The organism is Acinetobacter sp. WU_MDCI_Abxe161 (genome assembly GCF_025514355.1).
GTDB lineage: Bacteria > Pseudomonadota > Gammaproteobacteria > Pseudomonadales > Moraxellaceae > Acinetobacter > Acinetobacter pittii_E.
Window position 1 is genome coordinate 1 of the sequence record NZ_JAHPTU010000010.1, and the last position, 115,343, is coordinate 115,343.

The 115,343-nt window shown below is 39.1% G+C and carries 104 protein-coding genes, 2 tRNA genes and 1 riboswitch (1 of these 107 running past the window's edge); of the genes, 47 read left to right on the top strand and 59 right to left on the bottom strand.

Going from position 1 to position 115,343, the window contains the following annotated elements:
* From KTI78_RS12110 to KTI78_RS12120, 3 genes are all read right to left on the bottom strand, one after another.
* Positions 1 to 73, bottom strand: a tRNA-Val gene (locus KTI78_RS12110).
* Between the two features lie 206 nt (positions 74 to 279).
* Positions 280 to 783, bottom strand: coding sequence for a cell wall-recycling L,D-carboxypeptidase ElsL (gene elsL / locus KTI78_RS12115; protein WP_262446220.1), 504 nt, complete (start codon positions 781 to 783; stop codon positions 280 to 282).
* A gap of 100 nt (positions 784 to 883) precedes the next feature.
* Positions 884 to 1,261: a YbaN family protein gene (locus KTI78_RS12120; RefSeq protein WP_262446221.1), complete on the bottom strand. Its 378-nt coding sequence runs from the start codon at positions 1,259 to 1,261 to the stop codon at positions 884 to 886.
* A 103-nt stretch (positions 1,262 to 1,364) separates the two neighbouring features.
* On the opposite strand from KTI78_RS12120, the gene KTI78_RS12125 reads away from it, so the two are divergent.
* The 3 genes from KTI78_RS12125 to dapE all read left to right on the top strand — a co-directional run bounded on the left by KTI78_RS12125 (position 1,365) and on the right by dapE (position 3,787).
* Entirely contained in the window at positions 1,365 to 2,237 is an 873-nt protein-coding gene (locus KTI78_RS12125) for a DUF1853 family protein (RefSeq protein WP_262446222.1), read from the top strand.
* A 143-nt stretch (positions 2,238 to 2,380) separates the two neighbouring features.
* On the top strand, positions 2,381 to 2,524 hold the full coding sequence (locus KTI78_RS12130; protein ID WP_003655297.1) for an entericidin A/B family lipoprotein: 144 nt from the start codon (positions 2,381 to 2,383) through the stop codon (positions 2,522 to 2,524).
* A gap of 126 nt (positions 2,525 to 2,650) precedes the next feature.
* The gene (dapE, locus tag KTI78_RS12135; RefSeq protein WP_262446223.1) at positions 2,651 to 3,787 is read left to right on the top strand and encodes a succinyl-diaminopimelate desuccinylase; all 1,137 of its coding nucleotides are present in this window, start codon (positions 2,651 to 2,653) and stop codon (positions 3,785 to 3,787) included.
* A gap of 34 nt (positions 3,788 to 3,821) precedes the next feature.
* On the opposite strand, the gene KTI78_RS12140 is transcribed toward dapE, so the two are convergent.
* From KTI78_RS12140 to pilG, 6 genes are all read right to left on the bottom strand, one after another.
* Positions 3,822 to 4,289, bottom strand: a complete 468-nt coding sequence (locus tag KTI78_RS12140; protein WP_262446224.1) for a hypothetical protein — start codon at positions 4,287 to 4,289, stop codon at positions 3,822 to 3,824.
* Entirely contained in the window at positions 4,289 to 8,800 is a 4,512-nt protein-coding gene (locus KTI78_RS12145; RefSeq protein ID WP_262446225.1) for a hybrid sensor histidine kinase/response regulator, read from the bottom strand. The genes KTI78_RS12140 and KTI78_RS12145 overlap by 1 nt, the downstream gene beginning before the upstream one ends.
* A 148-nt stretch (positions 8,801 to 8,948) precedes the next feature.
* A complete protein-coding gene (locus KTI78_RS12150) occupies positions 8,949 to 11,027 on the bottom strand; it encodes a methyl-accepting chemotaxis protein (RefSeq protein ID WP_262446226.1) in 2,079 nt (692 codons plus the stop codon).
* Between the two features lie 42 nt (positions 11,028 to 11,069).
* Positions 11,070 to 11,606 (bottom strand): chemotaxis protein CheW, encoded by a 537-nt coding sequence (locus KTI78_RS12155; protein ID WP_087087309.1) that lies wholly within the window; start codon positions 11,604 to 11,606, stop codon positions 11,070 to 11,072.
* Between the two features lie 60 nt (positions 11,607 to 11,666).
* Positions 11,667 to 12,029: a PleD family two-component system response regulator gene (locus tag KTI78_RS12160; protein ID WP_000101096.1), complete on the bottom strand. Its 363-nt coding sequence runs from the start codon at positions 12,027 to 12,029 to the stop codon at positions 11,667 to 11,669.
* 22 nt (positions 12,030 to 12,051) lie between these two features.
* Positions 12,052 to 12,435 carry a twitching motility response regulator PilG gene (pilG, locus tag KTI78_RS12165; protein ID WP_000389061.1) on the bottom strand — a complete coding sequence of 128 codons (384 nt, stop codon included), beginning with the start codon at positions 12,433 to 12,435 and terminating at the stop codon, positions 12,052 to 12,054.
* Positions 12,436 to 12,719: 284 nt separating this feature from the next.
* Here pilG and KTI78_RS12170 point away from each other — a divergent pair, with 284 nt between their 5' ends.
* The 4 genes from KTI78_RS12170 (at position 12,720) to KTI78_RS12185 (ending at position 19,424) form a co-directional block, all read left to right on the top strand.
* Positions 12,720 to 13,358 carry a hypothetical protein gene (locus KTI78_RS12170; RefSeq protein WP_262446228.1) on the top strand — a complete coding sequence of 213 codons (639 nt, stop codon included), beginning with the start codon at positions 12,720 to 12,722 and terminating at the stop codon, positions 13,356 to 13,358.
* Positions 13,359 to 13,426: 68 nt separating this feature from the next.
* Complete coding sequence (locus KTI78_RS12175; protein WP_262446290.1) at positions 13,427 to 14,536, top strand: efflux RND transporter periplasmic adaptor subunit; 1,110 nt, start codon at positions 13,427 to 13,429, stop codon at positions 14,534 to 14,536.
* A gap of 15 nt (positions 14,537 to 14,551) precedes the next feature.
* On the top strand, positions 14,552 to 17,650 hold the full coding sequence (locus KTI78_RS12180) for an efflux RND transporter permease subunit (protein ID WP_262446229.1): 3,099 nt from the start codon (positions 14,552 to 14,554) through the stop codon (positions 17,648 to 17,650).
* A 58-nt stretch (positions 17,651 to 17,708) separates the two neighbouring features.
* The gene (locus tag KTI78_RS12185; RefSeq protein WP_262446230.1) at positions 17,709 to 19,424 is read left to right on the top strand and encodes a proline--tRNA ligase; all 1,716 of its coding nucleotides are present in this window, start codon (positions 17,709 to 17,711) and stop codon (positions 19,422 to 19,424) included.
* Between the two features lie 52 nt (positions 19,425 to 19,476).
* Here the strand turns inward: KTI78_RS12185 and KTI78_RS12190 are convergent, their stop codons facing one another.
* From KTI78_RS12190 to KTI78_RS12205, 4 genes are all read right to left on the bottom strand, one after another.
* A complete protein-coding gene (locus KTI78_RS12190) occupies positions 19,477 to 19,818 on the bottom strand; it encodes a YegP family protein (protein ID WP_002116533.1) in 342 nt (113 codons plus the stop codon).
* Positions 19,819 to 20,029: 211 nt separating this feature from the next.
* Positions 20,030 to 20,374 (bottom strand): zinc ribbon domain-containing protein YjdM, encoded by a 345-nt coding sequence (locus tag KTI78_RS12195; protein ID WP_004789255.1) that lies wholly within the window; start codon positions 20,372 to 20,374, stop codon positions 20,030 to 20,032.
* Between the two features lie 91 nt (positions 20,375 to 20,465).
* Positions 20,466 to 20,822, bottom strand: coding sequence for a DUF488 domain-containing protein (locus KTI78_RS12200; protein ID WP_239975415.1), 357 nt, complete (start codon positions 20,820 to 20,822; stop codon positions 20,466 to 20,468).
* 137 nt (positions 20,823 to 20,959) lie between these two features.
* Positions 20,960 to 21,409, bottom strand: a complete 450-nt coding sequence (locus tag KTI78_RS12205; RefSeq protein WP_262446231.1) for an SRPBCC family protein — start codon at positions 21,407 to 21,409, stop codon at positions 20,960 to 20,962.
* Between the two features lie 41 nt (positions 21,410 to 21,450).
* Between KTI78_RS12205 and KTI78_RS12210 the strand changes: the two genes are divergently transcribed.
* The 4 genes from KTI78_RS12210 (at position 21,451) to KTI78_RS12225 (ending at position 24,214) form a co-directional block, all read left to right on the top strand.
* Positions 21,451 to 21,567: a hypothetical protein gene (locus KTI78_RS12210; RefSeq protein ID WP_239975478.1), complete on the top strand. Its 117-nt coding sequence runs from the start codon at positions 21,451 to 21,453 to the stop codon at positions 21,565 to 21,567.
* Positions 21,568 to 21,626: 59 nt separating this feature from the next.
* Complete coding sequence (locus KTI78_RS12215) at positions 21,627 to 22,349, top strand: YgfZ/GcvT domain-containing protein (RefSeq protein WP_262446232.1); 723 nt, start codon at positions 21,627 to 21,629, stop codon at positions 22,347 to 22,349.
* 146 nt (positions 22,350 to 22,495) lie between these two features.
* On the top strand, positions 22,496 to 23,206 hold the full coding sequence (locus KTI78_RS12220; RefSeq protein WP_262446233.1) for a DsbC family protein: 711 nt from the start codon (positions 22,496 to 22,498) through the stop codon (positions 23,204 to 23,206).
* A 183-nt stretch (positions 23,207 to 23,389) separates the two neighbouring features.
* Entirely contained in the window at positions 23,390 to 24,214 is an 825-nt protein-coding gene (locus tag KTI78_RS12225; RefSeq protein ID WP_262446234.1) for a tetratricopeptide repeat protein, read from the top strand.
* Positions 24,215 to 24,246: 32 nt separating this feature from the next.
* Here the strand turns inward: KTI78_RS12225 and KTI78_RS12230 are convergent, their stop codons facing one another.
* From KTI78_RS12230 to KTI78_RS12245, 4 genes are all read right to left on the bottom strand, one after another.
* Positions 24,247 to 25,170, bottom strand: coding sequence for an AEC family transporter (locus KTI78_RS12230; RefSeq protein ID WP_239967323.1), 924 nt, complete (start codon positions 25,168 to 25,170; stop codon positions 24,247 to 24,249).
* A 56-nt stretch (positions 25,171 to 25,226) separates the two neighbouring features.
* Positions 25,227 to 26,336, bottom strand: coding sequence for an NADH:flavin oxidoreductase/NADH oxidase (locus tag KTI78_RS12235; protein WP_087087293.1), 1,110 nt, complete (start codon positions 26,334 to 26,336; stop codon positions 25,227 to 25,229).
* Positions 26,337 to 26,345: 9 nt separating this feature from the next.
* Positions 26,346 to 28,475, bottom strand: a complete 2,130-nt coding sequence (locus KTI78_RS12240; RefSeq protein WP_262446235.1) for a TonB-dependent receptor family protein — start codon at positions 28,473 to 28,475, stop codon at positions 26,346 to 26,348.
* 133 nt (positions 28,476 to 28,608) lie between these two features.
* The gene (locus KTI78_RS12245; protein ID WP_224992772.1) at positions 28,609 to 29,175 is read right to left on the bottom strand and encodes a DNA-3-methyladenine glycosylase; all 567 of its coding nucleotides are present in this window, start codon (positions 29,173 to 29,175) and stop codon (positions 28,609 to 28,611) included.
* Between the two features lie 75 nt (positions 29,176 to 29,250).
* On the opposite strand from KTI78_RS12245, the gene mutM reads away from it, so the two are divergent.
* Complete coding sequence (gene mutM, locus KTI78_RS12250; RefSeq protein ID WP_016143115.1) at positions 29,251 to 30,075, top strand: bifunctional DNA-formamidopyrimidine glycosylase/DNA-(apurinic or apyrimidinic site) lyase; 825 nt, start codon at positions 29,251 to 29,253, stop codon at positions 30,073 to 30,075.
* A gap of 19 nt (positions 30,076 to 30,094) precedes the next feature.
* Positions 30,095 to 30,385 (top strand): peptidylprolyl isomerase, encoded by a 291-nt coding sequence (locus KTI78_RS12255; protein WP_002051379.1) that lies wholly within the window; start codon positions 30,095 to 30,097, stop codon positions 30,383 to 30,385.
* A 99-nt stretch (positions 30,386 to 30,484) separates the two neighbouring features.
* On the opposite strand, the gene KTI78_RS12260 is transcribed toward KTI78_RS12255, so the two are convergent.
* The 4 genes from KTI78_RS12260 to typA all read right to left on the bottom strand — a co-directional run bounded on the left by KTI78_RS12260 (position 30,485) and on the right by typA (position 34,866).
* Positions 30,485 to 31,666 carry a maltoporin gene (locus tag KTI78_RS12260; RefSeq protein WP_262446236.1) on the bottom strand — a complete coding sequence of 394 codons (1,182 nt, stop codon included), beginning with the start codon at positions 31,664 to 31,666 and terminating at the stop codon, positions 30,485 to 30,487.
* A 199-nt stretch (positions 31,667 to 31,865) separates the two neighbouring features.
* Positions 31,866 to 32,207 carry a gamma-glutamylcyclotransferase family protein gene (locus KTI78_RS12265; protein ID WP_262446237.1) on the bottom strand — a complete coding sequence of 114 codons (342 nt, stop codon included), beginning with the start codon at positions 32,205 to 32,207 and terminating at the stop codon, positions 31,866 to 31,868.
* A gap of 137 nt (positions 32,208 to 32,344) precedes the next feature.
* Positions 32,345 to 32,776, bottom strand: coding sequence for a large conductance mechanosensitive channel protein MscL (gene mscL, locus KTI78_RS12270; RefSeq protein ID WP_016143112.1), 432 nt, complete (start codon positions 32,774 to 32,776; stop codon positions 32,345 to 32,347).
* A 254-nt stretch (positions 32,777 to 33,030) separates the two neighbouring features.
* Positions 33,031 to 34,866 (bottom strand): translational GTPase TypA, encoded by a 1,836-nt coding sequence (typA, locus tag KTI78_RS12275; protein ID WP_002116501.1) that lies wholly within the window; start codon positions 34,864 to 34,866, stop codon positions 33,031 to 33,033.
* 178 nt (positions 34,867 to 35,044) lie between these two features.
* On the opposite strand from typA, the gene KTI78_RS12280 reads away from it, so the two are divergent.
* From KTI78_RS12280 to KTI78_RS12300, 5 genes are all read left to right on the top strand, one after another.
* Positions 35,045 to 36,403 (top strand): uracil-xanthine permease family protein, encoded by a 1,359-nt coding sequence (locus KTI78_RS12280; protein WP_016143111.1) that lies wholly within the window; start codon positions 35,045 to 35,047, stop codon positions 36,401 to 36,403.
* A 63-nt stretch (positions 36,404 to 36,466) separates the two neighbouring features.
* A complete protein-coding gene (locus KTI78_RS12285) occupies positions 36,467 to 37,480 on the top strand; it encodes a methyltransferase (protein ID WP_224992767.1) in 1,014 nt (337 codons plus the stop codon).
* Positions 37,481 to 37,501: 21 nt separating this feature from the next.
* The gene (locus KTI78_RS12290; protein ID WP_262446238.1) at positions 37,502 to 38,962 is read left to right on the top strand and encodes an amino acid permease; all 1,461 of its coding nucleotides are present in this window, start codon (positions 37,502 to 37,504) and stop codon (positions 38,960 to 38,962) included.
* A gap of 267 nt (positions 38,963 to 39,229) precedes the next feature.
* Positions 39,230 to 40,435 (top strand): RtcB family protein, encoded by a 1,206-nt coding sequence (locus KTI78_RS12295; protein WP_262446292.1) that lies wholly within the window; start codon positions 39,230 to 39,232, stop codon positions 40,433 to 40,435.
* Positions 40,436 to 40,438: 3 nt separating this feature from the next.
* Complete coding sequence (locus KTI78_RS12300; RefSeq protein ID WP_262446239.1) at positions 40,439 to 40,597, top strand: hypothetical protein; 159 nt, start codon at positions 40,439 to 40,441, stop codon at positions 40,595 to 40,597.
* Between the two features lie 119 nt (positions 40,598 to 40,716).
* Here the strand turns inward: KTI78_RS12300 and omp38 are convergent, their stop codons facing one another.
* The gene (gene omp38, locus KTI78_RS12305) at positions 40,717 to 41,760 is read right to left on the bottom strand and encodes an outer membrane protein Omp38 (RefSeq protein WP_014207589.1); all 1,044 of its coding nucleotides are present in this window, start codon (positions 41,758 to 41,760) and stop codon (positions 40,717 to 40,719) included.
* A 379-nt stretch (positions 41,761 to 42,139) separates the two neighbouring features.
* Here omp38 and KTI78_RS12310 point away from each other — a divergent pair, with 379 nt between their 5' ends.
* The 3 genes from KTI78_RS12310 (at position 42,140) to KTI78_RS12320 (ending at position 44,513) form a co-directional block, all read left to right on the top strand.
* Positions 42,140 to 42,655 (top strand): GspH/FimT family pseudopilin, encoded by a 516-nt coding sequence (locus tag KTI78_RS12310; protein ID WP_262446240.1) that lies wholly within the window; start codon positions 42,140 to 42,142, stop codon positions 42,653 to 42,655.
* 108 nt (positions 42,656 to 42,763) lie between these two features.
* Positions 42,764 to 43,939, top strand: coding sequence for a thiolase family protein (locus KTI78_RS12315; protein WP_016143105.1), 1,176 nt, complete (start codon positions 42,764 to 42,766; stop codon positions 43,937 to 43,939).
* Between the two features lie 130 nt (positions 43,940 to 44,069).
* The gene (locus KTI78_RS12320) at positions 44,070 to 44,513 is read left to right on the top strand and encodes a VOC family protein (RefSeq protein WP_224992754.1); all 444 of its coding nucleotides are present in this window, start codon (positions 44,070 to 44,072) and stop codon (positions 44,511 to 44,513) included.
* A gap of 51 nt (positions 44,514 to 44,564) precedes the next feature.
* Here the strand turns inward: KTI78_RS12320 and KTI78_RS12325 are convergent, their stop codons facing one another.
* From KTI78_RS12325 to KTI78_RS12350, 6 genes are all read right to left on the bottom strand, one after another.
* Positions 44,565 to 44,918, bottom strand: coding sequence for a DMT family transporter (locus tag KTI78_RS12325; RefSeq protein ID WP_224992752.1), 354 nt, complete (start codon positions 44,916 to 44,918; stop codon positions 44,565 to 44,567).
* 81 nt (positions 44,919 to 44,999) lie between these two features.
* Entirely contained in the window at positions 45,000 to 45,485 is a 486-nt protein-coding gene (locus KTI78_RS12330) for a DUF934 domain-containing protein (protein WP_224992750.1), read from the bottom strand.
* Positions 45,478 to 47,121, bottom strand: a complete 1,644-nt coding sequence (locus KTI78_RS12335) for a nitrite/sulfite reductase (RefSeq protein WP_262446243.1) — start codon at positions 47,119 to 47,121, stop codon at positions 45,478 to 45,480. The genes KTI78_RS12330 and KTI78_RS12335 overlap by 8 nt, the downstream gene beginning before the upstream one ends.
* Positions 47,122 to 47,286: 165 nt before the next feature.
* Entirely contained in the window at positions 47,287 to 49,692 is a 2,406-nt protein-coding gene (locus KTI78_RS12340; RefSeq protein ID WP_016143100.1) for a glucose/quinate/shikimate family membrane-bound PQQ-dependent dehydrogenase, read from the bottom strand.
* A gap of 177 nt (positions 49,693 to 49,869) precedes the next feature.
* Positions 49,870 to 51,102, bottom strand: coding sequence for a carbohydrate porin (locus tag KTI78_RS12345; protein ID WP_262446293.1), 1,233 nt, complete (start codon positions 51,100 to 51,102; stop codon positions 49,870 to 49,872).
* 155 nt (positions 51,103 to 51,257) lie between these two features.
* Complete coding sequence (locus KTI78_RS12350; RefSeq protein ID WP_262446244.1) at positions 51,258 to 52,376, bottom strand: CaiB/BaiF CoA transferase family protein; 1,119 nt, start codon at positions 52,374 to 52,376, stop codon at positions 51,258 to 51,260.
* Between the two features lie 210 nt (positions 52,377 to 52,586).
* Here KTI78_RS12350 and KTI78_RS12355 point away from each other — a divergent pair, with 210 nt between their 5' ends.
* The 5 genes from KTI78_RS12355 (at position 52,587) to KTI78_RS12375 (ending at position 58,422) form a co-directional block, all read left to right on the top strand.
* Entirely contained in the window at positions 52,587 to 53,597 is a 1,011-nt protein-coding gene (locus tag KTI78_RS12355; RefSeq protein ID WP_002116561.1) for an AraC family transcriptional regulator, read from the top strand.
* Between the two features lie 169 nt (positions 53,598 to 53,766).
* Entirely contained in the window at positions 53,767 to 54,972 is a 1,206-nt protein-coding gene (locus KTI78_RS12360; protein WP_239967355.1) for an acetyl-CoA C-acetyltransferase, read from the top strand.
* An 18-nt stretch (positions 54,973 to 54,990) separates the two neighbouring features.
* Positions 54,991 to 57,126, top strand: a complete 2,136-nt coding sequence (locus KTI78_RS12365; RefSeq protein WP_262446245.1) for a 3-hydroxyacyl-CoA dehydrogenase NAD-binding domain-containing protein — start codon at positions 54,991 to 54,993, stop codon at positions 57,124 to 57,126.
* 162 nt (positions 57,127 to 57,288) lie between these two features.
* Positions 57,289 to 57,546 carry a hypothetical protein gene (locus KTI78_RS12370; protein ID WP_001280981.1) on the top strand — a complete coding sequence of 86 codons (258 nt, stop codon included), beginning with the start codon at positions 57,289 to 57,291 and terminating at the stop codon, positions 57,544 to 57,546.
* Positions 57,547 to 57,561: 15 nt separating this feature from the next.
* Entirely contained in the window at positions 57,562 to 58,422 is an 861-nt protein-coding gene (locus tag KTI78_RS12375) for a patatin family protein (RefSeq protein ID WP_262446246.1), read from the top strand.
* Between the two features lie 29 nt (positions 58,423 to 58,451).
* Here the strand turns inward: KTI78_RS12375 and KTI78_RS12380 are convergent, their stop codons facing one another.
* Positions 58,452 to 58,871 (bottom strand): GNAT family N-acetyltransferase, encoded by a 420-nt coding sequence (locus KTI78_RS12380; protein ID WP_262446247.1) that lies wholly within the window; start codon positions 58,869 to 58,871, stop codon positions 58,452 to 58,454.
* A 12-nt stretch (positions 58,872 to 58,883) separates the two neighbouring features.
* A complete protein-coding gene (locus KTI78_RS12385) occupies positions 58,884 to 60,095 on the bottom strand; it encodes a class I SAM-dependent methyltransferase (protein ID WP_262446248.1) in 1,212 nt (403 codons plus the stop codon).
* A gap of 127 nt (positions 60,096 to 60,222) precedes the next feature.
* Between KTI78_RS12385 and trhA the strand changes: the two genes are divergently transcribed.
* A complete protein-coding gene (trhA, locus tag KTI78_RS12390; RefSeq protein WP_262446250.1) occupies positions 60,223 to 60,864 on the top strand; it encodes a PAQR family membrane homeostasis protein TrhA in 642 nt (213 codons plus the stop codon).
* A gap of 132 nt (positions 60,865 to 60,996) precedes the next feature.
* The gene (locus KTI78_RS12395; RefSeq protein ID WP_224992732.1) at positions 60,997 to 62,307 is read left to right on the top strand and encodes an MFS transporter; all 1,311 of its coding nucleotides are present in this window, start codon (positions 60,997 to 60,999) and stop codon (positions 62,305 to 62,307) included.
* 67 nt (positions 62,308 to 62,374) lie between these two features.
* Here KTI78_RS12395 and KTI78_RS12400 read toward each other — a convergent pair whose 3' ends face one another.
* Positions 62,375 to 62,818 (bottom strand): hypothetical protein, encoded by a 444-nt coding sequence (locus KTI78_RS12400; RefSeq protein ID WP_224992730.1) that lies wholly within the window; start codon positions 62,816 to 62,818, stop codon positions 62,375 to 62,377.
* 132 nt (positions 62,819 to 62,950) lie between these two features.
* A complete protein-coding gene (gene secA / locus KTI78_RS12405) occupies positions 62,951 to 65,671 on the bottom strand; it encodes a preprotein translocase subunit SecA (protein WP_262446252.1) in 2,721 nt (906 codons plus the stop codon).
* A 406-nt stretch (positions 65,672 to 66,077) separates the two neighbouring features.
* Between secA and KTI78_RS12410 the strand changes: the two genes are divergently transcribed.
* The 3 genes from KTI78_RS12410 (at position 66,078) to KTI78_RS12420 (ending at position 68,333) form a co-directional block, all read left to right on the top strand.
* Positions 66,078 to 66,728, top strand: a complete 651-nt coding sequence (locus KTI78_RS12410) for a peroxiredoxin (protein WP_005050084.1) — start codon at positions 66,078 to 66,080, stop codon at positions 66,726 to 66,728.
* A gap of 214 nt (positions 66,729 to 66,942) precedes the next feature.
* Positions 66,943 to 67,755 (top strand): MBL fold metallo-hydrolase, encoded by an 813-nt coding sequence (locus KTI78_RS12415; protein WP_262446294.1) that lies wholly within the window; start codon positions 66,943 to 66,945, stop codon positions 67,753 to 67,755.
* Complete coding sequence (locus tag KTI78_RS12420) at positions 67,752 to 68,333, top strand: dual specificity protein phosphatase family protein (protein ID WP_262446253.1); 582 nt, start codon at positions 67,752 to 67,754, stop codon at positions 68,331 to 68,333. The genes KTI78_RS12415 and KTI78_RS12420 overlap by 4 nt, the downstream gene beginning before the upstream one ends.
* A gap of 145 nt (positions 68,334 to 68,478) precedes the next feature.
* On the opposite strand, the gene KTI78_RS12425 is transcribed toward KTI78_RS12420, so the two are convergent.
* The 6 genes from KTI78_RS12425 to KTI78_RS12450 form a co-directional block, all read right to left on the bottom strand.
* Entirely contained in the window at positions 68,479 to 69,408 is a 930-nt protein-coding gene (locus tag KTI78_RS12425; RefSeq protein ID WP_262446254.1) for a DUF6929 family protein, read from the bottom strand.
* 87 nt (positions 69,409 to 69,495) lie between these two features.
* The gene (locus KTI78_RS12430; RefSeq protein WP_016143452.1) at positions 69,496 to 70,593 is read right to left on the bottom strand and encodes an SPOR domain-containing protein; all 1,098 of its coding nucleotides are present in this window, start codon (positions 70,591 to 70,593) and stop codon (positions 69,496 to 69,498) included.
* Positions 70,584 to 71,870, bottom strand: coding sequence for a bifunctional tetrahydrofolate synthase/dihydrofolate synthase (gene folC, locus KTI78_RS12435; RefSeq protein ID WP_262446255.1), 1,287 nt, complete (start codon positions 71,868 to 71,870; stop codon positions 70,584 to 70,586). Before folC ends, KTI78_RS12430 begins: the two co-directional genes overlap by 10 nt.
* Entirely contained in the window at positions 71,867 to 72,763 is an 897-nt protein-coding gene (gene accD / locus KTI78_RS12440) for an acetyl-CoA carboxylase, carboxyltransferase subunit beta (RefSeq protein ID WP_016143083.1), read from the bottom strand. Before accD ends, folC begins: the two co-directional genes overlap by 4 nt.
* Positions 72,760 to 73,563 carry a tryptophan synthase subunit alpha gene (trpA, locus tag KTI78_RS12445; RefSeq protein WP_239975436.1) on the bottom strand — a complete coding sequence of 268 codons (804 nt, stop codon included), beginning with the start codon at positions 73,561 to 73,563 and terminating at the stop codon, positions 72,760 to 72,762. The genes accD and trpA overlap by 4 nt, the downstream gene beginning before the upstream one ends.
* Before the next feature lie 246 nt (positions 73,564 to 73,809).
* Positions 73,810 to 74,859, bottom strand: coding sequence for an AraC family transcriptional regulator (locus tag KTI78_RS12450; RefSeq protein WP_262446256.1), 1,050 nt, complete (start codon positions 74,857 to 74,859; stop codon positions 73,810 to 73,812).
* A 121-nt stretch (positions 74,860 to 74,980) separates the two neighbouring features.
* Here KTI78_RS12450 and KTI78_RS12455 point away from each other — a divergent pair, with 121 nt between their 5' ends.
* Positions 74,981 to 75,856, top strand: a complete 876-nt coding sequence (locus KTI78_RS12455; protein WP_262446258.1) for a metal-dependent hydrolase — start codon at positions 74,981 to 74,983, stop codon at positions 75,854 to 75,856.
* An 8-nt stretch (positions 75,857 to 75,864) separates the two neighbouring features.
* Here the strand turns inward: KTI78_RS12455 and KTI78_RS12460 are convergent, their stop codons facing one another.
* From KTI78_RS12460 to KTI78_RS12475, 4 genes are read right to left on the bottom strand one after another with little or no spacing between them, the layout of a single operon-like run.
* Positions 75,865 to 76,860, bottom strand: coding sequence for a DUF2804 domain-containing protein (locus KTI78_RS12460; protein ID WP_262446259.1), 996 nt, complete (start codon positions 76,858 to 76,860; stop codon positions 75,865 to 75,867).
* Between the two features lie 37 nt (positions 76,861 to 76,897).
* A complete protein-coding gene (locus tag KTI78_RS12465; protein WP_262446260.1) occupies positions 76,898 to 77,410 on the bottom strand; it encodes a DUF1543 domain-containing protein in 513 nt (170 codons plus the stop codon).
* Between the two features lie 10 nt (positions 77,411 to 77,420).
* Positions 77,421 to 78,650 (bottom strand): tryptophan synthase subunit beta, encoded by a 1,230-nt coding sequence (gene trpB / locus KTI78_RS12470; protein WP_002116129.1) that lies wholly within the window; start codon positions 78,648 to 78,650, stop codon positions 77,421 to 77,423.
* Positions 78,625 to 79,293, bottom strand: a complete 669-nt coding sequence (locus tag KTI78_RS12475; protein ID WP_262446261.1) for a phosphoribosylanthranilate isomerase — start codon at positions 79,291 to 79,293, stop codon at positions 78,625 to 78,627. The genes trpB and KTI78_RS12475 overlap by 26 nt, the downstream gene beginning before the upstream one ends.
* Before the next feature lie 126 nt (positions 79,294 to 79,419).
* Positions 79,420 to 79,627, top strand: a riboswitch (cobalamin riboswitch).
* A 23-nt stretch (positions 79,628 to 79,650) separates the two neighbouring features.
* Between KTI78_RS12475 and KTI78_RS12480 the strand changes: the two genes are divergently transcribed.
* The 3 genes from KTI78_RS12480 (at position 79,651) to KTI78_RS12490 (ending at position 82,965) form a co-directional block, all read left to right on the top strand.
* Positions 79,651 to 81,501, top strand: a complete 1,851-nt coding sequence (locus KTI78_RS12480; RefSeq protein ID WP_262446262.1) for a TonB-dependent receptor plug domain-containing protein — start codon at positions 79,651 to 79,653, stop codon at positions 81,499 to 81,501.
* Between the two features lie 97 nt (positions 81,502 to 81,598).
* Positions 81,599 to 82,177: a cob(I)yrinic acid a,c-diamide adenosyltransferase gene (locus KTI78_RS12485; RefSeq protein ID WP_262446263.1), complete on the top strand. Its 579-nt coding sequence runs from the start codon at positions 81,599 to 81,601 to the stop codon at positions 82,175 to 82,177.
* A gap of 74 nt (positions 82,178 to 82,251) precedes the next feature.
* Positions 82,252 to 82,965, top strand: a complete 714-nt coding sequence (locus KTI78_RS12490; RefSeq protein WP_262446264.1) for a glycerophosphodiester phosphodiesterase — start codon at positions 82,252 to 82,254, stop codon at positions 82,963 to 82,965.
* 28 nt (positions 82,966 to 82,993) lie between these two features.
* On the opposite strand, the gene KTI78_RS12495 is transcribed toward KTI78_RS12490, so the two are convergent.
* Positions 82,994 to 83,527, bottom strand: a complete 534-nt coding sequence (locus KTI78_RS12495; protein WP_262446265.1) for an META domain-containing protein — start codon at positions 83,525 to 83,527, stop codon at positions 82,994 to 82,996.
* 208 nt (positions 83,528 to 83,735) lie between these two features.
* On the opposite strand from KTI78_RS12495, the gene KTI78_RS12500 reads away from it, so the two are divergent.
* Together KTI78_RS12500 and KTI78_RS12505 are read left to right on the top strand one after the other, a co-directional pair.
* Positions 83,736 to 84,908, top strand: coding sequence for an acyl-CoA desaturase (locus tag KTI78_RS12500; protein WP_016143072.1), 1,173 nt, complete (start codon positions 83,736 to 83,738; stop codon positions 84,906 to 84,908).
* A 99-nt stretch (positions 84,909 to 85,007) separates the two neighbouring features.
* Positions 85,008 to 86,450, top strand: coding sequence for a protein adenylyltransferase SelO (locus KTI78_RS12505; RefSeq protein ID WP_262446266.1), 1,443 nt, complete (start codon positions 85,008 to 85,010; stop codon positions 86,448 to 86,450).
* A gap of 64 nt (positions 86,451 to 86,514) precedes the next feature.
* On the opposite strand, the gene KTI78_RS12510 is transcribed toward KTI78_RS12505, so the two are convergent.
* Positions 86,515 to 87,201: a response regulator gene (locus KTI78_RS12510; RefSeq protein WP_002116101.1), complete on the bottom strand. Its 687-nt coding sequence runs from the start codon at positions 87,199 to 87,201 to the stop codon at positions 86,515 to 86,517.
* A gap of 21 nt (positions 87,202 to 87,222) precedes the next feature.
* Complete coding sequence (baeS, locus tag KTI78_RS12515; RefSeq protein WP_016143070.1) at positions 87,223 to 88,881, bottom strand: sensor histidine kinase efflux regulator BaeS; 1,659 nt, start codon at positions 88,879 to 88,881, stop codon at positions 87,223 to 87,225.
* Between the two features lie 132 nt (positions 88,882 to 89,013).
* Between baeS and KTI78_RS12520 the strand changes: the two genes are divergently transcribed.
* From KTI78_RS12520 to KTI78_RS12535, 4 genes are all read left to right on the top strand, one after another.
* Positions 89,014 to 89,391 (top strand): hypothetical protein, encoded by a 378-nt coding sequence (locus KTI78_RS12520; RefSeq protein WP_016143069.1) that lies wholly within the window; start codon positions 89,014 to 89,016, stop codon positions 89,389 to 89,391.
* Between the two features lie 289 nt (positions 89,392 to 89,680).
* Positions 89,681 to 91,483: an acyl-CoA dehydrogenase C-terminal domain-containing protein gene (locus KTI78_RS12525; protein WP_206239236.1), complete on the top strand. Its 1,803-nt coding sequence runs from the start codon at positions 89,681 to 89,683 to the stop codon at positions 91,481 to 91,483.
* Between the two features lie 167 nt (positions 91,484 to 91,650).
* Positions 91,651 to 93,432 (top strand): acyl-CoA dehydrogenase C-terminal domain-containing protein, encoded by a 1,782-nt coding sequence (locus KTI78_RS12530; protein ID WP_239975449.1) that lies wholly within the window; start codon positions 91,651 to 91,653, stop codon positions 93,430 to 93,432.
* A gap of 119 nt (positions 93,433 to 93,551) precedes the next feature.
* Complete coding sequence (locus KTI78_RS12535) at positions 93,552 to 94,034, top strand: phosphate-starvation-inducible protein PsiE (protein WP_262446268.1); 483 nt, start codon at positions 93,552 to 93,554, stop codon at positions 94,032 to 94,034.
* Between the two features lie 37 nt (positions 94,035 to 94,071).
* On the opposite strand, the gene KTI78_RS12540 is transcribed toward KTI78_RS12535, so the two are convergent.
* Positions 94,072 to 94,455 carry an RcnB family protein gene (locus KTI78_RS12540; RefSeq protein ID WP_016143065.1) on the bottom strand — a complete coding sequence of 128 codons (384 nt, stop codon included), beginning with the start codon at positions 94,453 to 94,455 and terminating at the stop codon, positions 94,072 to 94,074.
* Positions 94,456 to 94,620: 165 nt separating this feature from the next.
* Here KTI78_RS12540 and KTI78_RS12545 point away from each other — a divergent pair, with 165 nt between their 5' ends.
* Positions 94,621 to 95,067, top strand: a complete 447-nt coding sequence (locus KTI78_RS12545) for a hypothetical protein (protein ID WP_002116392.1) — start codon at positions 94,621 to 94,623, stop codon at positions 95,065 to 95,067.
* Between the two features lie 197 nt (positions 95,068 to 95,264).
* On the opposite strand, the gene KTI78_RS12550 is transcribed toward KTI78_RS12545, so the two are convergent.
* On the bottom strand, positions 95,265 to 96,728 hold the full coding sequence (locus KTI78_RS12550) for a phospholipase D family protein (protein ID WP_262446269.1): 1,464 nt from the start codon (positions 96,726 to 96,728) through the stop codon (positions 95,265 to 95,267).
* 75 nt (positions 96,729 to 96,803) lie between these two features.
* Positions 96,804 to 98,885 (bottom strand): zinc piracy TonB-dependent receptor ZnuD, encoded by a 2,082-nt coding sequence (gene znuD / locus KTI78_RS12555; RefSeq protein ID WP_262446270.1) that lies wholly within the window; start codon positions 98,883 to 98,885, stop codon positions 96,804 to 96,806.
* A gap of 136 nt (positions 98,886 to 99,021) precedes the next feature.
* Here znuD and KTI78_RS12560 point away from each other — a divergent pair, with 136 nt between their 5' ends.
* From KTI78_RS12560 to KTI78_RS12570, 3 genes are all read left to right on the top strand, one after another.
* Positions 99,022 to 99,786 carry a DUF4184 family protein gene (locus KTI78_RS12560; RefSeq protein WP_262446271.1) on the top strand — a complete coding sequence of 255 codons (765 nt, stop codon included), beginning with the start codon at positions 99,022 to 99,024 and terminating at the stop codon, positions 99,784 to 99,786.
* Between the two features lie 170 nt (positions 99,787 to 99,956).
* Positions 99,957 to 101,741 carry an aspartate--tRNA ligase gene (gene aspS, locus KTI78_RS12565; protein ID WP_262446272.1) on the top strand — a complete coding sequence of 595 codons (1,785 nt, stop codon included), beginning with the start codon at positions 99,957 to 99,959 and terminating at the stop codon, positions 101,739 to 101,741.
* Positions 101,742 to 101,888: 147 nt separating this feature from the next.
* Positions 101,889 to 102,107 (top strand): hypothetical protein, encoded by a 219-nt coding sequence (locus KTI78_RS12570; protein WP_009389608.1) that lies wholly within the window; start codon positions 101,889 to 101,891, stop codon positions 102,105 to 102,107.
* 37 nt (positions 102,108 to 102,144) lie between these two features.
* Here the strand turns inward: KTI78_RS12570 and KTI78_RS12575 are convergent, their stop codons facing one another.
* A complete protein-coding gene (locus KTI78_RS12575; RefSeq protein ID WP_262446273.1) occupies positions 102,145 to 103,074 on the bottom strand; it encodes a lipooligosaccharide outer core biosynthesis glycosyltransferase GtrOC6 in 930 nt (309 codons plus the stop codon).
* 28 nt (positions 103,075 to 103,102) lie between these two features.
* The gene (locus KTI78_RS12580; protein ID WP_262446274.1) at positions 103,103 to 103,858 is read right to left on the bottom strand and encodes a glycosyltransferase family 25 protein; all 756 of its coding nucleotides are present in this window, start codon (positions 103,856 to 103,858) and stop codon (positions 103,103 to 103,105) included.
* Positions 103,859 to 103,926: 68 nt separating this feature from the next.
* On the opposite strand from KTI78_RS12580, the gene ghy reads away from it, so the two are divergent.
* Positions 103,927 to 104,817 (top strand): glycosyl hydrolase Ghy, encoded by an 891-nt coding sequence (gene ghy, locus KTI78_RS12585; protein WP_224992686.1) that lies wholly within the window; start codon positions 103,927 to 103,929, stop codon positions 104,815 to 104,817.
* On the opposite strand, the gene KTI78_RS12590 is transcribed toward ghy, so the two are convergent.
* The 9 genes from KTI78_RS12590 to KTI78_RS12630 all read right to left on the bottom strand — a co-directional run bounded on the left by KTI78_RS12590 (position 104,814) and on the right by KTI78_RS12630 (position 115,025).
* Positions 104,814 to 105,848 (bottom strand): glycosyltransferase, encoded by a 1,035-nt coding sequence (locus KTI78_RS12590; RefSeq protein WP_262446275.1) that lies wholly within the window; start codon positions 105,846 to 105,848, stop codon positions 104,814 to 104,816. The genes ghy and KTI78_RS12590 overlap by 4 nt on opposite strands.
* An 11-nt stretch (positions 105,849 to 105,859) precedes the next feature.
* Positions 105,860 to 106,624: a glycosyltransferase family 2 protein gene (locus KTI78_RS12595; protein WP_262446276.1), complete on the bottom strand. Its 765-nt coding sequence runs from the start codon at positions 106,622 to 106,624 to the stop codon at positions 105,860 to 105,862.
* Positions 106,621 to 107,376 carry a polysaccharide deacetylase family protein gene (locus tag KTI78_RS12600; protein WP_262446277.1) on the bottom strand — a complete coding sequence of 252 codons (756 nt, stop codon included), beginning with the start codon at positions 107,374 to 107,376 and terminating at the stop codon, positions 106,621 to 106,623. The genes KTI78_RS12595 and KTI78_RS12600 overlap by 4 nt, the downstream gene beginning before the upstream one ends.
* Positions 107,373 to 108,401 carry a glycosyltransferase gene (locus KTI78_RS12605; RefSeq protein WP_262446278.1) on the bottom strand — a complete coding sequence of 343 codons (1,029 nt, stop codon included), beginning with the start codon at positions 108,399 to 108,401 and terminating at the stop codon, positions 107,373 to 107,375. Before KTI78_RS12605 ends, KTI78_RS12600 begins: the two co-directional genes overlap by 4 nt.
* A gap of 22 nt (positions 108,402 to 108,423) precedes the next feature.
* Positions 108,424 to 109,314: a mitochondrial fission ELM1 family protein gene (locus KTI78_RS12610; protein WP_262446279.1), complete on the bottom strand. Its 891-nt coding sequence runs from the start codon at positions 109,312 to 109,314 to the stop codon at positions 108,424 to 108,426.
* Positions 109,315 to 109,384: 70 nt separating this feature from the next.
* Positions 109,385 to 110,311 carry a branched-chain amino acid transaminase gene (locus tag KTI78_RS12615; protein WP_016143051.1) on the bottom strand — a complete coding sequence of 309 codons (927 nt, stop codon included), beginning with the start codon at positions 110,309 to 110,311 and terminating at the stop codon, positions 109,385 to 109,387.
* 24 nt (positions 110,312 to 110,335) lie between these two features.
* Positions 110,336 to 113,086 carry a bifunctional [glutamate--ammonia ligase]-adenylyl-L-tyrosine phosphorylase/[glutamate--ammonia-ligase] adenylyltransferase gene (gene glnE / locus KTI78_RS12620; RefSeq protein WP_262446280.1) on the bottom strand — a complete coding sequence of 917 codons (2,751 nt, stop codon included), beginning with the start codon at positions 113,084 to 113,086 and terminating at the stop codon, positions 110,336 to 110,338.
* 67 nt (positions 113,087 to 113,153) lie between these two features.
* Positions 113,154 to 114,425 carry a sensor histidine kinase gene (locus KTI78_RS12625; protein WP_016143049.1) on the bottom strand — a complete coding sequence of 424 codons (1,272 nt, stop codon included), beginning with the start codon at positions 114,423 to 114,425 and terminating at the stop codon, positions 113,154 to 113,156.
* Between the two features lie 513 nt (positions 114,426 to 114,938).
* A tRNA-Leu gene (locus KTI78_RS12630) sits at positions 114,939 to 115,025 on the bottom strand.
* Between the two features lie 182 nt (positions 115,026 to 115,207).
* On the opposite strand from KTI78_RS12630, the gene queA reads away from it, so the two are divergent.
* Positions 115,208 to 115,343 carry the 5' end (the start) of a tRNA preQ1(34) S-adenosylmethionine ribosyltransferase-isomerase QueA gene (gene queA, locus KTI78_RS12635; protein ID WP_016143048.1) on the top strand. 902 nt of this gene lie beyond the right edge of the window, so only the first 136 of its 1,038 coding nucleotides appear in the window; it begins with the start codon at positions 115,208 to 115,210; its stop codon lies beyond the right edge, outside the window.

Consider the following 115,343-nt stretch of genomic DNA (forward strand, 5'->3'; position numbering starts at 1 on the left):
TGGGCGCTGACGGGATCGAACCGCCGACATTCTGCTTGTAAGGCAGACGCTCTACCAACTGAGCTAAGCGCCCTTAACGTCTTCATCGTTTGTGAGGTGCATTATAGAGAATCTTTAACAGGTGTCAAACGCTTTTCGATAACTTTTCAAAAAAATGCGAATGAATGATTAAAAATAAGTCATTATTAAGTAAAAAACAATTTTTTGTATTTTATTTAAACACTTATTTCATTTTTTTCGACATTTGCATAGCTAATCAATAATAGATAAAACTCGCTTTCAGGTTAAAGATTGCTCAGATAAATAAACCAATGCATCTTCAGCCACTAAATCAAATAACTCAATGATTTCTTCATTACGCATTCGGACACAGCCATGCGACATTGGCACACCCATTGGTTGAGTGTCTGGAGTCCCATGAATATAGATGTAACGCTGCATGGTGTCGTGGCCTTCGCCTTTATTAAAGCCTTCTTCTAAGCCGTCTAACCAAAGAATGCGGGACAGTATCCAATCTCGCTCAGGGAATTGTGCTGCTAGTTCAGCGTTATAAACCTCCCCTGTTGGCTTACGCGCAATAAAAACTGCATTTTGAGGAGATTCGGCACCAATTTTTTTTGCAACTCTATGCCATCCACGTGGAGTTTTACCCGTGTTTTCTTGCTCACCAATTCCGTTCTTTCCAGTAGAGATGACATAAAACTTATTATGTTTAGGCAAAGTTAAGGTTTGGTTTGCCAAATCGATGAGGACATCGGCATCTTCGAGCTTAAATTGAGACATTGAACTTACTCTCTTATATCAACTCAAATATTTGAGTTTAAGTAAAAATTTATAGGAAGAGGTTGTCTTGCACCAAAAATAAAAGGTTCCCAATCTTCTTTTATCTACGCGCAGTTTCACTTTTTGGCTCAGGTCGTAACCATAACCAAACTGCAACGATGAACATGGTAGTATCAGTAAAAACCTTGACCCAAAGCGGTGCTGAAGTAAATAGCATTAACAGGCCACTGATTGCCATCATTATGCTTGCAATCCACTTCGCTTTACGTGGCACTGTACCATTGGCTCGCCAATCACGTAATGTTGGGCCATATTTAGGATGATTTAATAACCAAGCATCCATTTGTGGCCATCCTTTTGAAGCCGCCCAAGCAGCCAGAATCAAAAACACTGTTGTTGGCATACCTGGTAAAATTGCTCCAATAATGCCTAGCGTGATAAAAATCACGACCAAAGAGCGCCAGAACAATGTTCGCATATATAAACCTTAACCTGCTGTTAGCGTTAGTATAAAGTGTTTTTCTTATATTGTTTGTTGATCCCTTATGAAATTAGGATGAATTACTTCGAGTATTGAATATATGAATATTGCCTCAGTTAAAACTTCCTATTTCGAACCATGGCTTCAATTTCAACATCCTATAGTGCGGCAGTTGGCTTTTTGTATCGCTAGCCCCAATTTACTTTGCAAATTACCAAGAAGTTTTTCTATACAACACGACTTTAAATTGCATCCAAGCGAAGTATGGGAAAGACACTTTCAAAATTATTTACCACGTTTAAAAGAACTTGATCAGTCCCCAGAACCATTAATCCAGTTTTTATCTCAACTTAAAAGTACGCGCTTAGGTTTACGCTTTGAAAATTTACTTTGGTTCTGGCTGCAAGAAGATGGTTATCATCCGTATCAATTATTGGGCCATAGTATTCAAAAAATTGAAGGAGCAATAACTTTAGGCGAGTTAGATTTCTTAATTTTAAATAAAGAAACTCAACAAGTTGAACATTGGGAAGTCGCGCTAAAATACTATTTAGGTGAAGCAGATTTATATTTAGAACAATGGATTGGGTTGAATCGTCAGGATACTCTGAGCAAAAAGCTTTATCATTTTACTAACAAACAATTTCAGTTTACTGAAGCATTAGATTTTAAGATCGAACAACGTTTTGCCGTTCTAAAAGGACAGCTCTATCTTCCTTTACAGTTAAATTTGCAACAATCATTGCCAGACTGGATAAATTTAAAGCGTCGATTAGGATATTGGGGTACTACCATTCCACACTCTTGCTTTTATCGATTAGAAAGGCACGAATGGTTGTGTCCAAATCAAAAACCTAGTTCGGTTTCAGCGCATTGGTGGACAGATGGTTTATATTGTAAAAGTAGTGAAGAGGTCATGTTTTATATGTATAGATGCCCTGCATACTTAAACTTTAAGTCAAACCCATACTAATTGGTAAAAATTAAAAGAATTAACAATAACTTTTTAAGCTTCTAGAAACATTTAATAACGTTTTTACTATTAAACAGTCATGTTTCTTTTTCCGTTTGTTTTTTAATCTAAATTTACTTCATTATTAAATTTAAACGGAGAAAATGATGAAAAAAGTTTTAGCTGCTTCTGTAATGATTGCTGTTGTTTTAACAGGCTGTAATACGTTTAAAGGTTTTGGTAAAGATGTTTCTAAAGCAGGTGATGCTGTAACGAATACTGCTGAAAAAACACAAGATAAAATGTAAGTTAGAGTCATCACTTAAAAAACCTTATCTTCCCGATAAGGTTTTTTTATTTTTACATACCCATCCCGTAGAGATTCCCCTATTATATCGGACTATATTTCACCTGATCAGCACGCAATTTTCGGTATGAACCATTCAGATACTCTCTCGCTTAGCTTAGAACTGTTACAACAACCTTCTGTTACTCCTATTGATCACACCTGCCAAACCATCATGGCCGACCGTTTAGCTAAAATCGGTTTCCATATTGAACCAATGCGTTTTGGTGAAGTTGATAATCTCTGGGCACGCCGCGGAACTGAAAAACCCGTATTCTGCTTTGCGGGTCATACTGATGTAGTACCGACAGGTAAATTAGAAGCATGGAATTCAGATCCATTTGCACCGGAAATCCGCGATGGCAAATTATATGGTCGTGGTTCCGCCGATATGAAAACAGCTCTTGCAGCGATGGTCGTCGCATCTGAACGTTTTGTAGCAAAGCATCCTGATCACAAAGGTTCAATTGCCTTTTTAATTACTTCTGATGAAGAAGGCCCTGCTGTTAATGGTACGGTTAAAGTTATTGAGACGCTTGAAAAACGTAATGAAAAAATGACGTGGTGTTTGGTTGGTGAACCTTCAAGTACTCATAAACTGGGTGATATTGTTAAGAATGGCCGTCGTGGCTCACTTAATGCCGTATTAAAGGTTCAAGGTAAGCAAGGACATGTAGCTTATCCACATTTAGCGCGTAATCCAATTCATGAAGCGTCACCAGCTTTGGAAGAACTATGCGAAACGGTTTGGGACAATGGAAATGAATATTTTCCTGCAACCTCATTTCAGATTTCAAATATCCATGCAGGAACTGGCGCAACAAATGTTATTCCTGGAACATTAGAAGTTACTTTTAACTTCCGTTATTCAACAGAAGTGACAGCAGAGCAACTTAAACAACGTGTACACGAAATTTTAGATAAACATGGTTTACAGTATGAAATCGTGTGGAATCTTTCTGGTTTACCGTTCCTAACACCAGTCGGTGAACTCGTTAATGCAGCACAAACAGCTATTTTGAACGTAACAGGTACTGAAACTGAGCTTTCAACAAGCGGTGGTACCTCTGATGGCCGTTTTATTGCTCCAACAGGCGCACAGGTATTAGAATTAGGTGTCCTTAACGCAACAATTCATCAAATTAATGAACATGTTGACGTACATGACCTTGATCCATTAACTGATATTTATGAGCAAATTTTAGAAAATTTATTAGCTAAGTAAAAATTTAAAAGGAACTCAAAATGAGTTCCTTTTTTTATAAATGAAGAGAATTTTGAATATATTGCAGGTTAGGCACATGGTAGCGTTGATTGTCCATACGTACATATTTAAATACAGTTGAATGCTTCAAAGACTCTTGTATATCTTCATTCTCATCTACGACTTCAGAAATACGCAAACGGACTGAAACTGGCATTGATTTACACATCAATGCAAAACGCTGGCTAATATCTTCACTTTCAATGACTAGTGCTACTGCTCGCGAATCAATTTCATTGTGAACCGAATAAACAGGGAGTTTTACATCATGCCATTCAATGTGCTTTATGCCATTTTTAACATCCATAGCAGATAACACTATATTTTGTGGCAATAGCATCGGCACTTGCTGATGACACTCGATAATATATGCATCAATAAAACCAGTTGAGACAGTAATTAAATGCTGGAGCTCTTGCTGGTCCATTTCATTAATTAAGGATGTACTTATATTACTTTTCATTAGGCAAGTCCCCCTTCAAATGCCATGAATAACGCATCAATATTATGAAGTAAGTCTTCTTCTTGGAAAGGTTTACCCATGTACTGATTAACCCCTAAAGCAAATGCTCGTTCACGGTGTTTTTCGCCAGTTCTTGAGGTAATCATGATAACTGGCATATCTTGATGTAGATCATGATGACGAACAAGATTGAGAACCTCAAAGCCATCCATTCGTGGCATTTCAATATCAAGCAGCATCAGATCTGGTTTAATATTTTCCAATTGCTCAATTGCATCGACCCCATCTTTAGCGGTGATTACATCATAGCCCTGACGTTCAAGTAATCGAGACGTGACCTTACGCACAGTTACCGAGTCATCTACAATCATGATGAGACGGCGTTCATCAGACTCACGTTGTCTATAGATAGCTTCATTAAGCGACTTATGCCGTTGGGTAGATTGAATTTGGCGAGCAATATTTTGTCCATCTAAAATTAGACAAACTTGGCCATCACCTAAAATAGTTGCTCCCGCAATTGCCCCAATACTAGAGAATTGCTGTCCGACTGGTTTAACTACAATCTGCGCACGTGAGCCAATCAGTTGGTCGACTAATAATGCAACAGTTTGTCCATTATTTGCTTTAATCATTAATACTGGTAATGAATACATCATTCCACTTAAACGCGGAATGGGTTGATTACCAACAAATTCAGATAAATAACGTAATAGATAGCGCTTATTTTCAAATTCAAAGAACTCTTGTGCACTTCCGAAATATTGTTCTAATGAGGCTGGTGAAACCCGCACAATTCGATCAATTTGAGCCAATGGGATTGCAAATTGCTGATCAGCAACTTTAACCATTAAGGCATCACTAACAGCTACCGTAGTTGGAACACGTATGGTAAAGACAGTGCCCTGCCCATAGACAGAGTCGACACTCACGTGGCCACCTAAGGCCTTAATATCACTTTGTACTACATCTAGTCCTACACCACGACCTGAAATCTGAGTGACTTGATCGGCTGTACTTAAACCAGGATGGAAAATCAGCTGTAAAATATCTTGATGTTCTAATACTTGTTCCGAGTTAATCAAACCAGACACTAATGCCTTTTGACGAACCTTCTCGATATCAATACCTTGTCCATCGTCCTTAAATGTAACGACAACCTCTGTACCTTGACGATGAATATTCAGTTCAATGCGTCCAGTTTCTGGTTTTTGCGCTTGCTCACGTTGCGCACGGTCTTCTAAACCATGGTCAATTGCATTTCTAAGCATGTGCTCAAGTGGTGTGACCAAACGCTCTAACATTGTCCGGTCCAACTCACCTTCAGTATTATTCACGAAAAGCTCTGCTGGTCGATTTAACGCAGTAGAAGTCTGTCTCACAATTCTTTGTAAACGAGGCAGCAACCGAGAGAATGGTACTAAGCGTGTTCGCATGAGACCTTCTTGAATCTCAGCCTGAATACGTGATTGTTGAACCAATAAACCTTCAGTGTCTCTGATCTTTTCCGACAATGTATTTTTAAAATCCACTAAATCTGATGCAGATTCGGCAAGAGATTTTGACAACTGATTTAATGAAGAATATTGATCCATCTCTAAAGGGTCAAATTCCGTATACCGAGAGTTTTCAATACCGTGTTTTGCAATAATTTGAGTTTCTAACTCACCTTCCATTCGGCGCAACTGATCTGCAAGTCGTTGAATAGCCAATTCCATTTCTGCAAGCGTATGGCCAAATTGGCTTAAATCCATTTCAATTCGCGAACGGTTAATTGAATTTTCGCCAGACAGGTCAATCATTTTTTCAATTAAATCTGCCGAGACTCGAATCATCTCATTATTTTGATCAAGACGTTGTGTTTGTTCCCACGCACCCATCATTGCCGGTGGCTCTGTACCGTCACCTTGCACAAAACTTATGACAGGTTCTGTGCTGAATAGATCAGTTCGAGTTAACTTATTAGGAATTTGAATTGCTGTTTCAATGAACTGAATATTTTCCAGACTTTGTTGTAAACCATCGAAGTGTTGATAATTTTGTTTAAAAATTGCCTCTTTTAACCAGAAAATAGCACTCTCTAATAAGTTGTCATAAATATTTGAGCTGAAATGATGAAGTGCAAATTGTTCAAAAGCATTCTCAAGCTGATAAGCAATCGCTTGCACGGTTTCAAGTCCCAGCATACGGGAACCGCCTTTCAAGCTATGCACAGCCCTTTGTAGCTGAAGCAAGATACTACGGTTAGTACGCTGCTCGAACCATTGTTTTAATAGATGATCGGCCGTTTCTAATAGTTCAGCCGCTTCCTCCATGAATGTCTGCTCAACAACAGAGCTAATATCCTGATCTTGAAGATTTTCCGTATAGCCTTGGTCAGCATTGAGAACTTGTAAGTCGGTTTGCTCAACAAGTTGATTATTAGACTCAGCAATCTGCTCAGACTCAGAAGTTAACTCACTGAAGATTAACGCTGTATTATTTATCGTTTCTTGTGGTAATTCTGCAAAATTTACTTCAGGTATAACATAGGTTTCAGATTCTGCTTGCACTTCTTTAATACGAGAATCAAATACTTGGCCTGCATTTTTAAGCGCTTGAATAGTATGAGAAGCAGCATAATCTAGATGCTGTTCACGTACTATTTGAAGACGGTCAGCCAAGTCATCTTGAACTAGTCGAATAACATCAATGAGAGCAGACGAAGCTATCAACTGTTTTTGAATTAAGCGCTCATAAATACTTTCTAACTCATGTGCAATTAAACCAATATAGCTTGCCTGAATCATATTTGCCCCACCTTTTAAGGTATGCAAATAACGCATCAGATTATTAAGAGCTGCAAAGTTTTCTTGATCATTAACCCAAATATTAAGATCTGTATCCATTCCTTCAAGCAACTCATCAGCTTCTTCAAGAAAAATATCTAATAGATCTGGATCAAAATTACGGTTTACCTGTTCAGTCGAAATGAACTGTCGATCTAATTGTACACTTTGACTTATTAAGATCTGATCAGTGAATACATTTTCTGCTGATACTAGAGGTTCATTCGTTGTTTGTTCAACTTCAGTATTAAAGGTTGATTCAATAATTTCCTGATGAGTTTCTAATGGTTCAACATTAAGACTCGGAATATGTTGAGTATATAGTTTTAGTTCTTCCAAGACATTTTGATGTTGCTCAATAATACTTACTCTTTGTCCCGCAGCTAAGGCATCAAATAACTGAATTAATTGTTGGTGTGCTTTTTGATAAATTTCAAAAACATAATCCAATTGCAATAAATCAGGTCGTTCAAGCAATACCTTATAGCTGTCTTTGAGCTGGTTAGTATATTCATATAAACCCACCATTGCCTGCGACTGAGTATGTTGCAACAACACATCTGCTTGTTCACTTAAGCGTTCAAGATAATGAGGAAACTCGGTTCGTATTCCCTTCTCAAAATCTAATTCTGCATCAAGCAATTCTGAAACATCTAACTGCAATAGCTGAGACACTAAACCATGTGGAGGCATGAGCGGGCTTGGATGCTCACCATGCTGCTCCATATAAGCATCCCAAATCTGATTAAATTTTTGTAGATCAGATTCCAATTGCTCAGTAGAACAATGGCTAGCCAATGAATCTAAACAATTTCGAATAAACTCGCGGTAATCGCGAAGTAATGAAATTTCTTCTGAATGAGAAGAAAGCTCTTCTTGTAATAGTATTTTAAATAAATGCTCAACTTTGGTACTGGCATCAAATATTGGTTCTACATGAGCCATAGCAGAGCTGCCACGTAACGTATGTAGCGCACGTATTAAAGCATTATAACTTTCATGCTGATGTATTTCTTGTTCTAAAAATTGGTCAATCGTCGCTAAGTGCTCTTCTGCCTCTTCCATAAATAAAATTAAGGTTTCAGCAAGAGTCTGTTCAGTTTCTATAACACTCTCTGGAGTGGCAATAGTTAAAACATTAGTTGACTCTGGTTCGAAGTCATTCGTTTCTAAACCAGTTTGAGTTTCAGCAGTAAGAGTATCTGATAATAATAAAAGTTCATCTAATGCGGGTTCTATACTTTGCTGTTGTTGTAATTGTTGTCCTAATAAAATAAGAGGCCTAAAGTCTAAGGTATGATCTTTTTTAGATTTAAAGTCATCTACTAACTTAAAGAAATAGAACTTAAATACCAACTGAACATATTGTTGGATGTTAGGAGTTAATCCGAGACTCTGATTGATTACGCGATTCAGCGTATCTTCTACAGTCCAAGCAAGCTCAGCAGATGATTTTGCACCAATCATCCGGCCAGAACCTTTCAATGTATGAAAATAACGGCGGATTTCGGTAAGCGTAGCAATATTTTCAGATTGCATCCATTCGTCAATCAAAGATTGTAATTCAACAAAAATTTCCTCAATCTCTTCGACAAAAATTTCAAGGAATTCATCATCTTGTTGAGAATAGCTATCTTCCGGTAGCATCATTGCTTCAGTTAAAGTTTTTAATATTTCTTTCATAGCAAAGGCTTCTTTTGCTTGTCTCCAAAATGGAGAAAAACGACAGAGTCAACACCAGAAAAATAGCTGTTTTCCCCAATATTTATCTGGTGTTGTAATACTTTTTAGAAGAATAGCGATTATAGGAACAGCTATTCTCATCCCCAATTTAATCAGGTAATTTAAAGTCCGTTACCGATTCACGTAATGACTCTGCCATGTTTGCTAATTCAGAAACAGAGCGCGCTGTATCGAAAGTTGCAGTGGTCGTTTGTGAAGTAATTTCTTGTACGACTGTCATGGTGGTGGCAATGTGGCTGGCAGATGCAGATTGAAGTTTTGCTGCATCAGAAATGCTAGCAATTAAGTTAGCCAAGTCGCCCGATACTTTTTGAATTTCATCCAAAGCAATACCCGCATCTTTTGCCAAGTTCGCTCCACGCACAACCTCAGTAGTGGTTTGTTCCATCGAAATAACAGCTTCATTTGTATCTGTCTGAATCGTTTTAACCAGTGTTTCGATCTGTTTTGTTGCGGAAGCTGAACGTTCTGCAAGACGCTGTACTTCGTCGGCAACCACGGCGAAACCACGGCCTGCTTCACCCGCCATAGATGCTTGAATTGCTGCGTTTAATGCAAGAATGTTTGTTTGGTCGGCAATGTCGTTAATGAGCGATACAATGTTACCAATTTCTTGTGACGACTCACCTAATCGCTTAATACGTTTAGACGTTTCTTGAATCTGTTCACGGATTGTATCCATACCTTCAATTGAACGGTTTACCACTTGCGCACCATTAGAGGCAATTTGTACCGAACGTTCTGCTACCTCAGCAGATTCAGATGCATTTGAAGATACTTGGTCAATCGATTGCGCCATTTCATTCATTGCTGTTGATGCACCAGCAATTTCTTGAGCCTGATGTTCAGACGCTTCTGCCAATTGGTTAGTAATACTTTGCGTATCTTGCGTATAGCGAGCAACCTCTTGAGAGGTTTCATGAATACGAGATACAAGGTCACGTAGTTGGTCAATCGCGAAGTTAATCGAGTCGGCAATCGCTCCCGTAAAATCCTCAGATACGGTTGCATATGAACGTAAGTCACCATCTGCAAGATCGGCGATTTCATCAAGTAAACGTAAAATCGCGTTTTGGTTACGGTCATATTCGTCTTGTAATCGAGTAACACGTTGTTTATCCATCACACTACGTAATGTGATCAATTTAAATACAGAGAAGATTAAGCCTGCTAAAGAACTGATTAGCACCGCGCCTAACAATAAAGTAAGCCAGTTCTTTCTTGCTACATCAGATAAATGCCCCAAGTTATCTAACATCACATCTGATTTAGAGAAGATCTGAGAAGATGCCTGACGAACATTGACAATCTGGTTACCATTTTTTAATACCGTGGCAGCAGCAGATTTTAAGACTTTGTCATATTCAGATTTAATACTTTCTAATGATTCACGTAAAGCCGGATCTGCAATACGATCAACACCCAATTCAGCATTACCATTAAGTTCAGCATTTAGATACGTACCAAACGTATCAATGTCTACACCAAAATCGCTAGTCGATACATTACCATCAGTACCACTTAATACCGAGTTAATAGAACGTAAAATACGTTCAGCGATAAATACCTGGTTTTTAGCAATAATTACCTGACTACTTGGCAAACCTTGACGCGCCATTTGGTCAACCATCAAGTTATATTCTGCCTGAATCTCAGGAACGGTTTCGCTAATAGAGATGTTGGTGTCATATAGCTGGTTAAGGACTTTTTGATGTGCTGAAATCAAATCGATGTTTTTTGAAAGTTCAGTCCACATAACTTGAACTTTTTGATATTCATCAGTCGACTTACCGTGAATATTTTCAATCTCAAGTAAGTTTTCGTTAAAGTCTTTTTGAGACTGCTGTAGCTTGGTGATTGCCTCTTGAGAGCCAGACTCAGTTGCTTCAGTTGCTTGCTTAGAAATCGTTTGAGATAACAAACGTAACTCCCCAAGACTTCGAATTAACTGGTTATGACGTGGAACGTTATAGAACAAATAGGCTAGAGAAACTAATGCAAGAACAAAACATAAAATTGCTGCATATAGGATTGGCTTGGACTTTTCACTTTCCCCAAATAAACCGGCAAACTGCTCAATTCTTGACTGGATTGTTGCAATAAAATTAACATCCGATTTTTCGGACGCAACCCGACTGCTGCCTTTCTTTTTAAGCTTAAAGCCCATAGCTTTTCCCCAGAAAAATACTCTGTTTTCACAGCGTAAAAATTAGTTTATAAATTTTGTCGATGCATTCATGTAATGCGGGTTTTGCAATAAACGACTAAATAAAAAAACATGCCAGTGTTGGTTATGTTGATGAAAATAACCTTGGCAATATTCTTTTAGATTTTCCTCTAAGTCTAAACTTTGAGAAAAAAAGCTTTTTTTATTAAAGTGCTGAATCCCCAAAACCTGATCTACGACCAACCCCACATACTGGTCGCGATGGCTAATACACAATACTTTTTGAGTTGACGAAAATGAACTTCGTTGCCCTAAAATAAAATGCGCCAAATCAGACACTGAAAGTAATCTGCCCCGAATATTTGCCAATCCCCTTACCCAACTTTGGGTATTTGGAACCGGTGTATATTTTGGTGGATAGATAACTTCTGACACTTCCCCAAGTGGTGCGACGAAGTATTGCCCTCTCATTTCAAAAGCAATTCCTGACCATCGCTGTGCTTCATTTTGAACTGAAGCGTAATTCTTATTACCCCGTTTAGACAAACGAAGTAACTCGATAAATCCATTCGCTGCCATACTCGATCCTATAAAACGGGTACAAAATGCCCGTTATTTATGTTTTTATGGATGGATGAGTTAATTTAGAAATTGTTTAATTACATCAATCAATTGCTTTTCTTCGATTGGTTTAATCAAATAGTCGATTGCACCTTGACGCTTGCCCCATACACGGTCAGTTGCCTGATCTTTAGTACTGACAATAACAACAGGAATATGCTTAGTGTCTTCATCACGGGTAATCTGACGTGTTGCCTGAAAGCCATTTACACCCGGCATAACAACATCCATCAATACAAGATCTGGTTGCTCTGCTTTTGCAAGAGTTACACCATCTGCCCCATTTGATGCTTCAAGTACGTCATAACCATGTTTTGTTAGGATTTCTTTAAAACGAAAAGTTTCTGTTGGTGAGTCATCTACAATGAGAATACGTGCCATTTTTTTGCCCTCAAATTACTGGTTATGAACTTACATGATTACGAATCGCGTTTAACAATTCATCTTTGCTAAAAGGTTTCGTCAAGTATTCATCTGAACCTACCACACGCCCTTTTGCCTGATCAAATAAACCATCTTTACTAGAGAGCATAATAACGGGAATGTTCTGATAATTTTGAGAGTTTTTTATCAAAGCACAAGTTTGATAACCATCTAAACGAGGCATCATGATATCGACAAAAACAATATCCGGATTTGCTTCTGCTATTTTGGACAAAGCTTCAAATCCATCCACAGCAGTAATGACTTCACAGCCTTCGCGCTGCAATAAAGTTTCTGCTGTACGGCGAATGGTTTTTGAGTCATCAATAACCATTACTTTCAGATTTTGGAACGCATCTTCCATTTAATCTTCCATCCCCATAAATATAAAATATAAATGCAATTTAACTTAAATTTGTTTTTACACATTTATACGCATTTTTAACATATCTCACCTTCTATTTTCAACGAGGCATTTTTGTCTACTTTCTCATTTATAAACAATAACTTTTAACCCCATCACACTTTAATTAAAATTATCATTTTTTTTATAATGACTATATTTTTATTCAACTAAATAATAATTAATATAATGAAGATTAAATATTTAAAAATAAGTGACTTAGCTATCTTTTTTGGGGATTTTCAATGAATGTTAGGATGAAATATGCCTTTTATAGGAACTGCTTGTCTGTATCTATAGGCATTATTTCCTTCGGATCACTTTTTTTCTTAGCTTCTACACTTGCTATTGCCGATACGCCTAAAGCGGTTTGGTATCGTTATTATGATCAACATGGTATTGCCAATATTAGTACATCAGTTACTCCAGCCCATATTCGTTATGGTTATGAAGCGCTTGATCGCAATATGCAAGTGATAAAAAGAAACCATTCTTATAATGCTGAAGCCGATTTAAATCAATCGAGTCAACGAGCATTATTGGCACGACATAAAGAACAAGATATTAAATTAAAAAAAGCTTATAGCAATAGTAAGATAGCGTTGATTAAAAGAGATCAGGCATTAGTGTCTATAAAAAAACAAATTAATTATCAGCAGGAACAACTTAATCAATTACAACAAGACAAAATTTTATTTAAACGTCAGGAAATGGAGTATTTCAGAAAAGGAGAAATAACTCCTGAGCACCATAAGGCATTGATTGAAAACAATCTAAATAATATTAATCGGGTTAAACAAACGCTTCAAACACTTTCCAAGACCTATAACCGAACCAACAGTGAGTATGAAAATATTATCGAACGTTTAAAAAAGCTTGAATAACTGCAAAGGTTTATCAAGAATAGGGGCAAAATAAAATTTGAATTATAGGATGATGCTGTATGCACACAATGCATCCCACCCCTTCTACTTTTTTTAAACTGAGTATTATTAGTTTATGTTTAATTTTAGCTGCATGTAATCAGCAAGAAACAACCAAAACCACTGTATCAACTCCTGCCAAAATTGAGCTTATTCCTCAAGATCTTATTGCAGTTAAACAAGGAGCACTTGACTCTCAAACTGCATTTACAGGAACTGTTCGTGCGGTTCAGCAAAGTTCCATTCAGGCACAAGTGAGTGCAACGGCGACAAATGTCACTGCAAATGTCGGCCAACAGGTACAAAAAGGTCAAGTTCTGGTGAGATTGAATAATCAGGACAATGTTGCACGATTAGCGCAAGCACGCGCCAACCTCGCATCGGCTCAATCACAAGCTGAACTTGCACGTAATTTGATGAACCGAAAACAAAGATTATTCAATCAAGGTTTTATTGCTCGTGTCGAGTTTGAACAAAGTCAGGTGGACTATAAAGGGCAACTTGAAAGTGTAAAAGCACAACAAGCCAATGTTGATATTGCAAAAAAAGCGGATCAGGATGGAATTATTACCAGTCCAATTTCAGGTGTGATTACTAAACGGCAAGTTGAACCCGGTCAAACCGTATCAGTTGGACAGACACTATTTGAAATCGTAAATCCAGATCAACTTGAAATACAGGCGAAGTTACCCATTGAACAGCAATCTGCGCTTAAGGTAGGTAGCAACATCCAATATCAGATTCAAGGTAATTCTAAACAATTAAATGCAACGCTTACTCGCATTTCACCTGTCGCCGATCAAGACAGTCGACAAATTGAGTTCTTTGCTGCTCCTAAAGAAAAAATTGATTCGTTAAGTATCGGAGCTTTCATTAATGGAAACATTTTGCGCAATGACACTCATCAAGGCCAAACTATTCCTTTAGATAGTATTCAAAATATGCAACATGACCCATTTGTATGGGTGATACGCAATCACACCATTCAAAAAGTTAAAATTCGGGTGATTGAACAGCGCTATAACGAGAATATTGCTTTAGTCGAAGGTTTACAAAGCTCAGATCTGGTCAGCCGTATTCAATTTGAAGATTCCGACATTAATAAAAAAGTGACGGTTACAACCGACAAAAATAAATAAGGTAGCAAATAGCGTATGTGGTTTACTCGAATCAGTGTGAAATACCCCGTTTTTACCATTATGATGATGCTCAGCTTAATGGTACTCGGGTTAGCTTCTTGGAAACGCATGACTGTCGAAGAGTTTCCAAATATAGATTTCCCATTCGTAGTGGTCACTACGCAATATGCGGGTGCGTCGCCTGAAGCGGTTGAATCAGATATTACAAAAAAACTTGAAGATCAAATCAATACAATTTCAGGAATTAAACAAATTACTTCACGCTCAAGTGAAGGCTTTTCGATGGTGATTGCTGAGTTTAATCTCGATACATCTTCAGCAATTGCAGCTCAAGATGTTCGTGACAAAATTGCACCTGTCACAGCACAGTTCCGTGATGAAATTGATACACCGATTGTACAACGCTATGACCCCTCCTCTAGCCCAATCATGTCGGTTGTATTTGAATCAAACAGCATGAGTCTGGCGCAATTAAGTTCGTATGTAGATAAAAAAATTGTGCCTCAACTTAAAACTGTTTCAGGTGTCGGTAATGTAAATTTATTGGGTGATGCAAAGCGGCAAATTCGAATAAAAGTTATTCCTGCACAATTACAAAGCTACGGCATTGGTATTGATCAGGTCATTAACACCTTAAAAAATGAAAATATTGAAGTCCCTGCCGGAACCTTACAACAAAACAATTCTGAACTGGTCGTACAGATTCAATCGAAAGTTATCCATCCCCTTGCATTTGGCGATTTGGTGATTGCCAATAAAAATGGTTCGCCCATTTTTTTAAAGCAAGTGGCAACTGTTGAAGACACACAAGCCGAACTACAATCGAGTGCCTTTTATAATGGAAGAACCGCTGTCTCTGTCGATATTTTAAAAAGCTCCGATGCCAATGTCATTAAAGTTGTCGATCAGACTTATGAAATGTTAGAGAAATTAAAAGATCAAATGCCTGCGGGCTTAAATTACAAAGTGGTAGCTGATAGCTCTAAAGGTATTCGTGCCTCAATTAAAGATGTCGCTCGAACCATTATTGAAGGTGCGGCCTTAGCAGTTCTCATTGTTTTACTCTTTTTAGGCTCTTTCCGTTCTACCGTTATTACAGGTTTAACCTTACCGATTACTTTGCTCGGAACCTTAACTTTCATTTGGGCTTTTGGTTTCAGCATTAACATGATGACACTGTTAGCGCTATCGCTCAGTATTGGTTTACTTATTGATGATGCAATTGTAGTGCGGGAAAACATTGTCAGACATACTGAACTTGGCAAAGACCACGTAACTGCAGCTCTTGAAGGGACAAAAGAAATTGGTTTAGCCGTACTCGCAACTACACTTACCATTGTGGCAGTATTTCTACCTGTAGCCTTCATGGGTGGTCTGATTGGACGTTTCTTTTATCAATTTGGTGTAACGGTCAGTACCGCTGTTTTAATTTCAATGTTTATTAGTTTTACACTCGATCCAATGCTATCAGCTCACTGGAAAGATCCTGTAAAGAAAAAAGATAATTGGCTACAACGGTTTTTTGACCATATTTCTAATTTGCTAGATCGGCTTGCTCATGTTTATGAAAAGCTATTAAAACTTGCTCTACGCTTCCGTTTCATTACAGTCATTATTGCAATCGCCTCATTATTTGCTGCATTAGGACTATCTAAACTGATTGGGACCGAATTTGTACCTACACCAGATAAAGGTGAAGTGCGTATCCAGTTCGAAACTCCTGTAGATGCTTCTTTGGAATATACTCAAGCAAAATTACATCAGGTCGATCAAATTATTAGACAATTCCCCGATGTGGTTTCTACTTACGGCGTAGTCAACAGTGAAGTAGACTCTGGTAAAAACCATGCAGGTTTAGGGGTGACCTTAAAACCAAAACAAGAACGTAGCTCAGATCTTAATACACTCAACAACGAGTTCCGTGATCGTTTGCAAACAGTAGCAGGTATTCGAGTAACTTCTATTGCCGCAGCACAAGACTCTGTCTCTGGCGGCCAAAAGCCAATCATGATTTCTATTAAAGGATCTGACCTAAATGAACTACAGAAAATTTCAGATCGCTTTATTGCTGAAATGGAAAAAATTCAAGGCGTAGTTGATTTAGAAAGTTCATTGAAAGAACCTAAACCGACTTTGGGTGTCCATATTAATCGTGTATTGGCAAGTGATTTAGGTTTATCTGTATCCCAAATTGCGAATGCCATTCGACCATTAATTGCGGGTGACAATGTCACCACGTGGGAAGATCGTGACGGCGAAACTTATGATGTAAATTTACGTTTAAATGAAAATAAACGTATGCTTCCACAAGATGTGCAAAATTTATATATCAACTCTAATAAAACCAATGCAGCTGGACAAAACATATTAGTTCCATTGAGTGCCGTTGCAACGACCGAAGAAAAGCTCGGCGCTTCACAAATTAACCGGCGTGATCTTGAGCGCGAGGTTCTGATTGAGGCAAATACTTCAGGACGTCCTAGTGGCGATATTGGTCAAGACATCGATAAAATGCAAAAGGCGTTTAAGCTGCCTGCGGGCTATACATTTGATACTCAAGGTGCCAATGCCGATATGGCTGAATCTGCAGGGTACGCATTAACAGCCATTACCCTATCGATTGTATTTATCTATATTGTGTTAGGTTCTCAGTTCAATAGCTTTATTCATCCAGCGGCTATTATGGCGTCTTTACCTTTATCATTAATTGGTGTTTTTCTTGCCTTATTCTTATTCCAAAGCACCCTAAATCTGTTTTCGATTATTGGTATTATCATGCTGATGGGGCTTGTCACTAAAAATGCGATTTTGCTGATCGATTTTATTAAGAAAGCGATGGATCAGGGCGTCAGCCGTTATGATGCTATTTTACAAGCGGGGAAAACCCGTTTACGTCCAATCTTAATGACCACAAGTGCTATGGTGATGGGGATGGTCCCTTTAGCTTTGGGTCTTGGCGAAGGCGGTGAGCAAAGTGCACCAATGGCTCATGCTGTGATTGGTGGTGTAGTTACCTCTACCCTGTTGACACTTGTAGTTGTACCCGTCATTTTCACTTATCTGGATGACTTGAAAAACTTTATGCTGCGTCAAACTCGACGATTCATGTCATAATGCAGCGATTATCGTATAATCTGCGTTTTTATAACGCTTAACTTTTAGGACTTTTTCCATGCGCGCAAGCCGCTTTTTATTTGCAACGTTGAGAGAAACCCCAAATGATGCTGAAGTGATTTCACACCAGCTCATGTTACGTGCGGGGATGATTCGTAAATTGGCATCTGGTTTATATACATGGCTGCCGATGGGAACACGTGTGCTTAAAAAAGTAGATGCGATTGTTCGTGAAGAAATGAACCGTTCAGGCGCTATGGAAGTATTCATGCCCGTGACTCAACCCGCAAGTCTTTGGGAAGAATCAGGTCGATATGAACAATACGGTCCTGAATTATTACGTTTTAAAGATCGTCATACGAACCCATTTGTACTTGGGCCAACGCATGAAGAAGTTATTACGGATATGGCGCGTAACGAATTAAAAAGTTATAAGCAGCTTCCTGTAAACTTCTATCAAATTCAAACTAAATTCCGTGATGAAATCCGTCCACGTTTTGGTGTAATGCGTTCACGTGAGTTCATCATGAAAGATGCTTATTCTTTCCATGCAAATCAAGAATCATTACAAGAAACTTATGACGTAATGTACGACACTTATAGCCGTATTTTTACTCGCTTAGGTTTAGATTTCCGTCCAGTTCAAGCTGATACAGGCTCTATTGGTGGTTCAGCTTCACACGAATTCCACGTATTGGCTGCTAGTGGTGAAGATGACATCGCATTTTCAACTGAATCTGATTATGCAGCAAACGTTGAAATGGCTGAGGCTGTTTTAGTTGGTGAACGTGCAGCACCGACACAAGAACTAAAATTGGTTGAAACACCAAACCAAAAAACAATTGATGATGTTTGCCAATTCTTAAATGCTGATCCAAAGCAATCTGTTAAAGCATTATTGGTTCAAGGTGTTGCAGACGAGAAAGGGAATGTTCCTGTCGTTGCTCTATTTATACGTGGCGACCACGAACTGAATGAGATTAAAGCTGAGAAGCATCCTTTAGTTGCGGCTCCTCTTACTTTTGCAACTGAAGAACAACTTCAAGCATTTGGTTTAACTGCTGGCTTTACTGGTCCACAAGGTTTAGTCGAAAAAGGCTTAACTGTCATTGTTGACCGTTCTGCATCTGTTCTTTCAGACTTCGTTGCTGGTGCAAACGAAGCAGACAAACATGCAGTTGGCGTAAACTGGGAACGTGATGCGCAAATTAGCGAAGTTTTTGATTTACGTAATGTGGTTGAAGGCGATCCATCTCCAGATGGCAAAGGCACATTACAAATTAAACGTGGTATTGAAGTAGGTCATATTTTCCAGCTTGGTACTAAATACTCTGAAGCTTTAGGCTGTAAAGTTCTAGGTGAAGATGGCAAACCATTTACAGTAACCATGGGATGTTACGGTATTGGTGTAACACGTGTTGTTGCAGCTGCAATTGAACAAAACTACGATGACAAAGGTATTATCTGGCCTCAAGCCATTGCACCTTTTGAAATTGCCATTGTTCCAATGAATGCGCACAAATCACCACGTACTCTTGAAGCAGCAGAATCACTTTATGCAGAACTTCAAGCTCAAGGTTTCGACGTATTACTTGACGATCGTAATGAACGCCCAGGCGTTAAATTCTCTGACCTTGAATTAATGGGTATTCCACACCGTATTGTGATTGGTGAAAAAGGTCTTGATGCGGGTACTTTTGAATATAAAGGCCGCCGAGATGCTGAAGCGAGCAATTTAACGAAAGAAGAGCTTTTAGCTAAGTTAGCGCGTTAATAAATACTAAATAAAAAAGCAGCTTTTAGAAGCTGCTTTTTTTAACTCAACTTTATGCCTGCACCGTTAAGTCTTTGATATTGGTTGATGAACCATTGTTTTTAACCGACTCAATTCCTTTATCTCGTGAAGCTTCACTTGCATAGAACTGACTCGTGCCAATAATTTGATGATTTGCAGCTTTTAAATTGAAGTAAGGTTTCCCATTCTTTGCAGTTAAACGCTCATATCGGGCATCATCACCACTATTTTTCTGAATTGATTCAATACCATTTACAGCAGAGGCTTTTGCCTTATATAGCTCGCTATTTAAAATAGGTTCACCATTACCTGCCTTTAGGATAAAGCGATATTGTCCATCACTCGCTTGTGAAATTTCGTACCATCCTGCCATAAAAACCTCATTTTTTTGTTGGTGTGGGTATGACTTTCGTTATTATTCTGGACGAAAGTTTTTTGTTATTAATAACAATATAAAGCCGCAAACATTGCTTGAATAGCCCATTTTTTATACTTTTTCGTAATAAAATTAGAATGATGTTAGAAATTTAAAAAGCAGAGATATAAACATCTATCTCTGCTGAAATGTAATAATAATTAACAGTTTAAGCTTTTTTTACAAATTCAGATTTTAATTTCATCTGACCAATGCCATCAATTTTGCAATCAATATTATGGCCATCACTTGCATCTGGAACTAAACGAATCGTTTTTACCTTTGTACCGACTTTAACGACTGAAGATGAACCTTTAATTTTTAAGTCTTTAATTACAGTGACGCTGTCGCCATCAGCTAATACATTTCCATTCGCATCTTTAATAATTTCTTGTTCTTCGGTAAGTGATGCTTCCCCTTCTTTCCACTCATGTGAACATTCAGGACAAATCAATAAGTCGCCATCTTGGTAAGTATATTCTGATTGGCATTTTGGGCAGTTTGGCAAAGACATGAAAAAAATCTCAAAAAGTATATTATGCGAGATACAACTCATTTTTTAAAGTTTTAAATAAAAGACTTTTACCAAAAAAAAATTTATATATTCATTTTAAGTTTTTACTTAATAAATATTCTTTCAAAATAATTGCATGGTTATTTTCAACATCTTTTGCTGAATATAAAAGCGTAACTGTATGCTCAGCTACAATCTTTTGCAGTTCTTCAACTGCGGAGTTGGTTTCAAGCTCTTTTAAATAACGCTGCTTAAATTCTTCCCAATGATCTGGCGTAGCAGCATGGAACCACTTTCTCAGTTCAGTTGAAGGAGCCACTTCTTTTAGCCACAAATCTAAATGAGCATTCTCTTTACTAATTCCCCTGCTCCATAAGCGATCAACCAAAATTCGCTTACCGTCACTAGGGTCGGCCTTTTCATAAATTCTTTTAATATGTATATCCATCGTTTTTCTCTGCATATTGTTCATATTTTAAAGTTATAAAATTATTCTATATTTTATTCATTTAGAATAAAGCTCAAAATGAAAAGTGAGCAGAAATAAATCTACTCACTTTTCTATGCGGCTCTAAAAATAACTTTTTATTGATCTGGAATTTCAGCTTCAACTAATAATGTGAGTAAAGATAGTGATTCTTGCCATCCTAAATAGCAGGCTTCGACAGGAATAACTTCAGGTATTCCTTCTTGTGTAATGTGCACTTCTGTACCCACCATTACCGTTTTTAATGTAATGGTGACTTGCATAGTTCCTGGTAAATTTGGATCATCGAATTGATCGTTGTAGCGAATTAATTCATTTGGAATTAATTCCACATATGTTCCACCAAAAGCATGTGTTGAACCTGTTGAAAAATTGGTAAAGCTCATTTTGTATGAGCCACCAACATTTGCATCAAAACTATGAACCTTGGCAGTAAAACCGTGAGGTGGCAACCACTTTACTAAAGCATCTGGATCTAAAAATGCACGATAGACTCGCTCGACTGGAGCCTTAAACACACGATGAAATTTTACTGTTCCTGTTGTCATCGTATTCTCCTTATTTTAATTTTCCTAAAATTATTGAAATTATCGTTATTAGCTTAAACCTTCCAATTTATCCAAACGTATATTTTTGGTGTTTTTTTAAACTAAAAACCGATATGCAGAACAAAATCAAATTACGAAAACTATGGCTGATTTTTTAGTAAAAATGGAGCAAAATAGTCAGCAATCATAAAGAAACATATTGAATTTGAGATTAATCATGAGTCTGCTCGCTTTCTCCTCATATGCTTTAAACGGTGTAGATGCACAAAAGTTTTTACAAGGCCAAGTTACTGTAGATACTGAACGTTTAGCTGAAAATACAACTCGCTATACAGCTATTTGTGATCTTAAAGGTCGTATTCACTTTGGCTTATGGCTAAAGAAGATTAATGCTGAAAGTTTTGAAATTGTAGTTACTCAAGATCAAGCTGAAGAGTTTGCCAAGCACATTAAAAAATATGGCACCTTTTCAAAAATGACCTTAAGTGAACAAGGCATTGTGTTCCCAAAAGTAGTGAATCATCAAACTGAGTTCACTACTGCTGAAACTGATATTTCTGAATGGCAAAAACAAGCCATTATGACTGGTCAAGCTTGGATTACACAGACAACTGAACATGAATTCCAACCACAGGAATTACGTTTACATCAACGTGAAGGCGTCAATTATGACAAGGGCTGTTACTTAGGCCAGGAAATTGTGGCACGCCTTTGGTTTAAAGCAAAACCAAAACACTGGTTACATCTTGTGCAAGGTACAGGTGAAGCACCAGCTTCAGCAACTCAATTAAATAACGATGTAGAAGTCGTTAATAGTATTGCAAATGATGAAGGCTATCTTGCTTTAGTTGTAGCTAAACCTGCTGCTCTTCAAGAGTTAGGGCTTCAAGTTCTTGAGTTACCAGAAGCTTTAAGTGGCGACGTAGCAAGACCACAATAATAACTTTTATTAGTTCAAACTGCCCACTGCTAAATTAGTGGGCTTTTTTATAGATACAAAACACTAATGATTTCATTATATTAGAACGTCAATTTTTTAAGCTTTATATGCCATCATTAGCCCTGTTGTAATTCAAGAGAAAAAAGATGAAAACTAAACTTGCTACACTCATGTTGGGTCTGGCTATTTTCGGTTCTGCTCACGCTGATGTTAAAACACTTGAACAAAATCTTAAGACGAATTATCCCGATTTACCTGTAAAAGGTGTTTATCAATCTCCTGTACAAGGCATTTATGAAGTGTATACAAGTGGCCGCATTGTCTATACAAACCAAGATGCGAAGTACTTCTTTGTTGGTAATTTAGTCGACATCAAACAACAAAAAAATATGACTGAAGAACGAATTGCCGAATTGGGTAAGATTGACGTTAAAAGTTTGCCATTAAATCAGGCTATTAAATATGTAAAAGGTAAAGGCGAACGTACGATCTATATCTTTAGTGACCCTGATTGCCCATATTGCCAGCGTCTAGAACAAAATATGGCTAGGGTTGATAATGTAACGGTATATGTATTCCTTTATCCTCTCACCAGTTTGCATCCAAATGCTGAAAAAGTTTCAAATCAAATCTGGTGTTCAAAAAATCCGGCAGAAGCTTGGACAAACTACATGCTTAATCGCAAATTGCCGACTAGTAGCAAGAGTTGCTCAAGCCCAATTCAGAAAAATATCGCTTTAGGTCAAAAATTAAATATCGATGGAACACCTACTCTGTTCTTGCAAGATGGCCAAAGACTCTCTGGTGTACCAACTGATGCCAAGCAAATTGAAGCATTACTTCAGTCAGCAAAATAACAATATTACCCACTCCATTTTATGAATGTGGGTGGGTATTTTTCTCCACAATTTGCCCAAAGTGCAGTGCTTTATATACAAATCGGCTGTTTACTTTCATCAATCAATATTTATGATGAGAAATTGAAACTCTTTAATGCATCAATGGATTGATGTAGCTACGAAGTAAAAGGTTAAAAAGAAATGAAGAAATTACTAATCGCAAGCCTAATCACCCTTTCAAGTGCATCAATTTTTGCAGCTGATAACACAGCGACTGCTGCGAAAACCGATGTTTTCAAACAAGCTGAACAACTCTATGCAGCAAAAAATTATTCTGCTGCATTTCAGGAAATGCAACGCTTAGCCCAATCAGGTAATGCCCAAGCTATCTATAACTTAGGCTATATGACTCAAATGGGCCAAGGTACAGCAAAAGATTCTTCTAAAGCTCTTAAATACTATGAAGACGCTTCAAATAAAGGCTATGCCCAAGCAAGTTATACGCTTGCACAAATTTATGAGACTGGTGAATTAGGCGTTGCTAAAGATAGCAATAAATTCAGTCAATATGTTCAAAAGGCATCGGCTCAAGGTTCTGATGATGCAACTGTGAAAATTGCAACGATTTTATTTGCTCAGAAAAAACCGCAGTCACATCAAATTGCCCTGCAAAAATTGGCACCTTTAATTCGAAAAGGCAACTACCCTGCGATTCAGGTCAAAGCACTTTACGATATTAGCCAAGGGGTTGAAAATAAAAATCCTTTAATGAAACGCCAAGGCATTGAGGCTTTACAATCAATTGCACAAAAAGGTTATGCACCTGCTTCTATGGCTTTAGCAACCATGATGGCAAATGGCAATATCATTCCGCAAAATCTACCGCAAGCAAAAAAGATTTTTACTGAACTTGCCAATCAAAATGTTCCAAATGCTAAAGAATCGTTAGCTTCGGTTGATAAGATTATTGCAGAAAAGAGCAAACAGGCTGCCAATGCTCCAACACAGCCAGCACTGAAAAAATAATGAATGATGAGCCCCTCATGGGGGCTTTTCTTTTACCACCACAAAGCAATCAGCCCGCTAACACCAATAAAACCAACAATCGTACTAATCATAAGCGGTGTTAATGCTTTTTCATTTAAGCCATAGGCTTGTCCAAAAATTCCAAAAGCAATCGGCATTGGTAAAGCAGCAATTAATGTTCCTGCATAAAGCATTTCACGACTTACATTAGGAGTGATCAAAAAGAGTGAAAAAATCACAGATGGCATGAGGATAACTTTCAATATCGCCAACAAAACACTTTCTGTATTTACTGTTGTAATTCCAATACCGACTAGACTTCCGCCAATGGCAAACAAAGCCAAAGGTGAAGCTGTACGCCCAAGTAACTCTAGTGATTGATCAAGCGTTGTAGGAAGGTTAACATCTAAAAGAATGCATCCCATCCCAACCAAAATAGCAATAATTACAGGATTCTTGAGTAAATTTAAAAAAGTTTGTTTTAGAAGCGGTAAAAGATTTTGTTGTTGATGTAAACCCGCTTCGGCCAAAATCAGCATGAGCGCCACAATCAATAAATTTTCAATAATAAGTGTTAAAGAAATATAGATCGCAGCATGATTACCTATCAGCATGGTCAAAATAGCCGTTCCCATAAATCCAGTATTGGACATAGATGCGCCCATCGAGATGACAGCGCTGTGGGTTAAGCTATTTTTAAAATATTTTCGATAGAGAACAAAAGCTAAGAAAAATAAAATTAAGGACCCTCCGCCATAAGCAATAAAATAAGCGGGATGCCAAATATCTTGTAAATTTTTATTCGCCAATGAGTGAATTAAAAATGCGGGTAAGGAGATTTTAATTACGAATGCGCTAAGTGCCCTGATTTGTTCAGGTGTTACCAATTTGATGAGAACACAAACATAGCCCATCAATAGCAATATCAAGATAGGTAAAATAACCTGAAAAACCACTGACCGTCCTCACTTAGCGAAAGAAAAATGGGCAAAGATGACTTTGCCCAATACAATTAAAAAGAGTTAAAAAGCTGTTTTAATCCATGAGGTTGGCAACGCAAATACTGAGGTGCAATTTTAACTTCTGCACCTAAAGCGGCTGCTGCATGCCAAGGCCATCTTGGGTCATATAACATTGCACGGGCAAGGCCAATGGCATCGGCTTGCTGGTTTTCTAAAATTTGTTCAGCGTGCTCTGGCTCAGTAATTAGCCCTACAGCAATGACTGGAATAGACACATGCTTTTTAACCTGTTCAGCAAAAGGAACTTGATAACCCGCCCCAATCGTAATTGATTGATGTTCGTGCAAACCACCACTAGACACATGCACGTAGGCTGCGCCCAATTGCTCTAAAGCTTTTGATAAACCCACTGTAGATTCAATATCCCAGTGCTCAATACTTTCTAACCAATCGGTCGCAGATAATCTAACACCCACAGGATAGCCTTCTGGTACAGCGAGTTTAATTGCCTGAAGAACCTCAAGGGTCATGCGCATGCGGTTTTCTAAAGAACCGCCGTATTCATCAGTTCGCTGATTCGCAATTGGCGATAAGAATTGGTGTAGTAAGTAACCATGCGCAGCATGAATTTCAATCAATTCAAAGCCAGCTTCTACCGCACGTTTTGCAGCTGCTGCAAAGTCTTGTTGAACTTGTTTAATCTCAGCAATGGTCAAAGCATGAGGGGCTGCATCATGCACTGAAAAGGTACTTTCACTTGGAGCAACCGTTTGCCAACCATGAGGCTGATCTTTTGCGATCTGACCTTTACCTAACCACGGTTTTTCAGTAGATGCTTTACGGCCTGCATGTGCTAACTGAATTCCAAATGGCATTGGTGAAAGTGTATGAACCTTAGCTAACAACGCTTTGATTTGGTCACGTTGCTGATCATTCCATAGTCCAAGGTCAGCATAGCTAATTCGACCTTCAGGCTGTACAGCAGTCGCCTCCACAATACAGAGCCCTGCACCAGACAATGCATAGTTTGCCCATTGCTGTTCATGCCAATAGGTAATTTCGCCATCATCTGTTGCCGAATATTGGCACATCGGAGCAATTACAATTCTATTGACCAGTTGTAGTGAACCAAAGTTAACCGTTTCAAATAATTTTGCCATTTTTAATTCCTAGAATTGCTTAATTACACGTAAACCTGCACTCCAGTTACGTCCATTCGCTGGTTCAAAGTAGCGTCCATTACCATCATTTACGATCACTGAACCTGCATAGTTTTTATCAAATAGGTTATCGACACGGGCAAAGCTATTCACTTTCCAATCGCCCATTACCCATGCATAACCAACATTAGCTGAGGTTACACTGTAGCTCGGTGCTGCGTCACTGTTGGTATCATTCACGTATACTTTATCCATATACTGTACATCTACACCACCATATAGACCGTGCGATGGCTGCCAAGCCAAAGAGGCATAAGCTTGATTTTTGGCAATTCCAGGAATGGCATTGCCTGATGGAATTTGAGCAATATTCCCTAAAGCTGGAATATCAGCATCAAAAGTTGCCTCTAAATATGTATAGCTTGCAGTCGCTGTTAAATCTCTCCACAACTTTTTATTCCATGCAAACTCTACCCCCTCACGCAAGGTTTTATCTGCATTGCGGAAGGTTGATCGGCCATTTGAACTACCTGCAGAAACGATGTCATCTTTGGTTTTAGTCTGGAATACTGCCAAAGTAAAATCACCTAAATAGTTTTGTGATTTTAAGCCCGTTTCATAGGTATCGCTTGTTGATGCCGTTAAATCAAAATTAAAACCACTTTTGCCGTCTGGTCGATATGCCATTTCAGTAAAAGTTGGTGTTTCAAAGCCTTTGGCATAACTTACATAGGCCATAAGCTCAGGTATAATTTGCCAGCTTAAAGCAGTAGAAGGCAAAACTTTATTGTAATCGGTCTTGCCGCTATCATCGCCATTGCTTAAATAGCTATCTTCTGACTTATAGTGGACATTGCTATAGCGTACACCTGTATCTAAACGCCATGTTGGTAAGAACTGCCATGAAGCTTGTAAATATGGATCGATATTCCACAAAGTATTGTCTTCATCACGGCGCAAATTACCTTTGACGCCATAAGAAGGCTGCCCGTTTACTAAATTAAAGTTTTCAAAACCTTTACGATCTTCATCCATTGCATCGAGTGCAACACCAACACTGAGAGTAGTATTTTGAAGTAACTCTTTGCCCGTCCAACGGAAATCAGCACCATAATAATCACGCTCAAAATCAATTACCCCGCCTGCATGATTGATGCTGGCATCTTGTGTTGATTTAGGTATAGATTGATATTGAGTGACTTGGCGATTACCTAAATATGCCATGGCATAGAGTTCATTTTTATCATTAATCGGTTTAGACCAAGTCACACCCGTTTGAGTCTGCTCAATATCTTTACGGACATTAAATTGCTTTAAAAATGGGACTTGTTGCTTCGGATTGGCGTTCCACTGATCACGGGTCAAGCCCTGCGGATCATCCGCATGGATTTTGACATAATTGGTTACCCAGTTGATTTTACTACCATCATCAAGATTCCAACTGAGCTTTGCATTGTTTAATACTTTTTCTGCACCGCTATGTTCTCGGTAACCATCCGTATCGAAATATGATGAACTAATAACATAGCTTGGTTCATTCGCGTCCTTTGCCCCACCTTGTAGCACGAGTCCTGCTCTGCTTTTATCGTGGCTGCCTCCCGAATAGCTCAGCTCAATTGAGTCCTTCCCTTGCCCTTCTTTAGTAGTCGTTAAAATTGTCCCGCCCGATGAGTTTCCATAAAGTGAAGAAAAAGGTCCTGTTAGAACTTCAACATGATCCAAACTACTTAAATCGATATTAGACGTTTGGCCTTGCCCATCTGGCATTGTCGCAGGGATACCATCCACATATAGACGAATACCACGGACACCAAAAGTAGAACGTGCACCAAAACCACGCATAGACAGTTGTAAATCTTGAGCATAATTTTCACGATTGCGAAGCTGTAAACTCGGTACACCCTTCACAACTTCAGTTAAATTTACTTGTGAAGAAGTATCGACTTGAGGTGCATCTATTCGAAAAACCGAAGCTGGTGTTTGCAAATAGGTTGTATCGGTACGTGTCGCTTCCACATGTAAAGTTGGCAATTTGGCCACGTCAGAATTTAAGTCTTCTGCCCACACAATCGGGCTAGAAATACAGCCCATACTCATCAAAATACAGTAATGAAGTCGGTCTAAGCGTAATAATGACATGCTTATTTCCTTTGTTTATATTGTAGTTATGATAACAAAAGCAGTGTCTTGTCTGGCTATTGAATTCGGTCTGTATTGTTGTAAATCTGGAACAATCCTCATCAATATCCAAAAATTTACTTCCAGATTAAAATTATCGACTCAAAGATGGATGATCTTTCCAGCAATATCGTTCAGGCCAATCTTTTGCCTCTTCGGCATAATCAATTCCAATACGTGGCGTCAATACCACTTCTGGCTGTGTTGATGCTGCTTCCACCCACAAACCAGATTCTTCACCCAAAGTCTGGCCTTTTAAAGATCGATCAATGCCTAAATAACGTGTCAATTTGCCCGGTCCAGCCAAAAGCTTATAATCTTTTTTGGTTGAAGCACCACTTAAAAATGCAGAACGAATCATTACCCCTTCAGGAATACCTTCTGTCTGAGTAATAAGATTAAGCATTTCATACATGCCATAAATTAAATAGATATAAATCGTACCACCAGGGCGATACATTACATCTGTTCGTGCTGTCCGTTTATCATTGTAGCTATGGCAAGCTTTATCGCGAACACCCAAATAAGCTTCTGTTTCACTAATTGTAGAGCGGATGACTTGACCATCAGGTTGCCGCTTACACAATACGCAACCGATTAAATCATAAGCCACTTCTGAGGTTTCACGTTGAAACCAGCTTAATGGTAAGATATCTGACATAGTAATCTCTGAAATATTACATACCACACGTTATACTTGATTAATCCAGTATATCTGTTAATTCTGCGAGTTGGCATGCCTGAGTTACCCGAAGTCGAAACAACCAAAACCAGTTTATTTCCGCTATTGAATCAAAAAGTTCAAAGTATAGAGGTACGTAACCCAAGTTTACGTTGGCCTATACCAGATGATGTTCAAAAACTTGTTGGACAACGTCTGATTGGCTTAAATCGACGTTCAAAATATATTTTGGCAGAATTTGAACAAGATCAAATGCTTTGGCATTTAGGAATGTCAGGTAGCTTTCGCCTGTGTCAACCAAACGATGAACTGAGAAAACATGATCATCTGATTATTCAATTTGAAGATCAACAGTTACGCTATCATGACCCACGTCGTTTTGGCTGTATTCTTTGGCTTAACCCAGAAACTCAAGGCAAACTTATAGATACTTTAGGGCCTGAACCTTTAAGTAACGACTTTCATGCAGAATATCTAGCTTCCAAACTTAAAAACAAAGCTGTCGGCATAAAAATTGCACTTATGGATAACCATGTTGTAGTCGGTGTAGGCAATATCTATGCAACCGAAAGCTTGTTTAATGTGGGTATTCACCCAGCCCAGCCCGCTGGTGACTTAAGCATGCAACAAATTGAGAAACTGGTTGTCGAGATTAAACGTATTTTAAAGTCGGCAATTGAGTTAGGTGGCTCGACTTTACGAGACTACAGCAATGCCATGGGAGAAAATGGATATTTCCAGCAAACATTGCTTGCTTATGGTCGTGCTGGAGAAATGTGTGTTAACTGTGAAACCCCATTAGAAAACTTGAAACTTGGTCAGCGTGCCAGCGTATTTTGCCCACAGTGCCAACCGCTTAAAAAGCTGAGAAAGCCTTAATTTTTTGGAGGAAGACAACATGCAAACAGCAATTGTCCGACATATTTTAGTCAAAGATAAAGACTTAGCCGAACAGCTAAAAAAGAAGCTACAAAGTGGTGCTGATTTTGCCAAGCTTGCTAAACAATATTCCACCTGTAACTCGGCAAAGCGTGGTGGTGAACTTGGTGAAGTCAAAAAAGGGCAATTAGTGCCTGTCATTGACAAAGTTGTTTTTACAGCTGCTGAACGTGTGCTACAAGGCCCAATCAAAAGCCAATTTGGCTATCATCTTTTAGAAGTTAAATTCAGGATGGGTAGCTTACGATAGTTTCCTCTCAAGCTCTCTATCAAGATAATTTAACTTAATAAACGATAGCCTAGTTACTTAATAAAAGAGGTCATTATTGACCTCTTTTATCTTTTAAATTTACCACCAATATTCTAGTTGCATGCCAAAATTTGACCCATGTCCTGTGTTATAAAAATCACTATCAGGATATAAACGGTCTCTCAGATTCTGTTCATCTTCGTTCCAAAAGGCATAGGTATAATACAAGCGAAGCTCAGGTCTATCGTAAAATCCTGTCCCTTTTATTGACCACGTGGGTGCAATAGTTAACTTGGTTAGATTTCGATTTTGATCGTTACTGTCTATCTGATCAAAGCCAATTTCGGTCGATATTTTAAAATGATCGTGTACAACATAAGCCAACCTAGAACCTATCGAAAACCATTCACTGTCATGCTGATTTTTATACTTATCTTTTTGATATAGAAATTGAGCTTGTCCATTGAAACGCTTATTTTCAGACTCCCAATCTAAAACTTCAATAAACCTTAAAGAAGAGTTATCTCTATCTAGCTCCGGATTGCCGGTATAACTTAGTCCCATACCCGCTCCTTCGCCATACTGCAAAGCAACTGTATTTTTACCATTTAAGACATTCGACGTTATATTCTGCAAAGTTAAAGCCCACCCCGTATGATCTGCATCAATGATAGATAAGCCCGTATTCAGTTTATTTGTATCATTTAGCTGAATGTCTTTTACGGTAAAATCATGTCTATTAATATAATTTTTCTGAAATACATTATCTTTTCTAGAAAAAACATAGCTCAATGACAGATCATTAATCTTATAATTATCGATACCGAATCCTGTTCCGCTTTGGTTCCAATAGAATAAATCAGAGATATGAATATCATTTCGATTATAAAATCTTCTTCCTAGCCAAATATTTGCGCCATTTAAATAAGAAATATTTTTCCAATCTAGATAGATCTGGTTTAAGCGCGTATACCCATCATCACCACGAAAACTTAGGCTTTGACCATACTGGTTATAAAATTGAAGCATTCCATTAATAGTAATCTCAGAATTATCATTCAGTTTTAGTAGACTCTGTTTAGCAAATAGCTCTGCATATTGTTCACATTCATTTCCAAGACGGTATTTTGAAGGCGCACCAGTAAGTTGAAAACATTCTTGTATTTCTCCACTTTCGGTAGCTCCTATGCCTGTACGTACATATCCTCCAATTTCAGCAGCGAAAGTAAGTTGTGACATGGCATACAGCGTTACTCCAATCATCCAAGGAGACTTCTTCATTTAAAATTCCTTTTTAAGCGTGAGTTTTCCACGCTTACTTATATTCCACGCAAGGTTGGATAAAAGGAGGTTTAGTTATGAGAAATAAATTGGAGAGTATTAGACTAATTTTAAAAGGCTCAAATAGAGCCTTAAATATTTTATTTCCTAAAAATTACATCAAAAAAGTAAAACAATAAATATAAAATAATTTTTTAATTTAAATATTTTTAGCATGAACATTCATTTGATAGGTCCAAGCTTTAATGATTTCTCCTGATTCTAGTTTTACATCTGCGATTACACGCTGATATTGAAAACCTTCAAAATCATCTAGCATCTGCCAGTTTTCGGTAAGTTTTTCTGTGCTAAACACATAACCTTCCACCCAATCTGCTTGCGAATCTAACTCAAGCGCTTTTAAACCTTTATCTGGCCCCCAATCTAAAATATGGATCACTCCTCGTACACTAGCTTTCGTCCAGTTACCACCAATCTGCTTTAAAATATGAACGTTTGCTTGATTTGGACATAAAGTGCCATACACAAAAAGCTGATTCATTCAATTTATATCCTTTTTAAATATACGTAATTAAGCATATCTGTACTTTGATAATTTTAACAATATCTATAGTTCAGCATAAAATACTCATTAATAAAAAACGGTACTCTTGGTACCGTTTTTTATTTCAAATTTTATTAAGCTTGTTTTTTCAACTCATCACGAATTTCACGCAATAACTGAACATCTTCAGGAGTTGCAGCTGGAGCTTCTGGCTCATTCTTATCACGGCGAAGTCTGTTTAATAATTTCACCATCAAGAATACAACCCAAGCTAAAATCAGGAAGTTAATTAGAATGGTGAGGAAGTTACCATAAGTTAATACGTTGATACCTGCTTTTTGTAAGGCATCTAAAGATTGTAAGTTATTAGGATTTGAACCTAACACAATAAACTTTTGAGAGAAATCAACACCACCACCAGTAATTACAGTGATAAGCGGCATGATGATATCTTTAACTAAAGAGTCCACGATTTTGCCAAAAGCACCACCAATAATCACACCAATGGCTAAATCCATCATATTGCCTTTAATGGCAAATTCTTTAAATTCTTGAATAATACTCATCTAAACATCTCCAGATGTCGGGGGTCGAAATACATCATATTTTTCTTTTTCATTGGCATCTTATCGGATTAGATAGTACTCGCCATGATATTGATAATTTAATATTTTTATCAAAAAAAGAAAGCTATTTCACACTTTAACAACATATTCTCTTACAAGAAAAATATGATTTTAAGCCTAATTTAATTTCAAATAAACGATTAAAAAAACCGCTAAATTAATTTAGCGGTTTTTTCTTTTTCAGTTAAGAAAAATTATTTATCACGGTTACGTTTACGTTCATTTTCAGTCAAGTAACGCTTACGGATACGAATTGATTTAGGTGTTACTTCAACTAATTCGTCATCTTCAATGAATTCAAGCGCTTGTTCAAGCGTATATTCAATTGCAGGTACTAAAGTTAAAGCATCATCTGTACCAGATGCACGAACGTTAGTTAATTGTTTCGCCTTAGTCGGGTTTACAACCATATCGTCTGAACGAGAGTTAATACCCACGATCATACCTTCGTAAACTTCCAACTGTGGTTTAGCGAACAAACGACCACGGTCTTGTAAGCTGAACAATGCATAGCCCAAGCAAGTACCTTGAACCATAGAAATCAATACACCGTTTTGACGTTTCGCAACAGTACCTTGTTTAACAGGACCATAATGCGAGAAGCTTGAAGTCATGATCCCTGTACCAGAAGTCATGGTCAAGAATTCAGAACGGAAACCGATCAAACCACGTGAAGGTACAGTTGCTTCAATACGGATACGGCCTTTACCGTCAACTTCCATATTGGTCATCTCGCCTTTACGGTGACCCATTTGTTCCATTACAGCGCCTTGGTGCTGTTCTTCAACGTCAAAAGTTACGTTTTCGTAAGGCTCTTGTCTTTCACCATCAATTTCTTTGATGATTACTTGTGGACGTGATACGCCCATTTCAAAGCCTTCACGACGCATGTTTTCAATTAAAACTGAAAGGTGAAGTTCACCACGGCCAGATACTTTGAAACGGTCTGGGCTGTCAGTGTCTTCAACACGTAACGCTACGTTATGAATTAATTCGCGGTCAAGACGTTCACGGATATTACGTGAAGTTACGAATTTACCTTCTTTACCAGCAAACGGAGAGTTGTTTACTTGGAAAGTCATAGATACTGTAGGTTCATCTACAGATAAAGCTGGTAATGCTTCAACATTTTTCGGATCACAAATCGTGTCAGAAATGTTAAGTGCATCGATACCAGTAATACATACGATATCACCAGCAGATGCTGATTCAACATCGATACGCTCTAAACCATGGTAACCCATGATTTTTAAGATACGACCGTTACGTGTATTGCCTTCTTTGTCAATTACAGTAACAGGAGTATTTAATTTTACTGAACCACGTTGAATACGACCAACACCGATAACACCTACGAAGCTGTTATAGTCAAGTGATGAAATCTGCATTTGGAATGGACCATCAACATCAACTGCTGGTGGTTCAACGATGTCTACAATCGTTTCAAACAATGGAGTCATGTCTTCTGCAAGTTCTTCAGGAGCAGGACCCGCTACACCACGTAAACCTGATGCATAAACGATTGGGAAATCTAATTGCTCGTCAGTTGCACCAAGGTTATCAAATAAATCAAATACTTGATCAATAACCCAATCTGGACGTGCACTTGGTTTGTCTACTTTGTTAATAATAACAATTGGTTTTAAACCACGAGCAAAGGCTTTTTGTGTCACAAAACGAGTTTGTGGCATTGGGCCTTCTTGAGAGTCAACTAAAAGTAATACGCAGTCAACCATCGACATTACACGTTCTACTTCACCACCGAAGTCGGCGTGTCCCGGGGTATCTACGATGTTGATACGGTAAGTTGTATCAGTACGTTTATCTAACCAAGTAATAGAAGTGTTCTTTGCAAGAATGGTAATACCACGTTCACTTTCAAGCGCATTTGAGTCCATGACACGCTCAATCTCGCCTGCTCGTTCACCGAGAGCACCAGATTGCTGAAGTAGTTTATCGACAAGTGTGGTTTTCCCGTGGTCGACGTGCGCAATAATTGCGATATTACGGAGATTTTTGATATCTGACATGAAAATTCGAAACGCCTGAAATTTGAGGGCAAATTATACAGAAAAACACTACTCTTGAGTAGTGACAGTTTATTGACATTGACAAAAAAATTTTCTAATAGCCTGTATTTCGTTTTGTAAAGATAGGTATCTCGATTAGAATAGCGCCAATTTGCGAAATTGCGGCGTACCTACACCCATGTCCAATCAACACTCTCAAGACCATCTTGACCTCGTTTATGGCTTAGATGATCGTCCAAAACCTTTGGTCGCTTTTTTAGCAGCGTTCCAGCATTTACTTGCGATTATTGTACCAATTGTTACACCAGGGCTTTTAATTTGTTTAGCTTTAGGTGTGTCACGTACCGAAACTAACATGATTTTATCGATGTCTTTGGTGATTTCCGGTATTGCTACATTTTTACAATGTAAAAAAGTCGGCCCGTTTGGTGCAGGTCTTTTGATTGTTCAAGGTACAAGTTTTAACTTTATTGGTCCAATTATTGGTATTGGTAGTGCAATGGTTGCCGCAGGAACGCCAGTAAACCAAGTTATGGCTGCAATTTTCGGTGTAGTAATTGCTGGCTCATTCATTGAAATGGGTGTTTCCCAGATTCTTCCATGGGTAAAAAGACTAATTACTCCTTTAGTCACCGGCATTGTTGTTTTATTAATTGGCTTAACACTGATTAAAGAAGGCTTAATTAGTATGGGTGGTGGTTATCAAGCCATGCAAGACCATACTTTTGCAAGTGCAGACAACCTTATTATGTCATGTACCGTACTTGCCATTATTATCATTCTAAATCGTATTCGAGTGGTATGGATTAAAAGTTCGGCAATCTTAATTGCTTTAGTCATTGGTTACATTCTTGCAGGATTTATGGGACACCTGGATTTCTCAGGTATTAAAGATGCCCCTCTTGTACAAATTCCAACACCAATGCACTTTGGGTTAAGCTTTTCTTGGGGCTTATTCATCCCAATGGCTTTTATCTACTTAGTCACTTCTTTAGAAGCGATTGGTGACGTTACTGCAACCAGTAAACTTTCAAACCAACCTGTTAATGGTCCTGAATGGATGAAACGTATTAAAGGTGGTGTTTTAGTAAATGGTGCAAACTCCTTACTCGCAGGTTTATTTAACACCTTCCCTAGTTCTGTTTTTGCTCAAAATAATGGGGTAATCCAACTCACTGGCGTAGCAAGTCGTTATGTAGGTATCTGGATTGCTGCTTTACTTATTTTATTAGGCTTATTCCCCGCAGTAGCTGGTGTAATACAAGCAGTTCCTCAAGCTGTTTTAGGAGGCGCTGTGATGGTCATGTTCGGTGCCGTGGCTGCATCAGGTATTAACATCCTCTCATCTATTCATTTAGATCGCCGAGCACTTTTAATTATCGCAATTTCACTTGCACTAGGTTTGGGTGTTGCTCAAGTTCCTCAAATTTTGGAACACCTACCAGAATTATTTAAAAATATTTTTAGCTCTGGCGTAGCGACAGGCGGTATCGCAGCATTAATTTTAAATGTTGTCCTCCCTGAAACACACAAATAACTATTTTTTAATTTTGATTACTGCCCAGTTTCCACTGGGCATTCTTCTTCATGAGAGATGTACATGGATCCTAGAAGTGAAGTGGTATTGAGACAACAAGACTATTTAAAAGGTAGAGTCTTGTTAATTAATGCACCGAATGATGCCCTAGTCAGTCAATTACCAGCTGAGACTGATGTATCAGTTTGGACGTGGAATCATGCTGACTATCAAGGCTTTATAAATAACGGAACAAATGCGCATTTCTCAGTTGAGTTCCCATTACAAGAATTTGATCAAGCCGTTATTTTTGTTCCTAAATCTAAAGAACTGTTAAATTACATATTGCATGTAGTCATGAGCAATCTGAAAACTGATCAGTCTGTTTTTTTAGTAGGTGAAAAAAAGGGCGGTGTTGAACGCGCTGCCAAACAATTACAAAGCTTCGGTAAAGTCCTTAAACTCGATAGCGCACGCCATTGTCAGCTATGGCACTTAAAGATTGAAAAAATAGAACTACTTAAACCTCTAGAAAGCTGGCTCAAAAGTTACACTGTTCAGGTGAATGAACAAGAGCTTACGATTTGTGCCCTTCCTGGTGTTTTTAGCCAAAATCATCTCGATGTCGGAACTGCTGTTTTACTCCCTTATCTTAATCAGGTGAAATCAGGTAGAATTGCCGACTTCGGGTGTGGTGCGGGAATTATTAGTTGCTATTTGGCAAAAATAAATTCAAGTAATATTATTCATGCCCTAGATATTGATGCTTTCGCTTTACGGTCAACGGAAATGACTTTTAGTCGAAATGGAATAGGTTCAGACCAGTTGAGATTGCAGCCTGTTACAGGTATTGCAGACGCTCCAACAGAACTCGATGCCATTGTCAGTAATCCCCCTTTCCATCAAGGTATTCATACCAACTATGATGCAAGTGAAGGACTCTGCCAAAACGCTAAAAAACATTTAAAGGCATCAGGTGAGCTATGGATTGTAGCAAACCGTTTTTTAAACTATCCGATCTTAATTGAGAAGCACTTTGGTCAGTGCCAGATTAAAACTGATCTTCAAGGCTTTAAGGTGTTATATGCCTGTGCATAACAAACTATGTAAGGAATCTCCATGAGCGAAACACATGCTCCTGAAAAACTCCAGCGTAAGCTTGGGGCTCGTCATCTGAATATGATCGCCATTGGTGGTTCCATTGGTACAGGCCTCTTCCTTGCTTCTGGATCAACCATTGCAAATGCTGGCCCAGGTGGAGCGCTACTCGCCTATTCACTTATTGGCATTATGATTTACTTCTTAATGACCAGCTTAGGTGAGCTTGCAACTCATACGCCAACATCCGGTGCCTTTTTTACTTACGGCAGTCGTTATGTCGAAGAAGGTTTTGGTTTCGCTCTAGGTTGGAACTATTGGTATAACTGGGCCATTACAGTTGCATTCGAACTTGTTGCGGTCCAGTTCATTATGAAGTTCTGGTTCCCTGATATTCCAGGATTTTACTGGAGTGCCCTATTTCTTATCGTTATCTTCATGATTAATGCGATGACGGTTAAGGGCTTCGGGGAAAGCGAATTCTGGTTCTCAATGGTTAAAGTGATTGCGATTGTTGCCTTTATTATTATTGGCTTAGCTATGATCATCAAGATTATGCTAACCCCTGGTGTGGCAACTTTCGGGAACTGGACCTACAAAGAGGCACCTTTTGTTGGCGGTTTACAAGCCATGATTGGTGTAGCAATGATTGCCGGGTTCTCTTTCCAAGGAACCGAAATGGTTGGGGTTGCTGCGGGCGAATCAAAAGATCCAAAGAAGACGATTCCACTGGCAATCAAACAGATTTTCTGGCGAATCTTATTATTCTACATTCTATGTATTTTCATTATCGGTACTCTAATCGCCTATGATGACCCCAACCTACTACAAGCAGCTGCTACTGAAGATATCGCACTATCTCCATTTACATTGCTCTATGAAAGAGTAGGCTTTGCTTTTGCTGCAGGTTTAATGAATGCCGTCATTCTTACTGCTATTTTGTCAGCAGGTAATTCAGGCATGTATTCTTCAACTCGCATGTTATTTAAAATGGCTCAAGAAGGTCGCGCACCAAAGTGGTTTGCAAAACTTGATAGTCGTGGCGTCCCGATGAACGCGCTATATGCCACCACATTTATTGCCGCATTTTGTTTCTTGACGACATTTATTGGAGAGAAGCAAGTATTTAACTGGCTACTCAATATGTCTGGTATGTGCGGTTTTATTGTTTGGTTAGGAATTGCGATTTCACATTATCGTTTCCGTAAAGGATATATTGCTCAAGGCTATAAATTAGAAGATTTAGCATATCGTGCCAAATTTTTCCCATTTGCCCCTTGGTTTGCCTTTATTCTCTGTTCAATCATCATTTTAGGGCAAAACTATCAAGCCATTTTAGGTGGAAAAATTGATTGGTTAGGCTTACTTTCAACCTATATTAGCTTGCCTTTGTTCTTGATCATTTGGTTAGGCTATAAGTGGAAAAATAAAACCAAATTGATCTCTTACGATCAAATGAATGTGAAGCCTGAACAAGACTAAGAATCGGTAATTAAAAGTTAATCAAAGATCAAAAGCTTGATCTTTGATTAAAAAAGCGTAAAATGCCGTTCAGATTTTCAACGGCACTTTTAAATAAGGAGGACATCATGCCAACACTACAAGGTAAAACAGATTAAATAATTTGGCACGATGTCAGCTCACGGACAAGTGTACAAATTCACATCACTTGTCCGAATGCTTAAATTTAAAACCTAGCATTCGCTAGGTTTTTTTATGCCTGCTCGGACAAAAATAAGAGAAAAAATTATGGGCATACAAAAAATATTAAACAAGGAGGCACTCTACGGTGTCCCTGTTAAAATTTTCACTCAAGATATAGATAGTGAAAGTATCGAACAACTCAAGAAAATGGCTCAACTGCAATTTATCTATTCACATATTGCTGTTATGCCAGATGTTCACCTAGGAAAAGGCGCAACTGTAGGTAGTGTTATTCCAACTAAACACGCCATTATCCCTGCTGCTGTAGGAGTAGATATTGGTTGTGGTATGAATGCAATTCGCTTGAGTTTAAAGGCTTCACAATTACCTGATAACTTAAGTCGTTTACGCGATGCAATCGAACGCAAAGTCCCGGTTGGCTTTGCTTTACATAAACAGGTTAAGGCAAAAGCTTCCAGCATTATTCCACTTGAAAAACGCTTAGAGCCAATTATCAAAAAGCATCCTGGCCTTGTTCGTATGCTTCGACAATTTGATGCAACATGGCAAAAGCAGCTTGGGACTTTAGGTGGTGGTAACCACTTTATAGAGTTATGTATTGATGAGAATCAAGATGTCTGGGTGATGCTACATTCGGGTAGCAGAGGGCTTGGCAATGTCATTGGTACTTATTTTATTGAGCTAGCCAAAAAAGAAGCTCAACATCGCTTTGGCCATGTTCCAGATAAAGACTTAAGTTATTTTGCCGAAGGCTCAAACAGTTTTGATGATTATGTAGAAGCTGTAGAGTGGGCGCAAGACTATGCTTTTGAAAATCGTAAGGAAATGATGCGTTTAATTTTAGAAGCGATTCGGCCCCTTCTACCCTCTTTTCAAATGACAAAAGAAGCGATTAATTGTCATCATAATTATGTGAGCCGTGAGACACATTTTGGCGAAAGTTTATTGATTACTCGAAAAGGTGCAATTCGAGCAGGCTTAGATGAATTAGGCATTATTCCTGGCTCAATGGGAGCACGATCTTATATCGTTAAAGGCAAGGCAAATCCTGAATCATTTTGTTCTTGTTCTCATGGTGCAGGTCGCAAGATGAGTCGAAGCAAGGCAAAAGCTCTTTTTAACCAGCAAGATCTTATTGAACAAACCCAAGGTATTGAATGCCGAAAAGACAGTGGTGTCGTCGATGAAATCCCAAGTGCTTATAAAGATATTGATGAAGTCATGGCAAATCAGGTTGACCTAATTGAAGTTATTCACACTCTTAAACAAGTTTTGTGTATTAAAGGTTAAAACATGAAAATTAAAGAAATGTCAAAAATCAAAGTCCGTAATCAAGTAGCTGTATCCCCTTTACTTCATAAAGGTGGGATGCATGAAACGGAAAAACCTCGTGCCCAACATCGCAAAGATAGACAAGATACTAAACAGCAATTGAAGAAAGGTGTTTGGTAATAATTTAACCCAAGATCGAAGTAATTATTAAGGAGACTTAAAAATGACTAAATATTTTAAAAATCGCAATAAAAAAAGCGACTCTAACGAGTCGCTTTTTTACTGTTCAAGAACTCAAATTATTGAGCTGCTGCAGGAGCTGCCGCTTCTTGACCAGGTTGAACAACTACAGTACGGCTACCAGTGATTGTCGCGAATACACGACGGTTCATAGCACGACCTTCTTTAGTTTTGTTGTCAGCAATCGGTTGATCCCAAGCGAAACCTTGAGTAGACAAACGAGATGCATCAACGTTGTATTCGTTTACAAGAGCTGATTTAACAGAGTTAGCACGAGCTAAAGATAAACGTTCGTTCAACTTACGTGGACCAGTGTTATCTGTGTGACCTTCGATACGTGCAGTAGCGTTAGGGTATTCAGTTAACTTCTCAGCAACTTTAGCGATTTCTGGCTTGTATTGGTCTTTGATGTTTGATTTGTTAGTATCAAAGAACACACGAAGTTCCATGTTAAGATCTTCAGTTAACTCTTGTGGTTGTGGAGCAACTGGAGTTGGTTCAACTGGAGCAACTTCTACTACAGGAGCAGCAGGCTTCAAGTGACCACCAAGAACTACGTTTAAACCAGCAAGAGCTGTGTAACGCCAGTATTTTTCGTCAAAATCATAAGTACCACGAGCTTCTGTACGAAGTGATAATGCATCATTCAAACGATAGAAAGCACCTACACCGGCATTACCGATAGTATCTTTCTTGTCTTCATAGATACCATCAAACTCAGTTTTAGTTTGACCTGCACCTAATAATACATACGGCTTGAATTTGCTGTCGTAGTTCTTAGTAATCAAATCAGAAGTTGCGTAGAAGTTACCAGCAATAGTTTTTTGCTTGTATTCAGAACCAGCTACGCCAGTACCTTCAAGATCACCTTTAACTTGGTTATATTCAGCTTCGAAACCTAACCAAGGAGTTAATTCAACACCTAGTGCAGCACCAACGAATAAATCATCTTGTAATTCAGCATGACTTGTTAATTTATCGTTGTTGTGGTCACTATCCTGCCAAGTATAACCTACTAATAAAGGAGTAACAGTTACGCCCGCATTAGCAGCAGCTAATGGAGCAGCGACAAGCATAGCAAGTGCAATACGACTCAATTTCATGGATATCCTCCAGAGATAACAATTGTTGTTCAAGCTCAGCCTAAATTTATTGGCCCCTGAGATATTTTTACCCCAGTATTATTTTTAAGCTATTCACATTTGAATCATACAAACACTTGATAGACTTTCCAAGTGCTTGATAATTTTAATCAAGTAAATTATTGACAAAATTACTTACAATTTCCGTTGTAATTCGGTAATTTTTCACTCAACTAGTAAATATGAACAACTTCTTTCTTTCGCTTACGGTGATTTTACCAGTATTCTAGCATCCTGATAACCTTTATTTAATTTTGTGTTTCCTCACTATAAAAATCATTATAAATCATTGATAGAAAGCATAAAATCAAAATATTTATCCATATATTAAGGAATTTTAATGTTTAAATCTCCCGGTTTTACGCTATTTGAACTCGCTATAACACTCGCAATTCTTATGATTATGGTCATTATAGCTCTACCTTTATACCATCAATTTATGGCTTCTGTAGAATTAAAAAATGTTTCTCGATTACTCACAATTCATATACAAAAAGCCAAATACGACGCAATTCTACGACATAAGAGCGTCGTACTTTGTCCAAGTGTTGATTTGTCTATATGTAATAGTAATTGGGATGCAAGTCTTATTAGCTTTGTAGACACAAATCATAACCTACTGAGAGAAAGCAATGAAGAGATTTTGAGCAATATTGAACTTGCTCACCACTACGGTTCTTTAAAATTTCAAAAGTTTGGAAAAAAATTAAATAGTATTGTATTTCAAGGCGATACTGGCCTTCCACGAGAATCTAACGGCACTTTTACTTATTGTTCTTATAACCAGCTTAAAAACTTTAAATTAGTTCTCAGCAAAATGGGGCACACTCGTTTAGAAGACCTAAAAAATTGTTAGAACTCTACAGTCTAATGCAGAAGATATCTCTCTTTAATTTTTGCAATATACTGCCTAAGTTTTAAATATTTCTTATTTCGAGATTAAGAACAATCGGAGATTACAACAATGACTGACATCGTAATTGTAAATGGTGCTCGTACTGCCATGGGTGGTTTTCAAGGATCATTATCAGGACTTACAGCGCCTGAGTTAGGGGCTGTAACGATTAAAGAAGCAATCGCACGAGCAGGTTTACAACCTACTGATGTCGAAGAAGTCATTATGGGGTGTGTTCTTCCTGCTGGCTTAAAACAAGGCCCTGCTCGTCAAGCCATGCGTAAAGCTGGCTTACCAGACTCTACGGGTGCTGTGACAATTAATAAACTTTGTGGCTCTGGTATGAAGGCAGTCATGCAAGCTGCTGATATGATTAAAGCAGGTAGTGCTGAAGTAGTTGTTGCTGGCGGTATGGAGTCTATGACAAATGCACCTTATGTTTTACCAAAAGCACGAGCTGGCTACCGCATGGGTCATGGTGAAATTAAAGACCATATGTTCTTTGATGGGCTTGAAGATGCTGAAACTGGGCGTTTAATGGGTTCTTTTGCTCAAGATATGGCAAATACTCGTGGCTATACACGTGAACAAATGGATGACTTTGCGATTCGCTCTTTGAAGCGTGCGCAAACAGCAATTACTGAAGGCTATTTCAAAGATGAAATCGTTCCAGTTACCGTACCTAGTCGCAAAGGTGATGTCGTTGTTGATCAGGATGAACAACCTTTAAATGCAAAGATTGACAAAATTCCGTCACTCAAACCAGCTTTTGCAAAAGACGGTACAATTACCGCGGCAAATGCGAGTTCTATTTCGGATGGTGCGTCTGCATTAGTATTAACTTCAAGTGATGTTGCTACACAACGTGGTTTACAACCGCTTGCAAAAATTATCGCGACAGCTTCAAACTCACAGCATCCTTCAGAATTTACGATCGCTCCTGTGGGTGCTATCGAAAAAGTGCTTAAAAAAGCGGGGTGGAATGCTCAGGACGTTGACCTTTGGGAAATTAACGAAGCTTTTGCTATGGTTACCATGTGTCCAATCGATGACTTCAAACTTGATGCAGAAAAAGTGAATATCAATGGTGGTGCTTGTGCCCTAGGTCATCCAGTAGGTTCTACGGGTTCTCGTATTATTCTTACCCTTATTCATGCACTAAAACGTACTGGTGGTAAAAAAGGTATTGCTGCCCTCTGTATTGGTGGTGGTGAGGCAACAGCAGTTGCAATTGAACTCATTTAATCCAAATTCATTATTTTAAAATCCCGCTTCGGCGGGATTTTTTTATGAAAAAACTACAAAAAATGACCCACAAAATCACTTTTAAGTTTTAACTTATTCCTTTAAACGAAAACAACAATGGACAATAACAATGCAACTCAATCACTATCTCAATTTCCAAGGTCAAGCAGAGCAAGCCTTTAATTTTTATAAATCAGTATTTGGTGGTGAATTCGGTATGTTAAGCCGTTATGGTGATATGCCCGCGCCTGAAGGAGTAACTTTATCGGAAGCCGATAAAAATCTGGTTCTTCATGTTTCTCTACCGATTAATGAATACACTGTACTTATGGCATCAGATACAAATGATCAGTTCTGTGCGCCTAACAGTGTTTTTACCCAAGGAAATAATCACTACATCGCAATTAATCTCGAAAAGGACGAGCAAGAAAAAGCAAAACAGCTTTTTGATGCCTTATCTGTTAATGGTCAAATTGAAATGCCTCTAGAAAAAACATTCTGGGGTGCACTATACGGTGCTTTTACCGACCAATTCGGTATAAAGTGGATGGTTAACTGCCAACTTGATAGTTAATATTTTAAATATTTAGCCCTTATAGAAATGCCTATTATTTCTATAAGGGCTTTAAACATCGATATTGGAATATTGTGCAATAATCATTAAACCAACCGTAATGAAGCCGATTCCTACCCACCCTGCAATATCAATATTCTGATCAAGAAAAATCTTTGCTAAAAAAGCCGTCGCTAATACACCTATTCCAGACCAAAGCACATATAAGATTCCAGCTTGCATGTACTTCAAAGCAATAGCAGCACATGCAAAAGAAATAATATACAAAACCAGAGCAATGCCCTGAGCTGTTTTATTAACTAATCCATTCCCCTTAGCAGAATAAAATGTTGAGAGTACATCTGTCGCAATAGCAAAGAGTAGCCACCAAGCACCGGGATTTATTTTTGAAATTAAACCTAACATTATTGTTCTTCAGTTGAGTCATATAAAAATTATTTATAAAAAAAGCTGAACCAGAGTTCAGCCTTTATATTTTAAAGCTATTTAAGCACCAGTTTGATAACTTGCTTGCGGTACGGCGGTTGAAGCTTGATATGGACGAGTAAAGTCTTGCAAACCAGCTGCTGCTTCTTGCACATCTTTACCTTCTTTAATCACAAAACTGTCAAAACCTGAACGTTTTAAGTAGTTTAAGACATCCTTAAATACATCACCTGTTGCACGTAATTCACCTTGGAAACCTTGGCGACGTAATAGTGCAGCAAATGAATAACCACGCCCATCACCAAAACCTGCAAACTCAATAAAGATTGCATCAAGTTCATTTAATGGAAATATATGTTCTTCAGGTGAATCATTCACAGTTACATACAAAGCTTTTTTACCTTGAATGTTTGCCAATTGATCGAGTTGAGCTGTTGTTACAACAACATCACCTTGTGGAACAACACCATCTTCAGCAATGATTTGATAAGTATTATCTGCAATCGTGCCATCTTTATAAAGCACTGGTAGAGCTGTATTAAGCATATGCGCGCTCCTTAAATGGTTGAATTCCTACACGGCGATATGTATCAACAAAACGCTCACCTTCAGTACGTAGATCAAGGTAAGTATTCAATACTTCTTCGATGACATCAGGCACGGCATCTGCTGCAAATGATGGCCCTAAGATGTCACCGATTGATGCATCATGGTCTGAATTACCACCTAATGTAATTTGGTAGAATTCAGCACCTTTTTTATCTACACCTAAAATACCGATGTTACCTACGTGGTGGTGACCACAAGCATTCATACAACCCGAAATATTGAGATCTAAATGACCAAGATCATAAACTTTGTCTAAGTCATCGAAACGGCGTGTAATTGCTTCAGCAATTGGAATTGATTTCGCATTTGCAAGTGAACAGAAATCACCGCCTGGACAACTAATAATATCGGTAATAAAACCAATATGTGCACGAGCCATATTTTGTTGCTCAAGCGCTCGCCATACATCAAACAAATCTTTTTGAGGTACGTCAGCCAAAGCAATGTTTTGTTCGTGAGTAGTACGAAGTTCACCGAAAGTGTATTTATCAGCAAGATCTGCAATAAAATTCATTTCTTCAGTGGTCATATCACCCGGTGCGATACCTGCACGTTTTAGAGAAATCGTAACAATACGATAGCCCTTCACTTTATGCGCATGCGTGTTGATGTTGAACCACTGTTTGAATTTTGGATGCTCAGCAAATAAAGCTGTGAAGTCTTCATCCTCTAAATCTTGATAATCAAACGGTGTGAATTCTTCATCCAGTTTTTTCAAGATTTCTGGCTGAATTTTCAATGCTTCACGTGTATGTTCGAATTCAGCTTCAACTTTCTGTGCAAACACTTCAGGCGTTAATGCTTTAACTAGAATTTTGATACGCGCTTTATATTTGTTATCACGACGGCCATGCAAGTTATAAACACGTAAAACCGCTTCTAAGTAAGCAATTAAATCTTCACGTGGTAAAAACTCACGAATGACGCTACCAATGATTGGGGTACGGCCTAAACCACCACCAGCCATAATTTTATAGCCAATCTCGCCCGCTTCATTACGTACGATATAAACACCAATATCGTGGAATGCAGTCGCCGCACGATCTTTTTCTTCAAGTGCAGAAACAGCAATTTTGAACTTACGTGGTAAGAATGCAAATTCAGGGTGGAATGTACTCCACTGACGAATCAATTCACATGTTGGACGTGGATCTGCAATTTCACCAGCAACCACACCAGCATATTGGTCAGTTGTCGTATTACGAATACAGTTACCACTGGTTTGAATAGCATGCATTTGTACAGTTGCAAGTTCCGCCAAAATGTCTGGCACATCTTCAAGTGCAGGCCAGTTCAACTGAATGTTTTGACGTGTAGATACGTGTGCGTAACCACGGTCATAAGCAGTTGAAACTTCAGCGACTTTACGTAATTGTTTAGAATTCATTAAGCCATACGGCACAGCAATACGCAGCATAGGCGCATAACGTTGCACATATAAACCATTTTGCAAACGTAATGGACGATATTCGTCTTCAGAAAGTTTGCCAGCTAAATAGCGTTCTGTTTGATCACGGAACTGAGCAACTCGTTCATTAACCAGCTGCTGGTCGAAATCGGTATATAAATACATGGCGTATGGCTAGTAGATTCATTATTAAGGCGGATAGCATAGCGAGCTTTTATTCATCAATAAAATGCTTTTTTTGCATATTTAATAACGGTTTTATTGATAAGCTTTAATACAAATCGACATAAAAAAGCCCGGATAAATCCGGGCCCTTTCTATAAAAGCTTTTTATTTGTTATCTGGTAAGGCATAAGCCACTAAATAGTCGCCCATTTTCGTACCAAATGAACCATGACCACCAGCCATGATTACAACATATTGCTTACCATTGATTTCATAAGTCATTGGTGTTGCTTGTCCACCAGCTGGTAAACGTGCTTCCCAAAGTTTCTTACCGTTAGTGACGTTAAACGCACGTATGTAGTTATCTTGAGTTGCACCAACAAACATGACATTACCGGCAGTAGAAATTGAACCGCCTAAACCAGGCACACCAATTTTCACAGCTGGTAACTGGAACAAGTTCGGTAAGCTGTCACGAATTGTACCAATACGTTTTTTCCATACCACTTCATGAGTTTTTAAATCAACACCAGCTACATAACCCCAAGCTGGTTGTTTACAAGGTAAACCAAGCGGAGATAGGAATGCGCTAATTTCTACACCATAAGGTACGCCGTACATCGGTTGTACGCCCTGTTCAGTTCCCGCACCTTTTGCAGTTTGCTCACGATTTGGATCAGCAGGAATTAAACGGCTTACGAATGGCAAACCAATCGGGTTCATTACAGCAACTTGACGGTCAGGGTTAACTGACATACCACCCCATTCAAATACACCTAAGTTACCAGGGAAAACTAAAGTACCGTTTTCAGATGGTGGAGTATAAATACCATCGTAATTTAGACGTTTGAAAGATACACGACACATGAGCTGATCAAGCATAGTGGCACCCCACATATCTTTATCTGTCAATTTGTCTTGTGGTGCCAAGTTCAAGTCAGAGAATGGCTGAGTTTTTGAGTAGAACTCACCTTTAGTTTGTGGTCCACGTTTAACTGTTTGGGGTACTGGTTTTTCAGTCACAGGAACAATTGGTTGACCATTACGGCGATCAAGAACAAAGGCATTACCTGTTTTTGTCAATACATAGATTGCAGGAACAGTTTGGCCAGCTTTATTTTTAATATCAGCTAAAGATGGTTGTGATGGTACGTCCATATCCCATAAATCATGATGGGTTGTCTGGAAGTTCCACACTAATTTACCAGTAGAAGCATTAATCGCTAACATTGAGTTTGCATAACGCTCTTTCAGCTCAGTACGGTCACCGCCCCAGATGTCTGGTGTACCTACACCTGTTGGTACATAAACGATATCAAGTTTCGCATCGTATGCTAAAGGTGCCCACGCATTTGGTGAGTTATGAACAAAATTCGTACCTTCGCCCGGCATTGCATTTGGATCTGCTGCGCCAGTATCAAATACCCAAAGAAGTTTACCAGTGTTAACGTCGTAGCCACGAATTACACCAGATGGTTCTTTATTTGAGTAGTTATCGGTTACCGAACCAGCAATAACAACTGTTGAACCAGTTACGATACCAGGAGATGTCGGGTTGTAACCGCCTGGATAAGCATATGGCATAAACTCTTGCAAGTTCACTTCACCATTTTGACCAAAGTCAGTACATGCTTTACCAGTGTCAGCATTCACAGCCACTAGACGGCCATCATTCACTGGTACAAATACCTTACGCGGACATTGTGTAGAGCTAGATTTCTTGCTTTGGAGACTCTTTGCAAACTCAGTTGTATTGTTTGCATCGTAGTACATCACACCACGACAAGTTAAATGCTGGAACGATTTATCCGTTTTAAGCTTCGGATCAAAGCGCCATTTTTCTTTACCTGTCGCAGGATCAATCGCAATTAATTGCTGGTGAGCCGTACAGATAAACATGTTATTACCGATTTTAATCGGTGTAACCTGATTGGTCGTTTCGCCTGAGTCATTACCCGTTTTGAGATCGCCAGTACGTAAAGTCCAAGCAACTTTCAAGTCTTTTACGTTTTGATCGTTGATCTGTTTCAATGGAGAATAACGTTCACCAGCTTGAGTACGACCATAAGCAGGCCAGTCGCTCTCTGCAACGCCCGGAACGGCTTGAGCAGTTTCAGGCTGAGGAGTTTTAATTTCACCATTAATTTCTTGCGGATCATTGAAGATTGAATAAACCATCAACACGATTGCAATTGCTAAAGTTGAAGATAAAGCAACTTTACTTGATCCAAGGTTGTTGATTCCACGAGTTACAGCCGGAACCAATAACCATAAACCAAGAATACCTAAAATATCTAAACGTGGTGCAAGCGCCCAAAAGTCTGTTCCAACTTCCCAGACACTCCAGATAATAGTTCCTAGCATTAATGCAGCATAAACCCACAAAGCAGTAGAAGCACGCTTGTAGAGTTGCCATGCAACAATGAGGAGCAAGACTCCAGCTATAATGTAGTAAATTGAACCGCCTAATGTAGCGAGCCAAATACCTCCAATTAACAGGAATAACGCTAATAACCCAATAATAATTACGGTAAAAGTCGTTAAACCTGATCTTGAAGTAGGTTGATTCATAAACCACCTCTTATCAATCATCATTTTTATAGGAAAGATATGCCGAGTTTCTAATTAAAAATCGACATTACCCATACATCTAAAACAAAATTCAGGCATAAAGAAAAAAACGGAAGGTCAGGATACTTCAATCAATGAGTTAGCCCTCGACAATCCGTTTTTTCGGAGTAATTACGCTTAGAATGCGGTTGAGAATTTAATGCCGCCTATCCAAGTGTTATCACCATTTTTTAATGCACCAACATGACGAACATATTGCACATTTGGACGAATAGTTAGCCAGTTCGTCGCATGAATACCGTAGTAAAGCTCGGTATTGTATTCGGTGTCATATTCTTTAGTTTGAACATCGTTCCAATCATCATTGATATGGATACGAGCCACACCGAGCGCCAACTCATCTTGAGGACGTTGATTAAGCAAACCTTTATAGACTAAGCCTACATTTTGCATATTATCAATTTTGTTGGTGTCAGAGTCGTGGAAAGTCAGGTTTACAAAACCTGTTAAACCGCGATCTGTTTGATCAGCAGGCTGGAATAATTTTTGTTTTGCAGTTACCCATACACCTTGTTTATGAGAGTTTTTGGTTTCATCTGCAATTTCTTTGGCGTCAGCAGTGCTGTAGTAATAACCTAAACGGTATTCACCCGCCATACTTTGAGCACCTAATTTAGGTGACCAAACCACTTCGGCAGGAATAATTGCACCGTGAGAACCATCAGTACTTAAGTTAAAACCTTTGCCTCGCTCCAGATTTTCCGGGTTGTATTCATATACACCAACTTGGGTATATAAGTCAGGTTGCAAGTTATATTTAACACGCATTGCCCATTGGCTAACTGGCCAGTTATACCACTGATCGCCCACCCAGTTACCGACTTGCGAACCACAAAGCGCCAAGTTCTGGAAATCACAATCAAAACTATTAAAGTCTTCACCTTCACCAAAACGACCGACTTTAACATCTAATTTTTGATCCATGAATTTTTTCTTAATCCACAAATCAGTTAAACGCCAAGTTTGCTCACGCCCCCACACTTCTTGTACTGAGCTTAAGTGCCCTGCTAAAGCTGGTGAATGTTCAGAAAGCGACTGCCCATCACGATAAGTCAACGTGATTTGAGCTTCAGTATCTTGCCAACCTAAAATTTTATTTAGGTCAAAATGAGTTCCTAATGCCAGTTGCCCCGTATAAGCACTACCATGCGTAGATGTATTTTTTGAATCTAAAATACCGGCATATTCGCCGGTATATCCAAAAGAAAAATCATAACCTTGTGCTTGTAACGCAGTGCGTTGACCGTTCCAATCACCCAACATCCAAGGACTATTTGGGTCGAATGCAGCAGCAGCTTGTGCATGCTGTATAAAAAGAGTAATTGATAAAACGGATAAACAAGAAGCCATCAAGGATTTATGTGTTTTCATGTTTACATACCTTTTATGTCTTTGTTTATAAAGGGTACGCTAATTTTATGTAAAGAAATTATTCAAAATGTTAATCGATTGATTAATCTAATAATAATTTTAATACACATTGTATAAGAAACGGCCTTGGCTCTTTACCAGCGTCCTTCACCAAGTTTTTGACCAATAAAGGAATATCTCATTTTCGATCTTGAAAACTTAATTGGACAAGCCAATTGTGATTCTGTATCCGTCGCATTATTTTGCAAAGGTACATCCACAATCCATCCACGTTCTTGTGCTAAAGGCGAGTTTAGGGACTCAGATAGGCTTAAAACAGGTTCTACACATACATCAAGATTTGCGAAAATTTCATGCCATTCTTTAAATGTTTTGCTTTTAATTTTCTCTTGAATTGCTTGTTTAACTTCCTGTCTGTCTTCTACATCCAAAGAAGCACCTTTTTGTAATAATAAAGGTAAATCAAGAGCTACTGACAAACCAGACATAAACTGTGGCTCAAGACTACCTATTGAAAGATAACGCCCATCTTGAGTCATATAATAGTCATAGAAAATGCCACCATTGAGCATGCCATGCTCAGGAACCTGTTCAACTTGTGCCGCAAGTGTAGCGGATGCGGCCATACTATTGAGGCTAGCAACACAGTCAGTCATAGAAATATCAATATATTGCCCCATTCCACTACGTCCGCGTTCGACGACCGCAGCCAAGATCGCAATGACCGCATGAAGTGAACCACCCGCAATATCTGCAACTTGTATACCGAGCGGAGGCGGACCGCTGTCTTGTCGGCCACTATATCCAGCAATACCAGCTAAAGCTAAATAGTTTATGTCATGCCCAGCTCTGTCTTTATAGCTTCCTGTTTGTCCGTATCCTGTAATTGAACAATAAATGAGACGCGGGTTAATTTCGGCAAGTGTCGCGTAGTCTAATCCGAGACGGCGCATGACATCTGGTCGGAACTGCTCTATGACAATATCAAACTCAGAAATTTTGGCTTTAATTAGATCAGTACTCGTCTTATCCTTTAAATCGAGAACAATCGACTGTTTATTTCGGTTTAGATAACTATGTGCCGTTGCTTGACCATTTGCATATGGTGGCATGATTCGGATTAAATCAGGACGTGATGGAGATTCGATATGGATGACTTCGGCTCCCATATCAGCCAGATACATTGTTGCAAAAGGTCCTGGTAAGAGCGTCGAGAAATCGAGAACTTTAAGTCCATTTAATGCTGTCGTCATCGTATTTTTAACCACTATTATTCGAATTTTCTTTTATATTAGTTAAGCAAATATAGTAAAACAATGTCATGTTCAGCCATTTACCTTGATCATTTCGGCAATTTAACATGTAAAAAGTGCTTTTACTCTGTTGTAAATCGCCAATTTATTTTTTTAGACGGTCATTTAGGTCAATTTAAAGTGAACATCAAAGAGACTGAAGGATTCAATATGAGTCGCGATACGATTAGCATCCACTTCGTGAATGCGGCTTTGACAGGCGTAAAACGCCTTGGCATGGATGTTGAAATGCTCCTTTCACATGTGGGTATTGAAGCAGAATTATTACGTCAACCTAAAGCTCGAATCTCACCAGAACAATACACTCGTTTTATAAAAATGTTGTGGATGGTCACACAGGATGAACACGTTGGATTTGACGTACAACCACGTCGTCTGGGCACTTTTGCCATTATGTGTCAGTTGATTATTCACGCAAAAACATTAGGACAAGCCCTTGAACTATCATCTCAATTTTATAAATTATTTGGTGATGAATGGTCGGTAACACTAGAACGAGACAAACACGAAGCACGTCTCGTTCCTCTTATTCCAAAAACTTTAGATCCAGATCATTTCATTACTGAAAGTATGCTCATGATTTGGCACGGTCTAGCCTCATGGTTGATTGAACGCCGTTTACCATTAGAACGTGTTCATTTTAGCTATCCACGTCCTGCACATGCAGATGAATATGATGCATTATTTTTTGCACCAGTCATGCAGTTTGATGCACCGCGTACGGAAATTACCTTTGCAGCTGATTATCTTGATTTGCCAATCCGCCAAGACGAAAAAACGCTAGAAGAGTTCTTAAAAGCAGCACCTGCTCAGCTTTTAGTAAAATTCAAAAATACCAACTCGCTAACTTCTCGTATTCGTGAAGTACTCAAAAGCCAGATTGGTGAAGAAATGCCAACGCTTAATGACGTTGCATCAATGTTGTATCTATCTCCTCAAACCTTACGTCGTCGCTTGGCTGCCGAAGGTAAAAGCTATCAAGGCGTAAAAGACGCCTTACGTCGAGATGCTGCAATTCATTTATTACTCAACCCTGAATTAACACTTGAAGACGTTGCTCAACAAGTTGGTTTTAGTGAAACCAGTACGTTCCACCGCGCATTTAAAAAGTGGACGGGTGTAACCCCTGGCCTATATCGCCAGCTACACGGTTACCATTAATACTTAAATCTATTTAGCTTTACATTTAGCCCAAGTTCAACTTGGGCTTTTTTGTATTTCTATTGGCAAAAATCATCACCTGATGGGTGCGCTTATCGTCATTGCACTCGCTATTAAAACCAGTACACTCAAAACACAACAAAGTTTAAGTAATAAAAAAGGAACTGCTATGAGCGAGGCTTATATTATTGATGCCATTCGCACCCCACGCGGAAAAGGAAAAAAAGATGGCTCTCTTTATGAAGTAAAACCAATCACATTACTGACCACCTTATTAAATGAATTACAGCAGCGCCATCAACTTGATACATCTAAAGTTGACGACATTGTTTTAGGCTGTGTTACACCAATTGGCGACCAGGGTGGTGATATTGCTAAAACAGCAGCGATTGCAGCAGGTTGGAACGATGATGTTGCTGGGGTGCAAATCAATCGTTTTTGTGCATCAGGTTTAGAAGCAGTCAACATGGCAGCAATGAAAGTCCGCTCTGGTTGGGAAGATTTAGTGGTTGCTGGTGGCGTTGAATCAATGTCACGCATTCCAATGGGTTCTGATGGCGGTCCGTGGGCTTTAGACCCAGAAACAAACCTTAAGTCATCATTTGTTCCACAAGGCATCGGCGCCGACCTCATTGCAACGTTAGATGGCTATAGCCGTGAAGATGTCGATAATTTTGCTGTGAAGTCACAACAAAAAGCGGCGGCGGCTCAATCAAATGGTTATTTCAATCACTCAGTTGTGCCAGTAAAAGATCACGCCGGCGTGGTTATTTTAGATAAAGATGAATTTATTAAAGGCAACACCACACTCGAAGGTCTAACGAAGCTCAACCCAAGTTTTGAAATGATGGGACAAATGGGTTTTGATGCAGTTGCTTTACAAAAATATCCAGAAGCACAAAAAATCAATCATGTTCATCACGCAGGTAACTCATCAGGCATTGTTGATGGAGCAGCTCTTGTTTTACTAGCCTCAGAAAAAGCAGTAAAAGAACAAAATTTAAAACCGCGCGCTAAAGTTTTGGCCACTGCACTGGTTGGTACTGACCCAACTATCATGCTAACAGGCCCTGCTCCTGCCGCACGTAAAGCTTTAGAAAAAGCTGGCCTAACAATTGATGATATTGACCTATTTGAAGTCAACGAAGCATTTGCGGCAGTTGTTATGCGTTTTATTAATGAGCTCAACGTTCCTGTTGAAAAAGTCAACGTAAATGGTGGCGCGATTGCTTTAGGCCATCCATTAGGAGCAACAGGTGCCATGATTTTAGGCACACTACTTGATGAGCTTGAACGACAAGATAAAAAGCGCGGTTTAGCAACGCTCTGTGTGGGCGGTGGAATGGGTATTGCCACCATTATTGAACGCGTATAAAAATTAGGGATATAAAAGATGAGTGCAATTCAATACGAAAAAAATGCCGACAATATTGTCATTTTAACGCTTGATTCAACTGGTCAATCTGCAAACACCATGAATGCAGAGTTCCGTAACTCGCTCGATGAAGCGACTCAGAAACTTAAAGCAGAAACAGAACTTTCAGGTGTTATTTTCCGTTCAGCTAAAAAAACTTTCTTTGCAGGCGGTGACCTAGATGAGCTGATTCAAGTTCAGCCTGAACATGCGACTGACTTTTTCAATATGGTTGAAAAGCTAAAAGGTCATTTACGTACAATTGAAACGCTTGGTATTCCAGTCGTTGCAGCATTAAATGGCACAGCACTTGGGGGTGGTTGGGAAATCGCATTAAGTTGCCATCACAGTATTGCAATCAATGACCCGAAAAGTAAATTTGGCCTACCCGAAGTTACCTTAGGTTTGTTACCTGGGGGCGGTGGTATTGTGCGTATGGTACGTCTGCTTGGGCTTCAAAATGCATTTCCTTTCTTAATGGAAGGCAAACAGTTCGGTGTTGATAAAGCAAAATCTTTAGGTTTAATCCATGATACAGTTGAAAATGAACAAGAGCTTTTAGATAAAGCAATTGCTTGGATCAAAGCCAATCCAAAATCTCAACAGCCTTTTGATGTGAAGGGTTATAAAATCCCAGGTGGTGATCCAAAAACTCCAGCAGTTGCACAAGTTCTTGCCATTGCACCAGCCATGTTAAAAGACAAAACCAAAGGCTGCTACCCTGCTCCTGAAGCGATTATAGCTGCCGCAGTTGAAGGTGCTCAAGTTGATGTCGATACCGCCTTACGCATCGAGTCTCGCTACTTTACTCAACTAGCAACAGGCCAAGTCTCTAAAAATATGATCGGCACTTTCTGGCATGGTTTAAATGCAATTAAATCTGGTGCAAGCCGCCCTGCCGACGTTGCAAAATGGCAAGCCACTAAAGTGGGTATATTGGGTGCAGGCATGATGGGTGCCGGTATTGCTTATTCAACAGCTATTAAAGGCATTCCTGTTGTACTTAAAGATGTATCTATTGAAAATGCAGAGAAAGGCAAAGCATATTCTCAGAAATTGCTAGATAAACGTGTTTCACAAGGCCGCATGACCGCAGAAAAACGTGATCAGATTTTATCGCTCATTACGGCTACAGCTTCAGCAGCAGATCTACAAGGCTGTGATTTAATTATTGAAGCGGTATTTGAAAACCAAGAGCTCAAAGCGAAAGTTACTCAAGAAGCTGAACAATACTTAGCTGCAAACGGCGTAATGGCTTCCAACACATCAACCCTACCAATTACGGGTTTAGCTCAAGCAAGTAAGGATGATAAAGCGTTTATCGGCCTACACTTTTTTAGCCCTGTCGACAAAATGCAGTTGGTCGAGATTATTAAAGGCAAAAATACCTCAAGTGAAACTCTTGCCAAAGCCTACGACTTTGTACAACAAATTGGAAAAACACCAATTGTTGTTAATGACAGCCGAGGTTTCTTTACAAGTCGTGTGTTTGGTACTTTTATTCAAGAAGGCATGCGCTTGCTTGCCGAAGGTGTCCACCCAGCGCGCATTGAAATGGCTGCACTGAAAGCTGGTATGCCAGTTGGACCTCTCGCTATTCAAGATGAAGTATCTTTAACATTAACAGAGCATGTTGCCAGTGAAGCACGCAAAGCTCTACAAGCTGAAGGAAAAGATTTACCTAAAACTTCTGTAGATGAAGTGGTTCACACCATGATTCATGAGTTAAACCGTAAAGGTAAAGCTGCTGGTGCTGGTTTCTATGACTATCCTGAAAATGGCAAAAAGCAACTTTGGGAAGGCTTAAACCGTTGGAAAAAAGATCATGATATTTCTGAACAAGATATGATTGATCGCATTCTTTTTGTACAAGCACTAGATACCTTACGTTGTTATGAAGAAGGTGTATTAGAGTCTGTAATTGATGCCAATGTCGGTTCTATTTTTGGAATTGGTTATGCACCTTGGACGGGAGGAGCAATTCAATTCCTAAATCAGTATGGTACTGATAAAGCACAAAAACGTGCCGAAGAATTGGCTGCAAAATATGGTGAACGTTTTACCCCACCTGCATTACTAAAAGCTAAAGCTGAGCAGAAACAAAATATTCAATAACTTAGACGTACTGAATATTCAAAAACTGCATAAACCTTACCCATATAAATATATTTTATTTATATGGGTTTTCTTTATAACCTTTAAGATTTCAGCCCCCACCTAAATATGCTATAAATAGACTTCATTTTTGTGCTTCTACAGCACATTCGAGAAATCCTTATGTCCGATAAAAATTCTTCCGAGTCAGCAATTTTAGGCTGGAAATTTGTTCTGATCGTTGGTGTCTTAAGTGCGATTTTCCTTGGTTTTTTCTATTTAGCGATGAGTAATGAACCTGACTATATGCCAGGTGCACAGCGTAAAGCTCAACAAGAGCAAATGCAGCAAAAGGCTGAACACTCTACTGAGCAACACGCTCAACATAGTGACAATATGCCTGAAATGGATATGCAAGAACACAAGCAATCAACTCAGTAATTAGATATTTTTCAAATGACAGATTTTTCCCGTAATGCACTGGTTGTAGAAGGTGGAGGCATGCGCGGTGCCTTTACCAGTGGTGTACTTGACGCGTTTTTACAACAACAGTTCAACCCTTTCGATTTATATGTTGGTGTATCATCTGGTTCAACCAATGTCGCCAACTACTTAGCAGGCCAGCAAGGCCGCACGCTAACCTTTTATATTGATCATTCACTCCGTCCAGAATTCATTGATTACAAACGCTTTTTTAAAGGCGGCGATTTACTTGATTTAAAATGGATGTGGGAAATTGGTGAGCAAGAGCACCCACTTGATCAACAAAGTCTTTTTGCCAAAAATCCAGATTTTTATATGGTATTGACCCATGCCAAAACGGGTCATGCGGAATATCTTCGTGCAGGTAAAGATAATTTACTCAATGCACTTCGTGCTTCTAGCTCAATTCCAGTTTTAACCCGTCATCCTGTTGATATTATGGGTGAACCATATTTTGATGGTGGTGTTGCAGATGCCTTACCCGTTCGATGGACGGCTCAGCAAAGTGGCGTCAAAAAACTGTTAGTTTTACGCACCCGCCCGAAAAACTACTTCAAGGCAAGTAGTCGAGGTGATCAATTCCTCGCAAAATACGCTTTTAAACATCATTATGGTTTTGCAAATAGTTTGCGTAGCCGCTGTGCTCGTTATAACGCTTCAGTAGATTTTGTTCGTGGTGAAAATCCAGACCAACAAATTTTAGAGGTGTGTCCACCGCGACTTAAAAATATGGCTGGCCGTTTAACGACCAATCCGAAAAAGCTTCGCTACAGTTATGAAGTTGGTTTAGAGACTGGCCTACAAGCTATCGAAAGCTGGAATGCAATGAAATAAATTAAAATTGAGATTTCTAAAAAGAAGTCTCAATTTAATTCTAAAACCATATCAATATGTGGAATGCCACAGTCCTGATAAACCTCGCCTTGTACTTTAAAGCCTAAAGCTTCGTAAAAAGCGGTCACATAGGTTTGCGCCGAAAGCTTTAAGTAAGGCAATTTATGATGACGCGCATATTCAATAATATGCTGCATTAAAATTTTACCTATACCTTGCTTTCGATAAGGCATTAAAACAGCAACACGCCCTACGCTATGCTGCGGTAATAGACGTGCAGTAGCGATAGGCTGTTCTTTGTCATAGACAATAAAATGCAAAACTATGGCATCCAAGTCGTCCCATTCATCTTCAGGTGCGATTCCCTGTTCTTGAATAAAGACTTGCTCACGGATGTATTTCGCATCTTTTTCAAGTTGTTCCCAATCACTCTCTATAATTTTATACATCCGCTCACCGTCCTAGCACTTGCAGCCAATATTTTCGATTGGTAACTGATCTTGTAACAGCAATTCTAGTGTGTGTTTCTTAATACCATACATTTCTTTCAATGCTTGGATTTGAGCCATAATCTTGGCATCAGGTTGTGAAACATTTTTACGCTTTGTTGCCAAAATCATTTTGTTTTTACTGGTATGTTCAAGCGATACAAACTCAAAAACTTTGGTTTCATAGCCATACGCTTTTAAAAGTAACGCACGTAAAGTGTCGGTTAGCATCTCGGCTTGTTGCCCAGCATGAATACCAAACTGTAGCATTGGCTGTAAAACTTCTGGGCTATGTAATTGTGGGCGCAACTCTTTGTGACAACATGGCGCACACATAATCATCGAAGCGTTTAAACGAATTCCCGTGTGAATGGCGAAGTCAGTCGCAATATCACAAGCGTGTAAAGCAATCATGACGTCTAGCTTTTCCGGTTGATAACTGCGTACATCACCTTCAAAAAAGTCTAAGTGGTTAAAATGCACTTTGTCTGCAACATTTTGGCAAAACTCCACCAAATTACGACGTAGCTCTACCCCCGTAATGAGTGGTATTTTCTGTTGTTGTTGCAGATAATCATACAAAGCAAAAGTTAAATAACCTTTCCCCGAACCAAAATCGACAATGCGTAACTCTTGTTGAGATGCATCAATCTGTTCATAAGCACTCGCAAAAATTTCGATAAATTTATTAATCTGTTTCCATTTACGAGCCATGCTTGGAATGACTTGAGCTTTTTCATCAGTAATACCCAGCTCTTTTAAAAATGCATTCCCCTGCTGTACATAGCTCTGCTTTTCACGGTCATGTGACTGAACCGTTTGTGTCGCATTTACCGCCTGCTTTTTACCCATATTCAATAGGGCTTTTTTCTTATTTTTTTTAAGTTGAATTTCTTGAGTAGTAGAAAATAAGTTTGCTTGCTTACACTGAGTGATTAATTGCTCAATCTGTTGTAAGCCTTCTTCAAATGAATAGTTTTTAGTCACATCTTGGGTGGTATAGTGATATAAAGCTGAAAGCTGTTTTTGTCCATGTAGCTCTACAACACGGAAAGTAATTTTTTCCAGCTGCGCCAACTCTCCCTTATATTGGCTCAAGATCAAACGCTCAAAAGCTTGTTGATCAAGCATTTGCTTGATTTCATGAAAGAATTGCTGTTCTTGCTCAAAGGAGAAAACCGACACGGATATACCTGAAAATGAAGACTCATATAAAATAGAAGTTTAAAGGGTCTAGGATTAAAAATAAAATAACTTTACGACTGTTTTGTATTTCTATACAGTTGTATTTTTAATCAAAAAAATTAAAGTTATGAGTAAATCTGTGTTGGAAACTTACGATCCAAAAGAAGAACTATTTAATGCCTATAGTCATGGCGCTGGTGTTGTTATGGCAGTCGTAGCTTCTATCTTCTTAATTATAAAGGGATCTTATCTTTCAACTGCTCAGTGGGTGGGTTTATGGGTATATTCATTTAGTCTTATTTTAGTTTTTACCAGCTCGACACTCTATCATTTTGCTCAAACCCAAAACCTGCGCTACTGGTATAAAAAACTCGACCATACAGCCATTTACTATTTAATTGCCGGTACCTATACCCCGTTCTTGAGCATCGCGATTCCTACACAAAAAGCTCATATTTTGCTTATTGCACTTTGGAGCATTGCTGCAATTGGTACACTTTTCAAGTTAGTTTTCATTCACCGCTTTCAGAAAATTTCTTTACTTGCTTATATTCTTATGGGGTGGCTTGCTGTTTTTGTTATGGATGATATGCGTACTTATTTAAGCAAAGATGCAATGATTTTCTTAATCATTGGCGGATTAGCTTATACGGTTGGAGCATTGTTTTACGCGTTAAAAAAGGTAAGATATACCCATGCGATCTGGCATATTTTTGTGCTTTTAGGTGCAGGGGCACATTTTCTTGCCATCTATTGGTACATAGTTTAATCCATTTTTCACTCATATTCAGTGATCCTGAAAGAGTCATGGATGATGTTCTTTCACGCTATTCTTTGAGAAAAATATGTCTTTAAAAAGAGTAGTAATTAAAAATAAATTTTAACTTACATAAGGACTTATATGGAGTCAACCTCTGCGACTGCTGCTCCTGTAGTAGCCACTAATTCAAAGACACGAGTTTTGTTTGCAAGCTTAGTCGGTACAACCATTGAGTTCTTCGACTTTTATATCTATGCAACAGCTGCCGTGATTATCTTTCCACACCTATTTTTCCCTGCTAGTAGTGGCAGTGCCGCAGTCTTACAATCTCTGGCAACCTTTGCAATTGCCTTTATTGCTCGCCCTATTGGTGCTGCACTATTCGGCCATCTCGGAGACCGTATTGGCCGAAAAGCAACTTTAGTTGCAGCTTTACTGACCATGGGTATTTCGACCGTATGTATTGGTTTGCTTCCAACCTATGCTCAAATCGGAATTGTCGCACCATTACTATTAGCCGTTTGTCGTTTAGGACAAGGTCTAGGCTTAGGCGGTGAATGGAGTGGCGCAGTATTATTAGCGACTGAAAATGCCCCAGAAGGTAAAAGAGCATGGTATGGCATGTTTCCACAGCTAGGTGCTCCAATTGGCTTTATTTTAGCAACAGGTTCTTTCTTATTATTAAGTGCAGCTATTCCTGAGCAAGCATTCATGCAATGGGGCTGGCGCATTCCATTTATTGCCAGTGCTGTATTGGTTATTGTTGGCTTATACATTCGCTTAAAGCTTCATGAAACTCCTGCTTTCCAAAAGGTTTTAGATAAGCAAAAAGAAGTTAATATTCCATTTAAAGAAGTATTAACTAAACATACAGGTAAACTTATTCTTGGCACAGTTGCAGCAATTTGTACCTTTGTCGTGTTCTATCTTACTACCGTATTTGCTTTAAACTGGGGAACCACAAAGCTTGGCTATGCACGTGGTGAATTCTTAGAACTTCAACTCTTTGCTACACTTTGCTTTGCCGCATTCATTCCTTTATCGGCTATTTTTGCAGAAAAATTTGGTCGTAAAACAACTTCTATTGGCGTTTGTATTGCTGCTGCGATTTTCGGCTTGTTCTTCTCTAGTATGTTAGAGTCTGGAAATACTTTAATTGTCTTCCTTTTCTTATGTACTGGCTTGGCAATTATGGGCTTAACCTATGGTCCAATTGGTACAGTTCTTTCTGAACTTTTCCCAACTTCAGTTCGTTATACAGGTTCAGCATTAACTTTTAACTTGGCTGGTATTTTTGGTGCATCTTTTGCCCCACTCATTGCGACTAAGCTTGCTGAAACTTATGGTTTATATGCGGTTGGTTATTATCTTACTGCCGCATCACTTTTATCACTCATCGCGTTCTTACTCATTCGTGAAACAAAAAATGATGATGTAAATAACCAGATTTAAAGTTAAAAAAAACAGCCCATAAAAAAGCCGGTTCAAAATTGAACCGGCTTTTTTATACATATATGTCTTAATTCATTGTTGCTGGATTCGAAGGGGCCATACTATTTGATACAGCTGGAGCTGTAACATTGCTTGCTGCAACAGCTGCTGGTCCTGCTACGGCTGCTTCACCGATTAAAGCCACTTTTGCTTTTTCTTGGCTCTTTGCAGAGAGAGCTGGGTTAGTTGCCACAATACGATTGATGTTTGCTGAGTTTGCTGGAGCAATCGCAGTAGTTTGTAAAATAATTGGACGATTATTTGTGTTCCCCAACGTATAGCGAATACCAGTACGTGGGCTAATCACTGTAGTATTTTCTTGCTTCACTACAGCTTGAGCCGAAGTTGGGCCTTTTGCTGCAAGAACTTTATCAACCGTTGTCGTTTGAGGGGCTGAAGCTGTTTCTGCTGCGAAAACAAAACTAGGCACAGCAAGAACAGTTAAAAATAAAGGTTGTAATACTTTTTTCATTGTCTTTCCAACATACACTCTGGATGAGAAGTAAATATCATTTAATGCTTAAAACTGCAAACATTATTCACAGGCTTACTACAAACATAAAAAAAGCAGAACAATTGTTCTGCTTTTTTTTGCGAAGGCAGATTAGATCTTACCGTGACATTGCTTATATTTTAGTCCTGAACCACATGGACATGGCGCATTGCGACTTTCTGGAACAGGGAAAGTTTGCTGACCATCAGACTCGTTCATAGTTTCTTGAGAAAGTGTAACTTCACCAGTTAAACCATCTACATCATCATGTTCAAAAGAAAGCTTCATTGATTCAGCTTGCTGCTGCTGTTGAGCTTCCATTTCTGCAAGTTCTTCTGGTGTTGGGATATGTACACGAGACAAATCAGTCACAACATCAGTTTTAATAATACCCAACATATTTACAAACAGGTTGAAAGCTTCTTTCTTATATTCCTGTTCAGGATTCTTTTGCGCATAACCACGTAAGTGAATACCTTGACGCAAATAATCCATTGCAGCTAAGTGATCTTTCCAATGGCGATCAAGAGAGTTTAAAACGAAATGACGTTCAAGCATTGCTGCCGATTCGTCACCCATTTGAGCACGGCGCTGACGATAACGCTCAATCACTTCATCGCTAATGCGCTCAACTAAACCTTCTTCATCTAAACGACGATCTTGGTCTAACCATTGTTGAATTGGCAGCTCAATACCTAAATCAATACGTAAAGCATTTTCTAAACCTTCCACATCCCACTGGTCATGAATTGACTCTGGTGGAATAAAGTTAGCAATCATGCCTTGCATCACTTCACGATGCATTTCTTCAACATATTCTTTTAAGGTATTTTCAGCTAATACTTCATCACGTTGTGAATAAATAATCTTACGCTGTTCATTATTCACGTCATCGTATTTCAATAAGTTTTTACGAATATCGAAGTTACGTGCTTCAACTTTACGCTGAGCATTCTCAATCGAACGGCTCACCATTTTATGTTCAATCGCTTCGTCTTCTTTCAAACCCATCGCGCGCATCATACCAACAACACGGTCGCCTGCGAAAATACGCATAAGGTCATCTTCAAGAGACAAATAGAAACGAGAAACACCAGGGTCACCCTGACGACCGGCACGACCACGTAACTGGTTGTCAATACGACGTGATTCATGGCGCTCAGAACCAATGATGTGCAAACCACCCGCTTGCAATACATCTTCGTGGTCCTGCTCCCATTGTGCTTTCAGACGTGCTTCATCTTCTGCAGTTGGGTTCTCTAGTTTGGCAAGCTTAGCTTTCCAGTTACCACCCAAGATAATGTCCGTACCACGACCAGCCATGTTAGTAGCAATCGTTACTGCATTCGGGCTACCCGCCTGAGCAATAATGTCAGCTTCACGCTCATGCTGCTTTGCATTCAACACTTCATGGTGAATACCAGCTTGCATTAACTTAGAAGATAAAATTTCACTGGCTTCAATCGTTGCCGTACCAATCAGAATCGGAGCAACACCCTGCTGACGAATATTCATAATTTCTTGAATAATCGCGTTATATTTGCCGTTACGATTTAAATAAATTAAATCGTTTTGATCGTTACGAATCATTGGACGATGCGTTGGAATAATCACAACATCAAGGCCGTAAATTTCTTTCATTTCCGCAGCTTCAGTATCAGCAGTACCTGTCATACCTGAAAGCTTTTTATATAGACGGAAATAGTTCTGGAATGTTGTTGTCGCTAAAGTTTGGTTTTCAGGCTGAATTTCTAAGCCTTCTTTTGCTTCAACAGCTTGATGTAAACCTTCTGACCAACGACGACCCGGCATCGTACGACCCGTATGTTCATCAACAATAACGACTTCACCATCATGAATAATATAGTGAACATCGCGTTGGAACAGGAAATGTGCACGGATAGCAGCCGATACATGATGGACAAGATTTAGATTTGTTGCTGAATATAAGCTTTCGCCTTCGGCCAACAAGCCCATTTGAATAAGTTCTTGTTCAACAGTTTCATAACCGATTTCGGTCATTTCAACTGAACGCTGCTTTTCATCAATCCAGAAATGCCCACCATCTGCTACTTTTTCTTCTTTTTGCGGATGTAATTTAGGTGGGATCGTATTGATTGCACTGTAAAGGTGTGAAGAGTCTTCACTTTGACCAGAAATAATTAATGGTGTACGTGCCTCATCAATTAAAATGGAGTCAACTTCATCGATAATGGCATAGTGCAAACCACGTTGTTTCTTTTCTGCTAAAGAAAACACCATGTTGTCACGAAGGTAGTCAAAACCAAATTCGTTATTGGTACCGTAAGTAATATCGGCAAGATAAGCTGCCGCTTTTTCTGACGGACCTTGCATTGAATAAATCGTACCAATTGATAGACCCAAAAACTCAAATAATGGGCGGTTCAACTCGGCATCACGCTGTGCCAAATAATCGTTCACAGTAATGACATGTACACCTTGGCCACTCAAAGCGTTTAAATAACATGCCAAAGTACCCATGAGGGTTTTACCTTCACCAGTACGCATCTCGGCAATCTTACCTTCATGTAAGGTAATACCACCAATTAACTGAACGTCATAGTGACGCATACCCATCACACGTTTAGCGGCCTCACGACACACTGCAAATGCTTCTGGAAGTAATTTATCTAAACTTTCGCCATTATTATAACGTTGTTTGAATTCTGGAGTTTTTGCAGATAAGTCTGCATCGCTTAAAGCTGATATCGTCGGCTCGAGCGCATTGATTTGCTCAACAATTTTGCGCATGCGTTTGAGTTCACGCTCATTTTTTGTACCGAAGATACCTCCGATCAGACTTGCCAACATGGATAAACTCTCTAAATCTTGCTTGGTCAAATGAATAAACTTTTTCTCAGTCGTTTATTATGGTGCCAGAAATTTGAAGTACAAGGGGTTTGCACAAAACCCCTAAAAAAAATCTGATAGTTAGATGAACGGTTTTTCATTCATCTAATCTCCCCTTAATGTGCCGAGCACCAAAAACACACCATTAACGCTCATCGATTAAGCATAACTTCCGAGAAATCTAATTTAGCAAATTTACCTTAAAGTTACATTGATTAAGCAGTTAAAATAATGAGTTTTAGTCATATATATTTACACTTATATAAAAAATTCATAATAAAATACAAAAACAATAATTTTAATCATAAAGCAAATGCTGCATATTCTTTTGATCGAATGACAAATTATGAGCAATTGAGGAACGATCATGACACTACGATTAGGAGATACTGCTCCCGATTTTCAACAAGAATCGAGTGAAGGCACAATTAATTTTTATGATTTTTTAGGGGATAGTTGGGGGATTTTATTTTCGCATCCAGCTGACTATACACCCGTATGTACAACTGAGTTAGGTTACACAGCAAAATTAAAAGATGAATTTACGAAGCGTAATGTTAAAGCGATTGCTTTGTCAGTAGACGATGTAGAGTCTCATAAAGGCTGGATCAACGATATTAATGAAACACAAAATACAACTGTCAACTTTCCTATCATTGCGGATAAAGACCGTAAGGTATCTGAGCTCTATGGCTTTATCCACCCTAATGCCAGTGAAACACTGACGGTACGCTCATTAGTGATTATCGATCCTAACAAAAAAGTTCGCTTAATCATTACCTACCCTGCTTCAACTGGCCGAAATTTTAATGAAGTCTTACGTGTTGTAGATTCATTACAATTAACAGATAAGCATAAAGTCGCTACACCAGCGAATTGGCAGCAGGGTGAAGATGTTGTTATTGTGCCATCACTTAAAGATGAAGAAGAAATTAAACAGCGCTTCCCTAAAGGTTATACGGCTGTTAAACCTTATTTACGCCTCACACCACAGCCTGAAAGCAATAAAACCGACTAAAGGTTTTATTGCTTGCAAGACAAACGAAGTGCGTAGGCAGGCTTCTGAAAGACTCCCTGCAAAATAAGCAAAGCGCGTAGGCACAAGAGATTAAATATCACACCTTAAAAAGTCATCCAACGCGCTGGCTTTTTTATTTATGTATTGAATACTCATGGTTTTTATTGTTCAGATCAGTTATAACTCGGACCGATTCGGTAAAAAAATAAAAATCATGATCTATAAAATTCATCATTTAAAGTGTGGCAGCATGTGCCCGGTTTGTGCCCCATTATTTGGACAAAAGGGGTTCCGAGCTGAGGTAATCTGTCATTGCCTTCTGGTTGAAACTGATCGAGGCTTAGTACTTATCGATACGGGCTTTGGCTTGCAAGACTACTTACATATGAAGCAGCGCTTAGGCTCATTAGTTAAACGTCTAGGCAAGATTGAGCATAATCTTGAATTTAGTGCGATCCAGCAAATCCAAAAGCTCGGATTTAGCCCTAAAGATGTACAGCACATCTTTGTTACTCATCTTGATTTTGATCATGCAGGTGGAATCTCAGATTTTCCTCATGCCACAGTCCATGTTTTAGCAGCAGAATATAATGCGGCTCAACTACCGAACTTTAAGGGCAAACTTCGCTATCGAACCAATCAATATAAAGATCATCGATATTGGAACTTTGTTGAATATCAAAAAGGTGAAGCATGGTTCAACCTCGAAAAAGTAAAAGGTTTTCCGCTGTTTCAAGATGAAATTTTAATGGTACCGCTACTAGGTCATTCGGCTGGACATTGCGGTATTGCTATAAAGCAACAAAATCACTGGTTATTATTTTGTGGAGATGCTTACTACTCACACCGAGAGTTAAACCCTAAAAATAAATTAAGATCGCTCAATCTGCTGGAAAAAACATTTGCAGAGGATAATGAAAAACGTATTTTCAACCTCAAACGCTTACAGCATTTGGCTCAACATGAGCCAACAATTGAAATAATTTGTGCTCACGACCCTGATGAGCTGAAACGGTATCAAACATGAAGAAATTATCGCTCCTTACACTTGTGATCTGTATAAATCTACAAGGCTGTATGCAGCACGAAAGTATTGCTCATGAGCATCGACCACAAGATTGGGGAAGCTTAGTTTCTCAAACCCATAACTTTTACCAAATTAGTAATGATGTTTTTCGCAGCGAACAACCAAATGCTGCCATGATTTCAGAATTAAAGAAGAATCAAATTGAAACGATCATTAATTTGAGGGCCAAAGACGCAGATACTTTAGTTTTTAAAAATGAAAATTTTAATCTTGTACACATTCCTATCAACACATGGGCAATTAACCGACAAGATTTATTAGAAGTCATGCAACAAATCAAAAGGGCTAAGCAGAATAATCAACGCGTTTTATTGCATTGTTACCATGGTTCAGATCGTACAGGGGCCAGCGTTGCCATGTATCGCATTATTTTTGAAAACTGGGCAATTGATGATGCAGTTAAAGAAATGAAACACGGGGGTTATGGTTATCATATTATTTGGAAGAACATTGACCGATTATTTACCCCTGAAAATGTAAGATGGATTCAACAACAACTATCGAATTCTAGCAGCTAAAGACTCGAGTGTTTTTGTATACAAACCCAATTATTAGGCATATAAATTGGCTCAATTACCCACTTATTTATCGTTTTCATTTTTATTAAATACATCGAAAAATATACATTTAAAAAGAGATAACTATCAAAAATATGTTTTATTTTTATGATTTTCCCAAAGCGGCGTTGCTAAGCAATATCTTCAAAATCTCAGAATCACCACCATCACTATCTGTTACTAATAAAAAGACTTCGCCATCAGATCTCGACTCAAACCAAGCAATCCCTTCAACCTTGATTGGCAGCGTCTGTCCTTTCGCATCTTGAATCAAATGAGTCGCTAAAGCTTTACCATCAGGTGAAAACACCAAGATAAAACTTCCCACGACAGCACCATCATCATAGGTATTGAGTGTTTGTTCGACCGTAGCTGTAGCAACAATCAAATTTTTATCCGCTAAAAAACAAGCATCTGAAATACCGCTTGTTGAACCATCAAGCTCAGCTAAGCTCAGTTTGAGGGAATGTATAAGTGCATTTGCTAAGGATTCTCCTGCTTGAATTTTGATTAAATCAAAGACTAAAACCCCATGATGGCTATTTATGTTACCACGTTGAAAGATATAGAGATAACGATGGTCCGAACATAGGGCTTCTATATTGAGATCAGCCCCGCCTGTTAACTCAACCTGATGCTGCAAAAAATCATAATCAACCGCATCTAAGAAGATCCTGACCTGATCATTGGCAGGATTATAGAGTAATGCTCGTTTTCGATTTTCTGTTGAACCCGAACCCATTACCAAAAGCTGTGATTGGCCCCTCCAATTTATGGAAGTTAAAGCTTCAAAATCAGGTTTCTGTTCTTTGGTTAATACACTTAACGGTATTTGCTCTGAAGGATCAAATAATGGAATTTTTTCAAAGACCTTTGCATCGGCCATGTTCTGGGTTCGCTTGATTCTTAATAGATAAGGGAGATTATCGCCAACAAAATAAACATCTTCCCCCGCACAAGCAACTCCAGACAGCGCGCTAATCATTGAATCTTGTGCAAAAACAAATTTTTCTAATATTTTAATTGTTGTATTCATCTTCAAAATCCCCTATTGAATGGAACACTCCTCACAAGAATACAGCCTTTGAAGTGTTCCTGATTTGATTTAGGGGATGATCAGCCTTTATCGCTGATCAAGCGGCACCCAGTCAATTACCCAAGCTGATTTCATATTTAAGCTTGAATCAGAAGTAATTTTCTTACGAGCTGCATCTGCTGTATCACGGTCTTTCGCAGGACCAACCATAATACGGATTCCCTTACTGGTTGGGCTTGTAGTTACCTTATAGCCCTTAGCTCGTAATTTAGAAACCACTGCATCTGCATTTGCTTGGTTAGCAGCCAAAGCCACTTGAACCATCCACTTTTTATCACCGTTTTCAAGCAGTTCACGCGCCTTTTCAGCTTCAGCTTTTTTCTCCGCTTCCGCTTTTCGTTTAGCATCAGAAGCTTTTTTATCAGCTTCTGCTTGGCGTTTGGCTTCGGCTGCTTTCTTATCAGCCTCTGCTTGGCGTTTGGCTTCAGCTGCTTTCTTATCAGCCTCTGCTTGGCGCTTAGCATCTGCCGCTTTTTTATCAGCTTCTGCTTGGCGTTTGGCTTCGGCTGCTTTCTTATCAGCTTCCGCTTGGCGTTTGGCTTCAGTTGTTTTCTTGTCCGCTTCTGCTTGACGCTTAGCATCTGCCGCTTTTTTATCTGCTTCTGCTTGACGTTTGGCTTCAGCAGCTTTTTTGTCTGCATCTATTTTTGAAGTAGCAGTTGTTTTATTCACCGTATTGGTTTGCTGGTTTTTAGCTTTCGCCTCACCCACTAACTCTGGTGGAATATTATCTGAACTTTCTTGAGCCGCTGTGCGGCGCGCATTAATTGCAGCGTACTCTGCTGCGGCTTTACGAGCAGCATCAGCTTCAGCCTGCTGCTGCATTGCTAAAAACTCAGCTGCACGTGCTTCTTGTTCGGCAACAGCCTTTTCACGCGCACGACGTTGTTCTTCAAGCAAACGTTTTTCAGTTTCAACATCAACCGCAAGCGGTTGTAGTTGTACCATTTGCCCTTCAGTTGTCTGTTTTGGTTTAGTTTGAGTTTTTGGCGATGTGGATGCGGATGGTTGAACTTCAACCTGTTTTATTTCCTCATTTCCTTTTAGAAGTAATGCTGCCAATAAAACACCACCTCCTAGTAAAACAACGCCACCCATCCAGCGTTGTTTGTTATTCATTGACATTCTTCCAAATACTCCCAAATCGCTTCTAAAGTATGAAACGAACCACAGGCCAAAATCAGCTGATTGTTATTTGTTTGCTCAAGCGCTGATTTAAAAGCCTCTTTGATATTGCCATATTGTTGTACTGTCTGGCCTTGCAAGGCATCATTGAGTTGCTGAATCGATGCAGCACGCGGCACATTCAATTCAGCAATTTTCCAATGTAAAACAGTAGGTTTCAATAAATCGACTACTGATTTTATATCTTTATCTGCCAGCATTGAAAATACTGCGACAACTTCTGTGTACTGTTTATTGTATTCTAAGAAATTTCGCAATTGCTTTAACAAAAATTCAACACCATGAGGATTGTGTCCAGCATCAAAAATTACCGTTTTCCCATCCACTTGGCGCTGTTCAAAACGCCCTGCTAAGCGAGCAGATTGAATACCTTTTTCTAATGCTGACTGAGAAATCTCAAGTCCGCTATTTAAAATGGCAGCAACTGCCCCAGCAATATTTTCAATCGCTAATGTACCTAACGGAAGTTTTAAAGTAGTTCCTTCCGAAGCAAAGTACCAGTTTTGTCCATCATCTGCGAGCTTATAAAAATAATCACGATTAATGGTATATAACTCTGCTTGTGTACTTTGTGCTTTATCTTGAATTGCTTGCGGCAATGGTTGCTCGCCTGCAAAAATAACCGGAATATGTGGACGAATAATACCTGCTTTTTCAAAAGCAATTTTTTCGATGGTATCGCCTAACCAGTCTGTGTGATCTAGGCCAATATTAGTAATTACTGCAATGTCGGGATCAATCACATTGACGACATCTAAACGCCCGCCCAAACCGACTTCGAGCACCCATACATCACATTGTTGTTGTTTAAAAATAACAAAAGCAGCCAAAGTGGTTGCTTCAAAAAAAGATAAGCTTAAATCGCAATCGCGACGAGCCTGATCGACTTGAACAAAAGCATCAATCAGACTTTGATCATCGACTTCGACTCCACCTAATTTGACTCGCTCATTAAAGCGATAGATATGCGGTGACTGATATAGCCCAACTTTATAACCTTGTGCGTTTAATATCGCAGCCAGTGTGGTTGTCGTTGAGCCTTTACCATTCGTTCCGGCTACTGTAAAAACTTTAGCATGGGGCTGAGTTACACCCAGCTTTTCTGCAACAGGAATTACACGTTCCAGACCAAGATCTATCCCTGTAACGTGAACATGGCTCCAATAATTGAGCCATGTATCTAAAGAGTCTATTGAAAGTGGAGCTTGTTGGTTCAAGGTAAGTTCATCAATTTCGATACAAGTCGAGATACAGTATCACGTAAAGCATGACGATGAACAATCTGATCGATTACACCATGATCAAGCAAATATTCAGCACGTTGGAACGGTTCTTCTAGTGTTTCACGTACAGTTTGCTCAATTACACGTTTACCAGCAAAGCCAATCATCGCTTTAGGTTCAGCAATATGAATATCACCCAACATTGCTAATGAAGCTGTTACACCACCATATACAGGATGTGTTAACACCACGATATACGGTAAACCAGCATCTTTTAATTTTTGAATCGCAGCAGAAGTACGCGCCATTTGCATAAGCGATAACATACCTTCTTGCATACGCGCGCCACCAGAAGCTGCGAAACAGATTAATGGTTGACGTTTTTCAATTGCAAGCTCGGCAGCCTGTACAAAGCGATCACCTACAACCGTACCCATTGAGCCGCCCATAAAGTCGAACTCAAAAGCACATGCAATCATATCTACGCCATTTAAGTTACCTTGCATGGCAATTAAAGCTTCCGTTTCACCAGTTTTAGTTTGCGCTTCACGCATACGATCTGGATACGGTTTAGAGTCAACAAACTTTAGTGGATCTTTGGCACTAAATTCTTGACCCAATTCAGTTACAACATTGTCGAAGAACCAGTTCAAGCGGTCACGAGCTTTCATACGTAAATGTTCATCACATTGCGGACAAACATACGCATTGAAAGATATTGCTGTACGTGTCACTAGTGCATGACATTCAGGACATTCAATCGTTGGCTCAGTAAATGTTGCTTTGAGAATTTGTTGCTCATCTGCGACTTCAATACCTGGAACCGGACGTTTTGTCCATGGTGTCGAAGGGCTAAGAACTTTCCCTGGTTTCACTTCTTGATTCATACTAACTCATCGAGCGCTGCTCGAAGCTCCTTGACTTTACTCACCGTCTGTTCAACAGCGTCATCCGCTGCCAACGTTGCAAAATTTTTAACGAAAGCACTACCTACAATCACGGCATCAGCAACGTTACCCATTGCTTTTGCTGAAGCGGCATCACTAATACCAAAACCAACACCTACTGGAATATCAGTAGCATTTTTGATTTTTTGAATACGTGCAGCAGCTTCTGCCGTATCAAGTGTTGCGGCTCCCGTTACACCTTTCAGTGAAACGTAGTAGATAAATCCACTTGCCTGATTTGCCACATGTTGAATGCGTTGATCTGTAGAAGTTGGTGCAAGTAAGAAAATTTGGTCCATATCATGTTGTTTCAACACAGCACCAAATTCTTTTGACTCTTCTGGTGGTAAATCCACAAGTAATAAGCCATCTACACCACATTGTTTCGCATGAGAAACAAACTTCTCGTAACCAATCACTTCAACCGGATTTAGATAACCCATTAAAACAACAGGTGTTTCCTGATCCTGCTCACGGAACTCTTTTACCATGTTAAGTGCATCCAACGTATTGGTCCCTGCTGCAAGCGCACGTTCAGCTGCAAGCGCAATTACCGGACCATCAGCCATTGGATCTGAAAATGGTAAACCAAGCTCAATGACATCTACTCCTGCCGCAACCATTTTATGCAGTAACGGAACCGTTACTTGTGGCTGTGGATCACCCGCCATAACATAAGATACAAGCGCTTTACGTTGTTGGGACTTAAGCTTTTCAAAACGGGTGGCAAGACGTGACATAGGGTTGTGCTTTCCTTGAATTATTTAAAATTGAGGAGTTGTTTGTAGAAATACAAGAACATCGCATTTTAACGCTATTTTTTGTCCATTGAACAGCTCTAACGTTATGGCGATATTCGATTGTATGATTCATACAACCCATGGCGTACATTTATCAATATTTTGAAACTTTTCTCAATGATCAAAGCTTCCTATTTTCGAGCCATTATTAGATCGTCATCTAAATAGAAAACCGCCACAGAAAGGCTATTTTATTGCATTTTTATTTGTTAGCTGTAATTGTCTTTTTCTTGCTAATAGCGTTTGTCCTGTCAAATTTTTATGCGCACGCGCAAGCGCCGACTGGTCCGAATATCCCAACTGTTCAGCAATTACAGTCAGGCTTTCATTTTGTTGAAGTAATATTTCACAGCGTTTCATACGTTCAGTATCTAAAATTAATTTAAATGAAGTGTTTAACGACTTTAGTTGGCGTTGTAAGCTTCGTACTGAGATATTCAACTCAATAGCAATATCCTCTATTTTCGGGGCTTGTTGCTTGTGCTTAAAATATTCATGAACAATCCAATGTATTTGCTGAGCTAAATCTGTATGTATTTTCCGCTGAGCCAATGCCTCTTCTGCCTGTTTCACCAAAAGTTGCATTAGAGTTGGGTCGGCCTGACGAGGGCGAACACTTAATCCTTCACTTGCAAAAGTTAATGCATAGTAAGGTTGCTCAAATGATAATTTGCATTGAAAGAAACGCTGATAATGTACTAATGCTCCACGGGAGCGATGTACAAACTCAACATGCTGCAAGAGGAAATCATGAAAAGGAGCAATTTGTTTAGCAAGTTGTACCATAGCCGCTAATGTTAGCTCACAAAGTATAATATTGCTGGCATCAACCAAAGGCCAATACAAACGGATGCTAGAAGTATCTTGTTCGATTTTCATAGGCACGACTTGCTCACCGTCAATAACGAGACGATGAAATTTCATGACATATTCAAGAACCTCTGCGAAACTGCCGCTTCGAGAAGCCATATAACCCAATACACCAAAATTGGCAGGTGTAATACAAGTTGCCATTTCCAAGGCCAAATTAGAAACTTGTAGACGAGACTCTGTCAGCTCTAAAAGTTCAAGAAAAAAGTGTAAAGAAGATTGAGCATCAATAGACGAAGCTAAAATATTTTGAACTTGGCGGGCCTGAACGTCCGTAAGATTTAATCCCTGCCAATCGATTCCTCTTTCTTTTAAGTAAGTATTCCACAGATAAAAATAGCCATTTGAAATCGTAAAATCCTGCATGGCTCATCCTTTTTTTAATGCCATCTTGTCGCAAACTGTATAAAAATTGGCAATAACTGTCAAAACAAAGCCGACCATTCGCGACATACTAATGAACATGTTAGATGCGAGAAATAAAAATATGAACGCACATGTTTCTTATCAAGTCGAACCCGTGGTTCGTAAAGATCTGGATTTTCATTTAAACGAAGCACCACGCTTTTGGTTTAATAATGATCCTTTTTTGACTCGTATGTTTGATGCACTCAGCTTAACCTTTCCAGATGGAGAGCGTTATTTTATCGAATGTGTTCGTATGTTCCGTGACAAAATTGATGATCCAGAACTACAAAAACGTGTTGCAGACTTTATTAAACAAGAGGCTCAACACGGTATTGCACATGACAAAATGAATCAGCTCATGAAAGAGCAAGGCATGCCTGTTGACCAGTTCACGGCCACACTTAAAAGAATTTTTCGTTTTGAACTCACCAAACGCTCACCGCAATACAATATTGCAATGACAGCGGCAGCTGAACATTTAACAGCGTTAATGGCAGAAACTTTTTATAGCCATAAAAAAACTTTGGAAAATGCTCACCCCTATGTTCGAGCACTGTTTGCGTGGCATGCCATTGAAGAGATGGAACACCGTGATGTTGCTTTTGATGTCATGAAACAAGTAGGTGAAGTACCAGAGTCAACTCGTCGTTTTGTATTAGTTCTTACGACTGTACTCATGTTTGGTTTTACACTCTATCGCACCAATGTCATGTTGAAATGTGATGGCTTTAGTTCTAGAGAAAGACTCTTGATGAGCCTTAAAGGTTTACCTTGGTTCTTCGGCAAAAATGGCACATTGACCGCCATGAAAAGCCAATATCTGGATTGGTTTAAAAAAGATTTTCATCCAAGTCAGCATCCGGTCATTCGTCAATATCCAGTTTGGATCGAAACACTCGAAAAGACACATGACCCGATTGCGGCTGGTGAAGCATTTTGGCAAGCAGGTTTATAACCTGCTTGTTACCATTTTGCATAATGTTGTTCTAGTAAGCCGTATTGTTCATTGCAATTGATTATATCGGTTGCCTCATGTTCAATCGTGCCACTAATTTTAGCTTGCCACTGATTGAACTGGCTGCCGATCATTCTTAAATTAATATTTTCGTATCTGCACCAACCAATATGTACTTTCAGATTAAGCTTTTGATCTAGAGAGCTAATTTGCCAAAGTTCATCATTTACTTTTTCAAATAAAACATCTGTTAGCGGAAATAAAACTCCGTTAATCCATAAGCAGTTTTCATTACCAAAGCTTTCATTAACCCCTGAAGCTAAATTTAAACCAATACGCCGCCCTTGCTCATCCCAAAAGTTACATGAGAGCCAGAACCAAGCCGTTTCAGGTCGCAGAAAACCACAAGTATCATCTAGCGATGCAAATGTCTTTTCATCAAATTGTACAACTTGGTTTTGTTTATTAATAAACATTCCCTCTACAGCAAGCGTGGTCTGCTTTTGAGTATAAGTCCAACCGTTAATGCCAGTTGGTGTACATAAACTTAATATGTCTGTTCCAGCACAAAAAATTCGAGCGCTAAGTTGAATCTCACCATATTTAGTCACTCGAATGTACCGCACGCCATTGGCATGCTGAATATCAAACTGATAAGGAGATTTAGAAAAATAACTTTGATTAAACAACGGCTGTTCATCAAGATAGGTTTTATGCCCCAAAGGCTGAATCGCATTCCACTCAATGACCTGCTGAGTTTCATGATCGTAAATATAGAAAAAACCGTGCCCAACCCAGCCAATATCGGCAATGGCCAGACCAATACTATAGTGTTTATGTTGAATGCCGCAGAATTTGAATTTTTTATATTTTAATTGCTTACGCCAGCCTTTTAAGACCTTACCATACGGCGTTTTATAAATATAATGTTGTACATGAATGGTGGACGGTACAGATTCAAAACGCCCATAACGAGGCTGCCCATTTTCTTGAATTAAATCCATTTACCCACTTCCATATGAATATTAGATTTCAAATGACCTATACCACGGTCAAATACGTATTTTCCCAAGTTGCTGCAGCAAAATCGCCTTTTATTAAATGAATATAGCGCCCTGCTACACAATCTATTGCTAAGCAGTCATCAATATCAATAACTCGATCTGTATGTGCTTTTTGCCACTGCTGATCTATAAATTGTTTACCTAATTGTTTGGCAATGACCGCATTGGGTGCAACCACAAACTCATAACGATGAAGCTCACCGAATTCACGCGCATTATATCCACCCAAATTAATTAAATATAATTTTAAATCATCTGGTTGTGGTGCAGCATCTGTAAAATGAATTTGATAATTTTGCCCTTGAGAGCTAACTCCTGAGAGCTTGGCCCAAGCATCGATATGCAACCCTTGAGCCTCACCAAACCAAGCCTGTTTAAGTTGAGGATAAACTTCTTCCAAAGTAGCTCCTACCGCCATGACTACATCATGAACTTCTGTATTAGCGCGGGCATGGCGCCCGCCCAACATCACCATAAACAAGTTTGGCATTATAGTTCTCTTACATCTCGACCATTTCTACGCCATCAATGCGTGCAACTGTCATTAAATCTTTATCACCACGGCCTGAAACAGTCGCAATAATAATCTGATCTTTAGACATCGTTGGTGCAAGCTTAGAGACGTACGCCATCGCATGTGAGCTTTCAAGTGCAGGAATAATCCCTTCGATTTTGGTTAAATCACGGAAACCTTGCAGAGCTTCTGTATCATTAATCGGCACGTATTCTACGCGCTTCATATCTTTCAAGAAGCTATGTTCAGGACCAACACCCGGATAATCAAGGCCCGCCGAGATACTATGTGTCTCAATAATCTGGCCTTGTTCATCACTCATTAAGTAGGTACGGTTACCGTGTAATACACCCACATGACCCGCATTTAACGGCGCCGAGTGTTTACCAGTTTCAATACCAAAACCTGCTGCTTCAACACCATACATTTTCACGTTGGCATCGTTTAAGAATGGATAGAACAAGCCCATTGCATTTGAACCACCACCAACACATGCAACCAATGCATCTGGTAAGCGACCCGCTTGCTCCAAGATCTGTTTACGTGCTTCGCGGCCAATAATCGACTGGAAGTCACGAACGAGTTGTGGGTAAGGGTGCGGGCCTGCAACTGTACCAATGACATAGTAAGTCGTATCAACATTGGTTACCCAGTCACGCATCGCTTCGTTCATGGCATCTTTCAGCGTTTTAGAGCCACTTTGTACAGGAACAACTGTAGCACCCAGCAAACGCATACGATAAACGTTCATGGCTTGACGCTTAACGTCTTCGGCACCCATATAAACAACACATTCAAGACCCAAACGTGCTGCAATTGTTGCAGTTGCTACACCATGCTGCCCTGCACCAGTCTCAGCAATAATACGTTTTTTACCAGAAAGCTTTGCCAATAACGCCTGACCAATCGTGTTATTTACCTTGTGTGAGCCTGTATGGTTTAAGTCTTCACGTTTAAGATAAATTTGCGCACCACCTAACTCTTTTGACCATCGCTCAGCATAATAAAGTGGACTAGGACGACCTACATAGTAGGCTAGATCGCGGTCGAATTCTGCCAGAAACTGTTCATCATTTTTCATGCGAGAATAGAGATTTTCTAAATCTTCTAATGCCGCCATGAGTGTTTCTGACACAAAACGTCCGCCATGGATACCGAAATGCCCTGCAGCATCTGGGTACTGTGTATAGTCAATCACATTGTTTTGCTGATCCACGTTGGACTCCTTGCATAAATCGTTCAATGAGTTGTTGGTCTTTTATACCTTTTGCGGACTCTACGCCTCCGCTCACATCTACTGCAAAAGCACCGGTAGTATGAATAGCGTCAATGACATTGTCAGGGGTTAAACCACCTGCCAAGATTAAAGGAATATCAAGTTTTGGAAATTTAGACCAGTCAAACTGATGCCCAGTGCCCCCTTTAAGCTCAGGATGCCATGCATCAAGCAATACAGCACTGGCACCAACCGCCTGATATTTTTGAATTTCAGCAATTACATCTAAATCAGGTTTAACCTGAATCGCTTTATACCAGCGACGCTTACAATGGCGAGCTATTTCCTGACATTGTTCAGGAGTTTCATCGCCATGTAGTTGTAATACATCTAGGGGAACACAATCAAGTACATCCTGAATTTCAGTGGCACTTGCATTAACAAACAAACCAACCATTTGTACATAAGGTGGAATTACTTTTGTAAATTCTTCAACCTCTGCAACTGTCACATGTCTTGGACTTGGCGGAAAAAAAACAAAACCTATCGCATCTGCTCCAGCAGCAGCAACTGCTTGAACATCTTCAATGCGTGTAATTCCACAGATTTTTGCGCGTGTACGTTTTTGGTTTGATGGGCTCATGATCTGCCTAAACTATAACCATTTCTTAAAATAAACGCCATTGTAATGCAATTTTTGTCCCTTGCGTAAAAGTTCTCTGGGAATTGGGCTAAATGACATTGTATGAAATAAATCGCCACTTTATACTGCGTAAAATTGGAAGCAAGTGTAAGCAATTAATGCTTTAGGGAAGCTGGTGAAAGTCCGGCACTGCCCCCGCAACGGTAACAATGTAAAGCATATTTTTTAAGTCGATATCGACTTAGACCACTGCAGTAATGTGGGAAGGTGAATATGTCCATAACATAAATATGGCGCTGAAGTCCGGAGACCTACTTGTTTCATCTATCTACCCGATCATTCACGTGGGGTGAATGTATGGAGCATGTTATGTCTAAGTCTTTTCAACCTACTCGTCTGGTAGGGGCTATCGCTATTGCGATGGGGTTTTCACCTGTTATTTTTGCTGAAGATACCACGAACGCAACTCAGCTTGATCCAATTGTAGTCACTGCTTCAAAAAGTGCTGAAAAAGCCAGTGAAGTTCCAGCGCGTATTTCAGTGATTGATGAAAAAACGATTGAGAAGAATCCATTATTAAACGTTTCAGATATTATTCAACGCGATCCTTCTGTTTATATAAAACAAAGCGGTGGTCTAGGTCAGATTTCTGAAATTTCACTTCGTGGCACTAAATCAGTTCATACATTAGTTCTTAAAGATGGTGCTCGCTTAAATAGTCAAAATGAGCTTGGCCCATTATATCCAGCGTTTTTAGATACTACAGATGTTCAACAAATTGAAATTCTAAAAGGCCCTGCATCAGTTCAATATGGTAGTGATGCTATTGGTGGTGTCGTCCAGTTAATTTCTAAAAAACCAGAGAAAACAGGTGCTGAGTTAACGGGCATTTATGGTGAAAATAATACCTATAAGGCTATTGTTAATGCCAATCTCGTGACTGACCAAGGGTTCTATGCACAAGTAGGTGGGCAACGCTTAGAAAGTGATGGGACACGTATTTTTGAAAGCCAGCCAGAAAATGAAAAAGCCGGTTATGATCAAAAAGGCTATCACGCTAAAATAGGCTTCTTCCAAGAAAATTTAATAGATGCTTCTGCTTCAATTAGTGAAAATAAAGGCACGAATGTTTTTAGTAATGACTACATAACCAATACAGCACAACGTCAATTTGAAAATCGAGTTATCAACACAAAAGTTGCTTATAATATTTTGCCTGATTTAATCATTAATGCACACTATGCAAATGTTCAGGATAAACAAAATGTTCCTGCTTATGGTTCATATTACAATACTGAAAATAATGAAAGTGATTTAAATCTGAAATGGAAATTCACTCCGAACCAAAATATTTTAGTTGGTGCCACCTATAACGATGCAAATTATAAAAGCAATACCATCTTAAATTCAGATAAAAGTGTAAATAGCACAGGTTATTATCTACAGCATCAACTCAAAAATGATCTTTTTGATACGCAAGTTGGTGTTCGTTTAGAAGATAATCAACGCTTTGGTACCCATACTGTTGGCCAAGGTGCTATTCGCTATCACTTCCTACCAAATGCTAGCGTATATGCAAATATCGGTAGTGCTTTCAGAGCTCCAACCTTAAATGAACTTTATTCACAATGGGGAGGAAATGAGAACTTAGCGCCAGAAGAAAGTACTTCTTATGAAATGGGTATGAACTATGATCTTACGTCAAATGTGAGTACTAATTTTTCTGTTTATCATACAAAAATTAAAGATCTTATCGCCTACAATGCGGGTACTAATACAAATATAGCCAAAGCAAACTTTACAGGTGGTGAAGCTGGAATAAAGTGGCAACAGAATGATCTATTCTTGTCTACTGAATATGCTTACGTAAAAACAGAAAATGAAAAAGATAATACAGAAATTGCTTACCGTCCTCGCCAGACAATCACTGTAAGTACAGGTTTAGAAAATGCAATTTATGGAATCAGTGCCTCTTTAATTGCAAGATCTAAATCTTATGCAGACTCAGCAAACTCTATGCGAGTACCGGGTTATGCAACTGTAGACTTAAATGCTTATTGGAATATTATTCCTAACGTAAAAGTATTTACCAATATTCAAAACGTAGGTGATGTTCAATATCGTGAAGTATTAAATACGTATCCTTCAAATGATTGGTATGTTAATACAGGCCGCCAAGCTTCTGTGGGGGTCACTTTCCGTTATTAATTTTTCACTCTGATTATAAAAATATTTTCTTAACTCCAGTTTCGGGGTAATGTTCTGACCGACATTATCCCCTTTTTTTATGTTCAGGATATCCAGCATGGGACACCGTTTAAGCAAAATCTATACACGCACAGGCGACTCAGGTACAACAGGTTTAGGCGATGGCTCTCGTGTTGCCAAAGATGATTTACGAATTGCAGCACTTGGTGATGTTGATGAACTCAATGCCATTATTGGGGTACTTCGTGCTCAAATCACCAATAGCCAAGTGTCTAATAAAGCAGATTGGAATAAAAGCTTAAGTTTGATTCAACATTGGCTATTCGACTTAGGTGGAGAAGTTTGTATTCCAAACTACAACCTACTCCAGCCCGTTTGTATTGAATTTCTTGAAAAAGAAATTGACCGTATGAATGAAGATTTGCCTATGTTGAAAGAATTTATTCTACCGTCTGGTTCTTTATCTTGCAGTTACGCTCATCAAGCACGTGCTGTTTGTCGTCGTGCAGAACGATCTCTAATGTCGGTACAAACTCGTGATCAAAATATTCAGACAACTGCCCTTCAGTTAATTAACCGTTTATCTGACTGGTTATTTGTTGCATCACGAGCTTTACAGCGTGCCGAAGGTGGTCAAGAAGTGCTTTGGCAAAAAAATATTAATGAGATTATTTAAAAATAAATTAGATTAAACATGGTCTCTGCTCTTTTTGAAGAGACCATAGGTAAAAGATTTTATAGAAGAAAATTATGCGCATTATTGGTCATCGTGGTGCACGCCGAGAAGCTCCTGAAAATACATTAGGTGGGTTTCAGCACATAAAGAATTTAGGTATTCGCGGTGTCGAATTTGATATTCGTCAACTTCAAGACGAAGAGTTGGTTGTCATTCATGATGACAATTTTTTACGTACAGCTGGAGTCGATCAAATTGTAGAGCATTCGACTTTGGCTCAAGCGTTATCATTTGACCATAGTCAAAACTGGCCTGACTGGCCAAATTCAGAGCCAACACCTACACTTATAGGCGTTTTAAATTTACTTGATAACTTCGATCATATTGAAGTTGAAGTTAAAGCTGTAAGAGATATGGCATTGGCCGAAAAACTCGTTCAAAAGCTCGAGACGGAATTACAGGGCTTTGAGAAAGTCGTCACCATCACAAGTTTTGATCTTCAAATTTTAACTGCTTTACGCGATATTAACTCTCAATTTAAACGCGGATTGTTAGTCGAGCTTCCTGTTGGAGTAACTGCGATAGAACTCGCTCATCAATATGGGTGCTGTCATATTGGTTGGCACGATCAACTTGCCACCGATGAAATGATTCAATTATCGCATCAAGCCGGTTTGAACATTAGTGTGTGGACAGTCAATGATGTAGAAAGAGCAAAAAGGCTACGTGATTTAGATGTTCAGGGCTTAATTACAGATATGCCGACCACGATGTTACAGGTCCTATAAATATAAAAAAGGTGGTAAAAACCACCTTTTATTTCTTTTGTGCCTGAATGAGGCGTTGCCCATTCTGATCAAGTAAATATAGCGTATTACCTACGAGCTGGAAGCGTTGAATACGTTGCAAAGCATCTACCAATTCTGCCTCTTGAGCCAAAGCACCATCACAACTTGAATGGCCTGCATTTACTTGCATATCAAGTTTTTGCTGGCTGAAATTAAATGTATAACGACCAAAAACTCCATTACAGCCAGTATGTCCAGACACTGTTTTGACCGAAGAATTTAAAGATAGAGTCGGCCACTGTGTAAAAAATTTTGCCTTATGACCGCTGATCTGAGTGATCTGCCAATCAATATCTTGAATGCCATCCGGACTCACTCTCTTTTTTACAATAGGGGCTTGAATCTGATGAACTGTTCTTTTTGCTTGAACTTTTTTTGTATTCTGTTCGGGTGCACTTTGACATGCGGCTAATACAAGACTGATTGTGACCAAGACACACTTCAAAGATAATTTTCTTGAAATATCAATGCGGTTCTTTTTTTTCAATCGTTGTACGTTCATTAAACAACTTCTCCTGCTTGAAAAACTCTTTGACATAGTTTAATTCTGTTACGGTTCTTTCAATACATCTGTACAATAATGCTAGTGATTCTCACTAAGCACGTGCTAATATGAAGGATAGAATAGCAATATATCTTGATGATTGGTTTTGCTATGTCGTTTTGTCTTTGTACCTTGTTTCACAAGGATTCTAGGAGCGCTGCCGGATATGACTTCCGCCCCACTCAAAGCCCCAATTAACTGGACCGCTAGCATTACCTTAATTGGTTTACCAATTCTTGCCGCAATCATAATCCCGATTTATGCGTATTATTATGATTTTAGTGTAAGCGCATGGGTAAGCTTATTTTTTCTTTTAGCTCTAAGTAGTATGGGGATTACTGCTGGTTACCATCGCCTTTGGGCTCACCGAGCTTATGAAGCGTCGTTACCGCTTAAAATTCTTTTAATGATCGGTGGTACATTTGCCGTGCAAAATAGTATTTTGTTCTGGGCATCTGGTCACCGTACTCACCATCGACATGTTGATGATGTTGATGAAGATCCATATTCAATTGAGCGTGGTTTTTGGTATGCTCATATGGGTTGGATGATCCGTGATCATTCACCATCTGAGCCAGATTTTAAAAATGCACCAGACCTACTCAACGATAAATTGGTCATGTTCCAACATAAATACTATGGTTTACTGGTAGTTGCAGTTCATGTTGGTATTTTAGGCTTAATCGGTTGGGCGACTGGCGACCTATGGGGTGTAGTACTCTTGGGTGGTTTAGTACGTTTAATCATTAGTCATCAAGTGACTTTCTTTATTAACTCACTTTGCCATATGTTTGGTAAACGTCCTTATACAGACGAAAACTCAGCACGTGACAATTTCTGGTTAGCCATTGCCACTTGGGGCGAGGGTTACCACAACTATCACCATATCTTCCAATACGACTATCGTAATGGTGTTAAATGGTGGCAGTATGACCCAACAAAATGGTTGATCTGGTCATGTTCTAAAATTGGTTTAGCTAAAAATTTACGTCGTATTCCAAGCTTTAATATTAAAAAAGCAGAATTGGCGATGAAATTTAAATATGCTGAACAAGACCTTGCTATTTATGGGCATGATGTAAATGCAGACATTACTCAAATGAAGCAACGTATCGCACAAGAGTACGAAGCATTTACACACACCTTAAATGATTGGGCAAAACTTAAAGAACAAGAGTTACAAGCTAAAAAAGCAGCAATGGCTGAAAAGATTCATAGAATGGATCATAAGCTTAAAGTTGATTTCCAATTGCTTGAACATCGTCTAAGTCATCACCGTGAATGCTTAGAAACACTTATGCGTAGTGTTAAAAAGAATACCAATGTGGTGTCAGACTAAATTAAATTCTGATCTAAAATAGCTCTTTCGGGAGCTATTTTTATGCCTGCTTTTTAACTGTGTTATAGTGAAATCCGCTCTCTTTATTTTGCTAAGCCTATGCAGTTTAATCCGCTCTACCCTTCACTTCCGTCTAAATTATTCCATGTTCAGCAGCCATCACCGTTACGTGGTGCAAAGGCAGGACATTTTAACAGTGCATTGGCTGATGAACTGCAATGGTCAGAAGACGATAAAAATGCATGGGTTGAGATCTGTAGTGGACAACGTACTTTCACTGAATTTCCTCCACTTGCGATGGTTTATGCTGGCCATCAATTCGGACAATGGGCAGGACAACTTGGTGATGGTCGTGGTTTACTGATTGCGCAAATACTCAATACAAAGGGCCAAACCATCGACCTTCATCTCAAAGGTGCAGGCGCTACGCCTTATTCAAGAATGGGAGATGGGCGAGCAGTATTACGTTCTGTGGTCCGTGAATATTTAGCAGGACATTCGCTAAATGCTTTAGGCGTCGCTTCTAGTCACGCAGTCGGTTTTACAACCTCGACTCAAGGTGTACAGCGTGAAAAACTAGAGTTAGGCGCAATGCTACTTAGAACGTCTGAATGTCATATTCGTTTAGGACACTTCGAATGGATTAATCAATATGCGCCTGAGTTGCTGTCAGAATTTACTCAAAAATGTATTGAATGGCACTATCCAGAATGCCTAGAAACTGAAAATCCAATTTTATCTTTTGCCAAAAAGGTAGTTGAGCGTACTGCAATTATGATTGCGAAATGGCAACTGGTTGGATTTGCTCATGGGGTGATGAATACCGATAACTTAAATATTACAGGTTCAACACTCGATTTTGGTCCATACGGCTTTATGGAGCGTTTTCGCCCAAACTGGATCAACAATCACTCGGATTACCAAGGTCGTTATACTTACCAAAATCAACCAAGTATAGGCCATTGGAACTTATGGACGTGGTTAAATAACTTAATTCCTCTTGCTGAACCTGAACAAAAAGATCAGTTCAAAGAAGAATTAGCGCGTTGCCTAGAACAATTTGAACCGATCTTTTTAGAGCACTATGGGCAAGGTTTATGTCAAAAAATGGGACTTCCCCATTTCCATAAAGACAGTCTTGATTGTAGTTTTGCTTTTTTAAGAATCTTACAAACTGAACAACTCGATTACACGCAAAGTTTTATTCGTCTTCAAAATAAAGAATATAAAGTTTTACGAGATGATTGTCTTGATATTCGTCAATTTGATGCGTTTATTAGCCAATATAACAGCATCCGTGAGCATCAAGATATTGATGAACTTGATGCCAATATGCGAAAAGTAAATCCAGTTTATGTTTTACGGAACCACATGGCGCAGCGTGCTATTGAAGCAGCTGACCGAGATGATTTTAGTGAAGTTGACCGTTTATTTAAACTACTCAACCATCCTTACACAAGACAGCCAGATTTGGAAAAACCGGAAGATTTAGGCCCGTTACCAAGCGATATGCCTGATGTGGCAGTGAGTTGTTCGTCTTAATTTTTTATCCACATTTTCTGTGGATAACATTGTGGTTATCCACAGAATAACTTTTGCTAGTGTTTTACTCTTCAGGATATTCGAAGCGGTAACCTACACCATAAACAGCTTGAATCCATTCATGACGGTTACCAGTTTCAGCCGCTTCACTAATTTTTCGGCGCAAGTTTTTGATATGGCTGTCAATCACGCGATCGGCAACATCAAAGCTATCCGGATTAATATGATCCAATAATTGTGCACGCGAATAAACTTGCCCCACATGCTCTAAAAATAGCTCAAGTAAACGAAATTCGGTTGGCGTTAAGCTCAGCGATTTTTGTTGATACCAAATTCGTTGCTGAGCTTTATCAATTCGGAAAGAATCATTTTGTTCAGGCTCTGCCTTACGCTCTAAACGGCGTAAAACAGCTTGTACACGAGCAACTAACTCTTTTGGACTAAATGGCTTACATACATAATCATCAGCGCCCATGTTGAGACCTAGTACACGGTCAATTTCTTCGGTACGGGCAGTGACCATAATAATCGGTAAATCTGACTGCTCACGAACTTTACGGCAAATGGTCAAACCATCCATTCGTGGAACCATTAAGTCCAGAATCATCAAATTTGGTTTACGTTGCTGGAAACTCGCATAGGCATCCTGACCATCATGAAACATACTTACTTCAAAACCGGCAGCTTCAAGATAATCACGTACCAAATGCGCTAATTCGACTTCATCTTCAACCAACATCACATGTTTCATGAGATATTTTTCCTTTTATATTTAACTCTGCTTTTTGAAAGTGAGTACACAACGTAAACCACCTAACGGTGAATGTTCAAAACTAAGTGTACCACCAAGCGCTTGCGCAATTTTACAAGACAAAGCTAAGCCCAGCCCTGTTCCACCTGTACTACGCGTACGCGAATCATCTACACGATAGAAGCGCTCACCTAAACGGGATAATTGCTCATCACTTAAACCAAACGGGCTATCATCGACATATAAAGTCCACTCTTGAGGAGTCTGGCTTGTATGAATATGAATTTTGCCACCTGTTTCTGTATAACGAATACTATTACTAATTAAATTAACAACAATCTGTTTAAACCGATCACGATCTAATAATAGCGGAGAACTTGTTCCTTCAACTTGAATTTCAAGCCCAGCCTGCTCAAGTTTTGGTTTAAAGTTTTCAACTTCCTGTAATACCACTTCCCATGGATTTACAGAGCTTAAATAACACTTAAGCTGCTGAGCATCTGCCTGTGCCAAATCCGCAAGGTCTTGGGTTAATTTTTTCAGACTTGATACCTGACGCATCATCGCATCTAAATGTTCCGGTGTTGCTTTTCGAATCCCGTCTTGCATGGCTTCAATTTGAGCCTGCAATACAGCCAGCGGCGTTTTTAATTCATGAGAAGTGTCTGCCACCCATTGACGTCGTGATTCTTCATGCTGATGTAAAATCTCTGCCAAATGGTTCAATTGAGTGGATAGGTCGCCCAACTCATCATTTCGCTTAATGACTACCTGATGCTGATAATTTCCTTTGGTTAATTCATTGGTTGCATTTAATAAACGCTGAATCGGTTTTTTAAAATAAGTTGCCATTAATAGTGCTGCAACTAAACTTGATAACAAAGTTAAAGCATAAATTAAGAGTAAATAACGCTTTTGATTACTAAAGAAGTTAATACTCAAAGCGTCTTCTTTATCCAAAACGGGTTTTAAACCCAAATATCCTACAACTTGGTTGTTTAAGATAATCGGGCGAAATGACATCTGATCTGAAGAAGGTGGTTCACCTACTACAAACTGGTGCTGCGCGTCATATAGAGATAAACGCGAACTCAATCCTAAGCGGTCTGGCAAAGCGATAAAACGCTTCTTACCATTTTGAGTTTCAATATCTTTTAAGCTTCCCTTCTTTGATTTATTTTTATCATCACTTGGACGAAACTGGTTTGCACTTAAAGGGAAACGCAATCCTTCAAAGGGTTGATATTGAGAAGGTAAATTTTGCTCAAGCGTTCTTAACTCTTCCTCACTAAAAATACTATTTTTATTAGTGGGTGCAACTTGAGGTGAGATATTGATAAGGGCATGTTCATCGAAAGAATGCTGTTGTATCGCAATGTCATATTGACGACGAAGCCACCACTGTGAGAGACGATCGTAGTCATCGGGAGCCGCGGTTCCTTCGATTTGTAAAATCTGTGCCTGAATCGCATTCCCCCAATCATGGTAAACCGTATAGACATCACCCAAATTGGTAATGAGACGGTCAAGCTTCTGCATTTCAACGTCAGCCACATATTTGGCAAAGTTCTTTTGCATTGTCCAGTGCAAAACGCTCAAGCTTGCAGTCGCAATAAGTAATGTGGTGAGCAAGACTGTCAAAAATAACCGTAATGCAATGGGAACACGTAGAACGTTCAAAAGCACTCTCTCATTTTTACGCTATATTTGGCATTGTAACCAACAACGAAAAGAAAAACTCTCCATTGTTTCTACATCTTTATTATCTAATCTTTAAGCCATCTTAAAACACAACATTAAAGGGCTTTAAATATGAAAATGACGGCAAAAATTGCATTATTCAGTGCGGCAATTGTAACAATGGGAAGTTTGGCGGCATGTCAATCGACAACTCAACCACCTAAGCCAGAGCGCGGAATGATGCAAGATGGCCCACGTGAGGGTCACCACCGTATGAAGCACCGTGAATTTACTCCAGAACAAAAAGCAGCATGGGAACAACATCGTGCAGAACGCAAAGCGCGTTTTGAACAAATCCAAAAGGCTTGTGATGGCAAGGCCAATGGACAAACAGTAAATGTTCAAGTTGGCGATAAAACACTTGAAGGAACATGTAACCTTCGTTTTGAACCAAAACGTCCTCAACCACCCGTTAATGCCCCTGCTCCTGCAGCTGTTCAAGCAAAATAACTCTAAAAATCATAAAACAAAAGGCGCCTATAGGCGCCTTTTGCTTATACATAACTATTTACGATTTTGACTATTTGTATCATATAAACATAATCAAAAGTATTTACACTCAAAGCACTTACATCATTTAAGTATTTTTTTCTTGACTTTGCAGTCACAAAGTAAAGGTCCTGAGGTGCTTGTACAGTTATGCAAGTTGTTGCACGATGTAGTAGTCCAAGGTGCCTCATGGCACATTATCATAGATTAAGATTATAACTCTGGTTTCACCAGTATTGAGGAACCCGATATGCCACAATACAAAGCGCCCTTACGTGATATGCAATTCGTTTTGCATGAATTATTAAATGCTGAAGAACACTATGCAAAATTACCTGATTTCCAAGGTAACGTAAGCCGTGAATTGGTTGATCAATATTTAGAAGCTGCGGCGGATTTCTGTGAAAATGAACTTTCTCCTTTAAACCAAGTTGGTGACCGCGAAGGTTGTACTTGGAATGATGGCGTAGTTACTACTCCAACAGGTTTTAAAGAAGCTTATCAAAAATATATTGAACTTGGCTTTCCGTCTTTATCAGCAGAAGAACAATACGGTGGCCAAGCTTTACCTAACTCTTTAGGTATTGCAATTTCTGAAATGGTTGGTACAGCAAACTGGTCTTGGGGTATGTACCCAGGCTTGTCTCACGGAGCTGTACGTACATTAGAACATCACGGTTCTGATGAACAAAAAAATACTTATTTACCAAACCTTGTTTCAGGTGTTTGGACAGGTACGATGTGCTTAACTGAGTCTCATGCAGGTTCAGATTTAGGTATTATCCGTACTAAAGCAGAACCAAATGCTGATGGTAGCTATGCAATCTCTGGCGAGAAAATCTTTATCTCTGCTGGTGAACATGACATGGCTGAGAACATCATCCATATCGTTCTTGCTCGCCTACCAGGTGCACCAAAAGGCACTAAAGGTATCTCATTATTCATCGTTCCTAAATTCCATGTAAATGCAGATGGAACTATTGGCGAACGTAATGCGGTACGTTGTGGTTCTATCGAACACAAAATGGGTATTCATGGTAACGCAACTTGTGTCATTAACTTTGATCAAGCGAAAGGTTACTTGATTGGACCTGAAAACCGTGGTTTGAACTGTATGTTCACCTTCATGAACACAGCACGTATTGGTACTGCTGTTCAAGGTTTAGCAGCGTCTGAATCATCTTTCCAAGGTGCGTTGACTTATGCGAAAGAACGTTTAGCAATGCGTTCACTTTCTGGTCCTAAAGCTCCAGAAAAAGAAGCAGACCCAATTATCGTCCACCCTGCTGTTCGCAACATGCTTTTAACTCAAAAAGCGTTTGCTGAAGGCGGTCGTGCACTTGTTTACTTACTTGCTCAATACGCTGATATCGTTGAAAAAGGCGAAACTGAAGAAGAGCGCAAGTTTGCTGACAACATCTTGTCTTTATTGACTCCAATTGCGAAAGCATTCTTGACTGAAACTGGTTCTGAATCTGCTAAGCACGGTGTGCAAGTCTTCGGTGGTCATGGCTTTATTTCTGAGCATGGCATGGAACAAATCGTACGTGATACACGTATTGCTTGCTTGTATGAAGGTACAACTGAAATCCAAGCACTTGATTTGTTAGGTCGTAAAGTATTGCAAACTCAAGGTGCAATGCTACGTGACTTCACTAAGATCATCCATAAATTCGTAGAAGCAAACAAAGACAACGCTGCTATGAAAGAATTTGTTGAACCGCTTGCGGCTCTTAACAAAGAATGGGGCGATCTCACAATGCAAATCGGTATGCGTGCGATGCAAAACCCAGATGAAGTAGGCGCTGCTGCTGTAGATTACCTCTACTTCTCAGGTTATATCACTTTAGCTTACCTATGGGCTCGTATGGCGCTTGTAGCACAAGAGAAATTAGCAGCCGGTACTACCGATGTTGACTTCTACAATGCGAAAGTAACTACTGCTCGCTTCTACTTCAAGAAAATCTTGCCACGTGTACGTTCTCATGTAGATGTTATTGCAGGTGGTCTAGATCCATTAATGTCATTAGACGCTGAACATTTCGCTTTCTAACCATAGTTAGTTGCGATATGCAATGTTAAAAAACAAAAAAGGACTGCTCAGTTTTGACGGTCCTTTTTTTATAAAATCAATGATAAATTTACACTTTAAATTCCATATCCATTTCGTTTTACAGGATATCTAGCACAGGCCAATGTGCACAAAAAAGGTGAACGATTATGCCAATTTACAATGCTCCTTTAGCTGATATGAAATTCATCTTAAATGATGTATTTAAAGCAGAACAATTTTGGCAGTCTAATGAGAAACTTGCTCATGTAGATGCTGCAACAGCTGAAGCAATTTTAGAAGAAATGGCTAAATTTGCTCAGAACGTGACTCATCCATTAAACCGTACCGGTGATGAAGAAGGCGCTCGCTATGAAAACGGCGAGGTGTTCACACCAGCTGGTTTTAAAGATGCATTTCGTCAATATGCAGAAGGTGGCTGGATTGGCTTAGGTGCCGATGAAGAATGGGGCGGTCAAGGCATGCCAAAAATGCTCACCGTTCTTTCTGATGAAATGTTATTTGCGACAAACCCATCATTTATGCTCTACCCGCTTCTTTCAGTGGGTGCAGGTATGGCTTTAAGCAGCTACGCATCTCAAGAGCAAAAAGAAACATATTTACCTAAGATTTATTCAGGTGAATGGTCAGGCACAATGTGCTTAACCGAGCCACATGCAGGTACTGACTTAGGTATTATCAAAACTAAAGCAGAACGTAATGAAGACGGTACTTATAACATTACAGGTACTAAAATCTTCATCACTGGCGGTGACCACGATTTAGCTGAAAACATCATTCACTTGGTCCTTGCTAAAACTCCAGATGCTCCTGCGGGTTCACGTGGTATCTCGCTATTTATTGTACCGAAGTACCTTGTAAATGAAGATGGTTCTTTAGGCGACCGCAACCATGTTGGTCCAGGCTCTATTGAACATAAAATGGGTATCAAAGCTTCTGCAACTTGTGTGATGAACTTTGATGGAGCAAAAGGTTACCTCGTTGGTAAAGAGAACGAAGGTCTTGCTGCCATGTTTGTCATGATGAACTACGAACGTTTATCAATGGGGATTCAAGGTTTAGGTGCATCTGAATTTGCTTATCAAAATGCTGCTCAATACGCGACTGATCGTTTACAAGGCCGTAGCGCAACTGGTGTCCAATCACCAAATAAACCTGCTGACAGCATTTTAGTCCATGGTGATGTACGTCGTATGTTGTTAAACGCACGTGCAAATAATGAAGCATCTCGTGCTTTTGCAGTGTATGTAGGTCAACAACTCGATATCACTAAATTCTCAACTGATGCAGCAGCAGTGAAAAAAGCCAATGACCGCGTTGCGCTTTTAACTCCAATTGCAAAAGCTTACCTTACAGATACAGCATTCCAAGCAACTTTAGATGCTCAGATGGTGTTCGGTGGTCATGGTTATATCCGTGAATGGGGAATGGAACAATGTATCCGTGATCTTCGTATTGCTCAAATCTACGAAGGAACTAACGGCGTTCAATCTCAAGATTTAATTGGTCGTAAAACCATTAAATGTGGCGGTGCGTTCATTGCTGAATACATCACTGAAATTCGTGACTTCGCAAATGACTTAGACACAGATTTAAACTTCATTAAAGATGCAACTTTAGATGCTGCCACTGAAATTGAAGCGATCACTCAGTTTATTATTGAACAAGCTGCTGAAAATGTAGATTTCCCGAACTCAGCTGCGGTTGATTATTTACATGCAGTGGGCTTACTCAGCTTCGCGTATATGTTTGCGAAAATTGCTGCCGCTGCTAAAGATAAGTCTGGTGATTTCTACCAAAACAAACTTGCTTTGGCTCAGTACTTTGTTGAGCGTATCTTGCCAGATATTGATGCGCGAATTGCTAAGATTAAAGCTGGTTCAGACTTAATTATGGGCTTTAGTGAAGATTACTTTACAAATCAAGCCTAATTAAGTTTTCCACAAAAACGCCTGAAAATTCAGGCGTTTTTTATTTTATATTTACTATTTCAATTGGCATGAAATTTGTTTAATTTCTAAGCATTATTAAGTAAACAAAAGATCTTACTATGCCCGATCCCAAAAAGTATGAACGTATTCTGGACCGATTTGGTCATTATGCCGTTGAAGCTTTTCATTATTTAGCCCTATTTATTATTGGCTGTATGGTGGCCTGGTCTGCAGCCAATACAGTTTTTGAAATTCTAACTGTCAAAAAGTATGCTTCAATTGATGATATTTTATTATTATTTATCTACTTAGAACTGGGAGCAATGGTTGGAATTTACTTTAAAACCAATCATATGCCAGTGCGATTTCTTATTTATGTTGCGATTACGGCCTTAACCCGTCTACTCATTTCAGATATTCAACATGACCACAAAGCGGATATCGATCAAGTCATTATTACTGGCTCAATTTTGATTTTAGCTTTATCTATTCTCGTCGTACGATTTGCTTCATGGCACTACCCATCAGTGATGAAAGAAAAACATGCAAAAACATCAACAAACTTAAAACCACCTCAACCGCAAGATGACGAGTTAGCATAAAAAAGGCCTCAATATTGAGGCCTTTTTATTTTTACATTTAACGAACTCGGTAAATGTTGTGTCTCGAGTCGACCAATAAGTATTGATTAGGGGTTTTAACCCAATGGTATCCACGTGGTGGCGCATATAAACGGTGTGCACGCCAGTCCGAAACATAATAACGGCTATGGCGATATTGGGTAGGAATACGTTCGCCACGTTTAAAAGCAACATAGTTGCCATAGTGTTTACCACGATCAGCATTTGACCAAACTGGCGCCCGATGATCATTACGGTAATCATGACGGCGGTCATCACGATGCTCATATCGATCATAGTGTTTACCATGGTTATTGTCCCAACGGTGCCCAGAATCGGCCATCGCGGTAGCTGACATACCTAACATTAATGTCGAAAGTACAAGAATGATTGGCTTTTTCATGGCCTATTTCCTTTTAATCTTGATATGAAGCTAGATTAGAAGAGACTCAAGGAGAAACCATGAATAAAACCGCTTTGATTGCTAAACTTTGTAATGACTATAAAGAAAATATGAAGAATCTGTATCTGTGCTACCATTAGCATTTTTCAAACTAGGTCAATTGCTGTGTCTGAAATCAGTTTTGAGCGTCTTCATCAATTTTTTTGTAAAGTTCCAAGTGTACAAGAAGCCCGAATTATGGCTCATGGAGCAGATGGCGAACATGCTTGGTGGTTTAAGTTCAGTATTGACGTAGAGCATGCCCTTGCATGGCAAACTGTTCAAGAGTTAGGGCATGTTTTAAACTATCTATCGACGAATGAACGCCTACCAACATTATTCTTTCCTGTTTCACCACCGCCTTACATGAACGGTGAAGCGAAAGATTTTTTATCGTGGATTATTCAATGTAATCATCCTGAATTTTCTCCAGATGTGGTCTGTGACTGGCTTGAAGCACGTTTACCAAACCCTGTAGATGACGAGTCGCAGTGGAAAATTAAGACTGATTTGAGTGAAATAGAAAAACTTGATGATAAAGCGTTGGATCAATTGATTCCGCCAGCGCCTTAAATCGGACTTATGGCACAGCCTTTACTTACAGTGATGTTCTAATTTCTTTTGTATAGGCTAATGCCTCACTTTTGAGAGGTCAAAAGTGACAAAAACCTTTGTTTCACTGGTGTTGCTTCCCTGCCACACAGTGAAACGGCGACTTCCATGTCGCTAATCACATTGCTACTTTTTGGAATACTCCAAGGCTGTTCTCGTTAGAAAGTCGACAATCCTGACCATTCCATAAAACGATAAATCCAATACTTCACTTTAGACTCATCTGCATACTTCGCGTAATCCACGCTCATCTGTCTACCTTGTAAGTTTGACCAAGAAGTATTGAAGTAATCTTGCGCATCTTTAAAGACTTGATCTTGAACTTTGCCAATGACCAACATATCTGTTTCAAGGTTGTAATTTTTTAAATTACGGGCCGTAAAATTGGCAGATCCTACAATCAACTCAGCTTGTTGGGCACTATATTTCAAAATCATTTTGCTATGGTTTTGCTCACCATGGGTATCACACCAGCGGATTGGAATGCCGGCAGCGTGTAGTTCTGAAGCTACCTGACGGTTAGGAATACCATTCTTTTGTCGACCAAACGCATCTTTATTTGGATCAAGTAAAACTCGGACAATAACGCCTCTTTCTTGAGCATTTTTTAGTGCTTGAATAATTTTACGTTCAGACAAATAGAACATACTTAAATCAAGATGCTCTTTCGGCTTCGCTGAATTAATCAATTTAAGTACAGATTGATAAATCGCCCCTTCAGTTAACACCTGAACTTGAGGTTTGGTTACGTCTTTTTCAAAGTCACCTAAAATGAGCGATGGAGAGCTACTGCCTGACATTTGCGCAACAGCAGCTTCAGTTTGGAGAACATCAGTAGCTGTTGCCCCTGTTACAACCAACGCGACATTAGAATGTCTAGAGCTGCCATCATGTGGATTTGCTGAGGTCACCAATGACTTCCAACCAGCATCAATATCGACTACCACAGTTTTACGGTGATTTGCTTTAAAGTTAAATAAGTTCAAATAGCTGCGCAGTGTAATTTTTTCATCACCGAATGGATTTGGTAACCAGCCCTTTTCAGGATTATTGCCAACATTTTGACAGCAGATGTACCAGAAACCAGACCAAAACGGGTTAGAAGCACGCAAAGGAGTTAAATTGGTTTCAATCACATCGACACCTGCCTGACGTAATTGGCGGTAGTGTTCAGGGCTTAGACCACCATAGACTGAGTTAATCGGGTCGGTAATCATAATGATCTGAATTTGGCGGTTCTGTCTTTTCTTATTCACTAATGCATCGGTTAACTCTTGCATTAACGGTCTTTGCTTGAGTTTCGAGTCACCCACTTCTGAATTAAACAAGAACATATCCACCACAATTGTGGTTTTTGCCTCCTCAATCATTTTCAAGATTTCATCAAAAATGTGTTGATCAACCTGTTGCTGTCCTTTAGCATCAAGATAGGTTTTATCAGCTAAAAATTTGACATCGGCATGTCTAAGCTTGCCACTAAAGTTAATCCCTTGTGGTAATGGTTTTACTGTGTGGTAAATCGCCGATGCAAGATATGCAATAGCAACAACGCAAAGTAATACCGCCATATAACGACGCCCTGACCAATTTATTTTTTGATGAATTCGTTGAAAAATACGCATAAAAAAGACCTAACTTGATGCTTTCAAATTAGGTCTTTTGGATTGATTTTTCAAGTTTAGTTTCGTGTTAAAGCCTTAGAAACTAAAATCAACACCTACTGTAAAATTGCGTCCAACTTGTGGAATATTTGATAAGAACGAAGCATGTTGATAAACCGTATCATCTAACAGGTTATTCGCTTTCATATAAACACGGTAATCTGTTTTTGCACCATATTGTCCAGAATATGCCAGACCAAGATTGAGCATGTTATAGCCTTCAGTTTCAGTCTCGTAAGCTGCGATTTTGTCTTGGTTAAAGACATGGTAGTACTCGGCAGAACCGCTAAAGCCATCGCCAAAATCTGCATCAACTTTAGTCCCTAAACGTCCCGCTGGAATACGTGGAGCGTTCCCTTCTGCATCAATTTTACCGCGTACATAGTCACCAAAAGCACTGATCTTGTACATTGGGGTAATTTGATAACCAATTTCACCCTCAGCACCATAGAAACGTGCTTTATCTTGAGTATATTGGACTAAACGGAAGTCTTTATAACGGTCAAGGGTTTGTGCATAGATGTAGTCATCAAACCAGTTATGGTAAACATGCAGATGATAATCAAGTTTGTCATTATCAAAATGTAAACCTAATTCAACATTATTCGATTTTTCCTTACTGAGTTGATCATTCCCCAACTCATAAGTATTCGTCGCAAAATGTCCACCATTTGCATATAACTCTTGAGCTAAAGGTAAACGCTCTTGATGGGATGCGACAAAAGAAAGTTTATAGTTCGGTGCAAACTCCCAATTCGCAGCACCTGCGTAAGAAAATGCCGAGCCATCAAAATCCTGTTTAGAATTATCGTCTACATCGATCTCTTGCTGATCTGCACGTGCAGAAAGCTCAAAATGTACGTCTTTCCATTGTTTATGTTCTAAAGCAAATACGCTCCATTTTTTGGTAGTGGTCGGAGCCATAAAAGCTTCTTCACCAGTTAAATCTAATTTTTGTTGGCCTAGCTGTGCTCCGATCACCCCTTCCCAACTTGCAATCGGGTTATGTACCAACTCAATACGACCATCATAGCCTTTGTTTTGGAATCGGGTCGCAATTGTTCCCTCTTCAATTTCGTCATGCTGATAGTCAGTATAGCTCGCTTGTGCACGTAACTTTTGGAAGCCTGCGAATGGATCATTTAACTCGGTTTTAAAATCATAACGCTCAGATTTTAAGTCAATCCATGGGCCGCCATGTTCGTGATCATGTTCTTCATGACCATGATCGTGAGCTTCTTCCCCATCTTCGTGCTCATGCTCATGTGGATCACAATGCAAATGTGGTCTTCCACCTAGATGAGCGCTACAACTTTCGTATTCATGACTATGCCCAGGCAAACCATATTGATCCCGGCGATTGCTATAAGAAATACCCGTATAACCACGGTCATAAATCCAAGACAAACCAACGTTAACTGAATCACCCTGAGCAAAAGTATTGTCTACACGGCGCTCTTTTTCACCTTCATGAATATAATTTGGTGCAATATAATTATTTGCATCACGTGTTAACCCCTCAACACGTAAAGCAACTTGGCTACCCAAGCCAACAGTTACGCCAGCGCTCGCCAGTTTTTCATCACTTCCAGTGTTATAACGTAAGCCAACTTGTCCTTCATAACCGTTTTCAGGCATTTGCGTAGGGATCTTGTTATCAATTACATTGACTAAACCACCGACAGTTCCAGCACCAAACAATAAAGTTGAAGGTCCCCGAATCACTTCCACTTGTTTTGCAAGCACAGGATCTACAGTGACAGCATGGTCAGGAGACAATGTCGAGACATCAATATTTTCTGATGAATTTTGAAGCACTTTAACACGTGGTCCATCTTGTCCACGAATCACTGGACGACTCGAACCAGCCCCAAACTGATTTGCATAAATTCCAACTTCACTACTGAGTGCATCCCCAATAGTGGCAGCACCTTGCGCTAAATGCTTTTGATCAACCACAGTATCTGCAACGGCAAAATCTTGTGACGTTTGCTCAAGTGGATGGGCCTTAATCCGAATAGTTTCTAACTTTTCAACATTTTCACTTTCTGCTGCAAATACAGGTATCGATATTGCTGCCAAAATGGATATGGTCAAAATATTTTTATAGAACAACATGAGGTGATTCTCTGATCGCTACGCCTTTTGTTTTGTTATATTATAACATTTCAGTTGTTTTGCAATAAAAAACATTTCTAATCAGATGATTCGTTAGACTGGCCAATTAAATGATGTGAGTAAATTCTAATTTCTAATGCCTTTTACCATCTCTCATGCCGTTATAGCACCACCTCTTTCCAAGCTTAGTCAAAACACTTTACCAATTGCGGCATTAGCAATTGGCAGTATGACACCCGATCTTTACCGCTTATTTACAATGCAATCAGGGATGTTGACTCATCAATGGAAAGGACTTTTCTACCCAAATCTTGCATTAGGATTATTATTCTGTGCTATTTGGTATTTACTTTATCGGCCTGTAATGTATCGTTTTTTTGGCATTCAACATGATCTTGACCTCCACTCTATAAAACGTATTTTTTTATTTTTGATTGGAACATTACTTGCACTTATTTTAGGGATTGCAACTCATTTAATTTGGGATGGCCTAACACATTCTGACTTTCGGACTTTTGCATTTAAAGATGTATTAGCAACCACAGTTCATCTTTTCGGGCATCCTTATCCCTTACATCGTCTTTTGCAGCTAGGCACCTCAGCTCTTGCCTTACCTTTTATTGTCTGGATGAGTGTTCACTATTATCAGCGCTATAAACAACACTGGAAAGTAAACTATAAAATTAAAATTTTCGCATGGTGTCTGTTCATTCTATCTACACTGTTAGGTTTATTCTCTTTTTGGGATTATGCCCGTTACATTCCTCATGAAGTTTGGCATGCCGATACCTATTATTTCACTGGTCGTTCTATTAATGAATTTATGCAAGGCTGGCTAAGTACCTTTAGCTTAGGATGCTTACTATTCTTGATTTTAGATCGACAAAAAAGAATGGGGTGAATACTTAAAGTTGCTGCCAAATTGCTCATTTTCAGCTTAATTTCTGCGGTTTTTTGATCTAGTTCTTGTGGCAAACCATCCAACAAGGCATAATCGAAAACTTACTTTTTTGACGGTGCGCGGTTTACGCATCCGTCCTTTCAGCCAATATAGTTTGGATAATCTTCATCATGATGCGAACTCATTACTGTGGCTCTTTAACTGAAGCCCAAATCGACCAGACCGTTACACTATGCGGTTGGGTACATCGTCGCCGTGACCATGGCGGTGTTATTTTCCTTGATATGCGTGATCGTGATGGTCTCGTTCAAGTGGTTATTGACCCAGATACTCCAGAAGCATTTGCAACTGCAGATAAAGCACGTTCTGAATATGTATTAAAAATTACAGGTCGTGTTCGTCGCCGTTATGAAGGTACTGAAAACCAAAATATGGTGAGTGGTCAAATCGAAGTTTTAGGCAAAGAAATCGAAGTTCTTGCTGCTTCTGAAACTCCGCCATTCCCGTTAAATGATGACACGATTAACGTGTCAGAAGAACACCGTTTAAAATATCGTTTCTTGGACATCCGTCGTCCAGAAATGTTAGATCGCTTACGTTTCCGTTCTAAAGTAACTAACTTGATCCGTAATTATTTAGACGATCACGGTTTCTTAGACGTTGAAACTCCGATTTTAACTCGTGCAACTCCTGAAGGCGCACGTGACTATTTAGTACCAAGTCGTGTACAAAATGGTAGCTTCTACGCACTTCCACAATCACCACAATTGTTTAAACAATTATTGATGGTTGGTGGTATCGATCGTTACTACCAAATCGCGAAATGTTTCCGTGATGAAGACTTGCGTGCTGACCGTCAGCCAGAATTTACTCAAATCGACATTGAAACATCGTTCTTAAATGACGATGAAATCATGGATTTGATGGAAGGCATGACTGTTAAACTATTTAACGACTTGCTTGGCGTAAAATTTGAAAAATTCCGCCGTATGCCATATAGCGAAGCAATGCGTGATTATGCATCTGACAAACCAGATTTGCGTATTCCGTTGAAACTCGTTGACGTTGCAGACTTAATGCAAGAAGTAGAGTTCAAAGTATTTGCTGGTCCTGCAAAAGATCCTAAAGGTCGTATTGTTGCGTTACGTGTTCCAGGTGCAGCATCATTGCCACGTAGTGCAATCGATGAATACACCAAATTCGTTGGCATCTATGGTGCTAAAGGTTTAGCGTACATTAAAGTTAATGAACTCGCTAAAGGAATTGAAGGTCTTCAATCTCCAATCGTTAAATTCATTGAACCGATTGTACTTGAACTGTTGGAACGTGTTGGTGCACAAGATGGCGATATCGTATTCTTCGGTGCTGATAAAGCTAAAGTCGTAAATGATGCAATGGGTGCACTTCGTGTCAAGATTGGTCATGACTTGAAACTTTCAACTTGTGAGTGGGCTCCACTTTGGGTTGTTGATTTCCCAATGTTTGAAGAAACTGATGATGGCAAATGGACTTCTGTTCACCACCCATTCACTCTACCTAAATCTAGCGTAGAAGATGTGAAGAGCAATCCGGGTGAAGCACTTTCTGTTGCTTACGACATGGTATTGAACGGTACTGAAGTTGGTGGCGGTTCTCTACGTATTTACACATTAGAAATGCAAAAAGCGATTTTTGAAGCGCTTGGTATTTCTGATGAAGAAGCAGAAGAGAAATTCAGCTTCTTGCTGAATGCACTTCGTTACGGTGCTCCTCCTCACGGTGGTTTGGCATTTGGTCTTGACCGTTTAGTTATGCTTATGACTGGCGCGACTTCTATTCGTGATGTTATTGCATTCCCGAAAACCAAGACTGCTGAATGTCCACTTACTCAAGCACCTGCTCCTGTTGAAGCAAATCAGCTTCGTGACTTGGGCATCCGCTTACGTGAAAAGCCAAAAGCTGAAGAATCTAAATAATTTTTAGATTTGTAAATTAAAAAACCCTGCTCATGCAGGGTTTTTTAATGAAAAATATCAGCCACATATTCGGTTTATCTAAGCTATGCTTTGCGAATAAGCAGGTCAGTGGCATAATAGGTTGCTTTTAATTTAGAGGTCAGCTTTATGGCTATGCGCCCTGATGTACGTCGACATGCTTTAATCGTGATTGTATTCTCTCTTGCGCAATGGTTTTTGATGCGCTATATCCTTGCAAATGAATTATTTAACATCACTACAAGTCAACGTATCCTTTATTTCTGTGTAAGTAGCTTAGCAGGTGCATTGCTTATTTTTGTTGCGCTGATTTATATGGTTTTAAAAGGAAATGCGGATAAAAATTAATATCCGCATTCCATATAAAATTTAGAAAATCTTAAATTTATTTCCCAATATAATTATCACATAACTGAAGTAGTTCCGGATGTCTGTCATGTTGATGGACAATAGGAATAATTTCTTCATTGCGATTGATAATAAAACCTTGATCATTAACTGCAATTTGATCTATTGGGTATAACCCAAGAGTTACAATAATTGATTTAAAGGGTTGACAGCGAGTTACATCAGCTAAATTATTAGTAATTAATAATTTATTATGCATGGCTTGATCATAAATTCTTTCAGACATTTTGTGATATGGCTGTTTGCAGAATTCCTCAATCATCTTATTGATATAGACTTTAATTGATTCATGATCACCAATAGTGACCCCTGAACAAGATACTTGCTCATCTTTTGCAAGATTATAAAAGCCCTCTCCATACGCATCCTTAATCCATTTTTGATTATATTGCTCAGTACCAATCGTATAATCTGGATTTTCCATCCCTACCAATAGTCCTTTGCCAAGATTTTTAAAAGGATTACTCTGGAAAAAAACATCACGAACGTCGCTAAGCAATACATGTGAAGCATCAGGATGACTTTCTACAATTTCCTTATATTCAAAGAAACGGCTCACATGTGGATAACCAGTAATTTTAAGAGCTTTAATTTTTGAATCAGGAACTGCTTCATTTACAGTTAAGCTAATAATTTTTTTCAAAACATTTTTTACAAGCTTAAACTTATAAATACCTGAATATTTTGATTTTGATTTAAATTTTCCAATAGTTGAAACTTTAAATTCAATTTTAAAACCTTTGATATCTGAGAATGCATTCACAAACTCAGTCATTTGTTCTTTATAGATAATTAAAGACAATATTCCATCAAAGTTAGCCTTTTCCAAAGAATAGACAAAAGAAGAGATGAGGTCAGCGTTGTATCCCGTTGCCGACCCGATAATAATATTTTTTTGCTTAATCATAAAATTAATAATAAAACCGAAAAAACGGCTAAATTATATATTTATTAAGTATATATTTCTTTAATTTAACTCTTAAGTAACGTAATAAATCACTGTCATCTTGTGAAAGTGGAGTGATTAAGCTTCTTTCCTTTTCTAGATAACTTAACGCATCATCATTTTCAATAATTGGGTGATCGAATAAAAAGCTGACATAGAAACTAAAATCCCCTCGCCCCACAAGATCTTGCCAATGGTCATAAATTTTTATCGGTTGATGATAATCAACCAACATTTGAGCCATTTTACGATCTACAACATAGGCATAAGCATAAGCAAGTTTTTCAAGATAGTCGTAATCAACTTTTAAAACTTTTTGGTTATACAATTCTTCGGGTAAAAACTTCCCACGAACACGATTGCATATTTTCATTTGAATACCGCCTAAGCTTAGGAAAAAGCAAGGCCCTAAGTTCAAAGAACGAATATGTTTTTCTAAATCTTGGAAATCAATTTCAAAACGTTCAATTACATCATCTTCAAAAATAATGGCATATTCGTCATCAGAATTTAAAAAATCTTTTAATGCAGCAATATGTGACATTGCACAACCAAGTTCACCAGGCGTCATTGGTTTTTTCTTGCCTGCTACACCCTGTTGAAAATACTCACTCACACTTAAATTTTTACCTATAACCCCAAATTGCTTAAATTCATAGCGATATTTGTAAAATGTTGCTTGAGAGTACAACTTTTTTAAACGTTCACTATTAGCAGATTCAATACTGATTAAATATTTTTTCATTTCATTCAAATGTTAAAATGAGTCAGGGATAGTCTATCTAATTATAGTTATATCGAGTGTAAAATTTAATGCTAAATCGCCTGATTCAAAAAAAATGGTACAAGTACCAACAAGCAAAAAAAGCAAAATCTTTTGACTCTCATTGGTATATGCGTTTTGGCTGGTTAGAACAACCTTTTACAGCACTTAATCAATTAGACTCTCTGTTTGAGATCCATTCCCCTAGAAAGTTTACCTTTGCAGATAGTTTTTATGCTTATGAAAATGGTCGTCATTTCATTTTTTTTGAAGAAGTGGATGATGAGCATCCCGTGGGCTTTCTTTCGGTCTTGGAAGTTTTTAAAGATGGAACCTACACACCGCCTGAAACTATTTTAAAACTTGATTATCACCTCTCCTATCCTTGCGTATTTAAAATAGATAACACATGGTACATGGTCCCTGAAACATCTGCCAATAAAACAATTGAACTTTGGAAATGTACTGAGTTTCCACTGAAATGGGAAAAGCATTCTAATCTGATCGAGAATATCGAAGCGGTCGACAGCACGCCTTTTTATCATGAAGGTTTATGGTATCTTTTTACTTCAACGCGTCGTGATTGTAAGAAGTTTGGTGACCGCCTAGACCTTTTCTTTACCGAAGATATTTTAAATCCTAACTGGCAAGAGCACCCAATGAATCCAGTGTGCCGAGGTAGTCAGCAGTTCCGTATGGCAGGTAAACCTTTTATTTATAAAGGGCAACTGGTTCGACCAAGCCAAGATTCTTTAAAACGTTATGGCGGCAATATCGAATTAAAAGCGATTACTCAGCTTAGCCCTACAGCTTATGAAGAAAAATTACTAGAAGTGGTTTTACCAGATTGGAATCAAGCAGATGACGGTTGCCATACTATTAATGTTGAAGATAACTTCGTGGTACTCGATGCTATCCGCCTTACACCAAAAAATAATTAAGTCTTTAGCAGGCCTTTATAAATATTAAACGTCTGCTCGGCCATGGCTGGTACAGTCAGTTCAGCCTTGGCTTTTGCATATAGCGAGCTAAAGTCACTTTGTGCCTCTGGTTGAAGTGCACATTGAATCGCTCTTGCTAAACCTTGTGCATCTCCAATTTCTGCCAGATATTGTTCTGGCAACCACTCGATCACACCATTCACTTTGGTTGAAGCCATTGCTTTATCGGCCTGTAAAGCTTCAACCATAACAAGTGGAAAACCTTCTCGGTCTGACGATAAAACTACAATATCAGCCAACTGCACCAGATCACGTGCATCAGTTCTAAACCCAAGAAAAGCGACCCGATTTTGCATGTTTAATTCACTGACTTGTTTTTCCAAACTTGCTCGAAGTGAACCATCACCAATAATCCATAAATTGGCATCAATCTGCTGCATCGACTCAATCAGTAAACTGATATTTTTTACTGGCTCTAGGCGCCCAATGCACATAACTACTTTTTTGCTTGTGTCTAGCTCAGCAAAATCTTTTTGAATCGATTGAAGTAACTTTTCTTTATTTTCAGTTGTAAGTACAGGTTGTGGATATACCCCGTTATAAATCACGTGTGCTTTAGACTCAGGAATACCTTGCGTTAGCGCTTGGCTCACCGCAATAACAGCATCACCTGCTAAATAAACAGACTTATTCTTTTTAGTACCATGAACAGTCGTTACAAACTTTGGACCAGATAAAAATGGCTTAATGCGGGCAATCAGCTCAGCCGCTTTTCCTGCTTGTGCATGAACAATGGCGGGTTGAATTTGCTGGATAAGATTTTTAAGTTGCCAGAGTAAAAGAATATTCCAACGGCTACGTGCAAAATCGACGGCATGAAAATGTACTTGTTGGCTAAACTTGTCTACATAGCAAGGATGTGCAATCACATGTACTTCATGATTTAAAGCGAGCTCATTAACAAGATTAAAAGTATGCTGCTCTAATCCACCAACTCCACCGCTAGTTGCCAATACCTGAACAATTTTCATAGCTTACCTACTTATTTCTTATCTTTATTCATGGTTTGTTCAAACAGCTTTGCTTCTTTTAGAAAAGCATAAAACGCGTTAATCATACTATTTACGAAACCACGCCAACCATTTAAGAAACTACGGCGAATAAAATAAGACTTCATAAAAGTCACAGGCATCACCAAAATCAATTTAGCCACACTTGGAGACTTTCCTTTTTGGTATTTCTCTAATGCTTTCAAGTTGGAATATTGGTTATTTTTTTCGACCTTAACGAAAATGCTCGACTCGCCATAATGATAAATATCATGTTGAGCACGCTGAGTCTCTCCCTCTACAATCACATTTTCATGGACTTTATTGGCAAGGTCATAATGCCCTTTAGACTTACGAAAAAAACGCACTTTTGCATGTTTTTTAGTATGTTTACTATTCGGAACACCTAAAAATACATCATTAATTGGAGTGATTAAGGCATCAAGTTTGTTCTGTTGAATTGTTTCAACAATCTCTTGTTTTAACTCGTTAGATAAGACTTCATCGCCATCTAAATTGAGTACCCAATCATTTCGGCATTTTGCTAAAGCTAAACTTTTTTGCCCTGCATAGCCTTGCCAGTCTTGATGAGAAATTTGAGTATTTTCAAAACTCTGAGCAATTTCATAAGTATTATCAGTACTGCCCGAATCTAAAATAATTACTTCATCAAACTCACTAACACTTTGCAAAGTTCGTTCTAACCAAGCACCACAATTTAAGGTGACAATATAGACACTACATGGAATTTTATTCATAACTTATAACGTCCTTTAGCAAGGGCGATACGCATCTGTAAAGCATTCATGGCACCATGCGTGCTGACACGTGGAATATTAAATTGATTACTTACTTCATACGCTTCGATTTTTTTACGAGTCGATACGGCGTTTTTAAAGCCAATCTCTTGAGCCATTTTCTGGTGCTTTTCGTTAAATCGGCCAAATGGATAAGCAAAGCTCGGACATTTTCCCACTAACGCTTCAACGTCACGTTTAGACTGAAGCATTTCATCATAAGCGGTTTGGTCATCAAGCTTAAGTAAGTTCACATGATGTTGAGTATGCGCACCAAACTCAATGATACCAGATTTGGCCATTTCATGGATTTGCTCATGAGTTAGCTTTTCAATTCCTTCAATTTGAGTTGCCAAATAAATGGTTGCTTTTGCATTATATTTTTTAAGTAATGGATAGGCATAAAGATAATTATCCATAAAGCCATCATCAAAACTTAAAGCAACGACATTCTTTTGATTACGGTATTGTTCAAGCTCAGAAACAAAGCAAAAAGTAGCCTTTTTACGCGTCAACAACTGTAAAAGTTGTTCAAACTTCTCAGGAGGCATGTTCATACCTGAGGCTGCATCTTTAGGAGTAACCTGATGCAACATCACAATGCGTGGTAGTTTACTCGAACGAAACGGAAGCCAGAATGTATAATTACCCAGCACATATAACAGTGCAGCAAGTGCTAGTAGGCCTACCGCAACGTACAAAAACCACATCATGCATATACCTCATGTGACCATTCATAATCTTCTGAAAAGGGCTGCTTAAATGTCACTTCAACCATAAACTGGGTGATGCGTTTAGCATTGAAAGACCTACGTGTTTTCTCCCAACCCTCTTTCGCTATTTTTTCAGCCTGATCTGGGTTTTGATTAAAGAATTGGATCTTCTTGGCCAAATCAAACTGATCATCAAAGTAAACCACTTCCTGCTCGGTGTAGAGCTTCTCAAAGCCCGGAATTCGTGGGCTAAAGGTAAGTAAACCATTACCAGTCAGCTGAACAATACGGTCAGAACTATACAAGGTGACATCATTACGGCGTGAGTAATTAAGTCCCATTTTTGTTTCAGAGAGAACTTTATAATACGCTTTACCATAAACACCGGGTTGTTCAAAACAACCATAGTATTGATAGTTTACATGCCCTTGTTGCAAAGCACCTGCCAAGTCCTTTAAGAACTTTTCACGCTCAGGTTCTTTATAGACCACACCGCAGAAAATAAAAGTCTTGTCAGTCTTAGAGTTTGAAAATTGCTGTAGTGTTTCTACATTACGGTGACCGACATTTGGCAAATAGGCCACGCTTAAATGAGGTTGCTTTAGCTTTTGTAGATATTCTCCGCCTGTTGTACAGAAAATAGCATCTAAGTACGGCGAGAATGCTTTGACAAAGTCCAGTTTGTTTTCAAGATAAAGCGGATCAACATACCAAAATGCAATTTTAGTATTTGGATAAGATTCTTTAATTTGTCTTAAAACATCTGGACTCATTAAGTCACTATGCCCAATGAGCACCAGATCAGGTTCAATATTATTAACGACCTTTAGAACTTCTTTATTAGCCCAATTGGCACCCAGTTTTTTTGTTTTAAAAATGGTTCCCATACGAGCCATGTCACGAAAACTAAAATCATAAACGAAATGGCCATTTTCAATTAATCCGGCAGAAATTTTACGGTCTGTGCAGTAAAAATGGGCGCCTTGTTTATTAAAGCCAAAATTTGCAATATGCAATATTTTCATTTATTTACTCAAAATAAAAAATTTAATTCTTTGATAAAAGATATGTTGCCACACGGTCCGCTTCTTTAAAAGCATAAGGTTGTGGTAACTGTACAACACAAGTCTGCTGTGAAATTAATTGTGATTCTAACATTTGATCAACTGAGTGCGTAATCCGGTCGTCTTTCAAACGGTCCATTGCCATCACCCCGACTCGACAACCCGCAGTAAGTGCCTCAAAAATCATAGACACGCTGTCTTCTGTGACCCACACAGCTTCTGCTTTTTGCATTTCCTCAAAAATCCAGCCTTGAGGTGTTTGCTCAACTGGAAATATATGTAAATGCTGGGCAAAGCTTTGTTGCTTTAAAATATCGACAAACTCTGCCGGAGTTCGACGTGAAGTCGTCAGAATAATTTCAGCGTCTGGATTATTCTCAACAATTTTTTTAACACTACTTAATACTTTATCTTGGTTCCATTGATGTCGTTTAGATGAACCACCTAATGCAATTAAAACCCTAGCTGTTTGATGTTGATTTTCATTACGAATAGGATTTAATGCGCCACGTGTGACAATCACATGGCTGTTGGCGTGAATGCCGTCATGCTCTGGAATAACCGCATAGTCAAAGCAACCAATCGGTAAACTCGGCTTCATTAGAATAATCGTTTTAGCCTTTTTAAAAATTTTACCGACTAACCAAACACGAAAATGTGTATGACTTCCCACGCCAAATACAAAATCAGGCGCTTGTTTAAATAAGGAGGTTTTTGAAGAGAAAAGTGCCTGAATTAAAGAAATAATCGGCAAATCAGTAATTAGAACCTCTTCAAAAGTTGTTTCTGGCTGTTGTCTTTGCATTGCCTGAAACAAGCCTAATGCTTGTGAGCGGTGTCCTGCCTTACCATCAGACACATAGACAATATGCATAGAAGCTCCCTAAGCCAAAAAATAAAAAAAGGCGAAACCGAAGTTCGCCTTTTTATGTTAACGGATTAACTTATTTTACGTAAGTTAACCAGTGTTCATATTTCGGGTTTTTACCTTGAACTGCATCAAAGAAAGTTTTTTGGATTTCAGTGGTAATTGGACCACGGCAACCTTCACCAATTTGACGATCATCGTACTCACGGATTGGTGTTACTTCTGCAGCAGTACCTGTAAAGAATGCTTCATCTGCAATATAGAATTCATCACGTGTAATACGACGCTCAACGACTTGATAGCCAAGATCTCTAGCAATCGTCATTACTGTTTGACGTGTAATACCATCAAGTGCACCACCAGCGATATCTGGAGTATGTAAGACGCCATCTTTAATCAAGAATACGTTTTCACCTGAACCTTGGCATACATAACCTTGTGGGTCCATGAGCATTGCTTCATCGTAACCTGAGTGTGCAACTTCTTGGTGAGCAAGAATTGACAATGTGTAGTTACCAGATGCTTTTGCTTTACACATGGTCACGTTTGGATGGTGGTGAGTAAACGATGAAGTTTTAACGCGAATACCTTTTGCCATCGCTTCATCACCAAGGTAAGCACCCCACGCCCATGCTGCAACAGCGGCATGAATTGTGTTATTTGTTGCTGCAATACCAAGTTTCTCTGAACCGATCCAGATGAGTGGGCGTAAATAGCAAGAAGCTAATTTATTTTCACGAACAACATCGATTTGTGCTTGTTCAAGCGCTGCTTGATCATACGGCACTTTCATTTGATAAATTTTTGCTGAATTTAACAAACGTTTTGTGTGGTCTTGAAGACGGAAAATGGCAGTACCTTTAGGAGTTTCATAAGCACGAACACCCTCAAATACGCCCATACTGTAGTGTAAAGTATGGGTTAAAACGTGAATCTTTGCATCACGCCAATCAATTAATTGTCCATCTTGCCAAATAAAACCATCACGATCAGCCAAATTCATGGAACACTCCAAATTGTTATAAAATCATTCACTATCCAACTCAACCGAAGCGGTTGGGTCTATTAATCTTTGCCATAAATTGCAAACGACCGCACGGGTACTACGCCAGTCCGCTGCGCTTACTTGCATGGATTGATTTGCAAGGGCTAAACGGTGGCTTTCGGCACGTTCACTAAGATAGGCTCGAATTAATGCTGTGGCATCTTCACTGGATAAGCAGTCTGCTTTAGCAGCATCTTCTAATATTCTTACATTATCAGAATAATGGGCGAGATCGGGTTTCGTCCCGCTCCATGCAAGTACAGCATACTGTGCCATAAATTCGATATCTACGATACCACCTGCGTCCTGTTTTAAATGAAAAATACCATGTTTTTTTTGTTCAGAAGACGAACCTAGGTGGTCTTTCATTTTCTGACGCATTTTCAACACTTCTTCACGAACATAAGCCTCATCTCTAGATTGAGTCAATATCTCGCGGCGAAATATTTCAAATTTCTGGCAAAGTGCCTCATCACCAGCAATAGAACGTGCACGAACCAATGCCTGATGCTCCCAAAGCCATGCACTTTTCAACTGATAGTGCTCATAAGCCTTAAGACTTGTCACCAATAAACCGGCCTCACCTGAAGGTCTTAACCGTGTATCAATTTCATAGACACGACCATCGAGTGTTTGCGTCGTCATGAGTGACATAAACTTTTGAGCAACACGCATCGCAAACTCAAAGCCACTAATAGACTTCGTTCCATCTGTATCAGCTTGTTCATCTAGATAGTGAATAAAGACAAGGTCTAAGTCAGAACCATAGCCCAGCTCAATACCACCCACTTTGCCATAACCAATAACAGCAAAAGCTTTATAGTCGAGTGAGCAGCGTTTTCCATCAACATCGCACGGGTAACCATGACGTTTTGCTACTGTCTGATAAGCCAAATTAAGTGTTGCATTCACACTAACTTCAGCAATATCGGTTAATGCATCAGATACCTTCATGAGAGGACTTTCAGCTAGCACATCACTTGCAGCAACAGTTAATACATTGCTCTTTTTAAAGAGGCGAAGTGCTCGCATTTGATCTTCGACTTGATCAATTTCAATACGAAGTAACTGCTGACGTAATGAGTCTTCTAAGTCTTTACGTTTTGGTAGCTCAAAGTCCATCGATAAAAATTCATCCAGCAGTACCGGATATTGAGTTAACTCTTCACAAATCCACGGGCTTACAGTCGCCATTTTTACTAAGCGTTGTAAAGCCCCTTTACTTTCAATCAGCATCACCAAATACACGGTTCGACGCATAACCGATTCAATAAGCGGCATTAAACGTAATAATGCAGTTTGTGGGTGTTCTGACTGTAAGATCGCTTCAATTAAATGAGGCCAAAACGTTTTTAAACGTTGCACAGCATTTGAAGGAAGTTTTTTGAGTGCATGCCCATGCCAGAACTCATGAATCAGATTTTTCGCATTGTCATCTAGTACTTCATCTAGCTGCTGCTCTAACTGCCCATAATTCTCTGTTGCTGCATTAGAGCTGGTATCTTCAATGAGTTGCTTAAATTGAACTTTGACTTTTTGACGTTTCTCATTAAGAACATCAATAAATTCATTCCAGCTTTCGAAACCCAAAGTATCGATAATGCGTTGTCTTAGGTCTAATTCTTCTGGCAATAACTGGGTTTGCTGATCGTTAAGAGCTTGAATTGCATGTTCAACACGGCGTAAAAACAGGTATGCATCTTCAAGTTCTAATACAGCTTGTTTTTCTAATAAACCTGCTTCGCCAATATGCTCAAGGCTGACTAAACATTGACGGTCTTGTAACTCACGTTTTGACCCACCGTAAATAAGCTGGAACACCTGCACAATAAACTCAATTTCGCGAATACCGCCTGCCCCGAGTTTAATATCATCCTCAATATGACGACGCAGAACTTCGCGCTCAATCATCGCTTTCATATCACGCATGGCAGCAAACGCTGTGTAATCGACATAACGGCGAAATACAAAAGGACGAGTCATTTCTAACAAGTCCTGTCCTTCTTTACCACCGGTTACAACACGCGCTTTAATCCATGCATAACGTTCCCATTCACGGCCATGCTGGCTTAAATATTTTTCTAAAGCGGCATGACTAATCGCTAATGCCGAGCCATCCCCCCAAGGGCGCAAGCGCATATCGACTCGAAACACAAAACCATCTGCGGTAATGTGCTCAAGTAAATAAATGAGTTTTTGTCCCCACAAAATACAGAACTGCTGTACATCGATACATTTGCGGCCATTGGTTTCGCCTTGCTCATCAAAGGCAAAAATTAAATCGATATCACTCGATAAGTTAAGCTCTTGAGCACCAAGTTTACCCATGGCAACCACAATCAAGTCTTGGACTTTGCCAGAATAACTTAACGGCTCCCCATGTTTCGCCACAAGTGCTACACGCGCAAAATCCTTTGCAGCACAAATACTGGCATCTGCAAAATCAGAAAGTTCACGAGTAAGTGTAACAACATCGGTAAGCTGATTGGCATCCTGCCAGATCCAGCGGAACATTAATCGACTACGTAAAATGCGCAATCCACGCATCCAAAGCGTTTCATCACCAATCCCATCTAATGTGGTTTGTACACATTGGTAAATCTGTTCGGTCGAGAGCGGTGCAGTAAATTGATCTATTTGATAATCTTGTTCTAAAACAGCTTGATGCAAGCCTAAAACTTGTTCTGCGTACTGACTCGCACGCAATGTTTTTTGTAACTGCTCCGCATTCATATAAAAAGCTCTTTTCCTCGTACTCTCTTTTTAGTTATAGCAGTTCGAGTAGTGCTAGGAAAAGGGATTAGACTAATTTAGCTTCCGATGAAGAATGATGTTCGGTAAGCGCCTCATGACTTTCTTGAGCTGAAGGTAGTAAAACTTTAAAAGTTGTTCCAACTCCTTTTTGGGAATTTACACTAATTTTTCCCTGATTAATCTCAACAAAACGCTTGCAAAGACTCAAACCTAAGCCAGCACCTTTTTCCCCTGCAGTGCCTTTAAAACTAGCGGTAATACGTGGATGGAACAAGTTTGCCATTTGTTGCTCGGTCATGCCCAGACCTGTGTCTCGAACAGTAATTTCTACATTTGCATCCGCTTGTCGAGCTTCAATAAAGACTTTGCCCGATCCATCAATGTCAGTAAATTTCAGCGCGTTTGACACTAAGTTTTGAATTACAGAGGTCATCATGTTGATATCGGCATAGATTTTTAGATCTTCTGGAACATCATTCACCAGTTCAATATTTTTCTTTAAAGCTAAGGTATGCAATACATCGCAAACGATATTGCTGACTTGTCTAAGTTTAAAGTTAATTGGGTGATAAACAAAACGCCCTCCCTCAGCCATCGCCCATGTCAGCAAACTTTCAAGTAAGTTATAGGTCGATTGTGAAGTATCGTATAAATAATCTGCAATATTTTGAATACTCGATTCATCTAAAGTTTCACGCTCTTTGGCGAGTACCTCAGAGAATCCAAGCAATCCATGAAAAGGTGCACGCAAGTCATGCGAAATAATTGAGAAGAATTTTGTTTTACTTGAATTAATTGCAACCTGTTGTTCATAAAGTTCGTTTAACTCTTCATAGTTAAACTTCAACTCAACCTGCTGCATAAAAGTAGAACAATAATCGAGTAACAATTGAATATCATCATCTTCGAACGTTGCCGCATCATCATCAAAAAACACAGCAAAACCCATTGAGGTTTTATCGGGGTGTAAAAGATGCACCGCCAATGCCCTGCTGCACTCAATATTTAATTCTTTTAAATAATTGATTAAGTTTTGATATGAAGGATGTAAATGATTAATAAACTGTTGCTTTGCAAAGCACTGTTTTAAATGTTTCGAAGGCTTAAAAGAAATTGCTGTCATGCCTTCAGGGCAACGGTGCCAAAAGTAAGGTTCCTGATTAAAAGTCAACAGGGCTTTTTTACAATTCAAAAGACGAAGACTAAATCGGAAAAATTGCTCGATATAGTTCTGCTCGGCATTTAATCCAAGCAACAAAGATATTCTACAAGCACTTAACTGCTCAACCTGATTTAGTTCTAAACGTTGGAATGTCATTGCCCGCCTCACAGATTTTGTCGTTTTTGGTCGGAACCGCTCTCAAGAAATGTACTTATAATCATTATGATCTACTACAAACTTTAACACAGTACATTAAAAGAGCAACGTTCTTTTCAAAATAGAAATGTGAAGTTTCAATTAAAGGTTTTCAGATACATAAAGTGGGTATGCTTTAGAAAAACACAACAAATGTTTGAAGGTGGAGAGTTGAAAGATGTTGGAAATAAGAGTTCAGAAAGCGGCTTTAAGAGTACTATTTGAATAAGAGCTTAGGGGTCAGACTTAATGTGGCTCATAGTAAACACATCTCAATTGAAATAAGGGCTTTTGTTAGAATAAAAATTGAAAGATTTTTATAAGTTCTATGTTTATGATTCAAAATTCGAGTCCGACCCTCGGAGCCAAAGTGTGAGTTCGTAATTTTTTAAGAGCAAACCGCTTTTGATAAGCAACAAAAAACCCCTAAGCCGTTAGCTTAGGGGTTTTCGTAGAATCTTTCGATTCTGAATATGGTCCCGAGGGTCGGACTCGAACCGACACGTCATCTCTGACAGCGGATTTTGAGTCCGCCGCGTCTACCAATTTCACCACCTCGGGAGAGGAAGTATGTTTGTGTTGCGTATATTAGCGCGTTTGTAAAACTTGTCAAACCCTAAGTGAATATTATCGTTCACTTTTAGATCATTTAAACATTTTTCATGATTTAGGCCATAAGCACAGCCATACAAAAGTGAAAAAGTTTATACTAGGCGCAATTTTTGCGGTGTTTTTTCTCAAATATGCAACTGTCTGACTTTTCCTTTGAATTACCTGATGAACTTATTGCCCGTTATCCTCTTGAATCACGTAGTGCTTCACGGTTGTTGCACTTAGACTCAAAGGGTCAATATCACGATCACATGTTCACAGACATTA

Excerpts from the sequence above, each read along its gene's own strand:
- KTI78_RS12260 (WP_262446236.1), bottom strand. The coding sequence starts at position 31,666 with ATGAAGAAGTCTCCTTGGATGATTGGAGTAACGCTGTATGCCATGTCA.
- KTI78_RS12225 (WP_262446234.1), top strand. The coding sequence starts at position 23,390 with ATGAAGAAATTACTAATCGCAAGCCTAATCACCCTTTCAAGTGCATCA.
- KTI78_RS12625 (WP_016143049.1), bottom strand. The coding sequence starts at position 114,425 with ATGACATTCCAACGTTTAGAACTAAATCAGGTTGAGCAGTTAAGTGCT.
- KTI78_RS12185 (WP_262446230.1), top strand. The coding sequence starts at position 17,709 with ATGCGCGCAAGCCGCTTTTTATTTGCAACGTTGAGAGAAACCCCAAAT.
- KTI78_RS12615 (WP_016143051.1), bottom strand. The coding sequence starts at position 110,311 with ATGAATTTGGCTGATCGTGATGGTTTTATTTGGCAAGATGGACAATTA.
- KTI78_RS12255 (WP_002051379.1), top strand. The coding sequence starts at position 30,095 with ATGCAAACAGCAATTGTCCGACATATTTTAGTCAAAGATAAAGACTTA.
- KTI78_RS12295 (WP_262446292.1), top strand. The coding sequence starts at position 39,230 with ATGGGCATACAAAAAATATTAAACAAGGAGGCACTCTACGGTGTCCCT.
- aspS (WP_262446272.1), top strand. The coding sequence starts at position 99,957 with ATGATGCGAACTCATTACTGTGGCTCTTTAACTGAAGCCCAAATCGAC.
- KTI78_RS12150 (WP_262446226.1), bottom strand. The coding sequence starts at position 11,027 with ATGGGCTTTAAGCTTAAAAAGAAAGGCAGCAGTCGGGTTGCGTCCGAA.
- KTI78_RS12160 (WP_000101096.1), bottom strand. The coding sequence starts at position 12,029 with ATGGCACGTATTCTCATTGTAGATGACTCACCAACAGAAACTTTTCGT.
- KTI78_RS12535 (WP_262446268.1), top strand. The coding sequence starts at position 93,552 with ATGCCCGATCCCAAAAAGTATGAACGTATTCTGGACCGATTTGGTCAT.
- secA (WP_262446252.1), bottom strand. The coding sequence starts at position 65,671 with ATGTTGGCAAGTCTGATCGGAGGTATCTTCGGTACAAAAAATGAGCGT.
- KTI78_RS12190 (WP_002116533.1), bottom strand. The coding sequence starts at position 19,818 with ATGGCAGGATGGTACGAAATTTCACAAGCGAGTGATGGACAATATCGC.
- KTI78_RS12120 (WP_262446221.1), bottom strand. The coding sequence starts at position 1,261 with ATGCGAACATTGTTCTGGCGCTCTTTGGTCGTGATTTTTATCACGCTA.
- KTI78_RS12145 (WP_262446225.1), bottom strand. The coding sequence starts at position 8,800 with ATGAAAGAAATATTAAAAACTTTAACTGAAGCAATGATGCTACCGGAA.
- KTI78_RS12415 (WP_262446294.1), top strand. The coding sequence starts at position 66,943 with ATGATCTATAAAATTCATCATTTAAAGTGTGGCAGCATGTGCCCGGTT.
- KTI78_RS12460 (WP_262446259.1), bottom strand. The coding sequence starts at position 76,860 with ATGGATTTAATTCAAGAAAATGGGCAGCCTCGTTATGGGCGTTTTGAA.
- KTI78_RS12360 (WP_239967355.1), top strand. The coding sequence starts at position 53,767 with ATGAGCGAGGCTTATATTATTGATGCCATTCGCACCCCACGCGGAAAA.
- KTI78_RS12610 (WP_262446279.1), bottom strand. The coding sequence starts at position 109,314 with ATGCATATTGTCTATGTGTCTGATGGTAAGGCAGGACACCGCTCACAA.
- KTI78_RS12490 (WP_262446264.1), top strand. The coding sequence starts at position 82,252 with ATGCGCATTATTGGTCATCGTGGTGCACGCCGAGAAGCTCCTGAAAAT.
- KTI78_RS12330 (WP_224992750.1), bottom strand. The coding sequence starts at position 45,485 with ATGCTTAATACAGCTCTACCAGTGCTTTATAAAGATGGCACGATTGCA.
- KTI78_RS12340 (WP_016143100.1), bottom strand. The coding sequence starts at position 49,692 with ATGAATCAACCTACTTCAAGATCAGGTTTAACGACTTTTACCGTAATT.
- KTI78_RS12285 (WP_224992767.1), top strand. The coding sequence starts at position 36,467 with ATGGATCCTAGAAGTGAAGTGGTATTGAGACAACAAGACTATTTAAAA.
- KTI78_RS12430 (WP_016143452.1), bottom strand. The coding sequence starts at position 70,593 with ATGTCAATGAATAACAAACAACGCTGGATGGGTGGCGTTGTTTTACTA.
- KTI78_RS12290 (WP_262446238.1), top strand. The coding sequence starts at position 37,502 with ATGAGCGAAACACATGCTCCTGAAAAACTCCAGCGTAAGCTTGGGGCT.
- znuD (WP_262446270.1), bottom strand. The coding sequence starts at position 98,885 with ATGTTGTTCTATAAAAATATTTTGACCATATCCATTTTGGCAGCAATA.
- KTI78_RS12475 (WP_262446261.1), bottom strand. The coding sequence starts at position 79,293 with ATGAGCCCATCAAACCAAAAACGTACACGCGCAAAAATCTGTGGAATT.
- KTI78_RS12365 (WP_262446245.1), top strand. The coding sequence starts at position 54,991 with ATGAGTGCAATTCAATACGAAAAAAATGCCGACAATATTGTCATTTTA.
- KTI78_RS12155 (WP_087087309.1), bottom strand. The coding sequence starts at position 11,606 with ATGGCAGCGAATGGATTTATCGAGTTACTTCGTTTGTCTAAACGGGGT.
- KTI78_RS12375 (WP_262446246.1), top strand. The coding sequence starts at position 57,562 with ATGACAGATTTTTCCCGTAATGCACTGGTTGTAGAAGGTGGAGGCATG.
- KTI78_RS12240 (WP_262446235.1), bottom strand. The coding sequence starts at position 28,475 with ATGTCATTATTACGCTTAGACCGACTTCATTACTGTATTTTGATGAGT.
- KTI78_RS12180 (WP_262446229.1), top strand. The coding sequence starts at position 14,552 with ATGTGGTTTACTCGAATCAGTGTGAAATACCCCGTTTTTACCATTATG.
- typA (WP_002116501.1), bottom strand. The coding sequence starts at position 34,866 with ATGTCAGATATCAAAAATCTCCGTAATATCGCAATTATTGCGCACGTC.
- KTI78_RS12605 (WP_262446278.1), bottom strand. The coding sequence starts at position 108,401 with ATGAAAATATTGCATATTGCAAATTTTGGCTTTAATAAACAAGGCGCC.
- KTI78_RS12410 (WP_005050084.1), top strand. The coding sequence starts at position 66,078 with ATGACACTACGATTAGGAGATACTGCTCCCGATTTTCAACAAGAATCG.
- trhA (WP_262446250.1), top strand. The coding sequence starts at position 60,223 with ATGAGTAAATCTGTGTTGGAAACTTACGATCCAAAAGAAGAACTATTT.
- KTI78_RS12370 (WP_001280981.1), top strand. The coding sequence starts at position 57,289 with ATGTCCGATAAAAATTCTTCCGAGTCAGCAATTTTAGGCTGGAAATTT.
- KTI78_RS12595 (WP_262446276.1), bottom strand. The coding sequence starts at position 106,624 with ATGAATAAAATTCCATGTAGTGTCTATATTGTCACCTTAAATTGTGGT.
- KTI78_RS12335 (WP_262446243.1), bottom strand. The coding sequence starts at position 47,121 with ATGTATTTATATACCGATTTCGACCAGCAGCTGGTTAATGAACGAGTT.
- KTI78_RS12400 (WP_224992730.1), bottom strand. The coding sequence starts at position 62,818 with ATGAAAAAAGTATTACAACCTTTATTTTTAACTGTTCTTGCTGTGCCT.
- KTI78_RS12300 (WP_262446239.1), top strand. The coding sequence starts at position 40,439 with ATGAAAATTAAAGAAATGTCAAAAATCAAAGTCCGTAATCAAGTAGCT.
- KTI78_RS12510 (WP_002116101.1), bottom strand. The coding sequence starts at position 87,201 with ATGAAACATGTGATGTTGGTTGAAGATGAAGTCGAATTAGCGCATTTG.
- KTI78_RS12200 (WP_239975415.1), bottom strand. The coding sequence starts at position 20,822 with ATGGATATACATATTAAAAGAATTTATGAAAAGGCCGACCCTAGTGAC.
- KTI78_RS12550 (WP_262446269.1), bottom strand. The coding sequence starts at position 96,728 with ATGCGTATTTTTCAACGAATTCATCAAAAAATAAATTGGTCAGGGCGT.
- KTI78_RS12450 (WP_262446256.1), bottom strand. The coding sequence starts at position 74,859 with ATGCAGGATTTTACGATTTCAAATGGCTATTTTTATCTGTGGAATACT.
- accD (WP_016143083.1), bottom strand. The coding sequence starts at position 72,763 with ATGAATCAAGAAGTGAAACCAGGGAAAGTTCTTAGCCCTTCGACACCA.
- KTI78_RS12310 (WP_262446240.1), top strand. The coding sequence starts at position 42,140 with ATGTTTAAATCTCCCGGTTTTACGCTATTTGAACTCGCTATAACACTC.
- KTI78_RS12560 (WP_262446271.1), top strand. The coding sequence starts at position 99,022 with ATGCCTTTTACCATCTCTCATGCCGTTATAGCACCACCTCTTTCCAAG.
- KTI78_RS12235 (WP_087087293.1), bottom strand. The coding sequence starts at position 26,336 with ATGGCAAAATTATTTGAAACGGTTAACTTTGGTTCACTACAACTGGTC.
- mutM (WP_016143115.1), top strand. The coding sequence starts at position 29,251 with ATGCCTGAGTTACCCGAAGTCGAAACAACCAAAACCAGTTTATTTCCG.
- KTI78_RS12315 (WP_016143105.1), top strand. The coding sequence starts at position 42,764 with ATGACTGACATCGTAATTGTAAATGGTGCTCGTACTGCCATGGGTGGT.
- KTI78_RS12525 (WP_206239236.1), top strand. The coding sequence starts at position 89,681 with ATGCCACAATACAAAGCGCCCTTACGTGATATGCAATTCGTTTTGCAT.
- KTI78_RS12495 (WP_262446265.1), bottom strand. The coding sequence starts at position 83,527 with ATGAACGTACAACGATTGAAAAAAAAGAACCGCATTGATATTTCAAGA.
- KTI78_RS12455 (WP_262446258.1), top strand. The coding sequence starts at position 74,981 with ATGAACGCACATGTTTCTTATCAAGTCGAACCCGTGGTTCGTAAAGAT.
- KTI78_RS12215 (WP_262446232.1), top strand. The coding sequence starts at position 21,627 with ATGAGTCTGCTCGCTTTCTCCTCATATGCTTTAAACGGTGTAGATGCA.
- ghy (WP_224992686.1), top strand. The coding sequence starts at position 103,927 with ATGCTAAATCGCCTGATTCAAAAAAAATGGTACAAGTACCAACAAGCA.
- KTI78_RS12355 (WP_002116561.1), top strand. The coding sequence starts at position 52,587 with ATGAGTCGCGATACGATTAGCATCCACTTCGTGAATGCGGCTTTGACA.
- KTI78_RS12505 (WP_262446266.1), top strand. The coding sequence starts at position 85,008 with ATGCAGTTTAATCCGCTCTACCCTTCACTTCCGTCTAAATTATTCCAT.
- KTI78_RS12570 (WP_009389608.1), top strand. The coding sequence starts at position 101,889 with ATGGCTATGCGCCCTGATGTACGTCGACATGCTTTAATCGTGATTGTA.
- KTI78_RS12125 (WP_262446222.1), top strand. The coding sequence starts at position 1,365 with ATGAATATTGCCTCAGTTAAAACTTCCTATTTCGAACCATGGCTTCAA.
- KTI78_RS12580 (WP_262446274.1), bottom strand. The coding sequence starts at position 103,858 with ATGAAAAAATATTTAATCAGTATTGAATCTGCTAATAGTGAACGTTTA.
- KTI78_RS12520 (WP_016143069.1), top strand. The coding sequence starts at position 89,014 with ATGAAAATGACGGCAAAAATTGCATTATTCAGTGCGGCAATTGTAACA.
- KTI78_RS12345 (WP_262446293.1), bottom strand. The coding sequence starts at position 51,102 with ATGGCTTCTTGTTTATCCGTTTTATCAATTACTCTTTTTATACAGCAT.
- dapE (WP_262446223.1), top strand. The coding sequence starts at position 2,651 with ATGAACCATTCAGATACTCTCTCGCTTAGCTTAGAACTGTTACAACAA.
- KTI78_RS12170 (WP_262446228.1), top strand. The coding sequence starts at position 12,720 with ATGAATGTTAGGATGAAATATGCCTTTTATAGGAACTGCTTGTCTGTA.
- KTI78_RS12265 (WP_262446237.1), bottom strand. The coding sequence starts at position 32,207 with ATGAATCAGCTTTTTGTGTATGGCACTTTATGTCCAAATCAAGCAAAC.
- omp38 (WP_014207589.1), bottom strand. The coding sequence starts at position 41,760 with ATGAAATTGAGTCGTATTGCACTTGCTATGCTTGTCGCTGCTCCATTA.
- KTI78_RS12425 (WP_262446254.1), bottom strand. The coding sequence starts at position 69,408 with ATGAATACAACAATTAAAATATTAGAAAAATTTGTTTTTGCACAAGAT.
- KTI78_RS12465 (WP_262446260.1), bottom strand. The coding sequence starts at position 77,410 with ATGCCAAACTTGTTTATGGTGATGTTGGGCGGGCGCCATGCCCGCGCT.
- KTI78_RS12280 (WP_016143111.1), top strand. The coding sequence starts at position 35,045 with ATGTCCAATCAACACTCTCAAGACCATCTTGACCTCGTTTATGGCTTA.
- KTI78_RS12540 (WP_016143065.1), bottom strand. The coding sequence starts at position 94,455 with ATGAAAAAGCCAATCATTCTTGTACTTTCGACATTAATGTTAGGTATG.
- KTI78_RS12485 (WP_262446263.1), top strand. The coding sequence starts at position 81,599 with ATGGGACACCGTTTAAGCAAAATCTATACACGCACAGGCGACTCAGGT.
- KTI78_RS12245 (WP_224992772.1), bottom strand. The coding sequence starts at position 29,175 with ATGTCAGATATCTTACCATTAAGCTGGTTTCAACGTGAAACCTCAGAA.
- elsL (WP_262446220.1), bottom strand. The coding sequence starts at position 783 with ATGTCTCAATTTAAGCTCGAAGATGCCGATGTCCTCATCGATTTGGCA.
- KTI78_RS12205 (WP_262446231.1), bottom strand. The coding sequence starts at position 21,409 with ATGACAACAGGAACAGTAAAATTTCATCGTGTGTTTAAGGCTCCAGTC.
- KTI78_RS12130 (WP_003655297.1), top strand. The coding sequence starts at position 2,381 with ATGATGAAAAAAGTTTTAGCTGCTTCTGTAATGATTGCTGTTGTTTTA.
- KTI78_RS12350 (WP_262446244.1), bottom strand. The coding sequence starts at position 52,376 with ATGACGACAGCATTAAATGGACTTAAAGTTCTCGATTTCTCGACGCTC.
- glnE (WP_262446280.1), bottom strand. The coding sequence starts at position 113,086 with ATGAATGCGGAGCAGTTACAAAAAACATTGCGTGCGAGTCAGTACGCA.
- KTI78_RS12320 (WP_224992754.1), top strand. The coding sequence starts at position 44,070 with ATGCAACTCAATCACTATCTCAATTTCCAAGGTCAAGCAGAGCAAGCC.
- KTI78_RS12590 (WP_262446275.1), bottom strand. The coding sequence starts at position 105,848 with ATGAAAATTGTTCAGGTATTGGCAACTAGCGGTGGAGTTGGTGGATTA.
- KTI78_RS12380 (WP_262446247.1), bottom strand. The coding sequence starts at position 58,871 with ATGTATAAAATTATAGAGAGTGATTGGGAACAACTTGAAAAAGATGCG.
- KTI78_RS12600 (WP_262446277.1), bottom strand. The coding sequence starts at position 107,376 with ATGATGTGGTTTTTGTACGTTGCGGTAGGCCTACTAGCACTTGCTGCA.
- mscL (WP_016143112.1), bottom strand. The coding sequence starts at position 32,776 with ATGAGTATTATTCAAGAATTTAAAGAATTTGCCATTAAAGGCAATATG.
- KTI78_RS12500 (WP_016143072.1), top strand. The coding sequence starts at position 83,736 with ATGACTTCCGCCCCACTCAAAGCCCCAATTAACTGGACCGCTAGCATT.
- KTI78_RS12140 (WP_262446224.1), bottom strand. The coding sequence starts at position 4,289 with ATGAAAAGTAATATAAGTACATCCTTAATTAATGAAATGGACCAGCAA.
- KTI78_RS12395 (WP_224992732.1), top strand. The coding sequence starts at position 60,997 with ATGGAGTCAACCTCTGCGACTGCTGCTCCTGTAGTAGCCACTAATTCA.
- KTI78_RS12175 (WP_262446290.1), top strand. The coding sequence starts at position 13,427 with ATGCATCCCACCCCTTCTACTTTTTTTAAACTGAGTATTATTAGTTTA.
- KTI78_RS12480 (WP_262446262.1), top strand. The coding sequence starts at position 79,651 with ATGGAGCATGTTATGTCTAAGTCTTTTCAACCTACTCGTCTGGTAGGG.
- KTI78_RS12220 (WP_262446233.1), top strand. The coding sequence starts at position 22,496 with ATGAAAACTAAACTTGCTACACTCATGTTGGGTCTGGCTATTTTCGGT.
- trpA (WP_239975436.1), bottom strand. The coding sequence starts at position 73,563 with ATGTCACGTCTTGCCACCCGTTTTGAAAAGCTTAAGTCCCAACAACGT.
- KTI78_RS12530 (WP_239975449.1), top strand. The coding sequence starts at position 91,651 with ATGCCAATTTACAATGCTCCTTTAGCTGATATGAAATTCATCTTAAAT.
- KTI78_RS12195 (WP_004789255.1), bottom strand. The coding sequence starts at position 20,374 with ATGTCTTTGCCAAACTGCCCAAAATGCCAATCAGAATATACTTACCAA.
- pilG (WP_000389061.1), bottom strand. The coding sequence starts at position 12,435 with ATGGAAGATGCGTTCCAAAATCTGAAAGTAATGGTTATTGATGACTCA.
- KTI78_RS12325 (WP_224992752.1), bottom strand. The coding sequence starts at position 44,918 with ATGTTAGGTTTAATTTCAAAAATAAATCCCGGTGCTTGGTGGCTACTC.
- KTI78_RS12420 (WP_262446253.1), top strand. The coding sequence starts at position 67,752 with ATGAAGAAATTATCGCTCCTTACACTTGTGATCTGTATAAATCTACAA.
- KTI78_RS12575 (WP_262446273.1), bottom strand. The coding sequence starts at position 103,074 with ATGATTAAGCAAAAAAATATTATTATCGGGTCGGCAACGGGATACAAC.